The organism is Puniceibacterium antarcticum, assembly GCF_002760615.1.
GTDB lineage: Bacteria > Pseudomonadota > Alphaproteobacteria > Rhodobacterales > Rhodobacteraceae > Puniceibacterium > Puniceibacterium antarcticum.
Genome location: NZ_AWWI01000141.1, coordinates 1 through 106627 on the forward strand (window position 1 = coordinate 1; position 106627 = coordinate 106627).

Below are 106627 nucleotides of genomic sequence, written 5' to 3' on the forward strand. Positions count from 1 at the left end.
TCCGCCGCCGCGCCCGGTGTTGCGGCAAAGACGACTGCCGCGCCTGCACCAAAGGCGCCCGCCGCGCCAGCGACAGCCAAGCAGCCCAAGCTTGAGACGGCGGCTGATACCGGGGTCAAGGCGACCCCGGCCGCACCGGTTGCAAAGGTTCCGGCGGCAGAGGCCAAGCCAAAGGCGCCCGCGCGCCGCAAGACAACCGCCACCAAAACGCCCGCAAAGCCCCGCGCTGCGGCGCAGCCCCCGGCCACGGCACCAAAAGCGGCAGATGCGCCCAAGGCGGCCACTGTGACGGATACGCCGAAGCCCGAGGCCGCGCCGAACCAGACCCCGGCACCCTCTGGCAAGGCGGATAGCTGAGCCGTGGCGAGGGTTCTTTTCCGGGGGCAGGGACAACTCCGCCCCGCAGCGCAAGGCCGTGGAGCGCGCTCCATGGATGTCTTGCGTTCAGCTTTTACTGCCATCTGCGCCGGTTCCCGGCGACAGTCCCGCATATACGGAGATATCCGATGCCCCGCCTCGCAACCCCGGTCGACCTCTGGAACACCACGCTCCAGATGACCTATCTCGCGCTTGAAACCCAGTCGGTGATGACCATGCGCCTGCTTGGCATGGCGGGGCTCTGGAACGTGACCAAATCGGAAAACACCCGGATGGTGGATGAAAAATCCCCGGCGCTGCTGCAGTCCATGATGAACGCCGCCACGGCGACGATGCATGGGGCGCGGCCTGATCAGATCATGAACACTGCCATCAAGCCACTGCGCGCCAAGACCCGCAGCAATTCGACCCGACTGGCCAAGCGCGGCCCGAAATTCAACTGAGGATCTGAGAAATGCCCGCAACGATTGCCCGCGCAGATTATGCCGCCATGTTCGGCCCCACCACCGGGGACAAGCTGCGGCTGGCCGACACCGACCTGATCATCGAGGTTGAACGTGACCTCACCACCTACGGCGAAGAGGTCAAGTTCGGCGGCGGCAAGGTCATCCGCGACGGCATGGGCCAGTCCCAGACCACCCGCGCCGACGGGGCGGTGGACACGGTCATCACCAATGCGCTGATCGTCGACCATTCCGGCATCTACAAGGCCGACGTTGCGCTGCGCGACGGGCGCATCCACGCCATTGGCAAGGCAGGCAACCCCGACACACAAAATGGCGTCGACATCATCGTCGGTCCGGGAACCGAGGTGATCGCGGGCGAGGGGAGGATCCTCACCGCCGGCGGCTTTGATTCCCACATCCACTTCATCTGCCCGCAACAGATCGACGATGCGCTGCATTCCGGCCTGACCACCATGCTTGGCGGCGGCACTGGCCCCGCGCATGGCACACTCGCCACCACCTGCACCCCCGGGGCCTGGCACCTTGGGCGGATGCTGCAGGCGGCGGATTCTTTTCCGATGAACCTCGCCTTTGCGGGCAAGGGCAACGCCTCGCTTCCGGGTGCGCTGATCGAACAGATCCTTGGCGGCGCCTGTGCGCTGAAACTGCACGAGGATTGGGGGACCACCCCCGGCGCCATCGACTGCTGTCTGTCGGTTGCCGATGATTACGACGTGCAGGTGATGATCCACACCGACACGCTGAATGAATCCGGCTTTGTCGAGAATACGGTCAAGGCGATGAAGGGCCGCACCATCCACGCCTTTCACACCGAAGGGGCCGGCGGCGGCCACGCCCCCGACATCATCAAGATCTGCGGCGAGGAATTTGTGCTGCCGTCCTCGACCAACCCGACACGCCCCTATACGGTCAACACGCTCGAGGAGCATCTCGATATGCTCATGGTCTGCCACCATCTGGATAAATCCATCCCCGAGGATGTGGCATTCGCTGAATCCCGCATCCGCCGCGAAACGATTGCCGCCGAAGATATCCTGCACGACATGGGCGCCTTTTCGATCATCGCCAGCGATTCGCAGGCCATGGGCCGCGTGGGCGAGGTGATCATCCGCACTTGGCAGACCGCCGACAAGATGAAGAAACAGCGCGGCAAACTGCCCGAGGAAACCGGCGACAACGACAACATGCGTGTCCGCCGCTATATTGCGAAATATACCATTAACCCGGCGATCGCCCATGGCATCAGCCATGAAATAGGCAGCATCGCGCCCGGCAAACGCGCCGACCTCGTCCTCTGGAACCCGGCGTTCTTTGGCGTAAAGCCCGAGATGGTCCTGATGGGGGGCACCATCGTCTGTGCCCAGATGGGCGACCCCAACGCCTCGATCCCGACGCCGCAGCCGGTCTATTCCCGGCCCATGTGGGGTGCCTACGGCCGCTCGGTCGAACATTCCGCCGTGACCTTCGTCTCAGAGGCAGCGCTCAGCCACGATATCCGTGGCACACTGGGGCTCGCAAAACAGACGCTCGCCGTGCGCAACACCCGCGGCATCGGCAAAAAAGATCTGATACTGAACAACGCCTTGCCGCATATCGAGGTGAATCCCGAAACCTACGAAGTGCGCGCCGACGGAGAGCTTTTGACATGCGAACCGGCGACCGAACTGCCGATGGCACAGCGCTACTTTCTGTTCTGATGGAAACTGACATGACGACTACAGCCATGCGCCAAGTGCATCGCGGGGATGCCCTATCGGGGGTGTTTGCGCGTTCACAAACTGCCTATTTGATGTGCAACGAAACGGACAAACAGTCAAAACGGAAAGCACATCATGGCACATGCCATCTCTTATACCGACACCTACCCGAAGGCCCCGCTGTTCACACGTATAGCCCACGGCCTTGCGACCTGGATCGACTCCTATGCGGAAAATCAGCCCCGCATGCGCGGCGTGCGCGCCCTGCAAGCGATGAGCGATGCGCAGCTGGCGGAGCGCGGACTAAAACGCGAGGACATCGTGCGCCACGTCTTCCGCGGCATCTACTGATCCACGATCAGAGCCTCACGGCCTGGGGGCGCGCATGAGCGCCCCCGCCCATACCGCCCAGAGCTACCGCGCAAAACCCGAGGCGGATCAGCCCATTGGCCGCGCTGTTCTGGATTACGAAGACCGCTTCTTGCGTCGCAAGGTGCTGGTGCTTGAGGATGGTCAGAGCGTTCTTGCCGACCTGCCGCAGACAACCTCCCTTGACCATGGCGGCGTTCTTGTCACCACGACCGGCGAGGAAATCCTCATCGTTGCCGCCCCACAGCCTCTGCTTGAGGTCACCGCCACCGATATGCCGCGCATCGCCTGGCACATCGGCAACCGCCACACCCCCTGCCAGATCGAAACAGGCCGCCTGCTGATCCAGCATGACCACGTCATCCGCGACATGCTCACCCGAATCGGCGCAACCGTGCGCGAGGTGACAGAGCCATTCACCCCCGAAGGCGGCGCCTATGGCATGGGCCGCACGCACGGCCACGACCATTCCCACAGCCACGGACCTGCCGCGCAGAGCCATTCCCACGGCGACGGGCATTCCCACAGTCACGCACATGACCACGGGGACGGGCACAGCCACGATCACAAGGCCGGAAACGATCACAGCCACGATCACGACCATGACCACGGCTGATCCCCATCTGACTTTGCACCAACTGTTCTCGCCCGCCTTTCCGGTGGGCGCGTTCGCCTATTCTCATGGGCTTGAGACCTGCGTTCAGGCGGGGCAGGTGGCAGATGCCGCGACCTTGCAGGACTGGCTGGAAACCGTGCTGGAACACGGGGCAGGCTGGTCAGATGCGATGCTGATGGCACAGGCCGCGCAGGGCGGTGATCTTGATGCGCTCGCCGAACTGGCGCTGGCCCTGTCCCCCTCGCATGAACGCCGCCGCGAGACAGAACTGCAGGGCGGCGCACTCGCCAGCACCGTGTCAGAGGTCTGGAAACTCGGCATCCCGCCGCTGCCCTATCCTGTCGCCATGGGGCGCGCCGTCAACCTGCTGGATCTGCCCCTGCTGCCCGCGCTGACGCTCTATCTGCAGGCGTTTGCCTCCAACCTGACCGGTGCCGGGGTGCGTCTCATCCCCTTGGGGCAGACCGACGGACAGCGCATCATTCACGCCCTTACGCCGCTGTGCCAATCCCTGGCCACCCGCGCGATAACAGCCGACCTTGACGACATCGGCGGCTTTGCCCCATTGATCGACGTGGCCAGCCAGCGCCACGATCAGCTCTATTCCCGCCTGTTCCGCTCTTGAAGGAGACTGCCATGACATCCCTGAACGGACCCCTGCGTGTTGGCCTTGGTGGCCCTGTCGGAGCCGGCAAAACCACGCTGACCGCCGCCCTGTGCCGCGCCCTGCGCGACCGCCTGTCGATGGCGGTGGTGACCAATGACATCTACACCCAAGAGGATGCAGAGGCGCTGATGCGCATGCAGGTCCTGCCGCTGGACCGCATCAAGGGGGTTGAGACCGGCGGCTGTCCGCATACGGCGATTCGCGAGGATGCCTCGATCAACCTGTCGGCGATTGCCGAGCTGAACGCGCTGCATCCCGACCTCGACCTGATCCTGATCGAATCCGGCGGCGACAACCTGTCGGCGACCTTTTCCCCAGAACTGGCGGATGTGACGATCTACGTGATCGACGTCGCAGCTGGGGAGGAGATCCCGCGCAAAGGTGGCCCTGCGATCACCCGATCCGACATCCTCGTCATCAACAAGACCGATCTTGCGCCCTATGTCGGCGCCTCGCTTGAGGTGATGGACCGCGATGCCACGCGGATGCGCGCGGGCAAGCCCTTTGTCTTTGCCTCCCTGCGCAAGGGCGAAGGGGTCGAGGCGATTGTCGATCTGCTGACCCAGATTGGTGGGCTGCCTGCCTCTGGCGCAGGCGGCGGAATAGCCGCTCAGCACTCGGCGAACAGCCGCCCATAGCCTTGCAGGCGATCGCCAACTCCGGCGCGGCGCAGCATGTGCCAGCCCAGCACCTGATTGCTCGACAGCACGGGCAGGCCGGTGCGGGCTTCAAGGGCGGCGATCACCTCAAGCGTGCGCAGGTTGGTGCAGGACAGGAATATGCCGTCCACGCCGCCCGTTTGCGCCAGAAACTCTGCCGCCGCCATGATGGAATGCGGGGCAATGCGCACAACCTTTTCTTCGGCCGCTTCGTTGAAGCTGCCAAACACCGGCGTTTCGATCCCCTCGACCTGCAAGACATCGCGCAGGCGGTCCGACACTTCGGCCACATAGGGCGACAGCACGGCGAGCCGCCGCAACCCCAGCGCCCCGCAGGCCGCGACAAGCGCCGTCATCGGGTTTGTCACCTCGGGCGTCGGCGCAGAAGAGCGCACCAGTTTCGACACCACTGCCGGGCCGATCACGGCAGAGCCCGAGGTGCAGCCATAGCCCACCACCGCATAGCTCTGCGCCTGTGGCAACAGCCGCGCGGCGGCGGGCAGATCATGGGCCATCTGGCGCAGGGTGTCGGGCGTCACCTCGTCGCCGCTGGGCACGCGGCTGACCAGCAGGTTGATCTGCGCTGGTATCAGTTGGCGCAGATCACGTTCAAGGCTTTCATCGGTCTGCAACACGATCAGCCCGATTCGCACTTCGTCCGCGGGCAAGGTTTCATATGTGAAATTGGTCACGATGCGTCCTCCAGCACGGGAATTTCGGGTCCTGCAGGCGGGGACAGCCATTCCGGCCCGGTCTCGCGGATCACAAGGTTTTCCTCGTGCACCATGATCTTTCCATCCCCCATATCGATGCAAGGTTCCAGCGTCAGCACCATGCCGGGGCGCAGCACTGAAAGATCGTCAGGCAGAACAGAAAAGCCTTCGGTCAGCTGCATGCCCAGCCCATGACCCAGCCGCCCCGGTGCCGTGCCCCCGCCCAGAACCGCTGACATGGCGGCATAGAGGTCTGCGGCTGCGGCACCGGGACGCGCAGTTTCAAAACCGGCAGCAGTTGCCTCGATCAGGCGGGCATGGGCATCCCGGACCTCGTGCGACGGCTTGCCGACAGAGTAATTCCGGTCGAAATCGCAGAAATACCCTTCGTGCACCAATCCTGTATCCAACATCAGCACATCGCCTGCCTGCAAGGGCAAGGATGTCGCGGGCGAGATGACATCGGCATAGCCCCCCGCATCAGACGCCCCGGCCAGATAGGGCACCCAATCCGCGCCTTCCTCCAGACACAGCCGTTGAAAATCGCGAAACACCTGATCCAGTGGCACCCCGGCCGCCGCGATCTGCGGCACACGGTCAAAGGCCCGCCCGGCGATGGTGCAGGCGGTGCGGATCAGGGCAATCTCAGCCTCGGATTTCACTGCGCGCAGATCTTGCACCAGCCCCTCATCCGATACGATCAGCAAGGGCGCCAGCGCAGATTGCAGCGCCCCATAATCCGCCAGAGGCATCCGCAGATGCGTGCCCGGCCCCATGGGCATACCGATGCGCCCGCCCTGTGCCAGTTCGGTCAGCGCATCGGTCAGCAGGGTGATTCCGTCATCGGCGGGGCGTGGCGACGGCCAGCAGCGGATGTCGGTGATCCACGTGCGCTGCATCAGCGCCTGACCGATGCCGGGGATCACCGCCACCGGGTTCCCCGATGCCGGAACGATCAGGAACCAGGGGCGCGTCGGGCTTTCCCAGAACCGCGTGAGAAAGCCGCTGAAATAGCGCAGGTCGGGTTCGGATGTGACGAGCAGCGCGCCCAGATCCAGCGCGGCCATCCGCGCCTGCGCACGCGCGACGCGGGCCTGAAATTCCACAGGGGGCAGGGTCAGGCTCATTCTGCCTCGGTCACAAAGACCAGAACGCGGGAGGTCTTGGAAAGGCCGAGCGCGTCGCGGTGTGGTTCGGACAGCATCAGCGCGGCAAGGCTCGCCCCGCCCGATGGCGTCGTGGCAAGACCGAGTTCAGCAAGTTTACCCAGCACACCGTTCACCTCGGCATCTGACAGGGTGACAACCGCATCCGCATCACGTGCGAGTCCGCGCAGGGCGATCATCGACGCCTCCTTGCAGTCCAGTCGCCCCATCTCAGAGACAGGCCCGCTGACCGGGGTAAAGACACTCTTGGCCAGCGATTGCGCGATGCAGGGGGCGGCGTCGGGTTCTACGACGATCACGCGCGGCGCATCGCCCCATGTTGCCCGCACATGGGCGGCCACGGCGGCGGCAAGGCCTCCGACACCGGCCTGCACAAAGACATGGGTTGGCGCCGCGTCGAGCTGATCCGCCACCTCGGCCATCAGGGCAAGATAGCCCTGCATCAGCCGCTGCGGGATCTCGGTATAGCCTTCCCACGAACTATCCGACAGCAGGGTCCAGCCCTCGGCCTCGGCGGTCTGTGCGGCGGCCTGCATGCTGGCCTCGTAGGTCTGCCCGGCGCGTATGACTTCGGCGCCCTTGGCGGTCAGGCGCTGTGCAAAGCTGTCCGGGACCGTGTCAGACAGATAGACCACCGCCCGCGCGCCAAAGACGGCGGCCCCGGCCGCGACCGACATACCGTGGTTGCCCGCACTTGCGGTGACATAGGTACAGCCCTGCAGCGCGCCAATGGGATTGTCGGGATTTGCGGCAGCGGCGGCATGGGCGATGACATGCGCTGCCCCCAGTGCCTTGAAGCTGCCAAGGTTCATGCGCGCCCGCTCATCCTTTACCCTGATGGCCGCAACGCCGCAATCAGCCGCCAGCGACGGTAGGTCGACCAGAGGTGTAGTTTGTGCGGCGGGGCAGCGGTTCAGCAGGGCCAGCACCGGGGCGGCATCGTCCAGCGGAAACGGAATGTCTGCGGGCAGGGGAAAGGCTTGCGCCGTGACTGTGGCAGGCTCTAGGCGGGAGGGGTTGGGTGTGAGGTTCATGACCGCCACTTGGCGCGGGGAAGCTGCGCCAAGTCAAACCCAAATCCGGCGAAACCGGATGTAAAGACGGCCCCACCGCGGGGGCAGGGCCGTTTTTCAGTCAGTGTGGATCAGATCAGGCCACAAGCTTGGCGACATCCGCGTCCTTGGGCATGAAAGTGTCATGCAGCGCCTTGATCGAGGTGTTGAGCGCATCACGCCCCACCACGAACTGGGCATCCACCGTGCGCGTGGTCTGATGCGCACTGATCACGTCCACCCCGGCCTCGCGCAGGGCGCCAAGACCGCGTTCCAGAACGTGCAGACCACGCAGGTCGCGACCGATGACTGAAACGATGGCCGCCGATTTTACGTTGATATCGGCGTTGGGGTAGAAATCGCTCAGGTCCTGCTCGGCCTTCTTGATGATGCTCATAGGCGCATCGACATAATGCGTGATCGTGTTGGCATTCGAGGTTTTCGACACGATGCGGCAGTTGTAGCGCGTCAGGCGCTCCAGCACCTTGGCGTCATAGCCCTTCACGCCGACCATATCCTGTTCGAACAGCTCAAAGGCATAGATGGGAAGGCCTGTGACAATCTCTGCCACGCCTTTTTCAGCCTCGGCATCATCAATCAGCGTGCCGGGATCATGCGGCTCGAACGCGTTGGTGACCCGCAGCGAAACCTGTGCCTGCCGCAGGGCCTTGGCGGCGGTCGGGTGGATTGCCTCCATCCCCATGTTGCTCAGCTGATCGGCCACGTCATAGTTGGTATGGCCCAGTTTGCGCACATTCTCGGCGCCCACAAGCTTGGGATCGGCCGAGGACAGGTGGAATTCCTTGTGGATGATCGCCTCGCGCGCATGTGTCAGCGCGGCGATCTGGCTGAATGTCACCTCGGAATAGCCGCGATCAAACTTGTTCATCAGACCTTCGGCACATTGGGCGTAACCTGTGACAATCGGCATCTCAGTCTCAAGATCGATATCCTTGAGGCCGTCGAGGATACGTTGGTCCAGAGTCATCTCGCGGTCATCACGCCAGCCGGACAGATCCACAAACCGTGCGTTCACGCCGTTGCGGCGCAAGAGCAGGGCGGTCACAAAGGCAGAGTGGGATTCCCCAAGACCGGACAGCAGTTCGCGGGTCAGTGCCATGTGCTGCGACAGGCGGAAATGACCGTAAGAGCAGAGGCGCTGCAGGTCGATCAGGCAGGAACGTGCGCCCTCTATGCGCTCACGGACAAAATCCGCAGCCTGCGCACGGTCACCGGGGTGATCCAGCACCGCCTCATGTGCCTCGCGCATGGCTGCGTCGACGCGGGTCAGCGCGCCCATCCAGCCATGGTCATCAGTCTCGTTCGAAAAATGGGCGTAAACACCGGGTTCCTGGCTTTTCTTGTGTTCCAGCAACAGGTTGGTGATGCCGCCAAAGGCCGAAACCACAAAGATCCGGTTGTAGTCGGGCGCATTCACCCGAAAAAGCGGTTCCAGCAGCTCGGAAAGGCGGGACATGGATGTCCCGCCGATCTTTTCGACCGTATGGTTCTTGAAATCTACAGTCATGCTGTTTTCTGCTTACGCAGCCTCTTCGGGAGCGGCGTAAGAGCCGTCTTCCTGGTGCACTTCGGTGCCGGTCACGGGCGGGTTAAAGCAGCAGGCCATGACCAGCTCTTCTTCGGCGCGCAGGATGTGTTTGTCGTGCAGGTTCAGACCATACATCACGCCGGGATGGATCTCGTGAGTCTCGCCTGTGGCGATGTCGGTGATCGAGCCCTTGCCAGACATGCAATACACGCTTTCAAAGTGGTTCTTGTAGTGGAACGTGTGCTCGGAACCAGCCTTGAGATAGGTGATGTGGAACGAAAAGCCCATCTTGTCATCGGCCAGCAGCATCCGGACAGAGGTCCAGTCGGCGTCCGAAACGGAACGGTCGGTGTCTTTGAGCTTGTTTACGTCGCGTACAATCATGTGAATTACTCCGCTGCGATTTTGTGTTGTGCCGTGGCGCTCCGCGTGGCGTCGAGAAGGATCTCGAGGCCTGTCTGGAACGTCTTTGTCGGCGTGGTGAGAGGGGCAAGCACCTTGACGACTTCGTCATGGGCACCCGACGTCTCGATGATCAAGCCATTTTCGAAGCAGCGTGCGCAGATATCGGAGGCAAGTTCGCCCGAACCGACATCTACACCCTGCATCAGGCCGCGACCTTTAAGTTTGGCGCCGTGAACTTCATCCGCAACGGCCTGCAGCCCTGCGGTGAGGATCAGCGCCTTGTCTGCCAGTTCCTGCTGAAAACTGTCGTTCTTCCAGAATTTTTCCAGAGCGACGCGGGCGGTGACAAAGGCGTGTGTGTTGCCCCGGAAGGTGCCGTTGTGCTCGGCCGGCTTCCAGATATCCAGTTCCGGCTTGATCAGCAGGGCCGCGAAAGGCAGGCCAAAGCCCGACAGTGATTTCGCCTGGGTGATCATGTCCGGATCAATGTCCATGCCTTCAAAGCCGAAATAGGTGCCCGAACGGCCACAGCCCGATTGGATGTCATCCACGATGACCAGCGCGCCAAGTTCCTTGGCGAGCTTGCCAATGCCTTCAATCCAGTCCTGCGATGCGGCGTTCAGTCCACCTTCGCCCTGAATGGGTTCAAAGATGAAGGCCGCCGGCGCGTCGATGCCCGAGGACGGGTTGGTCAGCATCATGCGCAGATGTTCCAGCGTATCGACGCCATCGCCGAAAGCCCCGTCATAGGGCATGTGGGTCACACCTGTCAGGCCGGCGTTGCTGTTGCCGCTGCCGGCCCGCTTGCCGGCGTTACCGGTAAGCGACAGTGCGCCCATGGTCATGCCGTGGAAGGCGTTGGTGAAGGAGATGATGTTACGACGCCCGGTTACCTTACGGGCCAGCTTGATCGCGGCCTCGACGGCGTTGGTGCCGGTCGGCCCGGTCATCATGATCTTATGGCTCATGCCGCGCGGCTTGAGGATGATGTCCTCGTATGCCTGCAGGAACTGCGCCTTGGTGTCCGTGTACATGTCCAGACCGTGCGCAATGCCATCACCCAGAATGTGATCGACCAGTGCCTGCTTCATGTCCGGGTCGTTGTGGCCGTAGTTCAGAGAGGAACAGCCGGCCAGGAAGTCGATATAGGTTTTGCCGTCCGTGTTGGTCATTTCCGAGCCGGAGGCTTTGGTGAACACGGTGTCAAAGCTGCGGCAGTAGCTGCGCACTTGGCTTTCGCGTGTTTCAAAAATGCTTTTCAGTGTCTCAGAAGACATAAGTGTTCCTTTTCTTTGGGAGGAGGAGAGGCTGGGCATCTTGCCGTATCAGGCGACGCTCTTCAGCGCCTCTCGGAATGAAATGGTAACCATGTGCTCGGTCGCATGTTCACCTTGGAAGTGTGTGTCGCGGGTAAAGTGTGCTTCGGAGGACAAATCTGCGCCGCTCTTTTTGGAGAACTTGCGAAACAGTGCCCAAGAGGCGTCATTGTCCAGCGTGATTGTGGTCTGCATACGCTTTGCATCCGCCGTTTCGTCACGGCGCATCAGCGCGTCCAGCATACGTGTGCCAAGGCCGATGCCGCGTGCACTGGCTGATACGGCCACTTGCCAGACGAAGACGCATTCTGCGTCCTGCGGCATGAGGTAGGCCGAAATCCAACCGACGATCGCGCCATCCATTTCTGCCACTACACAAGTGTCGCGGAAATGGTCGGACTGCAGAAGGTTCGCGTAGATGGAGTTCTCATCCAGAGGCTTGCAGTCGCGAATCAGCTCCCAGATTTCTGCGCCGTCCTCGCGGACGGGCTTGCGAAAAGTCACAGTGCCTTCGGGCTTGACGCTTTGCAGTGTTTGCACGGGAGTACCTCGGTTTCGTTACGGTTGCTTAGATTACTTTGGGATACTAAGTAGTTTATTTTCGCAGATGTTTCAATATTCAAAGTAATAATTCTTAGGTCGTTGTTTGGTTCCCTGACAATCCCATAAAAATTATGTTTATTTAACGGGCCTTGTAGGGTGATACTTAGCTTTGTATACTATTGGCATGTTAGATCAAAGTAGAATGCAAAGTGTTTCGGGGAGTTGTGCGATCTCACGGTCTCGACGTAAACTGACCCGACCTGAAGAAGAGACCGACATGGACAGGACCGACACCAGCCTGATCGCGTTGCGGCGAATCCTGCGCGCAACCGAATTATACGGGCGTGACCTTGCACGGGATGCGGGGCTTACCGCCGTGCAGCTTCGTGTGCTGCAGATCGTCGCCGAAAAAGGGCACAGCACACCAACCGAAATTGCGACCCGGATGGGCGTGTCCCAGGCGACGATTTCCGTGCTGATCAAGAAGCTGGAAGGCTACGGATTTTTGGAGCGTCACAAGTCGCTGTCAGATCGGCGCCAGACCGATCTTGAGATCACCAAGGTTGGCATGGACAAAGTCAATGTGGCACCGGACGCGCTCCAGCAACGCTATGTGGCCCAGTTCGAATCACTGGCGGATTGGGAACAGTCGATGATCGTTGCAGTGCTGGAACGCGTGGCGGTGATGCTGGATGCGTCGGACATGCCCGCAGAACCGGTGTTGACCACCGGCGATATCCTGCGCCAGGACCACCACAGTTGATCGTATCGGCGTTGCTGACGGCCTAATAAGGGTACACGAGACATGAAACAGCGCGCGGCTCGAACAAGCCGCGCGCTGTTTGCTTTCGAACGATTTTGCGGCCTCAGTAGTCTTTTTCGAAAAAGACACCCAGACCAGTGTTCCCGTCAGAAGACGCGGTTCCGCGCGCCGTGATCGAAGAGGTGATATCGAGGTTGAGGTTGATCTCGCTCTGCCCTTCAGCGCCCACGGTCACGTCTGTATAGACATTGTCGGTCAGGTACTTGCCGACCCGCAGTTCCGTCGTGCCGTCGTCGGAGGTGGAGACATCGAAATCATCGACTCCGAACCCCATGCGCAGCCGGTCAACGATGCCGGTGCCGCTCGTGCCGACCAGTGTATTCACGGCAGAGGCGATGCGCAGTGCCTGAAAGGCCGAGATTTGCGTCACGTCACGCCCGAACAGCAGAAGAGCCAGCACTTCTTCCTCTGGCCGTTCTGGGCTGGAGCTGATGCTGACGTCAGGATCAGAGACGACGCCGCTGATTTCGAAGCGGATCGTCGTCGAGTCGCGCTGTGTGGTTGCCACGACGCTGATCGTCGGAACAAGGCTGCCACTCATCACGATAGCGGCCTGGTCCAGTTCGATCCGCTGTCCCAGAATATCGAGCCGTCCCCGCACCAGATCGAAACGTCCTTCGGGCTGGATGTTCGACAAGGTGCCGCGCAGGCGGATCTCTCCACCCAGTTCGGCATCCAGACCACGGCCACGGATGAAGATCTGGCTGGGGGCCTGCACCAGAACGTTCATCTGGTAATTCGGTCCGCCGCCGCTACTGTCAGACCCGGTGTCGAGCCGTCCAGCACGGGCACGGGTTTCGCGGCCTGCGGCGGTTTCGTTGATGTGGCGTATCTCGAACTTACTGCCGGAAGAGCCAAGCCCGGTGTCAGGCACGCGTACCTCGACCTTGTCCATTGTCAACGTCCCTTCCAGCGCTGCAGAAGAGGCGAGTGGGCCTGTCAGGCTTAGCTGGCCAGTGACCGCGGTTTCGTAGAGGCCTGGGTCCGCAATGGCGACGCTGTTCAGCTGAATGGTCAGATCGCCATTGAAAGGGGCGGATAGGGCAACGGGCCCGCGCACGGCGATCGTGCCGCCGGTCGAGGACTGTGTGGTCAAATCGATTGTCGCCCGTCCGCCATCCAGCGTGACCGTTGCGCCGATGTCGTTCAGGTTTATTGGGGCTGAGGGCAGGACCATGCTCGCCCCCGCCGTGCGGACCGTGCCAGAGAGTGCCTCCAAACCCGGCGCACCGTTCAGGCGCAAGTCAAAATTAGCGTTCCCGTTCAGGATATTGGGTTCCAGAAAGGTGTTGGCCAAGGCCATCGGCGCGCTGCCCGTGGCCGAGATGTCGGCGCTGCTGCCATCCGGTGCCACTGTGCCGTTGACCTGCGCACTGGTGCCGCCGGGGCCGGTGACGTTTGCGTCGATTTGGTAATCGCCACCCTGTGATGTGGCGGTCCCGGTGGCGGTCGCAGGCCCGTTGAAACCGGCTGCAAACAGCCCCAGATCACGCAACCGCAGATCATAGCGCAAGCTGTTTGAGCCAGCCCCGAGCGCCCCGCTGGCACTTGCGGTGATCTGGCCAGTGGACAGATCAAAGGTTTGCACCGTGATCACGCCGCTGCTGTCGCGTGCCGCATTTACGGCAAGGTTGGTCTGGCCCGCGATCAGCTTGTCCACGGCGGTGATACCGCTGCGCAGGTTCTGTGCCGTGCCAGTCACGTCTGCCGCAAAGCTGGCGTCGCGCGCATCATAGTTGCCCGATCCTGACAGGTTCAGGCTACCGCCAAGGTCACGTCCCAGAAGCCCGGCATAGGGCGCCAATGAGTCCGCCTTGAGCATGCCAGAGCCTTTGATCTGGCCAAGCACCTTGTTTGCATATTGCGCCACAACCGTCGCATCGAGATCGACACCGCCAGGCCCGGTTGCCGTGGTGTCCAGCGTCCAGTCATCGCCCGCCTGTTCCAGTGTCCCTCTGACCTGTGCCGCACCGTTCAGACCTGGCGCAGCACGCGAGGTGTCGGGCAGGCGGATGTCAAAGCGCGCGGTGCTGTCGGTGTCGCGCAGCACGCCCTCGGCCGTGGCGATAAGGCCGCTGGCTGTCAGGTCCAGATTGCTCAGGGTGATTCCGTCGGCATCCCGCGCCGCTTCGACGTTAAGCACCGTCTTGCCGGTCAGAAGCCCGTCAAGCTGTGAAATGGCTGTTTTCAGGTCGGTTGTGTCGCCGGTCAGGTTGGCCGAGAAATACTGCGTCGTGGGGTCAAAGGCGCCGGACCCTGCCAGATTGACCCCGCCTCCAATGTCGCGCCCGGCGATGGCGCCGTAGGGGGCGATGTCATCGGCCCGGACCGTGCCAGTGCCGTTGATATTGCTGAGCGTGCCGTCGGCGTAGGTGGCAAGGACACGTGCCCGCACATCTGCCCCACCGGGGCCGCTTGCGTTGGTGTCGAGTGTCCAGAGCGTGCCGACCTGATCCAATTGCCCCTGCATATGGGCGGGGCCGCTGAGCTGTGGCAATACCAGAGCTGAGTCGTTCAGCGCCACGTCGAAACGCGCCGCGCTGTCGCCGGTTTTCAGTCGGCCCTCTGCCGTTATGGTGCCGCCGGTTGCTTGAACATCAAGGGTGCGCAGCAAGACACCGTTTTCGTCGCGCACCATGTCGATGGCAAGCGTTGCGTTGCCGGAAAGGATTCTGTCGGCTTCGGGCTGACCCGTGACCAGATCGCGGGTGGTGCCCTTTATCGTGGCATCAAAGGCGCCGTCCAGCGGTTTGGCGGAACCGGTCAGCGTCACAACCACCGCGCCGCCCAGATCGCGCCCGGCCAGACCGGAAAAGCGCGCGATATTGGCTGCAGTCAGTTCCGCATTGCCAATGATTTCCGGGGCGAAGGTGCCGCTGAGACCGGTCAGGCGCAAGGAGCCATTGAGACCGATGCCAGCGCCAGACAGAGTGATGGGTGCCAGATCCAGCGGAGCACCCTGATTCCAGTCAAATGCGATGGCACCGTTAATCGCCTCACCCAGAGCCTCGGCCAGGCTTGCATCGTTGGGGGCAAGACCGGTTGCGTCGATGTTGACGCGCCCTGCGGCATTGCCAACAGAGCTGCCTTCGCCCTTGCCAAGCCGTCCGAGCCCGTTCAGCCGAGCCTGAGCCAGCTTGATGTCGGGGCGTTCCAGCCCGTCCAGCACAAGGTCCGCGCTCCAGCTGTCGCTGTCGTTGGCGTCGAAATTGACATTCAGATCAAGGCTGTTGATGCGAGTTTCCACACCAGGCAAGGGCAGCAGTAGCGGCCCGCCGGCGGAGTTCGCAACGCGGCCTTTCAGCTGCACCTGTTCGGGCCATTTGTCGGGGCCAAGCGCAAGATTGCCGGTCAGCGTAAGCGCCTCGGTGCTCAGATCCAGCGTGTTCAGCCGCAGTCGTCCGTCAGCCAGGGTCTGTCCGGCGATGTCTAGATTAAGATCGGGGCCAAAAAAGGCCCGGTTTTCTGGCGGCAGCATGGGTCGGATATCGCCCGACAGTGTCGCTGTAAAGGCGCGCCCCTCTGGGCCATCTGCGGACAGGGCGGCAAGTGTCAGGCGACCGTTCAGGCGGTCCGCGCCATCAGTGGCCATTGACAGATCGGCGGCGAAATCGCTGAGTGGCCCTTCGCCCTGCAGGGTCAGGGCAATCGCCGGGTTGTCCGGTAGGTTCATAAGTGTCGAGACTATGCCGCCGGAGCCCTCGGTCAGGCTGAGGTCAAGGGAAATGTTCTGTGTTTCATTGGCGTAAGACGCGGCCAGCGCCAGCGCGCCGGTCTGCCCGTCCACACGATCGATCTGCAGATTCGCATCCAGAGCACCATCGACAAGGCTGGCCGAACCAACCACCGAAACTTCGGCTGCGACGCCCAGAATGGGGGCGCCCAGGACGGCGCGCTGAATGTCCAGTTTTTCGATTTTGACCGAAACAGGCAGTTCAGGCAGGCTGAAAGGCTGGGCCTCGGGGTTCGGCAGGTCATTGTTGGGCAAGGGTTTGCGTGGCAGCAGCACCTCTTCGGCAGAGAGTTCTGCAATCTCGATTCGGCCGCGCAGGATGGCAAGTCGGTTCCAGGACAGGCCCACATTGTTCAGCGTAATCCAGACACCGTCAGGATCGGCGATGGTCAACTGTTCGATGGTTGCCCGTGATGACAGCGCGCCCTCGAATCCCTGAATTCGGATCTGGCGGCCCTCAGCGGACAGGTTGTCTTCCAACAGGGCCTGAAGATAGCCGCGGTCATCCGTTTGCGTGTCCGAGGTTTGCGAGAGCACGGGCTGCGTTGCGAACAGCGCCATGAGGAAGAGAAGGCAGAACCGAATGCGAGTCAAAATGCCTGTCCTATGCCGATGTAGAATTGAACACCGTTGCCGGTGTCGCCGCTGACGGGTGCTGCCACATCAAAGCGGATAGGGCCGATACCAGTTTTGTATCGGATGCCAAGCCCGGCGCCGGAATGCCAGTTGCCCGCGCCGTCGTAAAAGCTGCTCTCGCCGATATAGCCGGCGTCGTAAAAGGCAACGGCGGCGAGATTGCCGCTCAGGTTGGTGCGATATTCGGTCGACAGCCCGACAAAGCTGCGCCCGCCGGTTTCGTCGCCGTTGCCAAGGTCGATGTTCAGCGACTGGTAGGGTTGCCCGCGCACTGTGCCGCCCCCGCCCGAGGTGAAGAGGTATTCCGGCAGGGTTTCCGTCAGATCAGAGCCGACGATTGACCCCAGCTGAAGTCGGGTCGCAATCACCTGGCTCTTGTCTTCGACTATCGGAAAATAATAGCGTGCATCGCCTTTCAAGCTGGCACCGGACTGGCTGCCGCTCAGGCCCAGATAGGGTGTGACGCTGACGTCCAGATAATAGCCGCTGCCGGGGTCCAGCTCCTTGTCGCGTTTGTCCATCGTGACCGAGATGGGAAAGGTCAGTAGGGTGAACGTCCGTTTTCCCAGGTCATCATCGGTTTCGGAATAGACAAAGCTCAGCCCGGCGGTGGCGGTCAGGCTTTCGGAATAGATGCGGCTTAACCCGAGGCCAAGTTCGATCCGGTCTGAAAGATAGGTCGTCTCGTCCAGGTGGGCGAGTTCGGAATAGACAAAGCCGTCTGTATCGGGACCCAGAACGGCGGGCACTTCAAGGCGCGCGCCCAGAGAATAGTCCATGCCACTTTCGGAGGAGCCGATGTTGGAGACATCCCCCTCGATCCGCAACCGTTCGGCCCCGCCCCAAAAGTTTCGGTGCAGCCAGAAGCTGGACAGCTTGACACCATCGAGACTGGAAAGCTCGGCGCCAAAGCCAAAGCGGCGCGGTTTGGCATCCACCGCAGTCACCTTGATGTCCATGGAGCCATCTGGCGCGACAGTCTCGCCTTCTTCCAAAGCTACCGAGGAAAAGGCACCGGTGCGGCGCAGGCGCTGTTCGGCCTGGCGCAGGGCCTCGGGTGAGAACTGTGAGCCTTCGGGAATGGACGCGACACGGCGGATCACTGAAGTGCGTACGGCGGTGTCTTGCGTGCTGTAGATACTGCCGAATTTGACGAGCGGGCCGGGGGTGATCCGCATGGCCACGTCCAGCTTGTTGCGGGCATGGTCAGCGATGACGCTCTGGCTTTCGAGGCTTGCTTTGGCATAACCAGCATCGCGCCAGGACACGATTGCGGTATCAAGCGCATCGCCGACACTGCCGCTGAGGGCGCGTTTTTCTGGTCTGAATTCCGATGGCAGCGCTGCGCCGGGCGGCAGTGGGGTGATCTCTGTCTTGCCAAAGCGGTAGCGTTTTCCCTGATCAATCACGATGGTCACATCGTTGATCTGGGTTGGCACCGACAAAAGCGGGATGTCCGACGCCTGCCGTCCGTCAAGCAGGATGTTGATGACCGGGCTGTAATAACCATTGGCGTAAAGGGCATCGAGCAGGCGACCATAGTCCGACAGCGCCGCAGCAAAAAGGTCCTGCGCAGTGTCGCGCCCTTCGGTGATGGATGTCTCCAGTGCGGAGGCTCTGCGCAGATTGGTGCGAAGTTCGTCGTCTTGGCTGGCAAGGCGGAAATGGACCTTGTCTTGGGCATCCGCTGGCGCGGGCAGAACACTAGCGCAGACCGCGACATACATCAGCCCGTGCGACAGGCTTTTCCTTCGGAACATTTTAGTGGGTCTCCCTGCTCACCCGTCTTTGAAGAAAGCTTAATGCTATCGGGGCGGGTCTGCTACTGGTAGCGGAACACATTTTTGCGGGTGCGTCCGAGAAAGCGCGTAGAAACGCCAAAAAAGCCAGTCGTTTCTAGCTGGACCATGGTCGCGGCGGGGAACTCGACAGGAACATTCCCGGCAAGACAGCGTTCTGTTGCAGCATTAAAAGTAAAGGATCGGTGGCCCAAATGACCCAGAAAAAGACGCGTCGCAAGACGCTCCACCAAAGGACCGAGACGGTCAAGGCCGAGGTGGATCCGTCGCACAAAGCGGAAGGCCGGGTCGAGGCCTTTGCCCATCTGGCCGTCCGCATCAACGCGGGAGAGTGCGTCGTCCCGCCCAGCATGATGAGTGGGCAGGACCGGCGGCTGCACGTGCGATCAACCCTGCGTGAGGACCATGCTTCGCGCATCGAGCAGCGCGCTTTTGGCGCTCAGCAGAAGTTTCTGAAGCTGTCGGACAACCTGTTCAAATTTTTCCGTGGAACTGCGCTGCTGTTCTACCGCGATATGGTGGGACAGGATGGTCATATGCCGACGGTGATGGCGTTGGGCGACGTGCACCCCGAGAATTTCGGCGTGATGCCGGACAAGAACGGCGCGCCGATCTTTGGTGTCAATGACTTTGACGAAACCATCTATGCGCCCTTCACCTGGGATATCAAACGCGGCGCTGTCGGTTTCTGGATTGCCGCGCGCGAAGTTGGCGGGATGAAGCGAAAGAAGCGCCGCAAGGTCGTGAAGTGTTTCGTGCAGGGCTATCTGGAAGCGATGCAGCAATATGCCGACCGCGCGACGGAAAAGAACGACAGTTATCGCCCCGACAATTCCCCGAAAGTGATCCAGCGGCTGTTCCAGCAGGCCTGGGAAGAGCGGCACGAATGGCTGTGGGAGGATTACCTTAAACCCTCGGGGCGGGGGTTTCGAGCGGATGATGAACTTCAGCCGCTGTCGAGTGAGGTTGCAAAATTTCAAAAGGCGATAAATGATCTGGCCAAAGGCAAAGGGTTCGAAACGCCCGATCGTGCCGGAGAGTTGCGGGTCAAGGATGTCTGCGTGCGCCATGGTCAGGGCACGGCATCGCTGGGCTTGCCGCGGTATTATGTGCTGATCGAGGGGCCATCCAAGGATGCCACCGACGATCTGATCATCGAGTTCAAGCGCGCGCGGCAGTCGGCGTTGCAGGGGCTTACCCCCCCGTCGGATTTCGACGCTGGCGACAAGGCCGACCGTATCGCACATGGCCAGAAAGTTCAGCTGGCGCATGGGGATATCTTTTATGGCGCGGTCGAGATTGATGGCGAAAGCTACATGAGTCGAGAGCGTGCGCCGTTTCGCGATGATATTGATCTTGAGGATCTGAGCTATAAGACTTGGAAGGAATACGCCCATGTCTGCGGCGCGGCCCTTGCGCAGGCACATGCGCTGTCCGACGATCTGGGCAAGGTAGATTATGATGTCGAGCCGTCGATTGTCGCCGCCGCCAGCCCGCGCAAGTTGTTCATTGGCGACATTGTGCGCTTTACCATCGAAGCGGCGGACCGGCTGAAACAGGACCACGCGATGTTTCAGCAAGATTATGCGCAGGGCGCATTCGACACTGTGGATATGGTGTATCGCTGAGATTCAGACTGGGTGTCGGGCAGGCGCTTATCGGCGCCTGCTGCATCGGTTCCGGCCCCAGCCTCAGGCAAGAGTGAACAGAGCGCCAAACCGGTCGCGCAGTTCTTTTTTCTGCACCTTGCCCATCGTGTTGCGCGGCAGTTCGTGCAGAATTACCAGTTTGCGCGGATGTTTGAACCGGGCCAGAGATTCCATGATCTGCGCCGTGATGGCGTCTAGGTCAGGTTCGCTGCCGGGAGACGGCACCAGAACGCCAACCACGGTTTCACCGAAATCCGGATGCGGCACGCCGATCACTGCGGATTCCAGAACGCCGGGTTGATCATCCAGCAGCATCTCTATCTCTTTGGGGTAGATGTTGTAACCGCCCGAAATGATCAGATCCTTGTTGCGCCCGACGATGCTGACATAGCCGTCAGCGTCGATCTGCCCCAGATCCCCTGTGATGAAGAAACCGTCGGCGCGCAGCTCTTCGGCGGTCTTTTCCGGCATCTGCCAGTAGCCCTTGAACACATTCGGCCCGCGCACTTCAATCTGGCCGATTTCACCTTGGGTCAGGGTCATGCCCGTAGCAGGATCGGTGATCCTGAGCTCGACCCCCGGCAGGGGAAAACCGACAGTGCCCGCGCGGCGTTCGCCCTCATAAGGGTTCGATGTGTTCATGTTGGTTTCGGTCATGCCATAGCGTTCAAGGATGCGGTGGCCGGTGCGGCCTTCAAACTGAACGTGGGTTTCAGACAGCAGCGGTGCAGAGCCAGAGATGAACAGGCGCATGTGCTGGGCGAGATCACGATCAAAGCGCGGATCACTCAGCAGGCGGGTGTAAAAGGTCGGTACACCCATCATCGCCGTCGCCCTTGGCAGCAGCGCGATCATCTGGTCGAGGTCGAATTTCGGCAGAAAGATCATCGACCCGCCCGCAATCAGCGAGATATTGGTCGCAACGAAAAGGCCGTGGGTGTGAAAGATCGGCAGCGCATGCAGCAGCACGTCATCTGCCGTGAAACGCCAGTAGTCGGCCAGCGTCTGCGCATTGCTCAGTAAGTTTGACTGGGTCAGCATTGCCCCCTTGGAACGGCCCGTGGTGCCTGAGGTGTAAAGGAATGCGGCAAGGTCTTCGGCGTCGCGCTCTACTGTCGCAAAGCTGTCAGGCTGGCCCGCAGCCCGGTCCATTAGCGAGCCAGTGCCGTCGGCATTCAGGGTTTCCATCTGCGCGCCGCAACCCTGTGCCACCGTGCCAAGGGCTGTGGCTTTGGACGCATCGCAAATCAGCAGTTTCGCGCCAGAGTTCTCTACAAAATAGCGGATTTCCTCGCCCATGTAACCTGTGTTCAGCGGCAAAAACACCACCCCGGCCCGCACGCAAGCGGCATAGACGGCCAGAGCCTCGGGTGATTTTTCGATTTGCGCGGCAAGGCGGTCACCGGGGACAAGGCCCAGATCCGTCAGCACACTGGCGATCCGGGCTGACAGCTTCAGAAAGTTCTCGTGCGTCAGGCTGCCGCCGTTGGGCAGGTGTAGAAAGACCGTGTCGCGCCCGGCATGACGGCCAAAGAGTGTGTCATAAAGTGGGTTGGCCATGGGTGTGTCCTTCATGCGTTCTGTAACGTCACTGCACTGGCAAGCGCGCGCACCTCGGACGAGGCGGCGATTGTGCCGACGGTGGCAAATTTTTCGTGGTTCTGCGTGATCTGGGCGAGGTCGTAAAGATAGTTCACCATCACGCCACCCGACTGGTCGATCCCGTTGGACGAGGTGTCGGCACTGGCATGCACCGCATGCACCTGCGCGCCATTGCCCAGATGAAAGCGGGCCACAGGGTCCACCGGGCCACCATCGGGGCGTTTGGCCAGCGTCAGGTAGTGCGCAGTGATCTGGCGCTGGGCCGTCGGGTCATCAGGCAGGGGGCGGCCCTGCTTTTCCAGCCAGCGTGTCAGGCCGGGGATCGGTGACAGAGTGACAAAGGTCTTCAGCCCCGGCAGTTCGCGGCTCAGATCCGCGACCACCTGTTTGATCAGGGAATTTCCGAAGGAGATGCCGGCAAGGCCAGACTGACAGTTTGAAATGGAATAGAACACCGCCGTGTCGGCATTGCGTGCCTCGAGTGGTGCGCGTCCGTCGGCCAGAAGGCCCTGTATGGAATCTGGGATGCCTTTGGTCAGCGCAACCTCAACAAAGATCAGCGGTTCATTTGGCATGGCCGGATGGAAAAACGCAAAACAGCGCCGGTCGGTGGGTTGCAGGCGTCGGCGCAGATCGTCCCAGCTGTGGATCGCATGGACCGCTTCGTAAACGATGATCTTTTCCAGAATCTCTGCCGGGCTTTCCCAGTTGATCGGGCGCAGCACCAGAAAACCGCGGTTGAACCACGACGCGAACAGGTGCCGCAGGTCCAGATCCAGCATGGCAAATTCCGGGTTCTCCCGCGCCATGTGCAGCAGATCTGCGCGCATGTCGACCAGCTGCCCAGTAGCCCCCGGCACCTGATTTAGACGGCGCGCCAGTTCCTGCCGGGGTGGTTCGACAAGATCCATGAGGGCTTTGTAACTACTTTTGTCCTGATGGGCTTCGTATGTGTCCAAAGCTGTGCGCATGGAAGTTGTATTTATGCCCTGCGAGTTGGTGAGGTAGGAGAAAAAGGCGCGTCTCTCCTCCCATTCCATCGCGGCATAGCGGTCGAGGATGAGCCTTGCCAGCACCATGCCGGAGACCTCTCCGGAATTGCTGATGAGGTCGGCGCACAGCTCCTCGATCGTGCGACCTTTGCGGTCGGGTTCGGACGCACCCCGGTATCGGCGGTCAAACACGGTAGACAGAAGATCGGCAAAAAGGCTCATAGTCCTTGTCCCATGACTTGGTCCGGGAGCCATGTGGCGATACCCGGAAAGAGGCAGAGCAGCACGATGGCCAGCACCATGCAGGCGACGTAGGGCAAAGAGCCCAGCAGAATGGTCTTGAGCGAGATATCCGGCGCAATGCCGTTGATGACGTAGAGGTTGAGCCCGACCGGGGGCGAGATCAAGCCGATTTCCATGTTGATGGTCAGGATCACTGCGAACCAGATCGGGTCAAACCCGGCGACGGTGATGATCGGCAGTAATATGGGCGCGGCCATGAGAATGACGGCCACGGGGGGCAGAAAGAACCCCGCCACCAGCAGGAAGACATTGATCATCGCCATCAGCACCCAGCGGTTAACATCTAACGTGCCGATCCATTCGGCAATGCTCTGTGTGATGAACAGGCTGGAGAGCATGTAGGAAAACACACCCGCTGCCGCGATGATGAACAGGATCATGACTGATTCACGCGTTGAGTCGCGCAGTATCACCCAGAGGTCGCGCGGATGCCACAATCGGTAGATCAGCACAGCGATGACGATGCAGAGCAGCGCGCCGACGGCGGCTGTTTCAGACGGTGTCGCGATGCCGCCGTACATCGCATAGAGGACACCCAGGATGATGGCGAGGAAGGGTAAAACTTTTGGCAGAATCTCGAACTTCTGCTTCCAAGTGTAGTTGGTCGAGCTGAGGACCCGCGCGTCGCCTGACCGCCAGGTCGCATATATTGACCAGGCCATGAACAGTGCGACCAGCATGATCCCGGGAAAAACTCCCGCAAGGAACAGCCGCCCGATCGAGGATTCAGTGGCGATGCCATAGACGATCATCGTGACCGAGGGTGGGATGAGAATTCCCAGCGTTCCACCCGCTGCGATGGACCCGGCTGCAACTCCGTCCGGGTACCCGCGCTTGCGCATCTCGGGGATGCCCATCTTGCCGATGGCGGCGCAGGTGGCGGGGGATGAGCCGGACATGGCGGCGAACAGGGCGCAGGCGCCGAGGTTGGAGATGACGAGGCCACCTGGCACGCGTGTCAACCAGCGTTCGAGCGCCTCATAAAGGTCAGCACCAGCGCGGGTCGAAGCGATGCTCGCCCCCATGATGATGAACATCGGGATCGACAGAAGGGCAAAGCTGTTGAGCTCAGCAAAGAACAGGTCAGGCAAGGAGGCCAGCGAGCGCACCCCGTCAAAGACCAGCAAAAAACCGGTGGCGACGATGAGCAGGCCCGAGGCGACGGAGATGCCGGAAAACAGCACGACGATTGTGATGATGCCGACAAGTAGGGCAAGCGTTAGCGGATCCATCAGCTATCCCCTTTCTGCGGCAGGACATCCGGCACCATTGAGGCGGCAAGCGGATTATCCCGCCCGATCACGGTCATGTAGAGGTCAGCCGAGAGCTGAAGGAAGAACAGCGCAAATCCGAGTGGCACCGTCATGTAGGGAATCCAGAGCGGGAAGGCCCAGACGCTTTCCGATTTCCAGTTGCGTGACCATGCAAGGTGGAACGTGTCAAAGCCGTAGTAGATCATCACACCCGCCATCAACAATGTCAGGGCCAGCACGAAAAGCGCCAGAATCCGGCGTGCTCCGGCTGGCATAAGGCCAGGGACAAGGTCGACGCCCACATGCCCGCGCAGGCGCTGTACGTAACACAAGCCCAGCAGCGTCGCGGCGATGACAAGGTAGATCACTGCCTCGGTCTGCCAGAAGGTCGAAGACTTCAGGATCAGCCGCACAAAGATCATCTGGCAGGTGATGAAGACGGAGGCGAGGATCATCAGGGCGGCAATCACACCGCAGAGTTCAGAGACACTGCGGATCATCCGCACAAGGATCGGGTCTGCGTCGGAAAGGGCGGGATCGGTCATGAGGAGTGGCTCCTGTCAGGAAAAGGAGCGCCCGCTCGAGCACTGCGGCTGGGGCGGGCGCATTCTGGATCACTCTACGGCAAGCGCCATGTCGAGCAGTTCCTGACCATTGGGCGTTTCACTTACGAAGATCGGAAAGGCCGTGGTCTTGGCCAGTTCAAGCCATTTGTCGAAATCTTCCGGCGTCATGTCCGCTATCTTGACCCCAGCATCGGCAAAGGTCTGACGCGCGACCTCATCGCCCTTCTTGCCTTCTTCTAGGTAGAAAGCTTCGGCCTTGTCAGCAGCATCTGTCAGGGCAGTCTGCTGTTCGGGCGTCAGGCTTTCAAAAGTCGTCTTGTTGATCAGCATCGGCTGGTACATGAACCACAGCGCGGTATCGCCCGCCGGGGTGTAGCATTCGAGCTGTTCGTAAAGACGGTAGCTTACAAAGCTTTCGGACGATGTGTTGGTCGCGTCGAGAACACCGGTCTGCAGCGCAGGGTAAATCTCTGATGAGGCCATAGAGGAAATCGAGGCACCGGCACCGGCCAGCATCTCTTCAAAGGACTTTCCCGCAGCGCGGATGCTGACGCCCTTCACATCTTCGGGTTTTGTGATGCAGCCCTTGTTGGAACCGAAACCGCCGGCAAGATAGCCATGCACAAGCACCATCACGTCATCATCAGCCATGATGTCTTCGAGCTTGGCCATGAACGGCGAATGTGACAGCCGGTCGCCGTGTTCGAGGTTTTTGACCAGTCCCGGCATCAGCGTGAGGTTGTAGGCGGGTTGCTGTCCGCCAGCATAGGACAGCGGCAGCACAGTCATGTCGAGCTGGCCGCGCGATAGCGGAGTATATTGTTCGCGCGCTTTGAAAAGCGACTGCGAACCGAACACCCTGATCGTGAGATCGACATTGGCGGCGGCGACATCCTCCGCCACCATCTCAGCGATCTTGTTGCGTACGTCATTGCCCGACCACTGATGCGACAGGCGCAGTTCTGTGGCCTGCGCAGTGCTGCCAAGTGCCGCGAGCGTCAGCGCGGCGACGGTTGCCTTCAGAAAATGTTTCATGTGTTCCTCCCAACACGTCCGACCCTCCCCGGTCAGACTTTGTGGGAGAAGCGTGGGGGAGGACGCACACAGAGTCAACAATCTTGTATACAAGAAATAGCATCTTGCCGACAAAGACCTGCCCAAGTACCCTCTCGCTCATGGAAAAAATTCGGCCGAATGAGATTGCAGATGCCTTGGAGGAGCTGGTTTTCACTGGTGAATTCAAGGATGGCGACCGGTTGGACGAGATCACGCTGGCCGCCCGGTTTGGCGTATCACGCACCCCGATTCGCGAGGCGTTGCAACGGCTTGTGGTGTCAGGACTGGCAGAGCAATTGCCCCGTCGCGGCGTGTTTATCCGCCAGCCGGGGCCGATGGATCTGATGGAGATGTTCGAGACAATGGCAGAGATCGAGGCCGCCTGCGGGCGGCTGGCGGCTCTGCGCATCTCTGATACCGCTTTGGGAACGCTGGAGCAGACCAATGCCCGCTGTCAGGCGGCTGTGACGGCTGGCGATGTGGATGGCTATTACCGCGGGAACCAGCAGTTCCACCAGGTGATTTATCACGAGACCGGCAACAGTTTTCTTGAACATGAGGCGCTGCGCCTGAACCGGCGGCTCAGCGCGTTTCGCCGGGTTCAGCTGCGCTGGCGCGGACGCATGGCGCAGTCCATGGCTGAACATGAAACGGTTGTGATGGCTTTGCGGGATGGCAATGCCGTGCTGGCAGCTGACACGCTGCGCTCGCATGTGGCCGTGCAGGGCGAAAGGTTTCATCAGTTGATCGCAAGTCTGCGGATGGCAGCGCAGTAAAGCCGCGCTGATACTTGTGCCCCTCGCGGCCGCATGGCCTAAAGGCGGCAAAGGAGAGTTTACATGCCCCTGATTGGCCACGGCCGCTATCCCTTTAGTGCGATCACACAGCGTCCCGATTTCGACTGGCCGGGTGGGGCGCGTCTTGCGGTTTATCTTGGCATGAACTTGGAGTGTTTCGATTTTGGCACTGGGCTGGGGGCGGAACTGGCACCGGGGGGGCCGCAACCGGATGTGCTGAATTACGCTTGGCGTGATTACGGCAACCGTGTGGGGGTTTGGCGCATGCTGGATCTGTTCGACAAGCTGGACCTGCCCTGCACGGCGCTGACCAACAGCGCGATGTATGATGCCGCGCCGGGTGTGGTCGAAGCGTTTCGCACGCGTGGCGATGAGATTTCTGGCCATGGCCGCACCAATTCGGAACGTCAGGGCATTCTGGACGAGGTGGCAGAAGCCGCACTAATCGAGGAGGCCACTGCGCGCATTACTTTGGAAGAGCGGTGCGCCCCCAAGGGATGGCTGGGGCCGTGGATTTCACAAAGTCGAGTGACGCCTGATCTGCTGGACGAGGCTGGGTATGAGTATCTGCTGGACTGGTGCCATGACGATCAGCCGGTCTGGATGCAGACCCGGGGTGGGCGCATCCTGTCGGTGCCCTATCCTCAAGAGCTGAATGACATTCCCCAGATCGTGGGACGCAAACGAGAGGGTGCCGATTTTGCCGATATGATCATCGACGCCTTTGACGTGATGTTAGCGGAGAGCGCGCAGCGCCCCCTTGTTATGGGAATTGCCCTGCACGCCTATCTGATGGGGCATCCGCACAGAATAAAACACCTGGATCGTGCACTGAGTACTCTGAAAGAGCGCGCGGATGGCCGGGTCTGGTTCACCACCGCCGGGGCGATCAGCGATCATTATAGATCGCTGATCCTGTGATTTTCAGCCGATAAACAGTTTTATGCCATAGGCGACGAGCCCCAGCGCCAGAACGCTGGCAATCCAGATGGCGGCGAACCACACCAGCCGCCTGCCAATCCGTTTCTGTGCCATCAATGATAGCCCTTCTCCGGATCGATCTTTCCGCGAAACACCCAATAGGCATAGGCAGTATAGCCCAGGATCAGCGGCACAAGAACAACAGCTCCTACGAGCGTGAACTTCAGGCTGCTTTCAGGCGCCGCAGCCTGCCAGATCGTCATGTCGGGCGGCACCATGTGGGGATAAAAGCTGATCCCGATGCCGATAAAGCTGATCCCGAAAAGCGCCAGAGACGCCATAAACGGCGCGATATCATGATGATCGCGCAACCCGGTGAACAGCTTGTAGGTGGTCAGCGCCAAAAGCACGGGCATGACCACACTGAAGGCGCTGCCGGGCAGGTTAAACCAGCGATGGAAATAAACCGGGTCCTGAAATGGCGTGAGGATGCTGACCAGGCCAATTGCTGCCAGAGTGGCTATTGCCAAGGGACTGGCAAAGCTGCGCATATGTGCCTGAACCGGCCCCTCAAGCTTCATGTTGAGCCATGTCGCGCCCAGCAGAGCGTAGCCGATCACAACGGCCAGACCGGTCAGGATCGAAAACGGCGTGAGCCAGTCCCACCAACCACCGGCATAGGCGCGGTCCGCCACTTCGATCCCCTGCACCAGCGCGCCCAGAGCAATGCCCTGCATAAAGGCGGCCATGGTCGAGCCGCCGAAGAACGCGAAGTCCCAGACCGGTTTCCACCGTTTTGTCCGCCAACGATATTCAAAGGCGACACCCCGGAAAACCAGCGCCAGCAGCATCAGGATGATCGGCATGTAAAGCGCCGGCATCACCACCGCATAGGCGAGCGGGAAGACGGCAAAAAGCCCGCCGCCCCCCAGCACCAGCCAAGTCTCGTTCCCATCCCAGATCGGCGCGACGGAGTTCATCATCACGTCGCGCTCCTGCTCGGACCGCCCAAAAGGGAACAGGATTCCGACACCCAGGTCGAACCCGTCCAGAATCACGTAGACCAGAACCGCAAATGCGATGATCCCGGCCCAGATGAATGCATAATCAATGACCATGTCGCTCTCCTATTCTGCCGGACGTGTCCGGTTGGGGGTCTGCTGGGCCGGGGTTACCCCAGCGGCACGGATCGGCGCATCGTTCAGGCCCAGACGTGCAGTCCCGGGCGTTTTGCCCATCATGCGCAGGATGTAATAGGTGCCTGCGCCGAAGACGAAGAAGTAGACCACGATGAAGGCGATCAGCGAAGCTGCCACAGCCGGTGCTGCTATGGGCGCCAGACTGTCAGAGGTGCGCAGAAGCCCGTATACCGTAAAGGGCTGGCGCCCGACCTCTGTCGTGATCCATCCGGCCAGAACGGCAACAAAACCCATAGGCCCCATGATCAGCGCGGCACGGTGCAGCCACTTGTCCTCGTAGAGCTGCCCCTTGAACCGCCGCAAAAGGCTCCATATGCCGATGCCAAGCATTGCAAAGCCAATGGCGATCATCACCCGAAAGCTCCAGAAAACGATTGCCACGGGTGGCTCGTCCTCGTCGGGGATGGTGTCCAGACCATCCAGCGGTGCGTTCAGGTCGTGTTTGAGGATCAGACTAGACAGTTTGGGGATCTGGATCGCGTAGTCGATCCGCTTTTCTTCGGGGTTCGGAATGCCGAACAGGATCAGTGGAGCGCCGTCTGGATGGCTTTGGTAATGGCCCTCCATCGCCATGATCTTGACCGGCTGGTGTTCGAGCGTGTTCAGCCCGTGCATGTCACCGGCAATGATCTGGATTGGCGTGACGATCACCGCCATCCACATCGCCATTGAGAACATGCGCCGGGTTTCGGCCTGCGCCTTGTCCTTGAGCAGATGCCAGCCGGCAACCCCGGCCACCACAAAGGCGGTGGTCAGGTAGGCCGCCAATACCATATGCGTCAGCCGGTAGGGGAAGGAGGGGTTGAAGATCACCGCCCACCAATCCTCTGGCACGAATTGACCAACGTCGTTCATTCCATATCCCGCAGGCGTCTGCATCCAAGAGTTCACCGACAGGATCCAGGTCGCAGACATCAGCGTGCCAAATGCGACCATGCCAGTGGCAAACATATGCAGCCCGTTGCCGACCTTTTCACGGCCAAAGAGCATGATGCCGAGGAAACCGGCCTCAAGGAAAAAGGCCGACAAGACTTCGTAGGCCATCAAGGGGCCAAGCACCGGGCCGGTCTTGTCTGCGTAAACGCTCCAGTTCGTGCCGAACTGGTAGGACATGACGATCCCGGACACGACCCCCATGCCAAAGGCCACTGCAAAGATCTTTTTCCAGTAGTCGAACAAGTGCAGATAGGTCACATCCCCGGTTCGCAGCCATTGGGCATTCAGGACTGCGAGGAAACTGGCCAGTCCGATCGAGAACGCCGGAAAGATGATGTGGAACGAAACGGTAAACGCAAATTGTACGCGCGCGAGTGTTTCCGCGGTGAAACCATCAAGCATGGCTTTCTCCTCTTTCTGGCAGGTGGCGATATCTGAGCCGCTCGAAAAGCTACCTATACCTTCGCAGCGGGTGAGCGAAGGACAAGTCGCGAAATGTGCGCAGTTGCCGCGGCGGGGAACCAATGGGCATGGGTTTCCAGCGCTGGGAGCCTTCGTAGGCAGTGCGCTCAGTGCTGCGGCAGGGCTGCGGCAAGAGCAGGAAGCTCAAGATGGACCTCTGTTCCCACATCAGGTGTCGACTCCACGCGGATAATACCACGGTGGCGTTTTACGATGCGCGCACAGGTAGCCAGCCCCAACCCTGAACCTGCAAATTCAGACTGATGGTTCAGACGCTTGAATGGTTCGAACATCTTTGGAAGATCGTATTCGGCGATGCCTATTCCATTATCTGAGATGACGATTCGAACCATGTTGCCGGTTTGCCCTGCGGCCGACACGCGGACGACAGGCGCGCGGTCCCGGCAGAATTTGACGCCGTTGGCGATGATATTCTGAAACAGTTGAGTCAGTTGCGCGCGATCACCATAGAGGTTAGGAAGCTGCCCCATCTCAATGCGGGCACCGGCCTCTGTGATTTCGATGGCCAGATTTTCAGTGACATCCGCAACGATATCTGCCGCATCCATTTGCTCGAAACTGGGCGGACGGTCCATGAAGGCATAAGACCTTAGGCTTTTCAGAAGTGCGGACATGCGCCGTGCCTGATTTTGCATTTTTTGGGCTATGTTTGAAACGCCTTCCATATCCCGGTCGACAATATGTTCCTGCATCACGTCCACCAACATATCGACGCCACGTATCGGCGCGGCAAGGTCGTGCACCAGTACATGTGCAAAGGCCTCAAGTTCTTGATGCTGTGCTCTGACCCGGGATCTGAGCCGCGCCAGCTTGAGCGCGTTTTCGGCGCTTCTGCGGATGGCGTTGGCATTCAGGTCGCGTTTCGGGATGTAGTCGGTAGCCCCCGCAGTGATCACACCGGCGGCGATCTTCTCATCACCTTGGCCTGTCACCACGACAATTGCCAGGTCGGGCCAGATTTCGAGCAGTTTGCGTACTGCCGAGTTGCCGTCTATATCTGGCATGTTGTAATCCAGAAAGGCAATTTCTGGATCGCGGTCACGAACCGCGTCAAGTGCCTGTGTCAGCGAGGGGAATTCGCTCAATCGACAAGGCAGGTTCGACCGTTCCAGATAGCGGGAGATGATCTTGCGATCTCCGGCATCGTCGTCGATGATCCAGCCAGTAAAGCTGTCCGGCATCAGATATGACCAGATTTCGCAATGATTTCAGGCACTTCAACCAGACGCCAAAAGCCGCCAAGCATTTCCATCAGCTTCAGGAAATCGCGCCCAGCGGTCTGTTTCAGGATATAGCCTGCCACCTGATTATCATAGGCCGTGTCAATGTCGCACCTATCGCTTGATGTGGTCAGCATGAACACGATCGAGCGCTTCAATTCGGGTGTTTCACGCAGTTTCGCCACCAGTTCATGCCCATCCATAAGTGGCATGTTCACGTCGACCAGCAGGATGTAGCGACGCGGAGGGACAGCCTCGGTTTCCTGACGCAAATATTCGAGAGCCCTTGCACCGTTGGTCAGGCGGATCATGGGGTTGTTGATCCGCGCAGCCGAAAAGGCGCGCTGTACGGCCTTCGCATCGCCATCATCATCTTCGACCAGAAGAATAGACACCGGTTTGTTTTTACGGTGAGTGTGCATGTTCATGCGGCCTCTTCTCGCGTTGACGCTTTCAGCCAGAATTTCGGAATTGTGAATTCGAATGTGGTGCCCCGTGCGCCGTCCGAGATAAGGTGAAGCGTGCCTCCGAAGACCTCGACGTTCTTCTTGACCATCGCCAGCCCCATCCCGCTGCCTTCAACTTCGTCCCGGGGGCGCAGCGTCTGGAATAGCCCAAATACCTTTTCGTGATATTTCGGCGGTATGCCCGGACCGTCGTCGCTGACCGTAAAGCAAAGCGCCTCGGATTTTACGCGAACTTCAAGTATCACGCGCCCCGTTGCACGATCATGGTGCTTGATCGCGTTGCCAAGAAGATTCTGCAGGATGGATCGCATCGGCACCACCGGCATTGCGATCTTGTCAAATTCCGGGCCGACTTCGATCATGATGCCTGACGTCACGGGCAAAAGATCGCGCACCTCTTCGAAAAGATCGCTGCCGCTGACCATTTGCACCTCGCTTCCCTTTCGGCCGATACGTGAATGTTCCAGAAGATCGTCAAGAAGCCGTTCCATTCTGTTGATTCGATTTCGGATAAGAGCGAGGTTCTCGCGGGAATCCGGATCAAGCTTGTGTTTTAGGTCCTCTTCGATCCAGAGCGATGCGTTATCGATCACCCGCAGCGGCGCTTTCAGGTCATGGGATGCGACATAGGCGAAACTGTCGAGTTCCGAGTTAGAGCGTTTCAGCGCGCCGATCAGAGTGTTCAGCTCCGCGAGGTGTTCCTCACGATCGGTCATGTCCCGCACGATGGCAGCCAGATGTGCTGCATCACCTATTCGAAAGTGGCTGAGTGCCACGTCTACTGGAAAGGTTGTCCCGTCCTGGCGATGAGCCAAAAATTCGTGACTTCCCGCTTGCCCCACAACGCCTGTATCTCCGCCTTTCTCGGCTATATTAGCATCTGGCCAGTCTGGCATGAGCTTGCTGATATGCCAGCCAGCAAAGTCGAGTGTGTGCAGTCCGAACATGCGGATGCCGGAGGGATTGATCGAATGCAGCCGACCTGTGTGATCCATGGTAAGCACACCGTCCGCTGTGCTGCTCAGGATCGCACGTGCTTGGTTCGCTTCTCCGATCAGGGCATTGTTCCTGTTCAGAAATGCCCTGGCCAAATCGCCAACTTCATCCCGTGAACTAAGCACCGCTTCGATCGGAGCGCGATTGTCAGTCGGATTGAGGATCTCTTCGCGGAGCCGCTGGAGAGGAGTCGTCAAAAGGCGCGCGAAAAGTGCCGCGACAAGGGTCGAAATCAGGATGAACATAATGGACCAGATCGTCGTATCGCGAACCACTTGCCTGACCGGTGCGAGAAATTTTTCCGTTGGCAAGCTTGCGACGACACCGAAGGAAAATGGCGAATGGGTGCTGCCTGTCGATACTGGGATCAGGATGGACGCAGTGCCTTGAGAGACGGACACACTGGAAGTGAGGCCCGAGAAATCCTTGATTTGCGACTGTGCCAAAGAGGTTTCGTCGAGATGAAAGGCAAATTCCGGCGCAGCCTGATTGGGGCCGAAGACAAGGGCGTCGCCATTTTGGTTGAGAGCGGTGATCTGAACCGACGGTGGGCTGTCAGGCATCGCGTTGCGCAGAAACGCCTCGTAATCGACATTGATGACGATCGCGCCGAAGAGTTCGCCATTATCATCTTTAAGCGGCTGGACCAGTCGCATTGTGGGTAGATTGGGCTTTGCCACCACACCGTTTTCACGGTTCAACGTGATCGGGGAAACATAGAAGGCCCCAGGAGCGAGGTCTGCCAGAATAAGTATGTAGGGTTCCTGACCTTTTGCTTGTAGGTCCGTTGCAGGAATGACATGGATGCCGCTGGCGTCACTGTCGACCCGCACGAGCTCACGGCCATTGTCCTGAAGTCCAATGAGCCGAAGCTGTGTATAGTGTGGCCGCGCCCTCAAGAAGGTGCCGAATGCTACCGCCAGTCCTGCCTTTAGGTCTTCTAATTTTCCGCCACTTGCGGGGATTATGCGATCCGAAGCGCGACTGGAGCGGATAATTCTCTGGAGAATAGAAGCTTCCTTTAGGACCAAGGCATCGCTGCGGATGGCCGAGAACTCATATTGGAACTTGTCAGCGAACAGTCGGCCCTCGGCCTGCAGCCGTTCGACCGCGGTCTGGGTAACGATATGGTTGGTCATGGAATAGCTGACGAAGGTGTTGATCAATGCGAGACTGAACGTGCATGTGATCACTATTAACAAGATTCTGCCACGCAGGGTGGGTGGCAAGAGAGTATCGGTTATTTGGCGCCTCATAGCTTGATGCCTGAGAGAAAATGAAATTTTCCTGCCTTAGAGTGGGCACTGGTCAGCCGTCCGTGCGGTACCGTTTCATAGCCATCCCGGGTTAAAAGCAGTTGCCTTTCAGGATGTCTCGGTTTTCGATCTGCCACGTCGACGCCGTGCCGTGTTAAATCTCTTTCAAGTGAATGCAGCAGCGGGTCGTATTTCGATTTTTTCTTGTGCGGATAGTCTGCACTGGCATCAAAAACCGCGCGGTCTATTTCCAAGGATAGCCGAATCTGATCGGATGCTTTCAGCAGCCAGTCCAATGCATTGTCCCCGATGGGTACGGTACGACCACATACGGGCGCGGCCAGAATGCCATTCGCAGTTTCCAGCGGTCCTTTCGCGGCCAGCATGAGTTTCGGCTCCTTGGGGTTTGCTTCGCGACATAGAGAGCTTGCAACTCTACAGGCTTCAAAATCGTTAAAACCTCAGCTGAAAATCGTGTTCTCTTCTGGCAGGCTGACAATCTTGATATAGGCGTCCAGCAGTTCGATCGCCGCCCGGATGGAACTATAGGCATCCTCTTTCACGATATAGCCGGCCACCAACTGCTGGTAGGCGGCTGCCAGGTCCTTTGGGGCATCTGAGGTTGTGAGCATGAAGACAACCGATCCTTTCAGGGCCGAATTTCCACGCAGCGCAGCAAGAAATTCATGGCCGTCCATGCGCGGCATGTTAACATCCAAAAGGATGATAAAGGGGCGACGGATCGGGTCGTGTTCTTTACAGGTAAGCAGCTCCAATGCCTCAAGACCGTCCCGCGCGATTCGCACCGGATTGGTGAGGCGCAACTTTTGAAACGCGCGTTCGATCGCCATGATTGAAACCTCGTCATCGTCCACAACCAAAAAAGTGACTTCTGTTTCGTTCGGCATATCTTTAGCCCCTTTCTCTGAACCCTTGATTCATGACGGATTTGCGTTGTGATGCATGCTGATTTTGGGACAGCCGCCCGGGTATACCGCTGTAAGGGTGATAATTGGGTCACATTTACTGGCAATTAACAGGTGCGGGATTATGAAGTGAAAACGCCGCCGGTTCATAAGTGGAGGAGAAAGCCTTTGAGGGGGAAATACGTTTTGGTGGCGCTATTTGACGCGTCAGACCTCTTTAAGCGCGAGAGTGTCTGCCCCTGTTTGAGGGCTCCTTCGCCTATCTTCAAACGTGATCGATAGGGCCTGTAACCGTGGCCCCTTGTTCGCCCGAAGCTGAATCCAGCCAGGAGTTCACAATGGATATGCACACTCAGGATCTTCATCCGAAAGGTCCCCAACATGCCCTTGAGAATGTTGAAACAGAACTCGACGAAATCATGTACAGAATCTCGCATGATCTGCGGGCATCGGTCCGCGCCTTGCAGGAACTGCCCTGTTGGATAGCCGAGGATCTGGAGGAGGCGGCTATCCGGCTGCCAGTTCAGAGTTCCCGACACCTGCAACTGTTGAATTCACACGCCACTCGTCTTGATTCGATGCTAAGTGGACTGCTGGAGTATTCCCGAGTTGGGCGAATGCAGTCGATTGAACTCCTGAACCCTGCGGAGGTATTCCAGGAGGTTCTGGACGATCTTTCGATCAGTTCACGAGTCGTGGTGCAGGATCTTTTTTCGGATCATCGCCTGCGCATGGGCGAGACGGATCTAAAGCGTCTCTTCGCGATTCTGGTAAGCAATGCGATAAAGTTTCATCCCAAGCGCACACCGCATATCATCGCGAAGGCGCAAGCCCTGGATGCGGCGACCTGGCAGTTGGAGGTCACGGATGATGGAGACGGTATTCCCAAGGAGATGCGTCACTTGATCTTCATGCCTATGTCGAAAGTGGTGTCGCGCGACAAGGAAGAAGGGGCTGGAATGGGGCTGGCAATCCTCAAGAAAATCCTGCGGACTTACGGTGGCGGGGTGATTGTTGATACTGCGGAATCGGGGCAGGGGACGACATTCACGCTGACCTTACCGGTTTTGGCGGTACAGTCAGAAGAAAGCATTTCTGTTTGAACCTTAGCCAAACAGCATAGATACTTGGGTTAGACCAAAGTTAGACGCAGCGAAGATCTGATTATGGTTTCACTAGAAATGTTTCAGAGGGCCTGCTGCAACGGGCAGTGGTGTAAATACAAGCAGTCGGCGGCCAAAGTTGTGTCCCGCTCGATGCTTTCATCTCCGTAAAGTGGCTTCGCCGCCAGTTTGCTTTAGAGAAGACGGCAGCTGCCGGAGTTTCGGCGCAGTTCGGGTGGCGGGTCGCGCGCATCTTTCGTTGAAGGGGCTTTGGACCCTTGCAAGTATCTAGCCTTCCCTGCAGAGGTGGGACAGGTTATCGGGAATACTCCTCATGTTCAAAGGGCGCTTGGCTGATTGCGTCGTCGGCAGCTTGCTGACGGCGATCACAATTCTGGTCATTTGCCGCGAATGGGGACTTGCCAGCTGGTCCGGCATTCTGACACCCTACCTTGTCGTGGGTGTCGTGATGTGTTTCGCGGCACAGGTACGCCTCTCGCGTCAGGCCTTTATCGCGGTCGCCGCGGCGCTGACGCTCGCGCTGGCTTTAACCCAAGGGGGCTGGCAGACGACAACCCTCAAGGCGCTGGAATCAGCAGGATTTATCGCCGCATTCTTTTCAGCCCTATCCACATTGCGAAATGTGGCGCAGACTTCTCCCGGCATTCAGAAGGCCGGTCGTTTCCTTTCTGCCCAGCCTCCGGGACGCCGTTACGCTGCGTTGACAGTGGGCGGACAGGGTTTTGCACTGTTGCTGAACTATGGCGCGATTCAGCTACTGGGCGCGCTTGCCATGGCCAATGCCAGCGCCGAACCCAATTCCGAAATCCGTGGTCATCGCATCCGCCGCATGCTGCTGGCGATCCAGCGGGGTTTCATCTCTACCTTGCCGTGGTCTCCGCTATCTTTTGCCGTGGCCATTTCGACCACCGTGGTGCCGGACACATCCTGGGCGCAAGCGGTTATCCCGGGGCTGGTGACCTCGGTGCTGATGGCGGGCATCGGTTGGGGGCTCGATACTCTGTTCAAGCCAAAACTTTCCGTGCCGCCCCCTGTGCGGGTTGAGCCGGAGGGAGGCTGGGCCACGATGAGGCCTCTGCTCATTCTGCTTGGTCTCTTGGTGAGCAGTGTGGCTACGCTGCATGTGCTGACCGATGTCCGCGTCATAGGGCTGGTCGCGGTGATTGTGCCGGTCATCGCCATCGCCTGGCTTTTCATTCAGAATATAGGGCAGGGTGGATTTGGACGTGTCTCTGGTCGGCTGCGCAACTACGTCTGTTCCGAGCTGCCGGGCTACCGATCGGAGCTGACGCTGCTGATGATGGCAGGTTATATCGGCACGGTCGGATCGGCCTTGCTGGTGCCTCTGATTGCGCGGGCCGGGTTGGATGTGGCAGCACTGCCGACCTGGCTTATCTTGGTCGGCTTTGTGTGGATCATCCCTTTGGCGGGGCAGGCGGGTATGAACCCGATCCTGGCGGTCACACTTCTTGCGCCGCTGATCCCAGATGCCGCGACCTTGGGAATAACCCCTGTTGCGCTGGTGGTTGCGTTGACCTCAGGATGGGTGCTGAGCGGTGTCACATCGCCGTTCACGGCGACGACGCTGCTGATCGGATCCTTTGCTGGCATCAGCGCGCAGCGGGTCGGTCTGGTCTGGAACGGCGCCTATGCGTTGATCTGCGCCGTTGTTCTGTCGATTTGGGTGGTGATCTATGCCTTTGTCTTTTGACGATATTGACCTTGTGATCTTTGACTGTGATGGGGTGCTGGTCGACAGCGAAATGCTCAGTGCTGAGGTGCTTATAGCGGAACTGGCAGAAATCGGTATCCGTATGGATCAACCCTATATTCGCAAGCATTTTCTGGGCCGCAGCTTTCCCACCGTTGCCCGCAGCATCAGCGATACGTTCAAGACGGATCTGCCCGGTGGGTTCGAGGAGCGTTATCGCGCCTCCCTTCTCAAGCGGTTCGAAACAGAGCTTCGCCCGACCAATGGTGTGGAATCCGTGCTGTCGCGCCTGATTTGCCCGGCCTGCGTCGCGACAAGTTCAAGCCCACCACGCGCGCGCAACTCCCTACAGGTGACGGGACTTGCATCGTTTTTTGGCCCGCATGTGTTCACCGCCTCGCAAGTCGCCAATGGAAAGCCCGCGCCGGATCTGTTCCTTTTTGCTGCCGATCAGATGCAGGTACCCCCGGACCGCGTTCTGGTGGTTGAGGACAGCCGCCCGGGCATGACGGCAGGTCTTGCAGCGGGCATGCATGTCCTGCGCTACACGGGCGGCGGGCATCTGGTCGGGCATGTGCCGGAGTACGGCGATCCCGTCACATGTTTTGACAGCTGGACAGATTTCCCGCAAAAGCTGCTCTCACCTGATTGAGAAGGAGAGGTCACCTTGACCCTGGGACGCTTCACGCCGGAAACCACCCGTCTGGACGATGCGGCGCGGGCAGGGTGGCTGTACTACGTCGCCGGCAACACGCAAGACGAGATTGCGCGCAAGCTAGGTGTGTCGCGCCAGTCGGCGCAGCGTCTGGTGTCTCTTGCCATGTCGGAAAAGCTGGTCAAGGTTCGCATCGACCATCCGATCGCCGCCTGCATGGATCTGTCGAGCGGACTGATTGAAAGGTTCGGCTTGCGGTTCTGCGAGGTGGTTCCGTCGGACCCGGATGCGCCGGACCTATTGACCGGCGTCGCCATTGCCGCCGCCACCGAGCTTGAGCACCGCTTGAAGCTGCCGGAGCCGCAGATCATCGCGCTGGGCACAGGTCGCGCGCTTAAGGCCTGTGTCGAGCAACTGCCGCGCATGTCCTGCCCGCAGCATCGCATCGTGTCGCTTTTGGGCAACATGATGGCAGATGGTTCTGCCACGCCCTACAATGCGACAATCCGTATGGCGGATCGGGTGGGCGCCCAGCACTATCCCTACCCTTTGCCCGTGCTAGCCCGAGACTGCGAGGAATTGCGTCTTTTGCAAGGTCAAGAGGCCGTGCGTCATACGCTGGAGCTGTGTGGTCGTGCCGATCTGACTCTTGTGGGAATCGGCCAGATGGGCCGGTCTGCGCCCCTTTATGTCGACGGCTTCATCTCTGATGCCGAGATGGATATACTTGAGGCGGCCGGAGCCACAGGCGAGATCACCAGCTGGATCTATGATGCGCAGGGGCTCAAGATCGACACGGATTTCAACAGCCGTGTTGCCAGCGCGCCGCTGCCTGAGGCGAGCGAGCGTGACGTGATCGCTGTCGCGGTCGGACAGGTGAAGGTGCCAGCGATCCGTGCAGCCCTTGCCGGCAATCTGATCAACGGTCTTGTCACCAACGAAACGACAGCGATCCTGCTCCTCGGTTAAAAATACACTAGATTCAGTGTAGATTCGGGTTTGCCCGAAATTATTGCGCTGTGCGTATGCAACTCTTGACAGACTCGCTTTGCTGAGCGAACATTTGCCCATGCGTTAAGCATTTGCCCAAAAGGGGCGATAGGGAGGAAATATGACAATTCGATTGAGCACCCTTTTGGGGGCAACAGCCTTGTGCGCCGTCGCTGGCTACGCGAGCGCGCAGGACACCACGATCACAATTGCAACCGTGAATAATGGCGACATGATCCGGATGCAGGGCCTGACTGATGATTTTACCGCCAAGAACCCCGACATTGCTGTTGAGTGGGTGACACTCGAAGAGAACGTCCTGCGCCAGCGTGTGACAACTGACGTTGCCACCAAGGGCGGTCAGTATGATGTGATGACAATCGGCACCTACGAAGTTCCTATCTGGGGCAAACAGGGCTGGCTGGTGTCGCTCAATGATCTTCCAGAAAGCTATGATGCCGACGACATTCTGCCCGCCATTCGCGGTGGTCTGACTGTCGATGGCGAAATGTATGCCGCACCGTTCTATGGCGAATCCTCGATGGTGATGTATCGCACCGATCTGATGGAAAAGGCCGGTCTTGAAATGCCCGAGGCACCGACCTGGGATTTCATCAAGGAAGCTGCGGCGGCGATGACCGACAAAGACAATGAGATCTACGGCATATGCCTGCGTGGCAAGGCCGGCTGGGGCGAGAACATGGCGTTTCTCACGGCCATGTCGAACTCTTACGGTGCACGCTGGTTTGACGAGAACTGGCAGCCGCAGTTCGACAGCGATGCCTGGAAAGCGACACTGACCGACTATCTCGAGCTGATGAACAATTACGGCCCTCCGGGTTCGTCTTCCAACGGCTTCAACGAGAATTTGTCACTTTTCCAGACTGGCAAATGCGGTATGTGGATCGACGCCACCGTCGCGGCATCCTTTGTGACAAATCCGACGGATTCGACCGTGGCTGACAAAGTCGGATTTGCGTTGGCTCCGGACAAGGGTCTGGGCAAGCGCGGCAACTGGCTCTGGGCATGGTCGCTCGGCATTCCTGCCGGCACCCAGAAAGAGGAGGCTGCGAAGAAGTTCATCGAATGGGCAACGTCCAAAGAATACCTCGCTCTGGTTGCCGAAAAGGAAGGTTGGCCGAATGTTCCCCCGGGCACTCGACAGTCGCTTTATGATAACCCAGAGTATCAGAAGGTACCGTTTGCAGCGATGACGCTCCAGTCGATCAACGCAGCCGATCCGACCAACCCGACCGTGGATCCTGTGCCCTATACCGGCGTTCAGTTCGTGGCGATCCCGGAGTTTCAAGGCATCGGTACAGCCGTGGGGCAGCAGTTTTCGGCTGCGCTTGCGGGGCAGATGTCAGCAGAGGACGCGCTTGCCGCGGCCCAGACGCTGACCAAGCGTGAAATGACTCGCGCGGGTTACATCAAGTAACCTGCCTGGACGGGGTCGGCTCCTTTCGACCCCGTCCGTCTGTTTTGCGGTTCCCTTTTCCTGCGCCGGACACCCTTAAGCGGCGTGTCCGATTTCAGCCGCATACATGTTCGCCTTCAGGAGAGCCCCGATGTCCACCCAGCATTCCCGATCTGCCGCCCGGCTGATGATCTCACCGTCAGTCATTCTGCTACTGGCGTGGATGATCATCCCGCTGTCACTGACGCTGTACTTTTCATTCCTGCGTTACAATCTGCTGATGCCCGGGGCAAACCCCTTTGTCGGGTTTGAAAACTATACCTATTTTCTTACGGATCCGGCGTTTTTCACCGCGCTGACCAACACGCTGTTGCTGGTCGGAGGCGTGCTTGTCATCACCATCATCGGCGGCGTTCTGCTGGCCTTGCTGCTGGATCAGCCGATGTGGGGGCAGGGGATCGTGCGGATACTGGTGATCGCCCCTTTCTTTGTCATGCCAACGGTCTCCGCGCTGGTCTGGAAGAACATGTTCATGAACCCGGTCAACGGGCTGTTCGCTTACATGGCAAAGGCCGTCGGCCTGCAGCCCTTTGATTTTCTCGCCGTGGCGCCGCTTGCATCGATCATCGTGATTGTAAGCTGGCAATGGCTTCCTTTTGCCACACTGATTTTGCTGACCGCGATGCAGTCGCTGGACTCCGAGCGCCTTGAAGCTGCAGAGATGGACGGCGCCGGACCATTCGCGCGGTTCTTCTATATGGTTGTGCCGCACCTCAGCCGGGCCATCACCGTTGTGATCCTGATCCAGACAATCTTTCTTTTGTCGATCTTTGCCGAAATCCTTGTGACGACCAACGGCGGTCCGGGCAATGCCTCGACCAACCTCACTTATCTCGTCTATGCGCAGTCACTGCTTCAGTTCGACGTAGGTGGTGGATCCGCAGGCGGTGTCGTCGCCATCATCCTTGCCAACATCGTCGCAATCTTCCTGATGCGGATGATCGGCAAGAATCTGGACGCATGATCATGAGCCAGACACACATCGCCTACGCCAAGAAGGAGACCTTCTGATGGCCCGCGCCGTATCAACCAACCGCAAGATCACCGTGACCGTGATCGCCTGGAGTATTGGATTCCTAATCTTCTTCCCGATCCTCTGGACCATCCTCACGAGTTTCAAAACCGAGGCAGAGGCGATCGCCTCGCCACCGTCTTTCCTGTTCTTCGAATGGACGACCGAGAATTACGGCATCGTCATGGAGCGGTCGAATTACTTTCTGCACTTCATGAACTCTGTGGTGATTTCGGTCGGATCAACCTTGATCGGCCTCCTGATCGCCGTGCCCGCCGCTTGGTCCATGGCATTTGTCCCCGGCAAGAACACAAAGAACGTTCTGATGTGGATGCTGTCGACCAAGATGCTGCCGCCGGTCGGCGTGTTGATCCCGATCTATCTGATCTTCAAGAATGTCGGACTGCTCGACACCCGCACTGGTCTGGTCATCGTTCTCACCCTGATCAATCTGCCGATTATCATCTGGATGCTTTACACCTATTTCAAGGAAATTCCGGTTGATATCCTCGAAGCAGCGCGGATGGACGGCGCAAATCTGCGCAATGAGATCATCTATATCCTCACCCCAATGGCCGTTCCGGGCATCGCTTCGACCATGTTGCTTAATATCATTCTCGCCTGGAACGAGGCTTTCTGGACGCTCAATCTGACCGCAGCCAATGCCGCTCCGCTGACCGCCTTCATCGCCAGCTATTCTTCTCCCGAAGGTCTGTTTTACGCCAAACTCAGCGCCGCCAGCACCATGGCCATCGCGCCGATCCTCATCATGGGCTGGTTCAGTCAGAAACAGCTCGTCCGTGGCCTCACCTTCGGCGCCGTGAAATAAGGAACCAAGATTATGGGACGTATCACTCTTGACAAGGTGGCCAAGCGCTTCGGCGAAGTTGAGGTCATTCCACCGCTGGATCTGACCATCGAGGACGGCGAATTTGTGGTCTTCGTCGGCCCTTCGGGCTGTGGCAAATCCACCCTTCTGCGCCTGATTGCGGGGCTTGAGGACGTATCGGGTGGGGAAATCCGTATTGACGGCCAGAATGCCACCGAAATGCCGCCCGCCAAGCGCGGCCTTGCCATGGTGTTTCAATCTTACGCGCTCTATCCGCATATGACGGTGCGCAAGAACATCGCCTTCCCGCTCAAGATGGCAGGCATGCCGGAGGAAGAGCAGAAGCGGCGCATCGACAATGCGGCCAAGATCCTCAACCTTACCGATTACATCGACCGTCGTCCGGGGCAGCTGTCGGGCGGTCAGCGTCAGCGTGTCGCCATTGGGCGCGCCATTGTGCGCGAACCGGCGGCCTTCCTCTTTGATGAACCGCTGTCAAACCTCGATGCCGCCCTGCGCGTCGGCATGCGGCTTGAGATCACTGAACTGCATTCGCGGCTCAAGACGACGATGATCTACGTGACGCATGATCAGGTGGAAGCCATGACCATGGCCGACAAGATCGTCGTGCTGCGCGCGGGCCATATCGAACAGGTCGGCTCACCTCTTGAGCTTTACCGCACCCCCCGCAACGTCTTTGTTGCCGGCTTCATCGGTTCCCCCAAGATGAACTTGATCGAAGGTGGTGAAGCGGGCAAACATGGCTGCAAGACCATCGGCATCCGCCCAGAACATATTTCTGTCTCACCCACAGAGGGCATGTGGAAGGGCCGTGTCGGGGTGTCGGAACACCTTGGGTCGGACACGTTCTTTTACGTGCACGAGACAGGCTTGCGTGAGGATATGACCGTTCGTGTAAGCGGTGAGGTCGAGATGAAGTCCGGCGATACCGTCTATTTGACGCCCGATATGGACAAGCTTCACCGCTTTGACGATGCGGGGTTGCGCCTGTCATGAAGCGTCTTGACGGGAAAACCGCCCTGATCACCGGCGCCGCCCGGGGCATCGGGCGCGCCTATGCCGAGGCCTATATCGCCGAAGGCGCACGCGTTGCCATTGCCGATATCAACCTTGAGGCCGCCCAGAACACCGCCGCCGCGATTGGCGCGGATGCATTTCATGTGGATGTCTCGGATCAAACCAGCATCGAGGCCTGTGTCGCCGAAGCCGAGTCAAAGCTTGGCCAGATCGACATCCTGATCAACAACGCTGCGATCTTCAGCGCAGCCCCTTTGGCCGAAATCGAGCGCGCCGATTATAATCGTGTCTTTGCCATCAACGTGGCAGGCACCTTGTTCATGATGCAGGCGGTGGCCAAGTCGATGATCAAGCGCGGACAGGGGGGCAAGATCATCAACATGGCCTCTCAGGCTGGACGGCGCGGCGAAGCTTTGGTCGGGGTCTACTGTGCCTCCAAGGCGGCGGTGATCAGCCTGACCCAGTCTGCGGGGCTGAACCTGATTGAACATGGCATCAACGTCAACGCCATCGCGCCCGGCGTGGTGGATGGCGAACACTGGGACGGCGTTGATGCCTTTTTTGCGAAATATGAAAACCTGAAACCCGGCGAGAAAAAGCAGCAGGTCGGAGCGGCAGTGCCGTTTGGCCGCATGGGCACGGCAGAGGACCTCACCGGCATGGCGATCTTTCTCGCTACGCCCGAGGCCGACTACATCGTCGCCCAATGCTTTAACGTCGATGGCGGAAACTGGATGAGCTGATGGCACTGCACCTTGATACTTCCGCGCTTGGACATCTGCCAAAGGGTGTTTCGGCCCCGGCCTATGACCGCAGCGCGCTGACCCCCGGCATCCTGCATGTGGGTGTGGGCAATTTTCACCGCGCGCATATGGCGGTCTATCTCGACCGGCTGTTTGCCACGGGCGCGAGCCACGACTGGGCGCTTGTCGGCGCCGGTGTGCGCCCCGGTGACGCCGCCATGCGTGACCGTCTGGCCGAGCAGGACTGGCTGACCACAGTGGTCGAGCTCGACCCTGAGGGACTGTCCGCCCGCGTGACCGGCGCGATGATCGACTTTGTTGAGGTGGACGCTGCCAAGACCATCGCGCGTATGGCGGAAACTGACATTCGCATCGTATCGCTGACGATCACCGAGGGTGGCTATTACGTGAATTCCCGCACCGGCGGTTTTGACGCGGCGCACCCGGATATGGTGGCCGATGCAGCGACTCCCGATGCACCCAAAAGCGTCTTTGGTATGATCATCAAGGCACTGCGCCTGCGGCGTTATGTGGGTCTGGATCCGTTCACCGTACTGTCCTGCGACAACCTTCCGGAAAACGGGCATGTTGCCAAGCAAACGGTGACAGGCCTTGCGCGGTTGTACGACCCTGAGTTTGCCGATTGGATCGATGCCAGCATCACCTTCCCGAACTCAATGGTCGACTGCATCACCCCCGCCACGTCTGACCGCGAACGTGCCATGGTTTCGGATAAATTCGGCATCGTCGACGCCGCCCCGGTGGTATGCGAGCCCTTCCGCCAGTGGGTGCTTGAGGATACCTTTCCGCAAGGCCGTCCAGCGCTGGAAACCGTTGGAGCAGAGTTCGTCGAGAATGTCGCGCCATACGAGCTGATGAAGCTGCGAATCCTCAACGGCGGTCACGCTGCAATCGCCTATCCTTCGGCGCTGCTGGGGCATCACTTTGTGCACGACGGCATGGCCGATCCGCGCATCCGCGCCTGGCTGATTGCTATCGAAACGCGGGAATTCATGCCGTCGCTGAAGCCGATCCCGGGGGTCAGCTACGCGGCGTATTTCGACAAGATTCTTGAGCGGTTCTCAAACCCCGAGGTCGGCGATACTGTGCAGCGGCTTTGCCTGGACGGGTCGAACCGTCAGCCAAAATTCGTGCTGCCGATGCTGTCTGAAGCTTTGGCCGAGGATACCGCCTTTCAGGGTCTCGCCCTCGAAGTGGCGCTCTGGTGTCGCTACTGCGCAGGCACAGATGACTCTGGCCAGCCGATGCTGGTCAATGACGACAATGCGGAAATGCTGACACGTTTGGCGCTGGCATCCAAAGAGACACCATCGGCCTTTCTCACCAATGAGGCGGTGTTTGGTGCCCTTTCAGAGTCGGACGCCTTTCAATCTGCCTTTGCTGCTTGGCTGGATCACCTTTGGTCGGACGGAGTTGAGGCGACGCTGAAGGTCTATGTGGCTCAGTCTGGCTGAACAGAGATTGGCAATACCCCCGTCAACAGGTCTGCCGGGGGTATCTACCGGGGCATATTCTTGACTGACTCCAATGCACCATAAAGCGCGCGGTAGGTCGACAGCCGCCCGGTATGTCTGCCCGCATCCCGGGGGTCGAAAACGGCCGTGATCTGTGGCGGCTGGAAGATATCGCTGACGGTTGCTGCCCCTGCTGCCACAGCCCCCAGTCGGGCCGCCCCTAGCGCCGGGCCGACGGCGGAATCCTCGCCCCGATGCAGCGCCACGTCCATCACATCCGCGATGGTCTGCAAAAGCAGATCGCTCTTGCTGCCCCCCCCGATGGCGAGCAGCGGTGTCGGCACCGGTGTCACAGACTGGATCGCGTCACGCGCATCAGCAAAGCTATAGGCGATGGCGTCGACGATGGCGCGCATCATTTCTCCGCGTCCGGTGTCGTTGTCCAGTCCGTAGAACGCACCGCGAATGCGGGCGTCACCATGGGGCGTGCGTTCTCCGGTTAGGTAGGGCAGGAACAGCGGCACCCGGTCCAGACGCGCGTCTTGGGCCTCTCTCAACAGCTCCCCCACGGGCACACTTGTCATCTCAGAAAACCAGCTCATCGGGCGCGCGCCGTTCAGCATTGCGGCCATCTGAAACCACAGCTCCGGCACGCAATGGGCATAGGAATGGATACCCTTGTCGGGTGCTGCGCGGAAAGTGTCTGTGGCGACGAACAATTGCCCCGAAGTACCGAGCGAGATGAATCCGGTCCCATCCGTGACGGCGCCCACGGCGATGGCCCCAGCTGCCGCATCACCGCCGCCTGCCGCGATGGGAATCCCAGCGGGCAGACACAGCAGAGCGGCAGTTGCAGCGTCGAGGTGCCCCGCGATTTCAGTGCCCTCGCGGACCTGCGGTAACCAGTCTGGATTGGTTGCCGTGGCGGCGCATAGTGCGGGTGACCAGCAGCGCGTGGCCTCCGCAAACCACCAAGTGCCCGCCGCATCGCAAGGGTCTGTCACGAGGTTGCCATGCAGTTGCAGGCCGATGTAATCCTTGGGAAGCAGGACATGCCGGATGCGCGCATAGCTTTCCGGCTCCTGCTCCTTGAGCCAAAGGATCTTGGGGGCCGTGAAGCCCGCCATTGGATTTACGCCCGCCAGCGCCGCGAGGTCGGGTGCGTCCCGCATCAAGGCTGCACATTGCGTATCGCTGCGCCCATCGTTCCAAAGGATCGCAGGACGGATCACCTGCATATGTTTGTCCAGAAGAACCGCACCGTGCATCTGTCCCGACAGCCCGATTCCGCGCAGATCTGTGCGCGCCTTTGGGAGTGTGGCCATCACGTCTGCAATGGCACATTGCACAGCCAGCCACCAATCCGCCGGGTTTTGTTCACTGTAGCCGCTCTGGGGATGCGATATGGCCAAGGGTATGGTGGCCGAGGTCAGCGGCAAAAGGTCCGAGCCGGTCAGGCTGACCTTCACCCCCGAAGTGCCGATGTCGATCCCCATGAACATGCCTGTCTCCTCCCCGTTTCGCGCGGTACTCTAGCCGTCACGGGCGCAGGTGCAATCGGCGAGCGGGTTAAATCGTTCCGCGTCTCATCGAGGAGCCGCGCGAGAGGACCGGCTCACTCATAGCCTGTCATCTCAAGATATCCCTTGCCGCTGTGGGTGCCGCTGAAGCGGATCGGTCCCTCCCAATAGGGGAACATCGTGCCCATCCAGCTTTGCGGGTTGAGCGGTTCTGTGTCGATCTTCAGGTCCCGTTCGGGCAGGGTGACGCGCCAGCGGACAGGCACCTTGCGCCCCTCGACCTCGACCGTTTCCAAAGGGTCCAGCGTCAGGGCGCCGTCGCCATAGGCGGTGGTCTGGCCCGTTGGGGTGATCCATGTGGCCGAGGTGAAATGTGCGCCTGTGCTGCTGCGCAGGCCAAAGCCCATCAGTTTGGAGCCGTCGTCGAAATGCAGCGACAGCCAGTCCCAGCCCTGCTGATCATTGGCCAGTGGCTGCGATGACCATTCCCGATCGAGCCAGGCCTGTCCGGTCACCGTGACATCACCCTCAGGCAGAGTCAGCGTTCCGGTGACATCGTAGAAGGGCTGGGAATAGTAATAACTCGCCTCACCCGTGGGGGATTTCACCGAATACCCCTGATCGCCCTGCAGGACGAGCGGGCCCTGGGCCTGCAGCGACAGGGCATAGGCGAAATCCACGCCCCGCGCGCTGAGGGTCAGCGCATCGAGCGGGTCGCCTTCGGCGGCTGTGCTGCGCATCTGCCAGTCGTCGATGAAAGCGTCGAACGGGGCGGTTGTAACGCCTGCCTGTCCGATGCCACCGCGTGCGAGCTTTTGCGCAAAGCGGTGGGTGCTGGCCGAGGTCACTGCCGCATGGCCCATCCAGATCTGTGGCGTCTGCCAGCCGCTGCCTGCCTCGGGCGAGAGGGCCGAGCGGAACAGCGTCCATTGCACGCCGTAGTCCTGCCCATCGTCGCCGCGCAGATTGGCGGTCAGATACCACCATTCGATGCGGAAATCCGGATGTGCGCCGTGGTCAGCGGGAAAGGTCAGTGCGCTGTCGGCAGAGGGCAGGGCAAAGCCGTCGGCATCGGTGCCAAGCCCGGCAAAACCCTGCGCGCCTGCGGCTGTGGCAAGGCAGATCCAGAGAAGGGCGAAGGCTCTAGCGATCATTGGCAAACACGCGCAGCAGTTGGCCGCCCGGCAGCGTCACCAGCCGCCAGACCGGCCATGCGCTGGCCAGCAGGGCCGCCACCAGCGCCCAGAGGCCAAGCCAGAGCCAGCCGCCGGGGAAAAGCTGCATTGGCAGGCGCCAGCCAAAGGCCTGCACATTGACCACTGCCAGCAGCACCCAGGCGAGGGCGAGGCCCACCGGCACGGCCAGGGCCCAGGTGAGCGTGGCGAGCAGCGCGGTGCGGGCCAGTTCGGCCAATGCGATCTGGCGCGGTGCGACCCCCAGTGCCCAGACCGGCGCGACCTGCGGCAGGCGCAGTGAGGACAGGGTGAGCAGGCTGGTAAGCATGGCGAATCCAGCCACGCCCAGCGTCAGCACGTTCAGCGCACCCGAGACGAGAAAAGTCTGATCAAAGATATCAAGCGACAGCGCCTTGATCTCAGCCTGATTGCGCAGGGCATCGTCGGGCAGGTCGAAGCACGCGGTCAGATCGGTGATGAGGGCAGGCACCTGTGCCGCATCGGCCCGCACGGCAAAGCGCAGCACGAGCTGGTCAGGATAGTGCGTGGCCAGCGCGTCGGTTCCGGCGATCAGCTGGGCTTGCGGGTTGCCATAGTCGGAATAGACGCCGACCACGGGCAACTGCCAGCCCTCGGACAGGGTGAGCGGATCCCCCAGAGACAGCTCATCGCGCCGGGCCATCTGTTCGTTGATCAGCACGCCGTCGCCCTGTGCCAGCCGGTCCCAGGCATCGGGTTGCGCCTGCAAGAGCGGCCAGTGGTCCCGATAGGTGGGGTCATCTGCCACGCCATAGACCTGCGCCGGAGCACCGCGCAGGGTGATGGCAACGGACCAGATCGGCAGAACGGCATCGGTCCGTGGTGTCAGGTAGGTGCGGATTGCCTCGGCTTCGGCCGGGGTGCGGGTGGTGATGTAAAGCTCGGACGCCAGCCGCTGATCGAGCCAGCCGACAAAGGTTGCGCGGAAGGATCCGACCATCGTGCCGACGCCGACATTTGCCGCAAGGGCCAGAAGCAGCGCCATGAGGGCGAGCGACAGGGCCGGCACCTGCTGGCGGGCATCAGCGACCAGCCATTCGCTGAGCGGGCCGCGCGTGAACCGCCCCGCCAGCCGCAGCAGCACCAGCAGCAGCACAGGCAGGGCCAGGGCGGCGCCGATCAGCAGCGCCGCGAGGCAGGCAAACCCGGCCATGAGCGAATCGCCCCAGAGCGCCAGCAGGCCCGAGAGGAGCAGGAGCGCGATGGCGGCGCCGGTCTGCATCCGGATCATCCGGCCCGAGGCCATGGCCCAGGCGCGCGGTTGTGCGGGAGCCAGAAGCGGCATGCGCGCCACGCGCCACAGGGCCTGTGCGCCTGCGGCTGCCGCGCCGAGCAGGGCAATGCCAAGGGCCGAGAGCGCCCAGAGCGGATCAAAGCTGAGCGTGCCAGTGACCTCTGCGCCATAGAGCCCGCGTAGGGTGCCTGCGACGCCGGGCAGGAGGGCGGCCGCAATGATGTAGCCCAGAAGGATCCCGGCCGCGCCGGAGACCAGCGCGATCACGCCAAGTTCGACGGCGAGCAGGGCCATGAGGCGGCGCAGGCTGATCCCGAGGGCGCGCAGGGTGCGAAAGGCGGCGCGGCGTTGTTCAAAGGCAAGGCCGATGGCGGATTGCACGATGAACAGTCCGACGGCAAAGGACAGGAGGCCAAAGGCGGTGAGGTTGAGGTGAAAGCTGTCCGTGAGCTGCGCCAGCGAGGATTGGTCCGTGGGGGTGACGCGTTTCAGGTCGGTGATCTGGTCGAGCGGCGTCAGGCCCATCGCTTGCTGACGCCGGATCAGCAGATGGCTGAGCCGGTCGGTGCGCAGCAGGCGCAGGGCGGTGCCTATATCCGTTATTGCAGTGCCGGGCGGGACATCTGCCGCGATGCGTCTGGGGGGCAGATCTGATCCTTGCAGGCGCGCGGCGGTTTCGGGTGCGACCAGCAGAAAGCCGTCACCCAGAAAGGTCGCAAGCGCCGCGCTATCCCCGGCCAGAGCGGTCAGCGCCGGTTGGGGCGGCGCGCTGAGCGGATCGACCCCGAGGAGGCGCAGGTCGTCACCGGAGAGGCGTCCCTCGACCACCGGGCTGATGTCCCATCCGGCGCGGCGCAGGGCGATATATTGCGAGAGGGTCACACCGCCCGGTGCCTCCAGCCGGTCCAGCTGATCCTGCCCGAGGACACCGGCTGCGCGATCATAGCTCTTGCGCGCCTCGGCGTTGATCGCCTGAACGCCCGACCACAGGGCCGTGGCCAGCGCGAGGCCGAGAACCAGTGTGGCAAGCTGCACCTTGTGGCGGCGCCAGTGCGACCAGAGTGCCTGAAACGCCACGGCGTTCACTGCACAAGACCGTCTTGGAGGTGCAGGGTGCGGTCGAGCCGCGCGGCGAGGCGGGGGGAGTGGGTGACCATGAGCAGGGCCGATCCGCTGCGGGCCGTGCCTTCAATCAGCAGGTCGAGCACGGTGTCGGCGGTGGCCTCATCCAGATTTCCGGTGGGTTCGTCAGCGAGGACAAGTTCGGGGCGGATGGCGAGCGAGCGGCCAATGGCGACGCGCTGCTGCTGCCCGCCCGAGAGCTGTTCGGGGTAGCGCGCGAGCAGTGGGGTGAGACCCAGACGGTCGGCCAGTTCGTGCTGCCAGTCGCGGTCCAGCACCCCGGCGAGCCGTGCCTGAAAGTCGAGGTTCTGCGCCACGGTCAGCGAGGGGATCAGGTTGAGCTGCTGAAAGATCACGCTGACGCGCGAGCGGCGCACCATGGCACGCCCCGCCTCATCCAGATCCTGCAGGGCCGTGCCTTTGAGGGTGATTGTGCCGCTGTCGGGGGCATCAAGGCAGCCGAGCAGATGGAGCAGTGTGCTTTTGCCCGAACCACTTTCGCCGGTCAGGGCGACGCTTTCGCCGCTCGTCACATCGACCGAGATGCCGCGCAGCACCTGAAGCGGCCCTTCGGAGGTGGAAAAGCTCTTGGTCAGGTCGCGCGCTGAGAGCACCTTGGGTCCTTTCGCCGGTTGCGCCTTACTACCTAGCAGGCTTTGGGGCGGCTTAAAGCCCGCAAACCCAGACAGTTTGCTTGCCCGCTGATGCGGGCGCGGCGTTCAGGTCGGAACTGTGCCAGGCAGATGGACTTTGTTTCGCCATGCCTTACCATCTCTGCATGATTGTTGTGACCCATGCGACCCTTCGCAATCCTAGCGTGCTTGAGACGCGCAGCCTGCCCAAGCGGTTTCTGGGGCGGGTGATGCTCTGGCCACGCCGCAGTGCAGGGGGGCGGATGATGCTACGGATGATCCTTGAAGTTCAGATCCTACGCTTTATTCTCTCACTCCTCCCATTTATCGCGGCGATGTTGATCTGGCCGCGCTATGCCTTGCCCTTGGCACAAGCTCCACTTGCGATGATCCTGGTCATCGGGGCTGTTGAGATGCGCCTGCTGCGATATCCGCCCGAGACACGCAAATCCTTGCTGCCGCAGGCAGAGGTCGAACGCATGGAAGATCTTTTGCGTTTTCGCGCGCTGCGTTGCCTAACTAAAATTGCGGCGCGCCACGGGCTGAAGCAGGGGGCGCTGATCCTGGTGATTGAGCAGGCCGAAATGGCGCGGGTGATGCCGTTGACGCTTGTTTCGGTTCAGTCCAACATGCCAGTCCCCCGCGTTCTGGCGCTTCAGGCGGCTGACCGCGCGCTGCTGCAGGCAGCCCTGTTCGATGCGGAGCTGACTGAGAAGGCGCTTTTGCTTGCCAGCTTTCAGTCCTCAAACTTTCTGCGCAGCTTCGCCTTTGAGACGCGTGGGGTGTCCGCCCATGCCCGCTTGGCCGCTGTTTTGGAAAAACGCGGGGAACGTGAGGTGCAGGCATGATCAACGCTGCCACGGTTTCCGCGTCCGAAGCGTTGGAAACCTTGCGCGCTGGTTGGCGTGCGCAGCTGGACGGGGGGCTGATCGCGTCATGGATGTTGCATGGCCGCCCCGGAGTGGGGAAGACGCAGATCATCCAGCAGCTTGCCGCCGAGAGGGACGCTCCGCTTTTCGATCTGCGCCTGACCACGATCGAGCCGCAGGATCTGCGCGGGCTACCCTATTACGACCACGAAACCCAGCGCACGATCTGGTATCGCCCCGAGGATCTTCCAGACGATCCGGTGCGCCCGGCGATCCTGTTTCTGGACGAACTCACTGCCGCGTCGCCCTATCTGCAGCCGACGGTCTATGGCCTGTTGCAGGAACGCCGCGTCGGGCGGCACCGCATTCCGGACAACGTGCTGATCGTTGCGGCCGGCAATATGGTCGAAGACGGCGCGGTTGCCTATGAGATGGGGACCGCTCTGTCCGATCGGCTGATTCATATGGTGTTGCAGGCCTCTGCCCGGGACTGGTTGCAGGGCTACGCGGTGGCACATGGGCTTCATCCGGCGGTGATCGCCTTCATCCGCACTCGCCCGGACCTGTTTGAGACAACCGAGGATGCCTTGCGTCGCGGCCACGCCATCGCCTGCACGCCACGGTCCTGGGAACGGGTCAGCCAGATCCTGAGGTCGATCCGGGACCGCAGCCAGCGCAACGTGATGATCGCCGGCACGGTGGGTCATGCAGCGGCGGCGGAATTTGCGCTGATCGCGGATGAAATCGCCGCCAGCGTGCATGTTGAGGAAATGCTTGCCACTCCGCGACACGCCCGCCGGGATCTTTATCCCCGGACGCTGCATGGGCTGACTGCACTGATCTATGCGTTGATTGCGCTGGCCGATGCCGACAGCCTGCCCGTGGTGATCGACGTGATGGCTGATATGGACAGCCTGGCGGTGGGCCGCAATGCTGGGGTCTTTGCCCGCCTGCCTGTACGCGAACTTGCGTCCTTCGGTTTCGAACTGCTGATTTCCAAGGCGCTTGATCAGGGCTGGGAGGGGAGCTTTGCCGGTTCCGACAGCTACGCGGCCTATGCTTCTGCCCGCTCTGATGCTGGGCTGACCTGATGGCGCATTCCACGCGCGCAACGCTCGCACTGGCGCATCTGGCCGAACGCGACCCGGCGCTGGGTGTTCTGGCGCTGTGGTGTCATCATCGCGATGATCCGGGAGTGATGCGCACAAGGGGCGATGTGATCCTCTATCCGCCAGAGTTCGATGGCCATCCCCTGCACGAACAGGTCGGTCTTGTGGGGCACCACGTGCTGCATGTTGCGCTGCGTCACTCCGCCCGGGCCGGGCAGATGGCGGAACGTCTGGGGCAAGAGTTTGACGTCGCGCTTTTTGGGCTGGTGGCAGACAGTTTGGTCAATGAAACCCTGCTGGTGGCCGGGCATGGCCTTCCAAGGCCAGCCGTCACCGTGACCGGCCTGCTGGCGGCGGCGGGCTGGCCTGCCGAATCGACACTATGCGCTCTGGCCGAGTGGGATACGGAGAGTCTTTATATGGCTTTGGCAGGGCCGGATACGGCGGAGCATAGGGCGCAGGAATATGCGCAGCAACAGGACTTCACCCCTGATCTTGAACCAATACCCGCCTCTGAGGACGAAGGCGATGGCCCTGCCGACTGGCAGGGCCATCTGAGCCGTGCGCTGGAAGCCGGGCTCAAGGCCGGGCGCGGCATCGGCGCCAAGGCTGGGGGCATAGCCGATCTTCAGCCGCCCCGCACCCGATGGGAACAGGAGCTGCGCCACTTGCTGGCTCGCGCCCTGCAGGAACAACCACGACTTTCTTACAAACGCCCCTCGGGGCGGTGGGCGGCAGCAGAAGCCGAAGCGCGCAGCCACGGCAACCCGGTTCCTGTATTCGAGCCGGGCCGACAGCGTACCCGATTGCGCCCGAGCATCGCCATCGGGCTGGACACTTCGGGCTCTGTCACACCGCTGATACTGAGGCTGTTCGCCTCAGAGGTTGCAGGCATTGTGCGCAGAACAGGAGCCGCTTGCACTGTTCTCGCCTTCGATGAAACGGTGCATTGGCAAGAGGATCTGCGAGCAGGCGAGTGCCAGGCTAGATTATCGTCGGCCCCGATGCGCAGGGGCGGAGGCACGGCGTATGCGGATCTGATGACGCGGATCAATCTGCTGAAGCCGTCAGTCGCAGTGATCCTCACCGACCTAGACGGCATATTCGGCACGCCGCCCGAGATGCCCGTGCTCTGGGCCGTCCCAAAGGCTCCAGCCTTTAGCCCGCCCTTTGGCAGGGTGCTAGTGCTCGCCTGACCTGTATTGCCTTGGCAGATTCACAATCGGAGCATGCGGACTGTCTTTGCAAATGCAGTCCGCATGCTCGCTTTCGTTGCGACTGGCGATGGCCCAAAGTCTGAAACCAAGGCCGGAGTACCTTAGCGCGTATAGTTCCAGCCCCGGCCAGCGGCAATCTGCAAGGTGCCCCAGTTGTTGGCCATATCACGCACTGATTGTGCCAGCGACAGCTGCGCGTTGCCGCGTGAGCGTTCGGAGTCTAGCAAATCGAGCAGAGTGGTCGTTCCGCCCTCGTAGGTCGCATTCGACAGTTCAACCACACGTTCGTAAGAATTCAGCGCCGCGCGGGTTGCCGACACCGTGGCCACGCTACGGCTGTAGGAAGTCTGTGCCGACTGCACTTCTTCCACAGCGTTTAGAACCGTGCCGCGCCATGTCAGCTCTGCCTGTTTTGCCTGGCTGATGGCCTGATCGCGGCTTCCGCGCAGCAACGGCTGGTTCAGAACCGGAATGCTGATCGCCGGGCCGAATTGCCAGCTCCGCGTGGCGGCGTTTGTCACCGTGCCGCTCAAGGACAGTGAGGGGTAGAGTTCTGCCTCGGCCACGCCGACGGCGGCGACCGCGGCGGCAAGGTCCCGCTCCGAGGAGCGTACATCCGGCCGGTTGCGCAGCAGATCTGCCGGAACGCCGGCGCTCGTGCGGGCACGTGCCCGAGGCTGGGGCGCGCCGCGCTGCAGGTCAGTGATCAGAGGCTGCGCCGGTTCGGCCAGCAACGTTGCGAGCGCATAGACCGAGGCGAAGAAATTCGCTTCAAGCGAGGGGACATTAGCGCGGGTTTCGTCATAGAGGGCTTGTGCGCGTGCCACATCCAGATCCGAAACGGTCCCGGCGCTGCGCTGACGTTGCACCAGATCGAGTGTCTCACCCCGGCTGCTGAGGTTCTGGCGGGTGATGGCCAGTGCCTCTTGATAATAGCGCGCATCGATGTAATTCGACACCAGACTGGAAAGGAAAGCCAGCCGCGCCACACCCACATCCAGCTTTGCGCCCTCAAGCTGCGCAATCGCGCGTTCGCGCGCACGCCGTTCCCCGCCGAACAGATCCATCATGATAGACGGGCTGAAACCCGCAGAGGTGCCTTGGTCATAACCCACACCCTCGGCACCAGTCCGGGTGAGATTGCCGGTCAGCGATCCGCTGACCTGTGATGGCAGGCCTGTGGTGCGCAGACTGGCCTGTGCCTGTTCGATTCGCTCGATAGCGGTACGGATGTCCAGGTTCTGTGCAAGGCCGCGGTCCACCAGCGCGTTCAGCGTCTGGTCCTGATAATCCGTCCACCAGAGTTGCTGGCTGACATCGCCCAAAGGTGCGGTGTCCCCTTCTGCAAAGGCTGTGGTCAGCGCGATGTCGGGGGTTTTGTAATCTGGCCCGACGGATGTGCAGGCCACGAGGCCAACGGTAGCAAATGTCATTGCGGGGGTGCGGAATTTCATGCGTGACGTCTTTCGTTCATGTGGCGGGCGGCAGGGAGGTCGCTGTCTGCCCAGAGGTTTTAGGCGACAATAGCTTCAGGTCCGTGAATGCCAATGCCCGGACCGGCCCGCACACCCTAAATTGAAGCGTCAGGATTGCACAGATCGTTTGCGCGCAAAAAAGCCTCCACCGCAAGACAAACGGCTCTATCGAGTTTCCGGAGCTTAAAGGCCCTGCGCCGCGCCATCTTTCCGCAGTATTTCCGAAATGCCCATTTAGCGGCCTGGGCACTTAACTTTTTAGCGCAGCTTTTGCGCGCTCTCAACACGGGAAAACCCGGCCATGCTGGCGTAACCGCCGACGATGGCCGATCGCGCCTCAAGGTTAAGGATGTGATCAATGTTGTCGAACCCTGCCGGGGCCAGCTTTTCCACGGCGTCGATGACCCGCTCGGGCCCGCCCAGCCGGTTGGTGTGCACCACCTCTGCCGTCTTGGGCAGGCGATCCTTTTCATAGGCCCAGAGGGCGGCACGCGGGTGTTCGGCGCTGGCCAGAGCATCGGCAATGCAGCGGGCATCCAGAACGGCCTGAGAGGCGCCGTTGGACCCCACGGGATACATCGGATGCGCCGCATCGCCCAGCAGCGTCACGCGGCCAAAGGTCCAGCGGGGCAGGGGATCGCGGTCTGCCATCGGGTATTCGAAGATGGATGGGGTGGCGCGCACCAGCCCTTCGATATCCATGCCGGGCACAGAGAAGCGTTTGGCGTGGGGCAGGACGGTGGCGAGGGGGACCTGCCGCGACCAGTTGTCGGGCATCGGGGAGGAGATCGCCGGATCCTTGATCCGCACATTGACCACCCAGTTGGTCAGTTGCCTGCCGTCTTTGGCCGGCGCGATGGGGTAGAGCACGAATTTGCCGCCCAGACCGCCGCCGATGGCCATGCTTTCGCCGTCCAGCCAGACCGGCCAGTCGACGGCCCCGCGCCACATGGCGACACCCTGCCAGCTGGGCGCGCCTTCGTCGGGGTAGAATATCTTGCGCCCGGCCGAGTGAATGCCATCGGCGCAGATCAGCACGTCACCGCGCGCGCTCAGACCAGCGCCGCCTTCGACCGAATCGGTGAAATGGGCTGTCACGCCGCCCTCGTCCTGCACAAAGCCTGCCAGCCTGCGCCCGGTCAGCACAGCGTCGGGGCCGAGCCTGTTGATCACCGCATCATAGATCGTCTTTTGCAGGCGTCCGCGATGGATTGAGAATTGCGGCACCTCGTGGCCCGCATGCATGCCGCGCAGTTCTGACCAGACCTCTTGCCCCTGTTTGGTGAGGTAGGAGAGCTTGCGCGTGCGCACGCCAACCTTGTCGAGCGCGGGCAAGAGGCCAAGGGCGGCCAGTTCGCGGATCGCATGGGGCAGGATGTTGATGCCGACACCGACCTCGCGCACCTCGCGCGCGGCCTCGAACAGCTGGACCGGGATGCCGCGCTGATGCAGCATCAGCGCTGTCACCAGCCCGCCGATGCCCGCGCCTGCGATGAGGACCTTCATTTATGCGTCCTCGGGCGGGGGGAGGAAATCGACCTCGTGCTGGGCGGACACGGCCACCACATCCGCCGGATTGGCTTTGGGGCCAAGGTTGTGCAGCGCCCAGAACAGGTCATAGATGCGGCGGGACGGGGACACCCAGAACAGGCATTTTATTGTCGACTCGGTCTTGTTGAAGATCCCGTGCGGGATGCCCATCGGCAGGCGGATCAGATCGCCCGGTTCGGCATAGGCCTCGACCCCGTTCAGGAGCAGATCGAACCGGCCTTCGAGAACATATATGAATTCATCCTGATGCGGATGGATGTGCGGCGGCACGAAGGTGCCCTTGGGCAGGGTCGCATGCCACGACATGGAGGAGTCCGACAGATGCTTGGGCACATAGGTCTGCCCGAGGATGTTCCAGCTGATATTGTCCATGCCGGTGCCGGTTTTAGACACCCCGGGGATCATCTTCATTCACTTGGTCCTTTGCGTATTTTCAGACATGCAGGAAACGGTCCTTGATATCGGGGGTGGCGAGGATCTGGGCGGTGCTGCCCTGCCAGACCACGCGGCCCTTTTCGATCACCACATGGCGGTCGGCGAATTTGGTCAGCGCATCGACATTCTTGTCGATCACCAGTATCGCCTCGCCCTCGGATTTCAGCCGGGTGAGGCAGGCCCAGATGTCGGCGCGGATCAGCGGGGCAAGGCCCTCTGTCGCCTCGTCCAGCACCACAAGGCGCGGGTTGGTCATCAATGCGCGGCCTATGGCCAGCATCTGCTGTTCGCCCCCCGACAGCTGGTTGCCCATGTTGCGTTTGCGTTCCTGCAGACGGGGAAAAAGGTCGTAGATCCGGTTGAGCGTCCATTTGCCTTTGGTCGCGGTGGCCTGCAGGTTTTCCTGCACGGTGAGCGTCGGAAAGATCTGCCGCCCCTCGGGGACAAGGCCCAGACCGGCGCCCGCCACCAGATGGGGTTCGGCCCCGGTCAGATCCTTGCCATCGATGCGGATCTGCCCGCCTGTCGGTTTGACCATGCCAAAGATCGACTTGATCGTCGTCGTCTTGCCCATGCCGTTGCGGCCCAGCAGGGTCACCACCTCGCCCCTGGCAACGGACAGGTCGATGCCGAACAGGATGCGGCTTTCGCCGTAGGCGGCTTCTAACCCGGTGACTTGCAGCATCAGACAGCCTCCTCATCACCCAGATAGGCGGCGCGCACCTTTGGGTCGTTGCGGATCATGTCGGGTGTGCCGGAGGCGATGATTTCGCCGTAGACCAGCACCGAAATCCGGTCGGCGAGGGCAAAGACCGCCTCCATATCATGTTCGATCAGCACGGTGGCATAGCGCCCCTTGAGCGCGCGCAGGCGCTGGACAAAGGCTTCGGCCTCTTCTCCGCCGGTACCGGCAAGCGGTTCGTCCAGCAGCAGGACCTTGGGGTTTGTGGCCAGCGCAATGGCCAGCTCAAGTCGGCGGTGTTCGCCGTGGGACAGCGCCGAGGCGCGCAGACTGGCGCGATCGTCAAGCCCGGCCTCGACCAGTGCGTTCATGGCGGCATCGTTCAGCGCGCGTTCCCCGGCGACCGGCGCAAAAAAGCGAAAGGACGAGCCAGAGCGCGCCTGTACCGCCAGAGCGACATTTTCGAGCACTGTGAAGCGCGGCAGGATCGAGGTGATCTGGAACGACCGCGCAAGGCCCAGCCGCACGCGGTCAGACATGCTGCGGTGAGTGACATCGCGCCCGGCAAGCGAGACTGACCCGCTGTCTGGTGCGATCTTGCCCGAGAGCTGCCCGATCAGAGTGGTCTTGCCCGCGCCGTTGGGGCCGATGATGGCGTGGAGTTCGCCGGGTTCGACATCAAGCGAGACGTTGCGGGTCACCTCCAAAGCGCCATAGCTTTTGCAGAGGTTGCGGACGGACAGCAGGCTCATTTCCGGCCCCCCTTGAACCGCTCCAGCGCGCCGGTGATGCCATGCGGCGAATAGAGCACCATGAGGATCAGGAAGACCCCGAAGAGCAGCCGCCAGTGTTCCGTCAGCACGGCGAGCCAATCCTCTAGCAGCAGGGCCACCACCGCGCCGCCGATGGCACCGGTGAGATTGCCGATCCCGCCAAGGACAACCATGACGATCAGCTCGCCCGAGCGGTGCCAGGACATGAAGGCAGGCGAGACGAATTCGGCCTGATTGGCGAGGATCACACCGGCAACAGAGGTCATGCAGCCCGAGATCACGAAGGCGGTCAGCTGGTAGCGGAAGGGGGCGAGGCCAATCGCCTCCATCCTCACCGGGTTTTCGCGGGTGCCGATCAGCACGCGGCCAAAGCGCGACCCGACGATGCGGGTGGCCCCGGCAAAGAGGATGATCAGCAGGGCGAGGGCGGTGTAGAACATCACGCGGTCATTTTCCAGGGCATCCGAGCCGAACAGGGTGGAGCGCGCCTGCAGCGGGGTGCCGTCATCGCCGCCGTAGGCCGAAAGCGAGACGAAGAAGAAATAGGCCATCTGACCAAAGGCGAGCGTGATCATGATGAAATAGACGCCGCTTGTGCGCAGGGAAATCGCCCCGGTCAGCAGCGCGAAAATGGCCGACAGGGCGACAGCCCCCAGAATGTGCAGGCCGAGGTCGGTGACGCCGTAGCTGTTCAGGATCGCCACCGCATAGGCGCCAAAGCCGAGGTATGCGGCATGTCCAAAGCTGACCATCGCGCCGTAGCCGAGGATCAGATCCAGCGCCATGGCGGCAATGGCATAGGCCAGGATGCGGGTGCCGATGAGCAAGAGGAACGGATCGTCAGTCGCCATGGCGATGAGCGGCAGGGTGGCGAAACCGGCAAAGATCAGAAGGGAGAGCCAGATGCGTGCGGAGATGTGTTGAATGCCCTTCATGACGCGCGCTGCCCGAACAGGCCCTGCGGGCGGGCGAACAGGATCGCGGCCATCAGGATATAGACCAGCATCGGGGCGAGCATCCGGCCTGTCTGACCGGCGGCTGCTGGTTCCATGATATAGTGCAGCAGAATGGGGCCGAAGGTCTTGCCCAGAGTGTCCACAATGGCGACCAGCAGGGCCCCCAGAAACGCCCCCCGGATCGACCCGATCCCGCCGATCACCACGACAACAAAGGTCAGGATCAGCACGCTTTCCCCCATGCCCGTGTCCACAGACAGGATCGGCGCGACGATGGCCCCGGCAAAGCAGGCGAGCACAGCACCAAGGGCAAAAACCAAGGAGAACAGCTTGCGGATGTTCACACCCAGCGCCGAGACCATGTCGCGGTTTGTGGCACCGGCGCGCAGCAGCATGCCGATGCGCGTGTGGTTGACCACGACATAGAGCCCCGCGGCGACCGCCAGCCCTGCGGCGATGATCGCCAGACGGTAGACCGGATATTGCAAGGGTCCGATCAGCGGGATCGACCCGCTGAGCAATGCGGGCAGAGGCACCGAGAGCGGCGTCGTGCCCCAGAGGATCTTGACCCCTTCGTTCACGATCATCACCAGCCCGAAGGTTGCCAGCACCTGATCCAGATGCGAGCGGGCATAGAGCGGGCGGATCACCAGCCGCTCGATCACCAGCCCGACCACAAGGGCCGCGGGCAGCATAAGCAGCAGCCCGAGCCAGAAGCTGCCGGTGAGGGCGGCGAATGTGGCGATCAGATACGCCCCGATCATGTAGAGCACGCCATGGGCCAGATTGATCACATCCATGATCCCGAACACCAGCGTCAGCCCGGCGGCAATGAGGAACAAAAGAACCCCCAGCTGCGCGCCGTTCAACAGCTGCAGGATGAACAGATTTGTCATGCGTCTCTCCGACCCTTGGCGGCTAGCTTATAGCGGGCACTGATCGGCGTAGTTGTCCTTGTAATCGTCAAAGATCTTTTCGACGATTGCGGTCTGGTATTTGCCGTCGGCACGCTTTTCCGCTTTGACCAGATAGAAGTCCTGGATCGGGAAGTTGTTGTTGCCGAACGAAAAATCACCGCGCGGGCTGGCGAAATCGGCCTTGTGCAGGGCGGCCTTGAGGGCTGCGCGATCCGTCAGGTCGCCGCCCACCGAACGCACGGCGGAATCGATCAGCTGTGCGGCATCATAAGCCTGCATCGCATAGGTGCCGGGCACCGCGTCATAGGCGGCAAGGTAGCCGTCGACAAAGGTCTTGTTCGCGGCATTGTCCATGTCCGGCGCCCAGTTTGCGCCGCCCATCAGGCCCACGGCCGCATCCTGCGTGGCGGGCAGGGTGGTTTCATCGACGGTAAAGGCCGACAAGAACGGGATCGAGGTGAGGCCCGCCTGGCTGTATTGTTTGACAAGGTTCACGCCCATGCCGCCGGGCATGAAGGTGAACAGCGCATCGGGCTGGAACGCCGCAATCTGCGCCAGTTCCGAGCTGAAATCGAGCTGCCCGAGCTCGGTGAACACCTCGCCCGCGACGCCGCCGGTGTAGGAATGCTTGAACCCATTCAGGCTGTCCTTGCCGGCCTGATAGTTCGGCGCCATCAGGAAAACGTTCTGATAGCCCTGCTTTTGCGCATAGGCGCCCATGACTTCGTGGTTCTGATCGTTCTGATACGAGGTGACAAAGAAATTCTCGTTGCATTCGGCACCCGCGTAACCAGATGTGCCGGCGTTGGTGGAGATCAGGATCGTGCCGGTTTCGGTCACCGGTTTGTGGATCGCACCGAGGATGTTGGAAAAGATCGGCCCGACCACGAAATCGACCTGATCCCGTGCAACCAATTCGCGTGCCTTGTCGGCGGCCAGATCGGGGCGCTGTTCGTCGTCGACGATGATGATCTCGGTCGGCATTCCGCCGATTTCCTTGATCTGGTTCACGGCCAGCATAAAGCCGTCACGCGCCTGTGTGCCCAGTGCGCCCGCAGGGCCCGACAGCGTGTAGATCAGCCCGATCTTGAGCACGCCGTCATTGGCCGAGGGCAGATCCTGTGCAGCTGCCGGCAGGGCGGCGAGGGCGGCAAAGGTCGATGCAAGCAGCTTTGTCTTGGTGGTCATTGTGTAACTCCCGTTGGTGTTGCGCCCTGCCGTCCGGTTTTTCCGGATCAGCATGATTTGGGTGCAGATATTATTTATGTCGATATTTAAGACTTGAAGCTTATCGTCGGTCAAGTGACTCGTTTCGCAATTTTACTTTTCCCGAAGGGCGTTGTGGTTTACGCCTCATTCTTCATCAGGACTGCGAAGCGCCGCGCGCGTCAAGGGGGAAGCTCGGTCCGCAAGCCCGTCAATCACGTTGAAATGGTGGCGGTCAGGTTCTGTAATTGCATAAGCGTCGCAGCCCAGACCATACCAGATATTGGCCAGCAAGGCGGTTTGGCGCAGGAATTCCTGCCGCTCGGCGCCGCCGACCCAGGTTGTCAGGCGCACATCCGGAAGCGGGCGATGGAGCGCCGGACTGCTCGTCGTTGCCGAGGTCATATCGAGTTGCAATTGCGCGTTGCGTTTGGTCGCAAGCATTGGGCGCAGATCATGCAGCCCGGAGATCGATACCACATGTTGCAACCGTTTTTGGGTTATCTCTGTCAGGGGGGTGCCTTCGCACATCATTGCAGTAACCAGATGGCCGCCGGCGGAATGGCCGGAAAGAACAACCGGTCCAGCGACCTCGCCAGCGGCATGATCAATCGCACTACCGATCATTTTGGTGATCTGGGCGATGCTGACTTGCGGGCAAAGATCATAGGACGGAATAGCCACGGCCCAACCGCTATCCACAGCGCCCTTTGCCAGATGCGACCAATAGGATTTGTCCAGCGCGACCCAGTAGCCACCGTGCACAAAGACGAATAGCCCCTTTGGAGTACCTTCGGGCAGGAAGAGATCGTACTTGGCCCGTTCGGAGGCACCGTAGGGGATATCCAACCGACAACGGCTGTTGTCGCGGAAATTTTGAGCAGGAGAAACCCAAACTCCGGGCCAGTCCGATCCGTTCGGAATGTTGCGCCCATTCTCATAGGCGTTGTCCCAGTCGGTGATCGCAAAGCCAGTCATCGGTTTTCCTTCCAGAAGTCGCGCCCTGCCGCGCTGTTGGTGTATATCCTAGTCAGACCAGATTATCCCGTCCATACGGCGGTGTTGCGCTATTGCTTCCGTGTTTGGTCGTATTGGAAGAGTGCAATCTGCGCTGCCAAGGCAAGATGAAGCTAGGCAGTTCGAAAAGTTACTTCAAGCTCAAAGTATTTTAGCTTGAATTGCATTCTGACCCCGCCTAGCGTTGGAATCGGAGAGGCGTAGCCTTGCCCCAGAACGTGAGAGGTTTTCATGCGTATTGCATTTCTTTGCGAAGGGTCTGCAGGACATCGTTTTGCAAAATCCCTCAAACTCTGCTCGCTCGCCTATGAACTGACCAATTTATAGCTCTTTGAGCGATGACCCAATGGACGATTTTGGCGCCCAAAGGGCAATGCAGATGGCGGGGCGCTTTGATGAGGCAACGCATGAGGAGAATAAAAGATGAGAACCGATGTTCAGCATTTCCGTTGCCGGATGAGCGAGGGCATTGCGCATGTCACGCTCGACCGGCCTGAGCGCAAGAACCCACTGACCTTTGAGAGCTACGCCGAGCTGCGCGACTGGTTCCGGGATCTGGCCTATGACGACACGGTCAAGGTGGTGATCTTTGGCTCGAACGGCGGCAATTTCAGCTCGGGTGGCGATGTGCATGACATCATCGGGCCGCTGACCCGGATGGATATGAAACAGCTGCTGGCCTTTACCCGGATGACCGGGGATCTGGTCAAGGCGATCCTGAACTGCGGCAAGCCGGTGATCGCGGCGGTGGATGGCATCTGCGTCGGCGCCGGGGCGATCATCGCCATGGCGTCGGACATGCGGCTGGCGACACCCGCGGCCAAAACTGCCTTTCTGTTCACGCGGGTCGGATTGGCCGGTTGTGACATGGGAGCCTGCGCGATCCTGCCGCGTCTGATCGGACAGGGTCGTGCGGCGGAGCTGCTTTATTCGGGCCGGTCGATGACGGCGGAGGAAGGGGAACGCTGGGGGTTCTACAACCGGCTGGTGCCTTCAGAGACGCTGGAAGCGGACGCGCTGAGCCTGGCGCAGCAGATCGCGGCGGGGCCGAATTTTGCGCATATGATGACCAAGACGATGCTGGCGCAGGAATGGTCCATGGGGTTGGATCAGGCGATCGAGGCCGAGGCGCAGGCGCAGGCGATCTGCATGCAGACGGTCGATTTCATCCGGGCCTATGAGGCGTTTGTTGCAAAGCAGCGCCCGGTTTTTGAGGGGGACTAGGCCTTGGCTGCGTTGGATTTGCGTATTTTTGAAGAGAAAAAGCGGGGGATGGCACATGGCGGATAAGTCGTATCTGGATTGGCCGTTTCTGGAGGCACGGCATCGGGACTGGGCACTGTCCCTGGATGGCTGGGCCGGGGCGGCGCTGGCCGGGGTGGATCATCGTGACACCGATGCGGCCTGCCGGGCGCTGGTGGCCGATCTGGGCGCGGGCGGTTGGTTGTTGCCGACGGCGGTGGATCCGGGCGATCCGCAGCCGCTGGATGTGCGCACCCTGTGCCTGAGCCGCGAGACCCTGTCGCGGCATGACGGGCTGGCGGATTTTGTCTTTGCCATGCAGGGGCTGGGGACCGGGGCGGTGTCGCTGTTCGGATCGGATGCGCAGCGGGCGGAGTGGTTGCCCCTGACGCGGACGGGCAAGGCTATAGCCGGGTTTGCCCTGACCGAGCCGCAGTCGGGGTCTGATGTGGCCAATTCGACGATGACCGCGACGCGGGACGGCAGCGATTATGTTCTGGAGGGCGAGAAGACCTGGATTTCCAACGGCGGAATTGCCGATGTCTACACGGTGTTCGCCCGTACCGGAGAGGCGTCGGGGGCCAAGGGGCTGTCTGCCTTTGTGGTGCCTGCGGATAAGCCGGGGCTGGTGGTGGCAGAGCGGCTTGAGACGATTGCGCCGCATCCGCTGGCACGCTTGCGGTTTGAGGGCTGCCGGGTTCCGGCCAGCGCGATGATCGGCGCGCCCGGGCAGGGATTCCGGATTGCCATGTCGGTGCTGGATGTGTTCCGCACGACAGTTGCGGCAGCGGCATTGGGCTTTGCGCGGCGGGCTTTGGACGAAACACTGCAACGGGTGCAGGCACGGCAGGTGCAGGCGGCGCCGCTTGCGGATCTGCAGATGGTGCAGGCGCATCTGGCCGAGATGGCGCTGCGCGTGGATGCCAGCGCCTTGCTGGTCTATCGCGCCGCCTGGACCAAGGATATGGGCGCGCCGCGCGTGACGCGGGAGGCGGCGATGGCCAAGCTGTTCGCCACCGATGAGGCGCAGAAGGTGATTGATGCGGCGGTGCAGTTGCACGGCGGCGATGGGGTGAGATCCGGTGCCGTGGTTGAGAGATTGTATCGTGAGATCAGGGCTTTGCGTATTTATGAAGGGGCTTCGGATGTGCAGAAAGTGATCATCGCGCGGGCTGTGCTGGCGGAGGCTGCGATATGAGTGATCATGGTGCCGAGACCGATTTTTCCGACAAGATGTCCTATGGCGACTATCTGGGGCTGGACCGGCTGCTGACGTCGCAGCACCCGCTGTCGGATGCGCATGATGAGATGTTGTTCATCATCCAGCACCAGACCTCCGAGCTGTGGATGAAGCTGATGCTGTCCGAGTTGGACGCCGCGCGGCGCGCGATTGCTGCTGACCGGTTGCCCGAGGCGTTCAAGATGCTGGCCCGTGTGGGGCGGATCATGGAGCAGCTGAATTCGGCCTGGGATGTGCTGCGCACCATGACACCGAGCGATTATACCACGTTTCGCGATCAGCTGGGGCGGTCCTCGGGGTTCCAGTCGCTGCAGTACCGGTTGATCGAGTTCGCGCTTGGCAATCGGAATCTGGCGATGCTGAAACCCCATGCCCATGACGCCGAGGCGACCGCCCAGCTGCAGGCGGAGCTGGGGCGGCTGAGCCTGTATCAGGAGGTTCTGGCCTATGCCGCGCGGCATGGCTGGGACCTGCCGCACGATCTGACCGGGGCGCCGTCGCAGGCGCCGCATATGGATCATCCGGCGGTGACCGCGCTTTGGGCGCAGGTCTATCGTGACACGGCGGCGCATTGGACGCTGTACGACCTGGCGGAAAAGCTGGTCGATCTTGAAGATTACTTTCGCCGCTGGCGGTTCAACCACGTCACCACGGTTGAACGTGTCATCGGCTTCAAGCGCGGCACCGGCGGAACCGGCGGTGTGGATTACCTCAAAATGATGCTGGCGGTCGAGCTGTTCCCCGAGCTTTGGCACGTCCGCACGGATCTGTAAGTTTCCAAAAATAAAAACCGACACCCAACAAGGAGCACCAAACATGACTGACCTCGTCAAAGGCATCACGGAAAACGGCACCGGATATGACGGTGTGAGCTGGAACATTCTGGGGCAGATCTATTACCCCAAGGCGGTGGGTGAGACGAGTTTTGCCTTTGAGGCGAATTCGGCGCCCGGGCAGTTTGTGCCGGTCCACATCCACACCACGCAAGACGAATTCATTCTGGTTCAGGAGGGTGAGCTGGACCTGAAGCTTGACGGGGTCTGGAGCAAGGCACGCGCCGGGGATCTGGTGCGCATGCCCAAGGGCATCCCGCATGGCTATTTCAACAAAACGGACAAACCGGCGCGGGCGCTGTTCTGGGTATCCCCGGCGGGCAACCTGCAGGATCTGTTCATCGCGCTGGACGAGCTGACGGATGTGACGCGGGTTGTCGAGCTGTCGGCACAGCACGAGGTCGAATTTCTGCCCGAAGAGGCGAACGCATGATGCCTCTCGGCGCGTCTGCTCATACTGACACATTCACGCGGGACAATTTGCCGCCGTCGGTGATGTGGCCCGAGTTTCGTCTGGACCGGTTCGATTACCCAGAGCAGCTGAACGCGGGGGTCGAGCTGACGGATGCCATGGTCGCCAAGGGGTTTGGTGACCGCACGGCGTTGATCGGAAACGGGCGGCGGCGCACCTACAAGGAACTGGCGGACTGGACCAACCGTCTGGCCCATGTGCTGGTCGAGGATTTTGGCGTGAAACCCGGCAATCGGGTGCTGATCCGGTCGGCCAACAATCCGGCGATGGTGGCCTGCTGGCTCGCGGCGACCAAGGTGGGGGCGGTGGTGGTCAACACCATGCCCATGCTGCGCGCCGGAGAGCTGAGCGCCATCGTGGACAAGGCCGAGATCAGCCATGCGCTGTGCGACACACGGCTGATGGATGAACTGGCGACCTGCGCCAAGAACAGCCGGTTCCTGACGACTGTGGTGGGCTTTGACGGCACATCAAACCACGATGCGGAACTGGATCGGCTGGCATTGGAAAAATCCGTGCTGTTCGATGCGGTGCCGACGGGGCGGGACGATGTGGCGTTGCTTGGGTTCACCTCTGGCACGACGGGCAGCCCCAAGGCGACGATGCATTTCCACCGCGACCTGCTGATGATCGCCGATGGCTATGCGGCCGAGGTGCTGGGTGTCACGTCCGAGGATGTGTTTGTCGGCTCGCCGCCTCTGGCGTTCACCTTTGGCCTTGGCGGTCTTGCGGTGTTTCCGTTGCGGTTTGGGGCGGCGGCGACCTTGCTGGAAAATGCGTCTCCGCCGAACATGATCGAGATCATCCAGAAATATAAGGCGACGATCTGTTTCACCGCGCCGACCGCCTATCGGGTGATGTTGCAGGCGATGGAAGAGGGGGCGGATCTGTCCTCGCTCCGCGCGGCTGTGTCTGCGGGGGAGACTTTGCCCGCGCCGATTTACGAGGCCTGGATGAAGCAGACCGGCAAGCCGATGCTCGACGGGATCGGCGCGACCGAGATGCTGCATATCTTTGTCAGCAACCGGTTCGACGATCACAAACCGGCCTGTACGGGCAAGCCTGTGGGCGGCTATGAGGCCAAGGTGATCGGTGAGGACGGCCAAGAGCTGCCGCGCGGCACTGTCGGACGGCTGGCGGTGCGGGGGCCGACGGGGTGCCGTTACCTCGCCGATGACCGGCAGGCGGGGTATGTGCTGGATGGCTGGAACATCACCGGCGATGCGTTCTCGATGGACGAAGACGGCTATCTGCACTTTGCCGCGCGCAATGACGACATGATCGTGTCGTCCGGCTATAATATCGCCGGACCCGAGGTCGAGGCGGCGCTGCTGGCCCATGCGGCGGTGTCGGAATGCGCGGTGATCGGCGTGCCGGATGAGGCACGTGGCATGATTGTCGAGGCGCATGTGGTTCTGGCTGAAGGGCATGTGGCGGATGCGGCGATGGTCAAAACCTTGCAGGACCATGTGAAGGCGGTGATCGCGCCGTTCAAATATCCCCGCTCGGTCCGGTTCTGCGCCGCCTTGCCCAAGACGCAGACCGGCAAGATCCAGCGCTTTGCCCTGAAGCCGAAGCACGATGGCTAGAGCGTGTTTCTGAGCTAAAGGGCGGTGCAGCGAACTTGCGTCAGACGCCGAAGGCGAGCTGTGGCCCATCGCACTTTAAGCTTTGTCGCATAGCCACAGGCACTATAATGGAGCCGGGTTAAGTCCCGCGCGCAACTCACGCTTGTAATCCCAGACCTCTTGCCGGGGGCGCCATTTGTAGGAGGTATCCTGCAGCGGTGCACCCCAGTAAAGCGCGCCGCCATAGCGCCAGGGATCTAGGATCAGCCCGTCATACATATTGTTCCCTTGGGCGCTGATCACGATCGAGCTGTGTTCGATCCGAAATGTCGTATCGGCATTGGCGATAGAGTGATGCAATTCCAGTGTCTGGAAATCCTCCTGGTTCAGGCGTGCTGCCATGTCACGCGCCCAGTGCCAGCATAGACCGCGCGGCCGCAGGCCCGAATTGACTTTCATGTTGTGAATGATCGGGGGATCGGTGACGCCGTATTCCATGGCCAGACGTCGCGGGTATTCAACCGCAATTCGGGCTGCGCGGCGGGCTTCGGACGGGTCTACCTTTGGTCCGAGTGTCGCGATGGCCTGCGACAGCTCCGCGATCTTGGCCTCGTCAGGCATGTCCCTCATACCTGCCCCGACAGTGCAGCCGACGAGCAAGAGGCTGACAAGCAATGGGAGGAGGCATGCAATTTTTTTAAATGTCATCTGGCCTTGGGAACCTGTTGTTGTTTGTCGTGGTACAAATCTATTGAAACCGGAGCATGATTAAAAGCATGTCGCCTGTCGCAGGCGATCAAGTTGAAATCATGTTTCCGGCCATCCGGTCCAGAATTGTACATGTGTCTTGCACAATCGTTTCCGGGTTAACCTCTGGATAGTTTATGGCATGGTCATCTGGGGCCATCAGGCTTCGGTCACGTTACGGTCTGAATGCAGTTGTCGGCAGGTTGAGTTTCCAGAGAAAATCAAAATCACTTACAGAGGCGTGGCTCCTGCCGAGAAGAGATTGGGGCGTTCCACGCGAGCCCATACACTGCACACAGCAATGCGCCATTGTCAGAATAGGTGACGTCCCGTGCAGGAGAATTTTAGCTTCACCGTTACGTGGTTGCAGACACCATTTTGAAATGGCAGTCGCATATATTTTAAGTCTCAGAAAGGGTGTTGTGGTGGCGTGGGGGAGACTTGAACTCCCGACCTATCGATTATGAGTCGATCGCTCTAACCAACTGAGCTACCGCGCCGTACCGTGGGGCTGGGTACGAAAGCTGGCGGGTGTCGTCAAGCGAAAATTCCAGAGCTGTGAATGGATTCCTCGGTTTTCCCCTCATGAATCGCTTTCAATAGCTGTGCTGCCGTCCGAGGTCGAGATCAGAGCGTTGGTTCCACCATCCATCGCGGTGTAAGAGGCGACGGCCAGTCCGATGAGTGCCGCGCTCAGAACGATCCAGTCGACGGTGACCGCGCCAGTTTCATTATTGCGGACCGTCTTTAAGAAATTGAACATTGGTATTTCTCCGTGGGGTTTCATGCTCTTCTCCAACCGGCCCGGAATGGTGCGCTGGAGGTTCTTCCATAGCTTAGGGGCGTCTTGGCATGGGGTAGATGATGCAATCGGAGTTGGGCAATATGGTGACCTGAATGAAGCGTTGTTGCGATTTGACGATAGGTTCAGGCTTTAAATTGTCTATACTTCGGTATGATCTTTGCTAGGTACGGATCGCGATCGCTTTTCATCGCGACACCTTTGGTCCGGGATGACTCCATGGCGAAGCCCCCTATCATGCGATACTGCATGATGCTTTGGTTCCTTTAAAACGCATGGCCAAAGAAATGTGACCTATTTCCCTGCGGAGCAAGGTGGCAGGTACGCATCGCATCTGAACAATGCCGATATTTTCCTGCCGGTCAGGGGATCAAGGCCCAGTGCAAGCGTCGTTGACATATTCGCCTCTCAATCGGGAGCGGTGCCATTTTATTTTCGCAGAAGGATCTGGGTGGGGGCGTAGGGATTGATTAGACCTGCTGCCCTCTTGGGGGTTAAGATTGGCGCAGGACTGCGCCCGGGTTCATGATGCCCGCCGGGTCTAGAGCTGCTTTGATTGCGCGCATGGCACTAAGCTTTGCCGGATCGCCGTAGCGTTCCAGATCGCCGACCTTGAGCCGACCAATGCCATGCTCGGCGCTGACCGAACCGCCCATCTCGTGACAGAGATCGTGAATGGCACGCTTGATGTCTTCGCGCTGATTGTCGTGATCAGCACGACTGCGGCCTGGCATCGGGAAGACATTGTAATGCAAGTTGCCATCACCCACATGGCCGAAACAGTTGACGCGGAATTCGCCCAACGCGCCGATCGCCTCATATCCTTTTGTGATGAAACCGGGAATAGCACTCAGTGGGACAGAGATATCGTGGCTCGACACCGCGCCGATCATTCGGTTTGCTTCGGGGATCCGTTCGCGCACCTGCCAGAAATCATCGGCCTGCGCCTCTGACTGGGCAATCAGACCATCGGAGACAAGCCCGGCCTCAAGACCTTCGGCAAACAGCGTCTCAAGCGCTTCGGCAGGGTCCAGACCGCGCGCAAGGCCGACGTCAATCAGCACCAGCCATTCGGGGTGATCGGCAAAGGGTTGGCGCACGTCGGGCACCTTTTCTGCCAGAAAGTCGAGGCCCATGCGGCTCATGATCTCGAAGGCAGAAATGCCTTCGCCCATCTGGCTTCGGGCCAAGGACAGCAGTTTCAGCGCCGCTTGAGGGCTTTTCACTACCATAAGCGCGGTGCCTCGTCCTGCCGGGATGGGCGACAGCTTTAGCGCCGCAGCTGTGATGATGCCCAGCGTGCCTTCGGCCCCGATCAGAAGGTGGCGGAGATCATAACCGGTGTTATCCTTGCGCAGACGTTTTAGACCATGCCAGATTTGACCATCCGGCAGAACGGCCTCGATTCCCAGCACCAAATCGCGGGTATTGCCGTAGCGCAGCACATTGACACCGCCCGCATTGGTACCAACCAACCCACCAATTCGCGCCGACCCTTCCGAGGCAAGCGACAGGGGAAACAGCCGGTCTACATCCGCAGCGGTATTCTGTACATCTGCAAGGATCACGCCTGCCTCGGCAATCATGACGTTCTCTTCTGCATAAACTTCGCGGATGGTGTTCATCCGCTCAAGCGACAAGATCAGTGGTTCGGTCATCTCCGCGGGTGCGATCTGTCCGCCCACAAGGCCTGTACCGCCGCCATAGGGTACAACACCGACACTGGATTCGGTGCAAGCCCTCAGGATGATCGCCACTTCTTGGGCCGTCCGGGGCAGTGCCAGGTGTCGCGAACTGCCCGCCCAGCGGCCTCGCGGCTCTTCCAGATAGCGCGGTTCGGTGGCACGCAGGGTATCTTCGGGCAGCTGTGCAGAAAGAGCTGCAGCAAAGGTGTCGTCAGCAGGGGCGAGGGGCATGGCGATCTCCTGAATGTCGGGTCCGGACTGAGACTTAGCCTGACACTGCGGGGAACCAAAGGGGTCAGTTGCGCTTTGTGGGCAGCCATAGAGAGAAGGTTTGGATTATTTTCAGCCTCAGCTGTCCATAAATACCTCCGGCGGAGGCAGGCGCTGGTCAAGACATCTGCCGCGATGCGAATTGCGCGCGTTCTTGGCGTCGTTCCCGTCACTGTGCATCGCTGAGCCATTGGGGTTGGAGCACGACCACGGTCGGGCGATCTGGCAGACTGCGTAAGGACAGCTCGATGCTGCTTGCGTCGCGCCTGTCAATGGCAAACACGTCGGACACGCCATTCAGAAAATACTCCAGCGCGTTGCCCGAAAACCAGTGCATCGGTATCACCGTGCTTGACTTCAGCCGTTCGACCACACGGATCATCGTTGGAAGATCCATGGTGTAGCCGCCATCCACAGGCACCATCACAATGTCCAACCGCCCGAGCGCGGCATATTGCTGATCGTTCGGTTCGTGATGAAGATGTCCAAGGTGCCCGATGCACAGGCCTTCGACCTCGAAGACGAAGATCGAATTGCCATTGTCCTCGCGCCCGCCGAACTGTGATCGGATGTCGGTCGACACATTGCGCACCAGCATCTCGCCGAGTTCGAGGTGATGCTCGATCCCTTCGCCGAACGGGCCCCAGCCGGGTAGGGCGTAGGGAATGGCCGGGTCGGGATTTGCAGTCCAGTGTGAGTCATGGGCGTGGTTCATGGTCACAACGTCGGGAATCAACCGGGTGTTGCCGATGTAACCGGTGAAATCGGTCACGGCATTCAAGCCGCCCGGCGTCTGGATCAGAAAGGAGGCATGCGAGATGTAGCTGATCCGAACGGAATAGTCGGGCACGGGATTCTGAAAGCTGGCCTTCTGCAGGAACTCCAACCCTGGGGCGGCATCTGCTATGGCAATGCAGTGGCTTGAACGGCGACTCTCTTGCGCCGCTGCAGCGTCAGCGGCGAGTGTCAGGGCAAGTGTGGCGAAAAAAGCTCGGATCATTGGTATGCACCTCCTGTTCAGAAGGATAGTACAAATTTACCTTAGGTCAGCCCACAAAGATGTGGGTTACGTTTCGGGCAGTCCATCAATCAACCGACTTGTGTACGCCCGCGCCGATCAATGCGCAGCGCTGCATAAAGCACATGAGTGCGCCAGCGCCCGTTGATCTGCAGATAGCTTTGCGCAACGCCTTCGTACTTGAAGCCGGAGCGTTCCAGCAAACCTCTAGACGCGACGTTTTCCGGCAGGCAGGCAGCTTCGATACGGCTAAGGTCGAGCTTTTCATAGGAGTGGTGCACGATCGCCTCTATCGCCTCGGCCATATAGCCCCGACGCGCAAAGCTATGGCCGATCCAGTAACCAAGCGTTCCCGCCTGCGCAGGGCCACGCCGCAGGTTGTCTAGGGTGATTGCCCCCAGAAGAACATCGTCCTCGCGGCGATAAAGGAAGAGAGGTATGGCAGATCCATTGGAAATGGACCGGTTCGCCCAATAGACCCGATTGGTAAAGGCCTTGCGACTCAGGTGGTCGGGCGCCCAACTTGGCTCCCACGGGGACAAGAAGGGTTCGCTTGCTTGACGCAGCGTCGTCCAGCCGTTGAAATCCGCGTGCTGGGGCGCGCGCAGAGTCATGCGTGCGGTCTCGATCCGCAGCTTGCGCCGCCCCAGAAGCATCAGGCGACCCGACGGGCCTGCAGTTCGGCCAGGCTCGGCGCCTTCTTGACCGGACCATACAAAGCCAGCGCGGCAGGCGCCTTGCTGACCAGCTGTTCGGCAAAGGCCTTTACATCGCCGGTGGTGACGGCATCGATCCGTGCCACGGTTTCTTCGATCGGCGGCACCTTGCCCCATATCTGGATCATCCGGGCCAGACGTTCGGCGCGGCTGGACGGACTTTCCAGCCCCATCAGCATCCCGGCTTTCATCTGGGCACGGGCGCGGGCGACCTCTTCGGGGGTCATGTCAGTGGCGGCGCGCTTCATCTCATCTATCGTGATATTCGCGAGATCGCCGATCTCATCCCCGCTGGTGCCGGCATAGATCGTGGTCATGCCTGTGTCGTCATAGGCGCCGGACTGGGCAAAGATCGTGTAGCACAGCCCGCGCTTTTCGCGCACCTCTTGGAACAAGCGGCTCGACATGCCGCCCCCCAATGCGATGGAATAGACCTGAGCGGTGTAAAACCCTTCGTCGCGGTAGCCGGGCGATTCAAAGGCCAGCGCAAAATGCGCCTGCTCCAGCTTCTTCTGCCGCCGTACTTCACCTCCGGCGAATTTGGCGCCGTCGACACCGTCCGCGTCGCGCGGTTCCATATGCGAAAACAGCTTTTCCGCCTGCGCGACCAGCGTGTCGTGATCCACGGCACCCGCGGCCGAAAGGATCATCTGATCGGGGCCGTAATGTTCCTTGACGAACCCCGCGAGATCGTCTCGCGAAAAGGCGTTCACATTCGCGGCCTCTCCCAGGATCGGGCGCCCAATGGGCTGATCTGGATATGCCTTTTCCTGCAACCAGTCAAAGATCACGTCATCGGGCGTATCTAGGGCCTGACCGATCTCCTGCAGGATGACATGACGCTCGGTCTCAATCTCTTTGGGATCAAAGACCGGGTTCATCAGGATGTCGGCAATCACGTCAAGGCCAAGGCCGACATCTGCTGCCAGCACTCGGGCGTAATAGGCCGTTACCTCGCGGCTGGTGTAGGCGTTAATATAGCCACCCACATCCTCGATTGCTTCGGCAATTTGTAGCGCAGAACGCGTCTTCGTGCCTTTGAACGCCATATGTTCAAGGAAATGCGCGATTCCATTCTGTTCGGGACGTTCGTGCCGCCCACCGGCAGTGACCCATATCCCGATAGAGGCAGATTGCAGCCCTGGCATGTGTTCGGTCACGATGCGAAAGCCATTGGGAAGGGTGGTATATTGCACAGTCACGAGGGGATGCGCTCCTTTATCAGGGTTTGCAGGGCGACGAGGTCGTTCTTTGAACGGGTCACACGCTCGGGCCGCTCATACAGGTCTGCCATGCGTTCGGGAAGGGGGGGGCGGATACCACTGGCCTTTTCGACTGCGTCCGGGAATTTTGCCGGATGTGCGGTGGCAAGCGTGATCATCGGCACTTTCGGGTCCCGCTGCGCCTCTGCCACGCGGACACCGACGGCGGAATGCGGGCAAAGCAGTTCGCCCATGGTATCATGTGCGGCGCGGATCGTTGCCAGCGTTTCGCCTTCGCTCACCCGGCCCGAATCGAACGTCTCACGTAAAGCTTGCAGCGCCCCTTGCGAGACGTTGAACCCACCTGTTTTCAACTCGTCCATCAGCTGGCCGACCGCATTTCCGTCGCGCCCATAGGCATCAAACAGTGCGCGTTCAAAGTTCGAACTGACCTGAATGTCCATAGATGGGCTGATCGAGGGGGTGACCTCATCAGTCTTGTAGTCGCCTGTGGTCAGGCAGCGGTGCAGGATGTCGTTCTGGTTGGTCGCCACGACCAGCCGGTCTATGGGCAGGCCCATCTTCTTGGCGATGTAGCCTGCAAAGATGTCACCGAAATTTCCGGTCGGAACGGTAAAGCTGACCTTGCGGTCCGGCGCGCCCAAACTGACGGCGGAAGAAAAATAATAGACAACCTGCGCCAGAACGCGGGCCCAGTTGATGCTGTTCACACCGGCCAGACGCACGCCATCGCGGAAGTCGAAATCGTTGAACATGTCCTTGAGCCGCGCCTGACAGTCGTCGAAATGTCCATCCATCGCCACCGCATGCACGTTGGATTCGACTGGCGTGGTCATTTGGCGACGCTGCACCTCGGACACGCGGCCATGCGGGTAGAGGATAAACACATCCACCGAATCAAGTCCGCGGAAGGCCTCGATCGCCGCTGATCCGGTGTCGCCCGAGGTCGCGCCAACGATTGTCACACGCTGCCCGCGCCGGGTCAGTGCCTCTTCGAACAACTGGCCGATCAGCTGCATTGCGAAATCTTTGAAGGCCAGCGTCGGCCCGTGGAACAGCTCCAGCAGGAAATGCCCAGGTGCGAGTTGAACCAGCGGCGCGCGCGCTACGTGTCCGAACCCGGCATAGGCCTTTGCGATCAGATCGGCAAAGACCTCATCCGTGAACCCGTCACCGATAAAGGGCCGCATCACCCGGAACGCCACCTCTTCGTAGGGCAGACCGTGTAGGGCGCGAATGTCATCTTTGGACATTTGCGGGATCATCTCAGGCACGTACAGGCCGCCGTCACGGGCAAGCCCGCTCAGCATCGCTTCTTCAAAGGTCAAGGAAGGGGCACGGCCCCGGGTCGAGATATACTTCATCACGTGTCTCTCTTCGGATTCTGCTGACGCCAGATATAGCCGACGGTCATGGTCAGCCAGACAAGCGCAAGCGAGAACCAGGTCATCGCATATTGGAAGTGATCGTTGGGAATGCCGCTGGTGTCCACCGGAAGCGGAGTTACGCCCAGATCAGCCGGTTCTACATCGCGCGCGATAACCAGCAGCGGTTCTGTGTTAAGCACCTTGGCCATCTGGGGAATATCGCGGGCAAACCAGATGTTGCCGACCAAGTCATTCTCGGGCGTCGAGGAGTTGCGGTCATCTGGCCAGTGCAGATTGCCACTGATGTCGGCCATGCCGCCACGCCGGTCCAGCGCCACATCCTCGACCGGAATAAATCCCCGGTCCAGCAGCACCCGTCGGCCATCCGTCACGAAAGGAGAGATCACCCGGTAACCTGCCCCCACTTGCTTGACCGAGACCAGCACATGGATCTCTTCCGGCAGGATCTGCCCATGCAGATTCACAGGCTGATATTTGTCCACATCAGGATCCCCCTGTGCAGGTAGCGGCAGAGGGTCGCCCCCGATGCGGCTTTCGATCTCTTCCAGAACGCCTTGTTTCCATTCCAGACGCTGCAGCTGCCACTGGCCAAGGGACACAAGAATGGCGGCGCCAATCAGACCGAACAGCAGAGGGGCAACGATGCGTTTCACGAAAATCCAGACCTTTCACCAGTCGAGGCGCATGGCTGGCTTAGCCTGCCTTGCCTGCCGTCTTCAACTGCAATCCCCGCGATCCGCTGCGCACGTGTCATTTCATCCAACTTGGGGTTTTCAAAGCGACGCACGCATTCAATCGATTTAACGAAAATGGCGAGGTGCAGAGTGGCGAAAAGCGAAACGCCCGCCAGAAGCGGGCGTTTGCATTTGAATAGAATGACAGCCTCAGCCGCCCCAGACGTAAATCGACGCAAACAGAAACAGCCAGACCACGTCAACGAAGTGCCAATACCAAGCCGCGGCTTCAAAACCGACGTGCTTTTCCGGGGTAAAATGGCCTTTCATCAGGCGCAGCAGGCAGATGAATAGAAAAATCGTCCCAATGATCACATGCGCGCCATGAAAGCCGGTCGCCATGAAGAAGTTTGCACCATAGATGTTGCCAGAGAAGCCAAATGCAGCGTGGCTGTACTCATAAGCTTGGAAGAAGGTAAACAGCAGGCCAAGGGCAACAGCCAGGATCAGACCGTTCTTCATATCCTTGCGGTTGTTTTCGTGCACCAGCGCATGATGAGCCCAAGTCGCCGCCGCACCAGAGCAAAGCAGGATCAGCGTGTTAATCAGAGGCAGGTGCCATGCATCAAATGTCTCGATCCCTGCGGGTGGCCAGACGCCATCTACAGCGGGGCTGTTCGGACCCATCGGGTAAAGTGCGTGTTTGAAGAAGGACCAGAACCAGGCAAAGAAGAACATCACTTCGGACATGATGAAAAGGATGAAGCCGTATTTCAGGCCGATCCGCACCACAGGCGTGTGATCTCCGACCATGCTTTCTGCAATGACTTCAGACCACCATCCGAACATGGTGTAAAGCACGGCAATCAGGCCGACCAGGAACATCCAAGGCCCGGATCCGTGCATCCAGAGCACTGCTCCAAAGAGCATGACAAAAGCGCTGACCGATGCGATCAGTGGCCAGGCAGAGGGGCTCAGAATGTGGTAGTCGTGATTTTTTGCATGCGCCATTGGGGTTCCCTCGTTGTGGAAGGCGTTAGTTTACGCTTGTTGTTTCGGTCTTGCCTGCGTCCCAAGAGGCTTGCACTTCCTCGGGCAGGTCAATTTGATAAAAGGTATAGGACAGAGTGATCTGGTGGACGTACTTGGCATCGCGGTCATCCACAATCGCCGGATCGACGAAGAAGTTGACTGGCATCTGCACCCGTTCGCCCGGCATCAGCACCTGCTCGGTAAAGCAGAAACACTGGATTTTGTTGAAATAACCACCTGCCTCGTAGGGGGTCACGTTATAAGCAGCTTGACCAGCGACAGGGTGATCTGTCGGGTTGTACGCTTCAAAGAAGGCGAGGCCGTCTTCGCCGATATTCATTTCCATCGTGCGTACGACGGGCTTGAACTCCCACGGCATTCTGCTGTCCACCGTCGCATCGAAACGGATTGTCACCTTGCGGTCCAGAACCGTGTCGCTGCCTGCCTCAGCCACTTGCGTCACGCCGCCAAAGCCTGTGACGCGGCAGAACCAGTTGTAGAATGGCACAGAGGCCCAGGCGAGCGCACCCATGGTGAGCACGACGCCGACCAGAGTTGCAACAGTTTTGGATTTCGGATCCATTGCCATTATTGTGTTGCCTCCGTTGCTGCGGGGGGGCGGGCCGGTTCATAATCGCCGCGTGATACCTTGACGATCGTCAGGCCAAAGATGATCGCTATGAAGGCGCCCAAGACAACGCCGACGCCCAGATTGCGGCTAAACCGGCGGGTGTGGATTTCGTGCTGTTTGTTTAGGCTCATGACCATCCCCCCATGCCCATCCGTGTCAGGATCGCTTCGATCAGGATCGCGCCGAAATGTGCGAACAGATATAGCAGGGACAGCTTGAAGAATTTCTTTTCCGTAAGGAAGTTGTCGGTTTCCGACATGTCTTCGTCCCGGCGCCATATATCATAAGCGCCTTTTACGAACAGCGTATTCAGCACGATGGCAACGGCCAGGTAGATTGGACCACCGACGCTGGTGAAGGCTGTTGCAAGTGCCAAGGCCGCCAGCAGCAGGGTGTAGACGAGGATATGATTGCGCGCCGAACGGCGACCGTGCGTCACGGTCAGCATCGGCACGCCGGCGTGATCATAATCTTTGCGGATGAACAGGGCCAGTGCCCAGAAGTGCGGCGGGGTCCACATGAAGGTAAGGCAGAACATCAGTACGGATTCGATGCTGATTCCGCCGGTTGCCACTGCCCAGCCGATCATTGGGGGGAAGGCTCCTGCCGCGCCACCGATGACGATGTTCTGCGGCGTCCATCGCTTGAGCCACATGGTGTAGACGACGACGTAAAAGAAGATGGTGAAGGCCAGCAGTCCAGCGGCGAACCAGTTGGAGGCGAGGCCAAGGAAAACTACAGAAAAACCGGAAAGGGCAAGGCCAATGCCCAAGGCCTCTTGCTCCGTTACCTTACCGGACGGGATCGGGCGGCGCGCGGTACGTTTCATCACCGCGTCGATATCCGCATCCCACCACATGTTCAGCGCGCCTGAGGCGCCACCGCCCACTGCGATGAACAGTATGGCACAAAAGGCTACAAAAGGGTGCACGTGCACTGGCGACGCAAACAATCCTACGGCTGCAGTAAAGACCACAAGCGTCATGACCCGGGGTTTGAGCAGGGCAAAAAAATCGCCGAATTGTGCTTCGCCGTCGAAGCCCCGGCCCGAAAAGTCGGGGCTGTTGATGCTCGCATCGCTCATGCGTTGTAATCCTTGCTGGTCATTAGCTTAGGGTTTCCCCTGGCATGTATTCCGGTGTGGCGGGGGGGGGGGCGGGGCGCCCGAGGGCCCCATGCCACAGAACGCTTATTCGGCAGAGGCGACATTGTAGCCTGACGGCGTGCCTGCATATTCCTCGATCGCACCCTGCAGCCATTCATCATATGCCTCCTGGCTCACGACTTTGACGGTGATCGGCATATAGGCGTGGCTTGGGCCGCAAAGTTCGGAGCACTGACCAAAATACACACCTTCCCGCTCGGCCTTGAACCAGAGCTCCGCCAGACGACCGGGAACGGCATCTTGTTTCACACCGAAGGCCGGTACCGTCCATGAGTGGATCACGTCGGCACCGGTCAGTTGAACAACAATGGTCTTGCCCACGGGTACGACCACAGCGGTGTCGGTTGCTAGCAGCCATTCGTCCTTGGAATAACCCGCTTCGGTCAGCTGTGCTTCGACATCCGGGCTCATGCGGTTGTCGCCGCCAGTTGCCGGCGAGCCGATCATGTAGCTGTCAAAGGCAAAGTCACTGTCGACATATTCATAGCCCCAGTACCACTGGTAGCCGGTCGCCTTGATCGTGATATCAGCAGTCGGAATTTCCTGCTGCTTGAACAGGACTGGGAGAGAGAAAGAACCTATAAAGACCAGAATAACGATTGGCGCTAGGGTCCATGCAATCTCGATAGGGGTGTTGTGGGTGAAACCGGCGGGTTTCGCATTGGCCCGACGGTTGTAGCGCACCATGCAATAGATCATAAGCGCCGTCACGAAAACGACAATAGCGACCATGATAATGCTGACCATGCCGTCCAGCCAGTGGAGGTCTCGCGCAAGTTCGGTCGCGGCAGGCTGAAAGCCCATGGCGCCGTCTTTGGGGTGGCCAACAATCTCAAGCCCGTCCTGGGCAAGTGCCGGTCCGGCGGTGAGGGCAGCGGCAAGACCCGCCAGCATCGTTTTAAGTCGCATATGTCACCCTGATCGGTTGTGTGTCTTCATCTGTCGCGGGCAGGGTGAGGCTGGCGGTTTAAGAAACCGTTCCGGCACACCCCATTGTGTTGTCGCTGCTTAAAACCATATTCTTATCTATAGATAAAGAATATTGCTTGCGGCAAACGGACGCTTTCGCCGCATAGCCTGCCGTTTCAAGAGCGCAGCACAAACAGGAATGCCCCATGACAGATGCCCCCTTTCGCCCATTTGAGACTGCTCTGGATCAGCAAAATACGCTTTTCCAGCTGCGCAATGCACTTTCAGGGGCGGATGATGGCGAACTTTTCCTGGAACGCAGCCGGTCCGAGGTGCTGATGTTCGACGATGGTCGCATCAAGACTGCAAGCTATGACGCTTCCGAAGGATTCGGCCTGCGCGCAGTGCGCGGAGAGGTGGCAGGCTACGCTCATTCTACGGATATCAGCGAATCTGCGATTCTGCGCGCGTCTGAAACCGCCCGTCTTGCGGTGGGTGATGGAGGCGGCACATTGGCCGAGGCGCCGCAGCGCACCAACACGACGCTTTATACAGATGCAGATCCGATCGCGGGCCACGCCTTTCCGGTCAAGGTCGAGACACTGCGCGAGATCGACGCCTTCGCCCGGGACCTTGATCCGCGGGTGGTGCAGGTGACCGCGACTATCGCGGCGTCCTTGCAGGAAGTCGCGATCCTGCGCGCGGACGGCACCCTTGTGACGGACACGCGGCCCATGACGCGCGTGAATGTTTCCATCATCGTCGAAGATAAGGGGCGGCGCGAGGCGGGGACAGCGGGCGGCGGCGGACGCGTGCTGCTAGACGGGCTGCTGGATCCTGCCGGCTGGCAGGCCAAAGCGCGCGAGGCGCTGCGCATCGCGCTGGTGAATCTGAGTGCCGAATCTGCGCCTGCGGGGGTCATGGACATTGTATTGGGACCGGGCTGGCCGGGCATTCTGCTACACGAGGCAGTGGGGCATGGGCTTGAGGGCGATTTTAACCGCAAGGGCAGTTCGGCCTTTGCCGGCCTGATGGGGCAGCAGGTCGCTTCTCGCGGGGTGACGGTTCTTGACGATGGCACGATCCCGGATCGGCGTGGGTCGATCACCGTGGATGACGAGGGCACACCATCGCGCAAGAATGTGCTGATCGAAGATGGCATTTTAGTTGGCTACATGCAGGATCGTCAAAACGCGCGCCTGATGGGGGTGGCTCCAACTGGCAATGGGCGACGCGAATCTCATGCGCATACGCCAATGCCACGGATGACGAACACCTATATGTTGGGCGGCGATGCCGATCCGGCTGATATTGTTGCCGATCTCAAGGACGGTATATATGCTGTCGGTTTTGGTGGTGGACAGGTGGATATCACCAACGGCAAGTTCGTATTTTCCTGCACAGAGGCGTACCGCGTCAAGAACGGCAAGGTCGGAGCGCCTGTAAAGGGTGCGACGCTGATCGGCGATGGTGCTACGGCACTACAACAGATCCGCGCCTTGGGCAATGACATGGCGCTGGATCCGGGCATGGGCAACTGCGGCAAGCAGGGGCAATGGGTCCCGGTTGGGGTCGGTCAGCCCACGGTTATGATCGGCGGGCTGACGGTTGGAGGTGCGCAGGGCTAAGGCCGCGCAGCAAATCGGTCAGCCCGGAATTTTCGTCACACTTGGTTACCTTCATCCTCTATTAACCAATAGTCCGCTATCAAAGTGCAGCAAGCGACGGAGCCAGGATGACCGAAGAGACCCTTTCTTCCACTCACCCCCTACTCCCACCCACCACGGAAGATGATCGGCTAGCTTGGCTTCGTCTCTTGCGCTCTCGCCGGGTCGGCGTTTCAACATTTTATCGCATGATGGGTGAGCACGGCTCGGCGCAGGCGGCGCTTGCGGCGCTGCCACAGATCGCCACAAAGGCGGGTGTTTCCGATTATTCGGTTTGCCCCGAAGGTGTGGTTCACGCCGAACTCAAGGCGGCCCGCCATGCGCGAGCGCAGCTGATCTGTCGGGGAGAGGCTAACTATCCTGATGCTCTTTGCGATCTCTCCGATGCGCCGCCGATGCTCTGGGTGATTGGTGATCCCGCTGTGCTTGGCCGTCCGATGGTGGCACTTGTCGGAGCGCGCAATGCATCCTCTCTGGGTACGCGCATGGCAAAGGCGCTCGCTTGCGGTCTTGGCGAACAGGGGTATGTCGTGGTGTCTGGTCTTGCGCGCGGCATTGATGCCGTGGCGCATTTGGCCAGCCTTGGTACCGGAACCGTGGCGATCATGGCGGGCGGTGCAGATGTCCTGTATCCATCGGAAAACGCCAAGCTGGGCGAAGATATTGTTGCCACCGGGGGGGTGCGTGTCAGCGAAATGCCCATCGCGATGCAGCCGCAGGCCCGTCATTTCCCCGCGCGAAATCGCATCATCTCGGGGCTGGCATGCGCCGTTGTCGTGGTTGAGGCGGCGGGTAAATCCGGATCTCTGATCACAGCCAGATGCGCGTTGGATCAGGGACGCGAGGTGATGGCGGTCCCGGGGCATCCTTTTGATGCCCGCGCTGCCGGATGTAACATGTTGTTGCGCGACGGTGCCACGCTGGTGCGCAGCGCCGAAGACGTTATTGAGGCGCTTCCAACTCTGCAATCGCCTCTGAGGCAGACGCAACTGCCTGTGCCGATACCGCCTGATGCCCCGCCACACGATCGCCGTAGCCTGCGTGAAACTGCAGCGCTGCACAGTCAGATCCTGATGCGGCTCGGACCCTCTCCGCTGGCCGAAGATCAACTGATCCGGGATGTTGGCGCCCCATCTAAAGAAGTGTCACCTGCGCTGACCGAACTGGAACTTGACGGGCGGATCCGTCGCCAGCCTGGAGGGCTATTGTCACGTATTGACTAGCGAGGCGCGACCATTCGCGCCGCACGGATCTTGCGAACCTCTCAGAGGTCTGTTCCAAGTGCTATCTGAAACAGGTAGAAATGTATTGTAATCATTTACGAAAAACGCAGCCATAGTATTCCTTTTAGGGCGCTTTAGATCATTGTTACTGCGGGCCTTCATGGCGGTGTCCAAGTGCTTCGGATTGACAATTCCCGCTTGCACCCCACAAGCTGCCCCGCCATACGAGACCAGACCCATTCCCGAAAGGTGCGCATTTCATGCCCGTTGTCGTTGTCGAATCCCCGGCCAAAGCCAAGACAATCAACAAATATCTGGGCTCGGATTACACAGTTCTCGCTTCTTACGGACACGTTCGCGATCTGCCTGCCAAGGACGGCTCGGTTGATACAGAGAACGGGTTCGAGATGATCTGGGAGGTCGGAAACGACTCCAAGAAGCACATGAAGGCGATCGCCGATGCGCTTGCCAAGGATAACTCGCTGATCCTCGCAACTGACCCGGATCGTGAGGGCGAGGCGATCAGCTGGCACCTGCAAGAGGCGCTGATCAAGCGCAAGTCGATCAAGAAGGACACGGCTGTCAGCCGCGTCACATTTAACGCAATCACCAAGGCCGCCGTGACCGAGGCGATGAAGAATCCCCGCGAGATCGATGCTCCGCTGGTTGAGGCTTATCTCGCCCGCCGCGCGCTCGACTACCTTGTCGGTTTTAACCTCTCACCCGTGCTCTGGCGCAAGTTGCCTGGCGCGCGCTCTGCCGGGCGGGTGCAATCGGTCTGCCTGCGCCTGATCGTCGAGCGCGAGATGGAGATCGAGGCCTTCAACAACCGCGAATACTGGTCAGTGAAGGCGCTTTTCGCCACGCCGCGCGGGCAGGAATATGAGGCGCGACTGACGGTGCTGGCGGGCAAGAAACTTGACCGCTACGATATCGAAAATCGTACGCAGGCAGAAATCGCTGTGCAGGCTGTCACCTCACGCGATCTGACCGTGAAATCGGTCGAGGCGAAACCGGCCTCCCGCAACCCTTCGGCTCCGTTCATGACTTCGACCCTGCAGCAGGAGGCGTCGCGCAAGTTCGGCATGGGCGCCAAAATGTGCATGTCTGCCGCGCAGCGCCTTTATGAGGCCGGCCACATCACCTACATGCGGACCGACGGCATCGATATGGCGCCTGAGGCCGTGCAAGAAGCGCGCGCCGCAATCAAGGAACGCTACGGGGATGAATACGTCCCTTCAAGCCCACGCATCTACAAGAACAAGGCCAAGAACGCGCAGGAAGCCCACGAATGCATCCGCCCGACGGAAATGTCCAAGGATGCTGCCGCGCTGAAGCTGACCGACGCGGATCAGCGCAAGCTCTATGACCTCATCTGGAAGCGCACGCTGGCCTGTCAGATGGAAGGCGCACGTCTTGAGCGCACAACCGTTGATATCGCCAGTCGCGATGGTCAGATTGAACTGCGCGCCACGGGGCAGGTCGTGCTGTTTGACGGCTTTCTCAAGGTCTATGAAGAGGGCCGCGACGATGTGGGGGACGAGGATGAAAACCGCCTTCCGCAGATCTCTCAGGGGGAACCGGCAGCCTTTGCCAAGAGCGGCCTGAAAGAGCAGTTCGCCAAGTCGACCTCCAAGGACGATGATGTGCTTGAGGCGGACAAGAGCCCGTCGGCCGTGCTGTCGGACAACAGCGCCGTGCTTGCGCTGCAAAGCTTCACCCAGCCGCCGCCGCGCTATACCGAGGCGACGCTGGTCAAGAAGATGGAAGAGCTGGGGATCGGGCGTCCGTCGACCTATGCTTCTGTGATCACAACGATTCAGGACCGCGAATATGTCCGCAAGGACAAGAACCGCCTGTTCCCCGAGGACAAGGGCAGGATCGTCACCATCTTCCTGCTGAACTTTTTCAAGCGCTACATCGAATATGACTTCACTGCAGCGCTGGAAAACGATCTTGACCATGTCAGCGCCGGCGAAGCGAATTACAAAGACGTGCTGATGCGCTTCTGGAAGGATTTCTCGGTTGCGATTGCAGAAACCTCTGAACTGCGCATTACCGAGGTGCTCGACGTCCTCGACGCAGCGCTAGCGCCGCAGCTGTATCCGCCGCGCGAGGATGGCTCTGACCCTCGTGTCTGTCCGCTCTGTGGTGAGGGGCAGCTGCACCTCAAGACATCGCGCACCGGCGGGTTCGTCGGCTGTGGGCGCTACCCAGAGTGTCGCTACACCCGTCCTATCGGGGGTGATTCCACCGAGGGCGGAGACCGGGTTCTGGGCGAAGACCAAGGGGACGAGATTTCCCTGCGGTCTGGCCGGTTCGGGCCTTATGTCCAACGCGGCGAAGTCACCGAAGAGAACAAGAAGCCGCCGCGTTCGAGCCTGCCCAAGGGCTGGGCGCCGGATGCGATGGACCTGGAAAAGGCGCTGACCCTGCTGAGCCTGCCGCGCGAAGTCGGCAAGCACCCCGAGGATGGCGAACCTATCGAGGCCGGGATTGGCCGCTACGGTCCCTTCGTCAAGCATGGCAAGCTTTATGCCAACCTCAAGGAGGTCGATGAGGTCTTTGAGATTGGGATCAACCGGGCTGTCGATGTGCTGGCACAGAAACTTGCCACGCGCGGGGCTGGTCGGGCTGCGGCCAAGGCGTTGAAAGAGCTGGGTGACCACCCCGAGGGCGGCGGTGCGGTCAGTGTGATGGAGGGGCGGTATGGCCCATACATCAAGTGGGAGAAGATCAACGCCACCCTGCCGAAAGAAACGGAACCGGCGGATGTGACGATGGAGCAGGCGGTTGCCCTGATCGCCGAAAAGGCCGCAAAGTCGGGCAAGAAGGCGCCTGCCAAAAAGGCAGCCGCGAAAAAGCCTGCGGCTAAAAAGGCCCCGGTCAAGAAAGCCGCTGCCAAGAGCGCGACGACCAAGACCACAACCGCCAAGAAACCTGCGGCCAAGAAGGCCCCAGCCAAGAAAGCGGCGCCCAAAGAGGCCGAGTGAGCTGGTTTTTGTGACCTTTCTGCCGATCACATTTCGATTCAAGCATATGTGATTGGCCTCTTACTTGTCGCCACCTCAGGTTGCGGATCAAGAGGAAATTTAAGAAAGGCAACTTAATGGCTTACAACCCCACCCGCCGGACCCTGATCGCGGGGGCGGTGGCATCTCTGCTTCCTTTTCCAGCGCTTGCGCAAGACGCTGCACGCAACAACATCTCAAGCTTTGCCCGTCAGGACTGGAGAGATCATTTCGACAGCCTCGGCGTGGGAGCCATCGTTTGCGATACCACCAGCCGAGCGCTGCATTATTGGAATGCAGATGGCAGCGACTATCGTATCTATCCGACCTCTGTGCCCAAGACAGATGAACTGACGCGGCGCGGATATACCAAGATTGTGCGTAAGAAGGTCGGTCCAAGCTGGACACCGACCTCTAGCCAGCTCAAGCGTTTCCCCGACTGGAAACCTGTCTCGGGCGGTGCGCCGGACAATCCGCTTGGCACCCATGCGCTCTATTTTGACTGGCCAGCCTATCTGATCCATGGCACGCAGGACACCCGCAAGATCGGGCGCCGGTCCTCGGATGGCTGCATTGGGCTGTATAATGAAAAGATCGAAGAACTTTTCGCCATCACGGTGATTGGCACCCAAGTGCGTCTGGTCTGATCTGGCCTGCTGTCATACCTCAACGCAGGGCAATGACCCTGCGTTGACTCTTCCCAACCAGCGGGCCACAAATTGCGCAATCAGTTGAGGAGATTTCCATGAATAAAGTCTATGGATCTGCGGCAGAGGCTTTGGACGGCCTGCTGTTTGACGGCATGTTCATTGCAGCGGGTGGTTTCGGCCTGTGTGGTATTCCGGAACTGTTGCTGCAGTCGATCAAGGATGCTGGAACCAAGGATCTGACCTTTGCCTCAAACAACGCCGGTGTGGACGATTTCGGGATCGGAATACTGCTGCAAACCAAGCAGGTGAAAAAGATGATTTCGTCCTATGTGGGCGAGAATGCCGAATTCATGCGCCAATACCTGTCCGGCGAGCTGGAGTTGGAATTCAACCCGCAGGGCACTCTGGCCGAGCGGATGCGGTCTGCGGGATGTGGCATCCCTGGGTTCTACACCAAGACCGGCGTGGGCACTCAGATTGCCGAGGGTAAGGAACACAAGGATTTCAACGGCGAGACCTACATCCTTGAGACTGGCCTGTTCGCGGACCTTTCGATCGTCAAGGCTTGGAAAGCGGATACGACGGGCAATCTCGTGTTCAACAAGACTGCGCGCAACTTCAACCCGCCTGCGGCCATGTGTGGCAAGGTCTGCGTCGTCGAGGTCGAAGAGATCGTGCAGCCGGGCGAGCTTGACCCCGACAAGATCCACCTCCCGGGCGTCTATGTGCACCGCATCATCCAGGGTGAACACGAGAAGCGGATCGAGAAAGTTACAACCCGCAAGAGGGAGCAAGCCTGATGCCTTGGGATCGCGAACAGATGGCCGCACGCGCGGCTCAGGAACTTCAGGACGGCACCTATGTGAACCTTGGTATCGGTATCCCGACGCTGGTCAGCAACTACATCCCCGAGGGGGTAGAGGTGACGCTGCAGTCCGAAAACGGCATGCTGGGCATGGGGCCGTTCCCCTATGACGGCGAAGAGGATCCTGACCTGATCAATGCCGGCAAACAGACGATCACCGAACTGCCGCATACCTCGTATTTCGACTCGGCGATGTCGTTTGGTATGATCCGCGGCGGCAAGATTGCCATGGCGATCCTCGGCGCGATGGAAGTGGCCGAGAATGGGGATCTCGCCAACTGGATGATCCCCAAGAAGCTGGTCAAGGGCATGGGCGGAGCAATGGACCTTGTCGCTGGCGTGCAACGGGTGGTCGTCGTGATGGATCACACAAACAAGGCAGGCGAATCCAAGCTGCTTAAGGAATGCACTCTGCCGCTGACGGGCAAGGGCGTGGTGGATCGGATCATCACCAACTTGGGTGTTCTGGACGTGGTCGAGGGCGGTCTGAGAATTGTCGAATGTGCCGTGGGTGTGAGCGAAGAAGAGCTGCGCGCCGCAACTGCAGGCACGATCGTTGAGTGACTTCGCAATCACCCGCGAGGTTGACGGCGCAAAGGGTCGTTATGTTATCCGCAAGGACGGCTCAGAGGCAGAACTGACCTATTCCATAGCCTCTGCTACGCTGGTAATTGCGGATCATACCGGTGTGCCAGATGCCTTTCGCGGCACGGGCGCCGGTCTTGCACTGGTCCAACGGTTGGTCGCGGACGCGCGGTTGGAGGGGTTCAGGATTGTGCCTCTCTGCCCTTTCGTCAATGCGCAACGACAGCGTCATCCCGACTGGGCGGATGTCTTTAGCGTTTGATCCACAGGAGTGCGTGTGCCGAGTGTGCATTTTCAGGATTTTCGTACACACAGATGGGCGACGCTCGCTCCGGTGGTCGTGTCGCTCAGAGTCCATTGAAGGCACAGAGCGCGTGTACGTCTATGCCCAAGAATTCGAGCAGATTGCGGTCGCCAAGTTCTGGCAGATTAACGATGAAGGCACAGCCGATGATTTGCCCGCCCAGACGTTCGACTAGTAGGATTGCAGCCTTGGCGGTACCGCCGGTGGCCATAAGATCATCGAAAATGAGCACTTTTTCTCTAAGTTGGGTCGCGTCGCAATGCAGATCGACCACGGCAGCTCCGTATTCCAAGGTATATTCTTCCGAGATTACCTTGACCGGCAGTTTGCCTTTTTTTACGAACCGGCGCAAAGCCGACCGAAAGCTGGCTCGCGACTGCGCCACCGATGATGAAGCCGCGCGCCTCGATCCCTACGATCTTGTCGACGCGCGGGCCCGCATAGGGATGCAGAACCTGATCTATCGCGGTGCGAAAGCCGTGCGGGTCGGCGAAAAAACTGGTGACATCGCGAAACAGGATCCCTTCGTGCGGGAAATCCACAATGATCCCTTCGTGCGGGAAATCCACAATGGTGCCGATGTAGTCCTTGATCGTATTCACGGCGGTGGACGCGGTGTTTGAAAGTATGCGGTTCTGACTGTCCCGGATCGGGGAGCAATGCTGTTCTTTGGCGCATAGTCTCGCATCGGGTTCTCGTTACCTACGAGGCGATATTATGCGACACAGATCTTCAGAGCGCGGCATAGGATTTCGGAACCAGACTTTGGCCGAAATCTTAACGGCCATTACCCCAGAACGCGGCCCGCAACAGCATCAAGTTTGCTGGTCAAGATCGGGTCACGTTTATCCGGAGCTGTCAAAATGGCGCCTTCCAAGGCATGATCGCAGCCGTCGGGGCAGGTACTGCGCTGGACCCCCAAAAGATCGGGCAGGCTACCTACTAGGGTCTGTCCTTTTTGTGCATTGCCGGTCAGGATGCGGATGATTTCGGCCAGATCGACGCTGCCATGGTCCGGGTGCCAACTATCATAATCTGTGATCATTGCGACGCTGGCGTAGCAGAGTTCAGCCTCGCGGGCGAGTTTGGCCTCGGGCATGTTGGTCATGCCGATCACATCTGCCTGCCAGACATTGCGATACATCACCGATTCGGAACGGGTTGAAAATTGCGGCCCCTCCATGGCAAGATAGGTGCCGCCGCGATGCACGGTGATCCCTGCCGCCTCTGCCGCTGTCGCACAGGCAGCGCTCAGGCGCGCGCAGACCGGATGTGCCACCGACACATGCGCAACACAGCCCGTGCCGAAGAACGATTTTTCGCGTGCGAATGTCCGGTCGATGAATTGATCAACGATTACGAAGTCCCCCGGCGCCATCTCTTCGTGGAAAGAGCCGCAGGCCGAGACCGAGATCACATCGGTTACGCCAAGGCGTTTCAGCACATCGATATTGGCACGGTAGGGAACGCTCGAGGGGGAATGCACATGCCCGCGCCCATGCCGGGGTAGAAAAACCATGGGTACACCGTCCATCACTCCGCTTAGAAGTTGGTCAGAGGGGGCACCCCAGGGGCTGTCCATTGTACCCCATTTGGCATTTTGCAGACCGGGCATCTCGTAGAGACCCGAGCCACCAATCACGCCGATCTTTGTCTGTACCATTTTACACCCCCCTTTGTGATATTACTGATTTTGTGGCGCGCGCGCATGTCTTCTGCAACGGCAACCTGTAGTGCTGCAGGAATTTGATTGGATTTGCCGGACGGCCGTGAGCGGCGCGGCACAGTCATTTCAAAAACGCCGCGTGCCTCTTAGCAGGTGGCTAGTATGCTGGGCTGAAGCATGAATTTGCGAAAACTGCGCAACAGGACTTCCTTGGCACCCAGAACTGTTCAGGTGCGTCCCGTCACTTGTTACGTATCGCGATATCTCAACCTTTTACCCGAGAGCGGGCTCTGATGATGTGACCGCCCCCCGACTGCATTAATTTTCCAAGGAGAGCCTGCGATGATCCCAAAAAGAGGACGGTTATATCATCAGAGTCAAGTTGCGCGCATCCTTTGCGCGGCTCAGCTTTGACCCGGACGGTTCAGGCTGAAGGTCTCGCGGATCACTGCGTAGTCTTTGTAGCCAAGCCGGGTAAGGGGGGTGAATTTCAGGATGTCGAATATGCCATTGATGATGCAGTCATCGCGCATGTGAACGCCCATGACCTCTCCGAACACAGCAAAGTTCGACTCGCCCTCAAGTTCCACGATCCGGGTCAGTCGGCATTCCAGATTGGCAGGCGCCTGCGCGACTCGGCTGCAGGCGATGGTGGTGCATGGCGCCTTTTCGATTTCTGCCAGCTCGAATTCGTCCGTGGCCTTGTCCCAGGGTCCCGAACTTTGATTCATCGCGTCGCGCATCGCATATTCCACGATATTCACGCAAAATACGCCTGTGTCACGAATATTGGCCACGCTGTCTTTTGTGTCGCCGCGATCCTCTTTAGCAGAGGTCGATGCGAACATCACCTGTGGTGGTGTGTAAGCCACTGCATTAAAAAAGGAATATGGCGCAAGATTCTCTGATCCGTCGGAGCCGCGGGTCGAAATCCAGCCGATTGGACGTGGTGTGACGATGGCATTGAACGGATTGTGCGGCAGGCCGTGGCCCTCGGAAGGTTGATAGAACATGAATGTTTTTCTCCTGTTTGCCCAAGGCTTTGCGTCGTGATAGGCCGGATCTGCCCCAAATGCACGAGGTGCGCCTGTGTTCGTCCTGAAAAAAGAAAATCCCGAAGATTGGTGGGAGGTCGAAGCGCTCTTCGATCTCTGCTTTGCTCCGGGTCGTACTGCGCTGTCTTCTTATCGTCTGCGCGACGATGTGCCGCCTGTGGCGGCCTTGGGCCGCATCGCGCGGGATGAAATGGGCATGCTTGGCGGCGCCATCCGCTATTGGCCAGTCCGCATTGGCGATGCAGAGGTGCTTTTGCTGGGTCCGGTTGCGGTTCACCCCACGGCGCAGGGCGAAGGGCTTGCCGCGGCGATGATCCGTGACAGCCTGGCTCAGGCAGCGGAAAGCTGGAACAGAGTGCTTCTTGTCGGGGATCTACCTTATTATCAGCGCTTTGGTTTTCATCGCTTGTCCGGTATCGAGATGCCGCCTCCGACTAACCAAGACCGGATCCTGGGGCTTGAGTTGACACCGGATGCCTGGAACGGGATCTGCGGGCCGGTGATCCGGGCGGCTTGAAACATGCGCCTGCCACCCCAATGTCTGTTGGGGAAACAGGAGACAGCAGATGACGGGCACTGATCTTGTCGCAGTGGTGGATATCAATCAGGAACTGACGGCGCTGGCGCGACGGCATAAGGGCGCAGGCGGCGTCGGCATTCAGGTGCTTAATTTTGTCGGTGGTCAGGCTGAGAACCTGTTGGAACGCCTGCCTGACAAGGTCAAGGAACGGCTTGAGGATGCGACTTCTCGTGCGCTGAACATCGCCATGCGCGCAGCAAGCCAGTCCCGTGGTATGGTGCCTGATCAGAAGGGATGGCTGAACACGGCGATAACTACCGCCATGGGTGCGATGGGCGGGGCAGGCGGTTTACCTACTGCGCTGGCAGAACTACCGGTCACAACGACAGTTCTGTTGCGCACGATCCAAGGTATTGCCTTCGAATACGGTTTTGATCCTGATGACCCCGAAGTGCAGAAAGAATGCCTGCTGGTCTTCGGATCTGCCGGGCCGCTGGCGGCGGATGACGGCGCTGACATGGCTTTTCTGTCTGCGCGTGTCACACTGACAGGTGGCACGGTACATAGTTTGATTGCACGCGTTGCGCCGCGCCTTGCTACAGTGCTGGGCCAGAAGCTGGCGACGCAGACCGTGCCTGTGATCGGTGCCGTCGCTGGTGCGGCAACGAACTATGCCTATACCAGTTATTATCAGGAAATGGCCCATGTGCATTTTGGCCTGAGGCGCCTGTCTGAACAAACCGGCATATCGCGCGAGGATCTGGTCGAAAACCTGCGCGTTGCGGTCAGGGCGTTGTAAAACTCTGTACGATCAGCCGGGCTTTAATACAAAATTAAGGTTAACGTGGTTTGGTGTTCTTACAGCTAAGTTTGGGGAACCAGAGCTTTCCCGCGTTCCATTTTACGTCGTTAATGCGCTTGTCACTCTGCAGATGCGAAATTTGCATAAATGGGGCGACGACTGGTCAGGTGGGGCGCGGGGTTCAATACCTCTGCCTGCATAAAACGTGCGGGATACAGGCACTCGGCGCCAGAATGGCCCGGGTGCCTGGTTGTGTGAAGGCTCAGACGCGTTCGCGCAGATATGTCATGACAGCCGGACGCACGGATTGATCCCCGCGCTCTTTTGCATTCATGATCACTTCCCGCAGATCCTTAAGATTGGTGCGCATCATCAGATGTTTCACCGGGCCTATCGACGCTGGGCGCATCGATAGCGACCGTAGCCCGATTGCTGCCAGACAGATCGCCTCAATCGGACGGCCAGCATCTTCGCCACAAAAGGAAAGGTGGGTCTCGGTTTCACGGCAGCGCGCGACGATGCTTTCCAGAAAACTCAGGAAGCTGACGTTCAGTGTGTCGTATCTGCGCCGTACCCTTTCGTTTTCGCGGTCGGCGGCAAAGAAAAATTGCTTGAGGTCATTCCCGCCGATTGACAGGAATTCGACCTCTTCAAAGAATTTCTTCGGGGCAAAGGCCAGGCTGGGTGTTTCCAGCATTGCGCCAACCGACAAGGATGAGGGGATCGGATGACCCAGGATACGCTCACGTTCCAGAGCCTTGTCCATTTCGGCCCGGGCCTGACGGTATTCCTCGAATTGCGCGACAAAGGGGAACATCACCGTCAGCGGCCCGCCCTCAGCAGCGCGCAGCAGCGCCTGCAACTGCATCCGTAGGATGCCGGGTTTGTCCAGGCCGACGCGAATTGCCCGCCATCCCAGCGCTGGATTTGGCTCGTCATTGGGTTTCATATAGGGCAATACCTTGTCCGACCCGATGTCGAGCGTTCGGAACACCACCCGCTTGCCCTTTGCTGAATTCAACACCCGCCTGTACAGCACTGCCAGCTCTGTGCGGCGCGGCATCTGGTTGCGCACCAGAAACTGCAGCTCTGTACGGAAGAGGCCAACCCCTTCGGCGCCCGAGGACACAAGGCTAGGCAGGTCGGCCATAAGGCCCGCATTCATATGCAGTTCGATCCGGCTTCCGCAATGTGCCACACAGGGTGTTTCGCGGATGGAGGCATATCGTTCCAGCGCCTGCGCCTGCATTGCGATCTTGTCTCGGAAAGCGCTGACCACCGTTTCGTCCGGCCGCAGATGCACGATGCCCTGATCTCCATCTACCATCACGTGATCGCCGTTCAGCGCCTCATTCGTGATCCGCCCTGCATGCACAACCAGCGGGATCGCCAGAGCCCGCGCCACGATGGCAGCATGTGATCCGACCGACCCTTCCTCCAGCACGATAGCCTTCAGGCTGCGGCCATATTCCAGCAGTTCGCCGGGGCCGATATTACGCGCGATCAGGATGGGATCGCGGGGCATGTCAGCGCCCGTTTCCTTGCCTTGACCGGTCAGGATGCGCAGCAGGCGGTTCGACAGATCGTCCAGATCCTGCAACCTCTCGCGCAAGTAAGCATCGGTCACCTGACTCATCCGCGCACGAGCCGAAGACTGCTCTTTTTCAACCGCTGCCTCGGCCGACAACCCGCGGGCGATATCCTCTTCCATCCGGCGCATCCAGCCCTTGGAATTGGCGAACATCCGGTAGGCTTCCAGCACCTGCACCTGTTCGGGATCCGCCGCCCCGGCCAGCAGATCATCAACGCTGACCCTTAGGGTTTCTACCGCGGCGCTCAGCCTTTCATTTTCTTTCACGGGGTCGTCCGCTACAAGATTGGTCACAACAACGCGGGGTTCGTGCAGCCAGACATGACCCTCGGCGGTGCCCTCCTGACCCGCTGTGCCCCGCAGCAGCACAGGTTGTGTATGTCGCGCAGACAGAGCCGCGCCCTCGCCGACAAAAGCGCCAAGTTCAGTCATCTCGGCCAAGACCATTGCCACAACTTCCAGCGCGTAGACTTCATCAGAGGTGTATTCGCGCGCGGTCTTGGACTGTACCACGAGCACGCCCAGCTTTTCGCCAAGACGCTGGATCGGCACACCAAGGAAGGAGGAATAGATCTCTTCCCCGGTCTCTGGCATGTAACGGAACCCGCGCTGGGACGGCGCATCGGCGGTGTTCATAAGCTGGCCGGTGCGTGCCACACGCCCCACCAGACCTTCGCCCAGCTTCATGCGGGTCTGGTGTACGGCTTCAGCCTTCAGGCCTTCGGAGGCGCAGAGCTCTAGCGTTTCGTCATCCCGGAACAGATAGATCGAGCACACTTCGGTGCCCATGGAGTCTGCGGTCAGATGGGTGATCTTATCCAGCCGCTCCTGACCCGCGGCCTGTTCGGCCATGGTGTCACGCAGCCGCCCGAGCAATTTGCGGCTTTCGCTCTCCGCGCGGTCAGCCATTCACATACCCCATAAACCCTGCCCGGGCCGCAGCGGCCTCAGGCTTTTTTTTCTAACTCGAACGCATCATGCAGGGCTTGCACAGCAAGTTCCATGTATTTCCGGTCGATCAGAACGGAAATTTTTATCTCGGAAGTTGTAATGACCTTGATGTTGATGCCCTCAGAGGAAAGCACCTTGAACATCTTTGCAGCTACGCCGGTGTGAGAGCGCATGCCGATCCCCACGACCGAGATTTTGGCAACGCCCGTATCCGCTACCAATTCGTTGAAACTGATGTCGCCCTTGGCCTTTGCATCGTCCAACGCCTTCTGTGCCCGCTTCACCTGTTCGGTTGGGCAGGAAAAGGTCATGTCCGTGCGGCCTTCTTCAGCGATGTTCTGCACGATCATGTCGACATTCACACCTGCCTCGGACAGCGGCATGAAGATCGCCGCCGCGATGCCGGGACGGTCCTCGACCGAAACAAGCGTCATCTTGGCCTCGTCGCGGGAATAGGCCACACCGGCCACAACATTGCTTTCCATGATGTCCTCCTCGTCGCAGACCAGCGTGCCTGCATTGTCCGACGGTTCCTCGAAACTGCTCAGCACCCGCAGCCTGACTTTGTACCGCATTGCGAGTTCAACCGAGCGGGTCTGCAAGACCTTCGCGCCCAACGATGCCAGTTCCAACATCTCTTCAAAGGCGATCCGGTCCATCTTGCGTGCCTTGTCACAGACGCGCGGATCGGTGGTATAAACGCCGTCCACATCTGTGTAGATATCGCACCGTTCTGCATCGAATGCGGCTGCAAAAGCGACGGCGGTTGTGTCTGATCCGCCTCGGCCAAGTGTAGTGATCCGCCCCTCGGGGCTGATCCCCTGGAAGCCTGCGACCACGGCCACTTGCATGCCTTCGCCAAACTTGCGGTTGATATTGTCGGTCGGGATCTCTTCGATCCGCGCCGAGCTATGCGCTGAGGTAGTTTTCAGCGGCACCTGCCAGCCCTGCCAGCTGCGTGCGGGAATATCCATCTCCTGCAGCGTCAGCGCCATGAGGCCTGCGGTCACATTCTCGCCGGAACTGACGACAGCATCATATTCACGGGCATCGAACATGGGCGAGGTCTCATTCACCCAGCCGACCAGCTCGTTGGTCTTGCCCGACATGGCCGACACGATGACGATCACGTCATAGCCCTTGGCCACTTCCAGCCCGACACGCTTTGCCGCCCGCCGGATCCTATCCAGCGTTGCGACAGAGGTGCCGCCGAATTTCATTACGAGAACGGGCATCAGACTCTCCCGGGGTCACAATCGATAGGTGCTTTACGCCCGGCAACTCACCAGCGCAAGAGGGCGCGCAAACCTAAAGCCGCTGCTTTCCTGAACCAGACTAACTTCATCTATCCAAACTTCATCTATCCAAAAATACTCTGGGGTTCGGGTGTTGGAGCCGGCGGTACTTACGTGTGCTATGCCACTCATCGGCCGCGATAATCCGCCGGAGCAAACCCATCCGCATTCACATGGGTCTCGGTGCCCGGTACCACATCTGTGTTCTGCGCGGACAGGCCCAGCCAGACATTGTTTCGCCGCTCCAGAACAAAGCTCATCACGGTCTGCCTGTCACCGGCAATGCCGCCATCCGGTGCCATCTGGCCTGACAGGTGAAAGCGGCAATGGACCACTGCATGATCTGCTCCCAGAGGACGCACCCGGATGACCCCTGGGCGCAGCTGCGTTTCAGCAAAGAACGATTTCAGGGCGTACCCATGCGCCCGCGCAATATCTTCGCGTCGGTGCCACCACAACCCCACGACATTCACGAAATCCGCATCCTCGGCGAATAGCGCGCCAACGAAAGCACCATTCCGGCTTGCCCAGGCTGTAGAAATGGCCGCCGGAAAGTCAGCAGGGTCAGTGACCCTCAATAGGGATGCGCCTTCCCGTCAAACGTCTCAAAACAGCCCGTCGTCTCGAGGCTGAGGGCATCGAACCGCTGCACAAGTCCTGCGGCAGAGTCCTCGACCGCAATCGCCGCAGCTGACCCGCCCATATCGGTGCGCACCCATCCCGGATGATAGATCCCGACCGCGATGCCAAGGCCTGACAGGTCCGCCGCCAGATTCCGGCCCAGATTCAACGCCGCCGCCTTTGAAGCACGGTAGATATAGCTTCCTCCCGGGGCCAGTTCGGAGGATGCCATCTGCGACGAGATGATCGCCACCTTCGCACCTTTTGCCAGCTGCAGATTGGCCAACATTGCCTGAACGGTCAGAAACACGCCTGTCACGTTCACCGCGAACATATTGGCCCACATCTGCGGCGGATAGCCGTCGGCCAGACTTTGCCCCTTGTCGAGATAGACGCCCGCGTTGCAGATCAGAAGATCCAGCGGTTTGCCCTCGATCTTGCGTGCCAGCGCATGGAGTGACTTCGGGTCGCTTACATCCAGGGACAGAAATCCGTGCGCATCCCGGGCTGTGCCCAGGACTTCTTCCCCACGTTCCGAGAATTTGGCATAGAGCGCATTGCCAATGCCGCGGTTGGCGCCTGTGATCAGGACTGTCATGGGGGGCTTTCTGTTGCTGTGTCAGTTGGTCTTGCGCGTCGGCAGAAAGGGAAGGGGTGCCACCGGCACGCCGTCCTCGATCAGTTTTTTTGCCTCGTCGTCGCGCGCTTCCCCCCAGATGGGACGGTCGGGGGCATCGCCGTCGTGGATGGCGCGGGCCTCGCGCACGAAATCGCTGCCTACATAGTCGGAGTTTGCTTCAATATGTTTGCGAAACTCGGCCATGGCCTGCTCTGCCGGGGATTTGGCGGCGCTCAGCGGTCGCTCGGCTTTCGAAGTCGCATGATTCACGCGCGGCGCCATGATCGCCTTTTCAACAGAGATCGAGCCGCATACAGCGCAACTGATCAGCCTGCTTTTCTGCAGCTTCTCAAAGGCATCTGCGGACTGGAACCAGGAATCGAACCGGTGGTCACTTTCGCATCTCAGGCTGTATTGGATCATGCAAACGTCCCGTCTGTCTTATCGCTTCTAGATAAACAGTCAGGCTGAGACTTCAAGAAACGCTTAAGGTCAGATGTCGACGGCTGGCATCGCGGCAACAGTCCTATCCCCTAGGCAGGAGGGGGAGCATGCGCGCCATCAGCCCCTTTAGACCGGTGTGCTGCCGTAGTGCGTCCTGAGCCAGCACACCTTGCGCGCGCTGATTGACCGGGTCGGTCAGAGCCACCAGCGCGGCGCTTAGACCGTGCGCATCAGCAATCTGTTGCGCCGCTCCAGACTTTGCCAATGTCGCGAAGGGCTTCACGTGATTTCGGATATCCGGGCCGTGCAAGATGGCCGCGCAAAAAGCAGCAGGCTCATAGGGCGTATGCCCGCCCCGGTCGGTCAGCGTGCCGCCGATGAAAACCACACCAGCCAAAGCATACCACAGGGCCATTTCGCCCATGGTATCGGCCAGCAGGACCTCTGCGCCCATTTCTCCGGCAGAGCGGCGGTCAAAGTTCAGTCCCGCCGTGCGCAGCAGTCCTGCGACCTCGTCTGCGCGGCCCGGATGACGCAGGGCCATGATGAGCCGCAGATCGGGCCGTATCTTGCGCGCCTCAAGATGGGCGGCAATCACCACCTCTTCCTCGCCCGCATGGGTTGACGCGGCAAGCCATGTGATGTCCCGCGGATAGGCGCGGCGCAGTTCTGAGTCGGGCGTCTGTCCGGGTGGGGGCGTGTAGAGTGCCTTCAGGTCGACAACCGGGCCACATGCTTCGGGGCGTAATCCCAGCTGAAGGAATCTGTCTCGTGATCCGCTGTCCTGCGCTGACAGAAACGCCACCTGCTGCAGCAAATTGCGTGCAAGTTTTTCAGCGCGACCCCAGACTCGGGCAGAACCCGGCGACATCCGCCCGCCCAGTACCAGAACGGGACCGGGGCACAGCAGCACGCGGTTTGGCCATATCTCCGCCTCCATCGTTATGTGGGCCACAACCTGCCATTGCCGCATCACGCGTCGTACGATCGACGCCAGATCCAGCGGCGCCAGATGGGCGGAAACGCCGGGCAGATCCCAGCCCCGGGCCAGTGTCACGCCAGTTGTGCTGTTGCAGGTGATCAGCAGCGCCAGATCGGGACGCGCATCCCGAAGCGCAACGATCAGCGAGCGGGCGGAAGTCAGTTCGCCGTTCGATGCCGCATGCAGCCACAGATGATTGCCGCTGATTAGGGGGCGGACTGCGCCGCGCCGCTCTGACAATGCCGACCAGTCGCGTGCGAGCACCAGCCGCGCCAGCTGCCATATAGCAAAGAGCGTGATCAGAACCCGGTACAGCGCCACCTTTAGCGTCCCAGTGTCTGGCGGATCTGCGCCTCAAGCCGATGCAGCAGGATGTCGTTGTCGAACCGCTCTTCAGCAACGCCGCGGGCACTTGCCGCCATTTCAGGTACGTTGTCCGCAGTCAGAGCCTTGCGTATCGCATTGCGAAAGCCATCCGTGTCATGTTCGTCGACCAGAAATCCTGTTTTCCCCTCATCAATCGCTTCGGGGATGCCTGCATGACGGGTCGAGACGGTGATGCAGCCACACGCCATCGCTTCTTGAATCGCGGTGGGCAGGCCTTCGGTATTGCCATCTGCGGCTGTCACCGAATGTTGCAGAAAAAACTGTGTGTGCTGCAGCTTCTCGCGCACAAAGTCGTGTCTCTGCGCGCCGTGGAACGTCACCCGATCCGCCACGCCAAGTTCTGCTGCCAGCACGCGTGCGGGTTCGAACAGGGGGCCATCGCCGATGAAGTCAAGCCGCGCATTTGTGCCGGACGTTGCCTCGGCAAAGCATCGAAGGGTGATCAGCGGCGCCTTTTTTTCGATAAAACGTCCAACAGCGAGACAGGACAGTGCGTCCTTGTCGGTGGGGGCAAAGCGGCGCACATCGACGCCAGACGGTATCACATGGGCATTGTCATGTCGGATCCCGTGGCGCGCGAGGTTGTCGAGCAGGAACTGAGAGACTGAAAACACCCCGGCAAGCCGTGGCATCATCTTGGCATAGGCGGTCTGGATGCGGCGCGAGCGCAGTGCCTTGGACGCATCTGTGCCGCGATAATAGCTGAAAATCGGGATGCCCAGTTCGTTCGCAATCGGCGCCAGCGCCAGCGCCTGTGTGCCGAATTCCGCCAGAATGACCTCGATCCGCTCACGGCGCAGGAATTCCGCCAGATCCCGTTTGCCTTTGCCGAAAGGCAGGCGGGACGTTGCGTGTTGCGCAAGGTTCCAAAGGGTCCAGAAGGGCAGGGCAAGCCTATCCGCGCCGCTCAGCGGCGCGCGGCGTTCAAAGATCGCCTTTCCATAGGGATCTGTTCCGTTGAACCGGCCACAGAGCACCACCGTGTCACCACCGAACAGCAAGTCGATATGTCGGTTGATAAAGGTTTCGCCCCCGACGTGGTAGTCGCTTGTCCCGATGGCTGTGCGCATCTTCTGCCCTGTTTTGTGATGTATGGCCTGCCTAGCAGCCACACTCAGCACGGGCAAGCACGCCGCCCTTGCATCATTCACAAGCGTGCACGAAGGCGACAAATAATTTCGTTTCAAATGCCCGGTCTCAGGAGAGCATTTTGAATGCTGCCAAAGGTGCGCGCTGCTAGGTCCTTAGACAAACCTGCCCAAGGCCAGCCGCATCGCAAGTGCGGCGCCAAGCGCGCCAAACCCGGCGATCATCAGCGCCAGCGTCATGCCCCAGCCGCCGACCAGTGTCGTGGTCCAGTGCAACAGCGGCTCCCGCAGGGCATAGAGCGCGATGGCGGTGAGCAAAGAAGGGGCGACAGAGATCAGTATATCACGGGGTGTGATCGTAACGAACCCTCTTCTCATGGCCAGCACGAAAAGCGTCCCGACATAGACCCAAAGACCCACCGATGTTGCCAGCGCCAAACCCGCAGCGCCCAGCCATCCTACCAGTGCGAGTTTGAGCGCGAGGTTCACAATCGTGGCCAGGGCAAGGACGCGCAAAGGGGTGCGCAGATCCCCGCGCCCCTGAAAACAAGACACGATAGCGCGGACCGACAGCGCTGGCACCAGCCCAAGCGCATAGGCGGAGAGGATCAGCGCAGATGCTTGCGCGGTGGCAAGGTCGAAGGCGCCGCGCACGAAAAGGACCGCCATGATCCACTCTCCAAGCAAAATCATCACAACCGTCAGTGGTGCAGCCAGATCAAGGCAAAGTCGCAGCGCGCGATTTGCGGCGCGCCGCATGCCGCTCTCATCCCCCGCCCCGGACCGTCGCGCGATATCCGGCAGCAGCATGGTGCCTACCGCAATCCCGATCACCCCAACCGGCAGCTGATAGATCCGGTCGGCGTAATAAAGATGTGACAGGCTGCCCACCGGCAGGAAAGTTGCAAGGATGGTATCGGCAAAGACCGCGACCTGCACCGCGCCCGAGGTGAGCAGCGCAGGTCCCAATCGACGCAGGAACAGCCGCGCGGCTGGGCTGAGCTGGGGCCGGTGGGAGCGCAGAGAAATCCCCGCCTGCCGCGCGGCCAGTATCAGAAGCGTCACCTGTGCAAGGCCTGCGGCAAAGACGCTCCAAGCAGCTGCATGTGCGGCGGTAGGGAAAGCGTGCGCCGTTGCCAGCCCGCCGATCATGAACAGATTCAGCAGGATCGGCGCGGCGGCGGCGGCGGCGAACCTGTCATGGGCATTCAGCAGCGCCGACAGGAAGGCGACAAGCGACATGCACAACAGATAGGGAAAGGTGATCCGCATCAATTGCAGCGTCTGCGCGGACTCATCCTCTGCAATACCGGGCGCCAGCAGGTCCAGCGTCAGTCCGGGCGCCAGCATGACGATCAAAAGCAGCAAGAGGTTCACTGTCACGAGCCAGACAAGCACAGTGGCGGCCAGCGCGTTCGCCGCGGTTTCCCCGTCACGGCTGCGGGTTGCGGCATAGGTCGGCAGAAAGGCGGCGTTAAACGCGCCCTCGGCAAAGATCGCGCGGAAATGGTTGGGCAGGCGAAAGGCCAGCATGAAGGCATCCGCCAAAGGACCCGCGCCTAGCACGGCCGCCATGATCAGGTCGCGCAGCAATCCCGCAACGCGGCTGACCAGTGTCAGGCCAGAGATGGTCCCAAGCCGTTTCAGCACTTGGGGGATTGCCTGAGGTGGATCATCTTAAACTTCTTTACATGAAACCGGTGCCGATCGATCTTTGGCAGGTGTTATCATGTCTGCGGGCAGACGCCAGATGGGGAAATAGCGACAGATTTCGGGCATCACGCGAGTGAAAATACGGGCCTGTTGCGTTTTCTGAGCCTGCCAAACGTTCGGGAACCTTCGAGCGACACTGGATTGGCGGCTCCGGCTGGCACACGGGGCGTAACGTAGCTGTTTGCGCCTTGGATGTTGGATGTTGGATGTTGCCTTTGCCGCCCCCACAGTTTTTACATCACCTTAGGGTGGACGCCCATGCGGCGTTGGACTGCGCCATAGGCCTGATATGTGTAAGGGTGCCGTTTGAGGGGGATTTTGGGACTGATGAAGACATTGCTTTCGCTCGCATCCGTCGTATTTTTCGGATCTTTTGGGGTGGTTTCGGCCAATGAGGCGCTGATTGAGCGGATGGCAGATCCCGGTCAATGGGTGATACAGACCGGCGACTATGCGAACCAGCGGTATTCCGAGCTTGACCAGATCACGCCCGCGAATGTGGGTGATCTGCAGATTGCCTGGACCTTTTCCACCGGCGTGCTGCGGGGCCACGAAGGTGGGCCGCTCGTTGTGGGAGACGTCATGTATGTGCACACGCCGTTTCCTAATACTCTTTACGCCCTTGATCTGACCAATGAGGGCCGGATCATTTGGAGTTATTCGCCCGTACAGGAGCAGGACGTTCTGGCGGTGATGTGCTGTGACACGGTCAATCGCGGGGTCGCCTATGCAGATGGCAAGATATTTATGCAGCAAGCCGACACAACTGTTGTTGCGCTCAACGCGGCAACCGGCGCAGTCGACTGGAGTGTGCAGAACGGTGATCCCACCAAGGGTGAAAGTAATACTGCCACGGTCATGCCAGTGGGGGACAAGGTCATTGTCGGTATCGCGGGCGGCGAATATGGGGTGCGCGGTCATGTGACCGCCTACAGCATCGCTGATGGTCAAAGGCTCTGGCGGGCCTATTCCATGGGGCCGGACGAAGACATTCTCGTCGACCCGGAAAAGACAACACATCTGGGAAAACCGATTGGTACAAACTCAGGCACCAATACCTGGGAAGGGGATCAATGGATGATCGGCGGTGGAACCACCTGGGGGTGGTATGCCTATGATCCGGACGAAAACCTGATTTATTACGGCACTGGTAATCCTTCGGTCTGGAACCCGGGGCAGAGACCCGGCGACAATCGCTGGTCGATGACCATCATGGCGCGCGATGCAGAGAGCGGCATAGCCCGGTGGTTCTATCAGATGACCCCCCATGACGAATGGGATTACGACGGCGTCAACGAAATGATCCTGACCGAGCGGGACATCGATGGCACCCGCCGCAAACTGCTCACCCATTTTGACCGAAACGGGCTTGCTTACACGCTTGACCGTGTCACCGGCGCTCTGCTGAGCGCCGAGAAATACGATCCTTCGGTTAACTGGACCAGTGGCGTTGATATGGACCCCGCCTCGGACACTTATGGGCGCCCGCAGGTCGTTGCGGACTATTCGCCCGATCAGCAGGGCGAGGACGAAAACATCACCGGCATCTGCCCGTCGATGAGTGGGGTCAAGAACCAGCAGCCTGCCGCCTATTCACCGCAGACCGGGCTGTTCTATGTGCCCACAAACCAATTGTGCATGGATTTTGAACCCTTTCGGGTGCGCTATACCATAGGCCAGCCCTATGTGGGAGCCACAACCACGTTGACCCAGGTTCAGGGAGGGCACGGCGGATTGGGTAATTTCGTCGCCTGGGATGACAGAATAAGTCAGATCATCTGGTCCAACCCTGAAACATTCTCGGTCTGGTCTGGTGCGCTCGCCACGGCAGGAGGTGTCGTCTTCTACGGCACGCTCGAAGGCTATCTGAAGGCAGTCGATGCCAAGACTGGGGAGGAGCTCTATCGGTTCAGGACACCCTCGGGGATCATCGGCAATGTGATGAGTTACAGTCAGGATGGCAGGCAATATGTTGCCGTTTTGTCCGGAATCGGCGGTTGGGCGGGCATTGGTCTCGCAGCGGGCCTGACCAATCCGCATGACGGCATGGGAGCGGTGGGTCGCTACGAAGCGCTGAGCGAATATACCGCGCTGGGCGGTCAGCTTACAGTATTCGCTTTGCCGGACTGAAGCGGCGCACCAATCCTTTGCCGCAGCCTGTCGCTGACTTCAGATTGGGGAGGGATACCCACGGTCCACGACTGCCGAGTTCCGGGGGATACTGGTCAGGATTGCGACCTGTTCCAAAGCCTCTGACGAGGTGTGCACATCGTAGGGATTACTCGGCAGGGCCCGAATGCTCAGGATAAACCCCTTGTCGATGGGAGTGGCCAGTCTGACCTTGATGCCGAACTCGTAGCGCTTTCGGGCTTTGCCTTTGGAAATGCAGTCCAGCTCGGGGTCATGCAGGGCATTGATCTTGCCGCCGCTCCTGAGGCCCTGATGCAGCAGGCGACCGACGAGCACGAGGGTGTCCAGAACGCGCTCGCGCAAGGGGCCACCCGGAATCTCCTCCAGCTGGCGGCGGATATCGCGCAGGATGCGGGCGGTGTAACCCTCCAGCTTTTTCAGAGCCTTGCGCATACGCCGAAATTGGAGGGCATGGGCCTAGCGCCCAATCTGCAAGGCCAAGCGCGGGGCAAGACGGTTGTCGTTCTGGCGTAGCGTGATACCGCCCTCGTCAGCCAAGGCAACGAGTTGGCGACGGGCCTTCTCATACAAGCTGACGTTGCCCCCTGCAGCTAATCCAGTTTGAGATAGACTCTGGCCCAACCGAAAGG

Annotated in this window: 96 protein-coding genes, 1 tRNA gene and 3 pseudogenes; 39 read left to right on the forward strand and 61 right to left on the reverse strand. The window is 60.0% G+C overall.

Translation table 11 applies throughout. The features are described 5' to 3' along the window. The 7 genes and pseudogenes from P775_RS28205 to ureG form a co-directional block, all read left to right on the forward strand. Positions 1–357 (forward strand): annotated as a pseudogene (locus P775_RS28205) (hypothetical protein); the annotation flags it as partial. A gap of 149 nt (positions 358–506) precedes the next feature. Next, on the forward strand, positions 507–821 hold the full coding sequence (locus tag P775_RS20610) for an antifreeze protein (RefSeq protein WP_099912752.1): 315 nt from the start codon (positions 507–509) through the stop codon (positions 819–821). Between the two features lie 11 nt (positions 822–832). Further along, entirely contained in the window at positions 833–2542 is a 1710-nt protein-coding gene (gene ureC / locus P775_RS20615) for an urease subunit alpha (protein ID WP_099912753.1), read from the forward strand. Between the two features lie 135 nt (positions 2543–2677). After that, positions 2678–2893 carry a DUF1127 domain-containing protein gene (locus tag P775_RS20620; RefSeq protein ID WP_099912754.1) on the forward strand — a complete coding sequence of 72 codons (216 nt, stop codon included), beginning with the start codon at positions 2678–2680 and terminating at the stop codon, positions 2891–2893. 34 nt (positions 2894–2927) lie between these two features. Next, positions 2928–3527 carry an urease accessory protein UreE gene (locus P775_RS20625; RefSeq protein ID WP_099912755.1) on the forward strand — a complete coding sequence of 200 codons (600 nt, stop codon included), beginning with the start codon at positions 2928–2930 and terminating at the stop codon, positions 3525–3527. Then, positions 3514–4152 carry an urease accessory protein UreF gene (locus P775_RS20630; RefSeq protein ID WP_099912756.1) on the forward strand — a complete coding sequence of 213 codons (639 nt, stop codon included), beginning with the start codon at positions 3514–3516 and terminating at the stop codon, positions 4150–4152. The genes P775_RS20625 and P775_RS20630 overlap by 14 nt, the downstream gene beginning before the upstream one ends. A gap of 11 nt (positions 4153–4163) precedes the next feature. Beyond that, positions 4164–4832 carry an urease accessory protein UreG gene (ureG, locus tag P775_RS20635; protein ID WP_099912757.1) on the forward strand — a complete coding sequence of 223 codons (669 nt, stop codon included), beginning with the start codon at positions 4164–4166 and terminating at the stop codon, positions 4830–4832. Here the strand turns inward: ureG and P775_RS20640 are convergent. The 7 genes from P775_RS20640 to ectA all read right to left on the reverse strand — a co-directional run bounded on the left by P775_RS20640 (position 4805) and on the right by ectA (position 11594). Next, positions 4805–5545: a maleate cis-trans isomerase family protein gene (locus P775_RS20640; RefSeq protein ID WP_099912758.1), complete on the reverse strand. Its 741-nt coding sequence runs from the start codon at positions 5543–5545 to the stop codon at positions 4805–4807. The two genes, ureG and P775_RS20640, sit on opposite strands and share 28 nt — an antisense overlap. Then, positions 5542–6693, reverse strand: a complete 1152-nt coding sequence (locus tag P775_RS20645) for a M24 family metallopeptidase (RefSeq protein WP_099912759.1) — start codon at positions 6691–6693, stop codon at positions 5542–5544. The genes P775_RS20640 and P775_RS20645 overlap by 4 nt, the downstream gene beginning before the upstream one ends. After that, the gene (locus P775_RS20650) at positions 6690–7766 is read right to left on the reverse strand and encodes a pyridoxal-phosphate dependent enzyme (protein WP_099912760.1); all 1077 of its coding nucleotides are present in this window, start codon (positions 7764–7766) and stop codon (positions 6690–6692) included. Before P775_RS20650 ends, P775_RS20645 begins: the two co-directional genes overlap by 4 nt. A 115-nt stretch (positions 7767–7881) precedes the next feature. After that, entirely contained in the window at positions 7882–9312 is a 1431-nt protein-coding gene (locus P775_RS20655; protein ID WP_099912761.1) for an aspartate kinase, read from the reverse strand. 12 nt (positions 9313–9324) lie between these two features. Next, a complete protein-coding gene (locus tag P775_RS20660; RefSeq protein WP_099912762.1) occupies positions 9325–9717 on the reverse strand; it encodes an ectoine synthase in 393 nt (130 codons plus the stop codon). Positions 9718–9722: 5 nt separating this feature from the next. Further along, positions 9723–11015 (reverse strand): diaminobutyrate--2-oxoglutarate transaminase, encoded by a 1293-nt coding sequence (gene ectB / locus P775_RS20665; protein WP_099912763.1) that lies wholly within the window; start codon positions 11013–11015, stop codon positions 9723–9725. Between the two features lie 48 nt (positions 11016–11063). Further along, complete coding sequence (gene ectA / locus P775_RS20670; protein WP_099912764.1) at positions 11064–11594, reverse strand: diaminobutyrate acetyltransferase; 531 nt, start codon at positions 11592–11594, stop codon at positions 11064–11066. 280 nt (positions 11595–11874) lie between these two features. Here ectA and P775_RS20675 point away from each other — a divergent pair, with 280 nt between their 5' ends. Continuing rightward, complete coding sequence (locus P775_RS20675; RefSeq protein ID WP_099912765.1) at positions 11875–12360, forward strand: MarR family winged helix-turn-helix transcriptional regulator; 486 nt, start codon at positions 11875–11877, stop codon at positions 12358–12360. Positions 12361–12463: 103 nt separating this feature from the next. On the opposite strand, the gene P775_RS20680 is transcribed toward P775_RS20675, so the two are convergent. Continuing rightward, positions 12464–16747: a translocation/assembly module TamB domain-containing protein gene (locus P775_RS20680; RefSeq protein ID WP_099912766.1), complete on the reverse strand. Its 4284-nt coding sequence runs from the start codon at positions 16745–16747 to the stop codon at positions 12464–12466. Then, on the reverse strand, positions 16744–18549 hold the full coding sequence (locus tag P775_RS20685; protein ID WP_099912767.1) for an autotransporter assembly complex protein TamA: 1806 nt from the start codon (positions 18547–18549) through the stop codon (positions 16744–16746). Before P775_RS20685 ends, P775_RS20680 begins: the two co-directional genes overlap by 4 nt. 233 nt (positions 18550–18782) lie before the next feature. On the opposite strand from P775_RS20685, the gene P775_RS20690 reads away from it, so the two are divergent. Next, positions 18783–20216 (forward strand): DUF2252 domain-containing protein, encoded by a 1434-nt coding sequence (locus P775_RS20690; protein WP_099912768.1) that lies wholly within the window; start codon positions 18783–18785, stop codon positions 20214–20216. Positions 20217–20279: 63 nt separating this feature from the next. On the opposite strand, the gene P775_RS20695 is transcribed toward P775_RS20690, so the two are convergent. The 5 genes from P775_RS20695 to dctP form a co-directional block, all read right to left on the reverse strand. Continuing rightward, entirely contained in the window at positions 20280–21797 is a 1518-nt protein-coding gene (locus P775_RS20695) for a malonate--CoA ligase (protein WP_099912769.1), read from the reverse strand. Positions 21798–21808: 11 nt separating this feature from the next. Continuing rightward, entirely contained in the window at positions 21809–23053 is a 1245-nt protein-coding gene (locus P775_RS20700) for a malonyl-CoA decarboxylase (RefSeq protein ID WP_099912770.1), read from the reverse strand. Next, on the reverse strand, positions 23050–24366 hold the full coding sequence (locus P775_RS20705; protein WP_099912771.1) for a TRAP transporter large permease: 1317 nt from the start codon (positions 24364–24366) through the stop codon (positions 23050–23052). The genes P775_RS20700 and P775_RS20705 overlap by 4 nt, the downstream gene beginning before the upstream one ends. Next, complete coding sequence (locus P775_RS20710; RefSeq protein WP_099912772.1) at positions 24366–24932, reverse strand: TRAP transporter small permease; 567 nt, start codon at positions 24930–24932, stop codon at positions 24366–24368. The genes P775_RS20705 and P775_RS20710 overlap by 1 nt, the downstream gene beginning before the upstream one ends. Before the next feature lie 69 nt (positions 24933–25001). Then, positions 25002–25988 (reverse strand): TRAP transporter substrate-binding protein DctP, encoded by a 987-nt coding sequence (gene dctP, locus P775_RS20715; RefSeq protein WP_099912773.1) that lies wholly within the window; start codon positions 25986–25988, stop codon positions 25002–25004. Between the two features lie 140 nt (positions 25989–26128). Here dctP and P775_RS20720 point away from each other — a divergent pair, with 140 nt between their 5' ends. Then, a complete protein-coding gene (locus P775_RS20720; RefSeq protein ID WP_099912774.1) occupies positions 26129–26785 on the forward strand; it encodes a GntR family transcriptional regulator in 657 nt (218 codons plus the stop codon). Positions 26786–26848: 63 nt separating this feature from the next. Next, positions 26849–27727: a polysaccharide deacetylase family protein gene (locus P775_RS20725; protein WP_099912775.1), complete on the forward strand. Its 879-nt coding sequence runs from the start codon at positions 26849–26851 to the stop codon at positions 27725–27727. A 3-nt stretch (positions 27728–27730) separates the two neighbouring features. Here P775_RS20725 and P775_RS20730 read toward each other — a convergent pair whose 3' ends face one another. From P775_RS20730 to P775_RS20765, 8 genes are all read right to left on the reverse strand, one after another. Beyond that, positions 27731–27841 (reverse strand): DUF2474 family protein, encoded by a 111-nt coding sequence (locus P775_RS20730; RefSeq protein WP_099912776.1) that lies wholly within the window; start codon positions 27839–27841, stop codon positions 27731–27733. Next, entirely contained in the window at positions 27841–28845 is a 1005-nt protein-coding gene (gene cydB, locus P775_RS20735; protein ID WP_099912777.1) for a cytochrome d ubiquinol oxidase subunit II, read from the reverse strand. The genes P775_RS20730 and cydB overlap by 1 nt, the downstream gene beginning before the upstream one ends. Before the next feature lie 9 nt (positions 28846–28854). Then, positions 28855–30264, reverse strand: coding sequence for a cytochrome ubiquinol oxidase subunit I (locus P775_RS20740; RefSeq protein WP_099912778.1), 1410 nt, complete (start codon positions 30262–30264; stop codon positions 28855–28857). 167 nt (positions 30265–30431) lie between these two features. Beyond that, positions 30432–31526, reverse strand: coding sequence for a sensor histidine kinase (locus P775_RS20745; protein ID WP_099912779.1), 1095 nt, complete (start codon positions 31524–31526; stop codon positions 30432–30434). Continuing rightward, positions 31526–31993 carry a response regulator gene (locus P775_RS20750; RefSeq protein WP_099912780.1) on the reverse strand — a complete coding sequence of 156 codons (468 nt, stop codon included), beginning with the start codon at positions 31991–31993 and terminating at the stop codon, positions 31526–31528. The genes P775_RS20745 and P775_RS20750 overlap by 1 nt, the downstream gene beginning before the upstream one ends. Continuing rightward, positions 31990–34167 carry a sensor histidine kinase gene (locus P775_RS20755; protein WP_180287519.1) on the reverse strand — a complete coding sequence of 726 codons (2178 nt, stop codon included), beginning with the start codon at positions 34165–34167 and terminating at the stop codon, positions 31990–31992. Before P775_RS20755 ends, P775_RS20750 begins: the two co-directional genes overlap by 4 nt. Positions 34168–34280: 113 nt before the next feature. Then, the gene (locus tag P775_RS20760) at positions 34281–34670 is read right to left on the reverse strand and encodes a hypothetical protein (RefSeq protein ID WP_099912782.1); all 390 of its coding nucleotides are present in this window, start codon (positions 34668–34670) and stop codon (positions 34281–34283) included. 75 nt (positions 34671–34745) lie between these two features. Then, positions 34746–35192: a response regulator gene (locus P775_RS20765; RefSeq protein ID WP_099912783.1), complete on the reverse strand. Its 447-nt coding sequence runs from the start codon at positions 35190–35192 to the stop codon at positions 34746–34748. Between the two features lie 356 nt (positions 35193–35548). Here P775_RS20765 and P775_RS20770 point away from each other — a divergent pair, with 356 nt between their 5' ends. The 10 genes from P775_RS20770 (at position 35549) to P775_RS20815 (ending at position 46264) form a co-directional block, all read left to right on the forward strand. Further along, positions 35549–36313 (forward strand): sensor histidine kinase, encoded by a 765-nt coding sequence (locus tag P775_RS20770; RefSeq protein WP_099912784.1) that lies wholly within the window; start codon positions 35549–35551, stop codon positions 36311–36313. Between the two features lie 334 nt (positions 36314–36647). After that, a complete protein-coding gene (locus P775_RS20775) occupies positions 36648–38045 on the forward strand; it encodes a hypothetical protein (RefSeq protein WP_099912785.1) in 1398 nt (465 codons plus the stop codon). Continuing rightward, entirely contained in the window at positions 38029–38697 is a 669-nt protein-coding gene (locus tag P775_RS20780; protein ID WP_099912786.1) for an HAD family hydrolase, read from the forward strand. Before P775_RS20775 ends, P775_RS20780 begins: the two co-directional genes overlap by 17 nt. A 15-nt stretch (positions 38698–38712) precedes the next feature. Next, on the forward strand, positions 38713–39669 hold the full coding sequence (locus tag P775_RS20785) for a sugar-binding transcriptional regulator (RefSeq protein ID WP_099912787.1): 957 nt from the start codon (positions 38713–38715) through the stop codon (positions 39667–39669). A 142-nt stretch (positions 39670–39811) separates the two neighbouring features. Beyond that, positions 39812–41128 carry an ABC transporter substrate-binding protein gene (locus P775_RS20790; protein ID WP_099912788.1) on the forward strand — a complete coding sequence of 439 codons (1317 nt, stop codon included), beginning with the start codon at positions 39812–39814 and terminating at the stop codon, positions 41126–41128. Positions 41129–41258: 130 nt separating this feature from the next. Beyond that, positions 41259–42131, forward strand: a complete 873-nt coding sequence (locus P775_RS20795; protein ID WP_099912789.1) for a carbohydrate ABC transporter permease — start codon at positions 41259–41261, stop codon at positions 42129–42131. 46 nt (positions 42132–42177) lie between these two features. Beyond that, positions 42178–43008, forward strand: a complete 831-nt coding sequence (locus P775_RS20800; RefSeq protein ID WP_099912790.1) for a carbohydrate ABC transporter permease — start codon at positions 42178–42180, stop codon at positions 43006–43008. Positions 43009–43020: 12 nt separating this feature from the next. After that, positions 43021–44025, forward strand: a complete 1005-nt coding sequence (locus P775_RS20805) for an ABC transporter ATP-binding protein (protein ID WP_099912791.1) — start codon at positions 43021–43023, stop codon at positions 44023–44025. Then, a complete protein-coding gene (locus tag P775_RS20810) occupies positions 44022–44789 on the forward strand; it encodes an L-iditol 2-dehydrogenase (protein ID WP_099912792.1) in 768 nt (255 codons plus the stop codon). The genes P775_RS20805 and P775_RS20810 overlap by 4 nt, the downstream gene beginning before the upstream one ends. Beyond that, positions 44789–46264, forward strand: coding sequence for a mannitol dehydrogenase family protein (locus tag P775_RS20815; RefSeq protein ID WP_099912793.1), 1476 nt, complete (start codon positions 44789–44791; stop codon positions 46262–46264). The genes P775_RS20810 and P775_RS20815 overlap by 1 nt, the downstream gene beginning before the upstream one ends. A gap of 44 nt (positions 46265–46308) precedes the next feature. Here P775_RS20815 and xylB read toward each other — a convergent pair whose 3' ends face one another. The 4 genes from xylB to P775_RS20835 all read right to left on the reverse strand — a co-directional run bounded on the left by xylB (position 46309) and on the right by P775_RS20835 (position 51968). Further along, positions 46309–47766 (reverse strand): xylulokinase, encoded by a 1458-nt coding sequence (xylB, locus tag P775_RS20820; protein ID WP_099912794.1) that lies wholly within the window; start codon positions 47764–47766, stop codon positions 46309–46311. A gap of 113 nt (positions 47767–47879) precedes the next feature. After that, on the reverse strand, positions 47880–48938 hold the full coding sequence (locus P775_RS20825; RefSeq protein ID WP_099912795.1) for a lipocalin-like domain-containing protein: 1059 nt from the start codon (positions 48936–48938) through the stop codon (positions 47880–47882). Next, positions 48928–51318, reverse strand: a complete 2391-nt coding sequence (locus P775_RS20830) for an FtsX-like permease family protein (RefSeq protein WP_099912796.1) — start codon at positions 51316–51318, stop codon at positions 48928–48930. Before P775_RS20830 ends, P775_RS20825 begins: the two co-directional genes overlap by 11 nt. Next, positions 51315–51968 carry an ABC transporter ATP-binding protein gene (locus P775_RS20835; RefSeq protein ID WP_099912797.1) on the reverse strand — a complete coding sequence of 218 codons (654 nt, stop codon included), beginning with the start codon at positions 51966–51968 and terminating at the stop codon, positions 51315–51317. Before P775_RS20835 ends, P775_RS20830 begins: the two co-directional genes overlap by 4 nt. 146 nt (positions 51969–52114) lie before the next feature. Between P775_RS20835 and P775_RS20840 the strand changes: the two genes are divergently transcribed. The 3 genes from P775_RS20840 to P775_RS20850 are packed head-to-tail and all read left to right on the forward strand — an operon-like array spanning position 52115 to position 55160. After that, on the forward strand, positions 52115–52834 hold the full coding sequence (locus tag P775_RS20840; protein WP_099912798.1) for a hypothetical protein: 720 nt from the start codon (positions 52115–52117) through the stop codon (positions 52832–52834). Further along, a complete protein-coding gene (locus tag P775_RS20845; RefSeq protein ID WP_099912799.1) occupies positions 52831–53946 on the forward strand; it encodes an AAA family ATPase in 1116 nt (371 codons plus the stop codon). The genes P775_RS20840 and P775_RS20845 overlap by 4 nt, the downstream gene beginning before the upstream one ends. Continuing rightward, positions 53946–55160 (forward strand): vWA domain-containing protein, encoded by a 1215-nt coding sequence (locus P775_RS20850; RefSeq protein ID WP_099912800.1) that lies wholly within the window; start codon positions 53946–53948, stop codon positions 55158–55160. The genes P775_RS20845 and P775_RS20850 overlap by 1 nt, the downstream gene beginning before the upstream one ends. Positions 55161–55282: 122 nt before the next feature. Here P775_RS20850 and P775_RS20855 read toward each other — a convergent pair whose 3' ends face one another. The 9 genes from P775_RS20855 to P775_RS20895 form a co-directional block, all read right to left on the reverse strand. Beyond that, positions 55283–56635: an efflux transporter outer membrane subunit gene (locus tag P775_RS20855; RefSeq protein WP_099912801.1), complete on the reverse strand. Its 1353-nt coding sequence runs from the start codon at positions 56633–56635 to the stop codon at positions 55283–55285. Between the two features lie 279 nt (positions 56636–56914). Next, positions 56915–58162 (reverse strand): flavin-dependent oxidoreductase, encoded by a 1248-nt coding sequence (locus P775_RS20860; RefSeq protein WP_099912802.1) that lies wholly within the window; start codon positions 58160–58162, stop codon positions 56915–56917. Next, complete coding sequence (locus tag P775_RS20865) at positions 58163–58618, reverse strand: cupin domain-containing protein (protein WP_342749676.1); 456 nt, start codon at positions 58616–58618, stop codon at positions 58163–58165. A 22-nt stretch (positions 58619–58640) separates the two neighbouring features. Then, complete coding sequence (locus tag P775_RS20870; RefSeq protein WP_099912803.1) at positions 58641–59327, reverse strand: ABC transporter ATP-binding protein; 687 nt, start codon at positions 59325–59327, stop codon at positions 58641–58643. Then, on the reverse strand, positions 59327–60076 hold the full coding sequence (locus tag P775_RS20875; RefSeq protein ID WP_099912804.1) for an ABC transporter ATP-binding protein: 750 nt from the start codon (positions 60074–60076) through the stop codon (positions 59327–59329). The genes P775_RS20870 and P775_RS20875 overlap by 1 nt, the downstream gene beginning before the upstream one ends. After that, the gene (locus P775_RS20880; RefSeq protein ID WP_099912805.1) at positions 60073–61032 is read right to left on the reverse strand and encodes a branched-chain amino acid ABC transporter permease; all 960 of its coding nucleotides are present in this window, start codon (positions 61030–61032) and stop codon (positions 60073–60075) included. Before P775_RS20880 ends, P775_RS20875 begins: the two co-directional genes overlap by 4 nt. After that, on the reverse strand, positions 61029–61949 hold the full coding sequence (locus tag P775_RS20885; RefSeq protein ID WP_099912806.1) for a branched-chain amino acid ABC transporter permease: 921 nt from the start codon (positions 61947–61949) through the stop codon (positions 61029–61031). The genes P775_RS20880 and P775_RS20885 overlap by 4 nt, the downstream gene beginning before the upstream one ends. A 27-nt stretch (positions 61950–61976) precedes the next feature. Beyond that, positions 61977–63158: an ABC transporter substrate-binding protein gene (locus P775_RS20890; protein WP_099912847.1), complete on the reverse strand. Its 1182-nt coding sequence runs from the start codon at positions 63156–63158 to the stop codon at positions 61977–61979. 165 nt (positions 63159–63323) lie between these two features. After that, positions 63324–64154, reverse strand: a complete 831-nt coding sequence (locus P775_RS20895; protein ID WP_099912807.1) for an alpha/beta hydrolase — start codon at positions 64152–64154, stop codon at positions 63324–63326. A 462-nt stretch (positions 64155–64616) separates the two neighbouring features. On the opposite strand from P775_RS20895, the gene P775_RS20900 reads away from it, so the two are divergent. Genes P775_RS20900 through P775_RS20920 form a run of 5 tightly spaced genes read left to right on the forward strand, consistent with a single transcriptional unit; the run spans position 64617 to position 69569 of the window. Further along, positions 64617–65417, forward strand: coding sequence for an enoyl-CoA hydratase family protein (locus tag P775_RS20900; RefSeq protein WP_099912808.1), 801 nt, complete (start codon positions 64617–64619; stop codon positions 65415–65417). A 55-nt stretch (positions 65418–65472) separates the two neighbouring features. Further along, entirely contained in the window at positions 65473–66633 is a 1161-nt protein-coding gene (locus tag P775_RS20905) for an acyl-CoA dehydrogenase family protein (protein WP_099912809.1), read from the forward strand. After that, a complete protein-coding gene (gene kynA / locus P775_RS20910; RefSeq protein ID WP_099912810.1) occupies positions 66630–67448 on the forward strand; it encodes a tryptophan 2,3-dioxygenase in 819 nt (272 codons plus the stop codon). Before P775_RS20905 ends, kynA begins: the two co-directional genes overlap by 4 nt. A gap of 43 nt (positions 67449–67491) precedes the next feature. Next, positions 67492–67941, forward strand: coding sequence for a cupin domain-containing protein (locus tag P775_RS20915; protein ID WP_099912811.1), 450 nt, complete (start codon positions 67492–67494; stop codon positions 67939–67941). Then, complete coding sequence (locus tag P775_RS20920; RefSeq protein ID WP_099912848.1) at positions 67941–69569, forward strand: AMP-binding protein; 1629 nt, start codon at positions 67941–67943, stop codon at positions 69567–69569. Before P775_RS20915 ends, P775_RS20920 begins: the two co-directional genes overlap by 1 nt. Positions 69570–69671: 102 nt before the next feature. Here the strand turns inward: P775_RS20920 and P775_RS20925 are convergent, their stop codons facing one another. The 14 genes from P775_RS20925 to coxB all read right to left on the reverse strand — a co-directional run bounded on the left by P775_RS20925 (position 69672) and on the right by coxB (position 81808). Then, entirely contained in the window at positions 69672–70169 is a 498-nt protein-coding gene (locus tag P775_RS20925; protein WP_245875790.1) for a hypothetical protein, read from the reverse strand. 549 nt (positions 70170–70718) lie between these two features. Continuing rightward, positions 70719–70795, reverse strand: a tRNA-Met gene (locus tag P775_RS20930). 83 nt (positions 70796–70878) lie between these two features. Then, entirely contained in the window at positions 70879–71058 is a 180-nt protein-coding gene (locus P775_RS20935; RefSeq protein WP_099912813.1) for a hypothetical protein, read from the reverse strand. Between the two features lie 533 nt (positions 71059–71591). Then, positions 71592–73013: an FAD-binding oxidoreductase gene (locus tag P775_RS20940; protein WP_099912814.1), complete on the reverse strand. Its 1422-nt coding sequence runs from the start codon at positions 73011–73013 to the stop codon at positions 71592–71594. 208 nt (positions 73014–73221) lie between these two features. Further along, positions 73222–74052, reverse strand: coding sequence for an MBL fold metallo-hydrolase (locus P775_RS20945; RefSeq protein WP_099912815.1), 831 nt, complete (start codon positions 74050–74052; stop codon positions 73222–73224). An 89-nt stretch (positions 74053–74141) separates the two neighbouring features. After that, a complete protein-coding gene (locus tag P775_RS20950; protein WP_099912816.1) occupies positions 74142–74726 on the reverse strand; it encodes a GNAT family N-acetyltransferase in 585 nt (194 codons plus the stop codon). After that, positions 74726–75988, reverse strand: coding sequence for a M16 family metallopeptidase (locus P775_RS20955; protein WP_099912817.1), 1263 nt, complete (start codon positions 75986–75988; stop codon positions 74726–74728). Before P775_RS20955 ends, P775_RS20950 begins: the two co-directional genes overlap by 1 nt. Next, complete coding sequence (gene thrC / locus P775_RS20960) at positions 75985–77373, reverse strand: threonine synthase (protein ID WP_099912818.1); 1389 nt, start codon at positions 77371–77373, stop codon at positions 75985–75987. The genes P775_RS20955 and thrC overlap by 4 nt, the downstream gene beginning before the upstream one ends. Beyond that, a complete protein-coding gene (locus tag P775_RS20965) occupies positions 77373–78050 on the reverse strand; it encodes an SURF1 family protein (protein ID WP_099912819.1) in 678 nt (225 codons plus the stop codon). Before P775_RS20965 ends, thrC begins: the two co-directional genes overlap by 1 nt. Positions 78051–78281: 231 nt before the next feature. Next, the gene (locus tag P775_RS20970) at positions 78282–79082 is read right to left on the reverse strand and encodes a cytochrome c oxidase subunit 3 (protein ID WP_099912820.1); all 801 of its coding nucleotides are present in this window, start codon (positions 79080–79082) and stop codon (positions 78282–78284) included. A gap of 25 nt (positions 79083–79107) precedes the next feature. Continuing rightward, entirely contained in the window at positions 79108–79692 is a 585-nt protein-coding gene (locus P775_RS20975) for a cytochrome c oxidase assembly protein (RefSeq protein WP_099912821.1), read from the reverse strand. Next, entirely contained in the window at positions 79692–79865 is a 174-nt protein-coding gene (locus P775_RS28210; RefSeq protein ID WP_180287520.1) for a hypothetical protein, read from the reverse strand. Before P775_RS28210 ends, P775_RS20975 begins: the two co-directional genes overlap by 1 nt. Then, positions 79862–80818: a heme o synthase gene (gene cyoE / locus P775_RS20985; protein ID WP_099912823.1), complete on the reverse strand. Its 957-nt coding sequence runs from the start codon at positions 80816–80818 to the stop codon at positions 79862–79864. The genes P775_RS28210 and cyoE overlap by 4 nt, the downstream gene beginning before the upstream one ends. 105 nt (positions 80819–80923) lie before the next feature. Then, positions 80924–81808 carry a cytochrome c oxidase subunit II gene (gene coxB, locus P775_RS20990; protein WP_099912824.1) on the reverse strand — a complete coding sequence of 295 codons (885 nt, stop codon included), beginning with the start codon at positions 81806–81808 and terminating at the stop codon, positions 80924–80926. A gap of 206 nt (positions 81809–82014) precedes the next feature. On the opposite strand from coxB, the gene tldD reads away from it, so the two are divergent. The 7 genes from tldD to P775_RS21025 all read left to right on the forward strand — a co-directional run bounded on the left by tldD (position 82015) and on the right by P775_RS21025 (position 90071). Next, the gene (tldD, locus tag P775_RS20995; protein ID WP_099912825.1) at positions 82015–83436 is read left to right on the forward strand and encodes a metalloprotease TldD; all 1422 of its coding nucleotides are present in this window, start codon (positions 82015–82017) and stop codon (positions 83434–83436) included. A 107-nt stretch (positions 83437–83543) separates the two neighbouring features. Further along, positions 83544–84698, forward strand: a complete 1155-nt coding sequence (gene dprA / locus P775_RS21000) for a DNA-processing protein DprA (RefSeq protein WP_099912826.1) — start codon at positions 83544–83546, stop codon at positions 84696–84698. A 260-nt stretch (positions 84699–84958) separates the two neighbouring features. Continuing rightward, a complete protein-coding gene (gene topA, locus P775_RS21005) occupies positions 84959–87691 on the forward strand; it encodes a type I DNA topoisomerase (protein WP_099912827.1) in 2733 nt (910 codons plus the stop codon). 116 nt (positions 87692–87807) lie between these two features. Then, on the forward strand, positions 87808–88356 hold the full coding sequence (locus P775_RS21010; protein ID WP_099912828.1) for a L,D-transpeptidase: 549 nt from the start codon (positions 87808–87810) through the stop codon (positions 88354–88356). A gap of 98 nt (positions 88357–88454) precedes the next feature. Next, positions 88455–89159, forward strand: a complete 705-nt coding sequence (locus P775_RS21015) for a CoA transferase subunit A (protein WP_099912829.1) — start codon at positions 88455–88457, stop codon at positions 89157–89159. Continuing rightward, entirely contained in the window at positions 89159–89788 is a 630-nt protein-coding gene (locus P775_RS21020) for a 3-oxoacid CoA-transferase subunit B (RefSeq protein ID WP_099912830.1), read from the forward strand. Before P775_RS21015 ends, P775_RS21020 begins: the two co-directional genes overlap by 1 nt. After that, complete coding sequence (locus P775_RS21025; protein ID WP_099912831.1) at positions 89781–90071, forward strand: GNAT family N-acetyltransferase; 291 nt, start codon at positions 89781–89783, stop codon at positions 90069–90071. Before P775_RS21020 ends, P775_RS21025 begins: the two co-directional genes overlap by 8 nt. A gap of 85 nt (positions 90072–90156) precedes the next feature. On the opposite strand, the pseudogene P775_RS21030 reads toward P775_RS21025, so the two are convergent. From P775_RS21030 to P775_RS21040, 3 genes and pseudogenes are all read right to left on the reverse strand, one after another. Beyond that, positions 90157–90715: pseudogene (locus P775_RS21030) on the reverse strand (adenine phosphoribosyltransferase). A 185-nt stretch (positions 90716–90900) separates the two neighbouring features. Next, a complete protein-coding gene (locus P775_RS21035; RefSeq protein WP_099912832.1) occupies positions 90901–91776 on the reverse strand; it encodes an S-methyl-5'-thioadenosine phosphorylase in 876 nt (291 codons plus the stop codon). A 407-nt stretch (positions 91777–92183) separates the two neighbouring features. Then, the gene (locus P775_RS21040; protein ID WP_099912833.1) at positions 92184–92792 is read right to left on the reverse strand and encodes a flavin reductase family protein; all 609 of its coding nucleotides are present in this window, start codon (positions 92790–92792) and stop codon (positions 92184–92186) included. 76 nt (positions 92793–92868) lie between these two features. Here P775_RS21040 and P775_RS21045 point away from each other — a divergent pair, with 76 nt between their 5' ends. Then, entirely contained in the window at positions 92869–93351 is a 483-nt protein-coding gene (locus P775_RS21045; RefSeq protein ID WP_099912834.1) for a GNAT family N-acetyltransferase, read from the forward strand. A 49-nt stretch (positions 93352–93400) separates the two neighbouring features. After that, positions 93401–94153: an EcsC family protein gene (locus P775_RS21050; RefSeq protein WP_099912835.1), complete on the forward strand. Its 753-nt coding sequence runs from the start codon at positions 93401–93403 to the stop codon at positions 94151–94153. Between the two features lie 265 nt (positions 94154–94418). On the opposite strand, the gene ptsP is transcribed toward P775_RS21050, so the two are convergent. From ptsP to murJ, 8 genes are all read right to left on the reverse strand, one after another. Next, on the reverse strand, positions 94419–96656 hold the full coding sequence (gene ptsP, locus P775_RS21055; protein ID WP_099912836.1) for a phosphoenolpyruvate--protein phosphotransferase: 2238 nt from the start codon (positions 96654–96656) through the stop codon (positions 94419–94421). 38 nt (positions 96657–96694) lie between these two features. Further along, positions 96695–97933 carry an aspartate kinase gene (locus P775_RS21060; protein ID WP_099912837.1) on the reverse strand — a complete coding sequence of 413 codons (1239 nt, stop codon included), beginning with the start codon at positions 97931–97933 and terminating at the stop codon, positions 96695–96697. 188 nt (positions 97934–98121) lie between these two features. After that, entirely contained in the window at positions 98122–98571 is a 450-nt protein-coding gene (locus tag P775_RS21065; protein WP_099912838.1) for an SgcJ/EcaC family oxidoreductase, read from the reverse strand. After that, positions 98568–99212, reverse strand: a complete 645-nt coding sequence (locus tag P775_RS21070; RefSeq protein WP_099912839.1) for an SDR family NAD(P)-dependent oxidoreductase — start codon at positions 99210–99212, stop codon at positions 98568–98570. Before P775_RS21070 ends, P775_RS21065 begins: the two co-directional genes overlap by 4 nt. Positions 99213–99233: 21 nt before the next feature. Then, on the reverse strand, positions 99234–99656 hold the full coding sequence (locus P775_RS21075; protein ID WP_099912840.1) for a DUF1178 family protein: 423 nt from the start codon (positions 99654–99656) through the stop codon (positions 99234–99236). Positions 99657–99759: 103 nt separating this feature from the next. After that, positions 99760–100980, reverse strand: coding sequence for a 3-deoxy-D-manno-octulosonic acid transferase (locus tag P775_RS21080; protein ID WP_099912841.1), 1221 nt, complete (start codon positions 100978–100980; stop codon positions 99760–99762). Between the two features lie 2 nt (positions 100981–100982). Beyond that, positions 100983–102116, reverse strand: coding sequence for a glycosyltransferase (locus tag P775_RS21085; protein ID WP_099912842.1), 1134 nt, complete (start codon positions 102114–102116; stop codon positions 100983–100985). Positions 102117–102290: 174 nt separating this feature from the next. After that, positions 102291–103784, reverse strand: coding sequence for a murein biosynthesis integral membrane protein MurJ (murJ, locus tag P775_RS21090; RefSeq protein WP_099912843.1), 1494 nt, complete (start codon positions 103782–103784; stop codon positions 102291–102293). A gap of 390 nt (positions 103785–104174) precedes the next feature. Here murJ and P775_RS21095 point away from each other — a divergent pair, with 390 nt between their 5' ends. Next, a complete protein-coding gene (locus P775_RS21095; protein WP_099912844.1) occupies positions 104175–105977 on the forward strand; it encodes a methanol/ethanol family PQQ-dependent dehydrogenase in 1803 nt (600 codons plus the stop codon). Between the two features lie 54 nt (positions 105978–106031). Here P775_RS21095 and P775_RS27690 read toward each other — a convergent pair. After that, a pseudogene (locus P775_RS27690) lies at positions 106032–106627 on the reverse strand (transposase family protein); the annotation flags it as partial.

Coding starts and splice junctions, on each gene's coding strand:
- P775_RS20610 (WP_099912752.1), top strand. CDS start 507: ATGCCCCGCCTCGCAACCCCGGTCGACCTCTGGAACACCACGCTCCAG.
- ureC (WP_099912753.1), top strand. CDS start 833: ATGCCCGCAACGATTGCCCGCGCAGATTATGCCGCCATGTTCGGCCCC.
- P775_RS20620 (WP_099912754.1), top strand. CDS start 2,678: ATGGCACATGCCATCTCTTATACCGACACCTACCCGAAGGCCCCGCTG.
- P775_RS20625 (WP_099912755.1), top strand. CDS start 2,928: ATGAGCGCCCCCGCCCATACCGCCCAGAGCTACCGCGCAAAACCCGAG.
- P775_RS20630 (WP_099912756.1), top strand. CDS start 3,514: ATGACCACGGCTGATCCCCATCTGACTTTGCACCAACTGTTCTCGCCC.
- ureG (WP_099912757.1), top strand. CDS start 4,164: ATGACATCCCTGAACGGACCCCTGCGTGTTGGCCTTGGTGGCCCTGTC.
- P775_RS20645 (WP_099912759.1), bottom strand. CDS start 6,693: ATGAGCCTGACCCTGCCCCCTGTGGAATTTCAGGCCCGCGTCGCGCGT.
- P775_RS20650 (WP_099912760.1), bottom strand. CDS start 7,766: ATGAACCTCACACCCAACCCCTCCCGCCTAGAGCCTGCCACAGTCACG.
- P775_RS20655 (WP_099912761.1), bottom strand. CDS start 9,312: ATGACTGTAGATTTCAAGAACCATACGGTCGAAAAGATCGGCGGGACA.
- P775_RS20660 (WP_099912762.1), bottom strand. CDS start 9,717: ATGATTGTACGCGACGTAAACAAGCTCAAAGACACCGACCGTTCCGTT.
- ectB (WP_099912763.1), bottom strand. CDS start 11,015: ATGTCTTCTGAGACACTGAAAAGCATTTTTGAAACACGCGAAAGCCAA.
- P775_RS20675 (WP_099912765.1), top strand. CDS start 11,875: ATGGACAGGACCGACACCAGCCTGATCGCGTTGCGGCGAATCCTGCGC.
- P775_RS20685 (WP_099912767.1), bottom strand. CDS start 18,549: ATGTTCCGAAGGAAAAGCCTGTCGCACGGGCTGATGTATGTCGCGGTC.
- P775_RS20690 (WP_099912768.1), top strand. CDS start 18,783: ATGACCCAGAAAAAGACGCGTCGCAAGACGCTCCACCAAAGGACCGAG.
- P775_RS20695 (WP_099912769.1), bottom strand. CDS start 21,797: ATGGCCAACCCACTTTATGACACACTCTTTGGCCGTCATGCCGGGCGC.
- P775_RS20700 (WP_099912770.1), bottom strand. CDS start 23,053: ATGAGCCTTTTTGCCGATCTTCTGTCTACCGTGTTTGACCGCCGATAC.
- P775_RS20705 (WP_099912771.1), bottom strand. CDS start 24,366: ATGGATCCGCTAACGCTTGCCCTACTTGTCGGCATCATCACAATCGTC.
- P775_RS20710 (WP_099912772.1), bottom strand. CDS start 24,932: ATGACCGATCCCGCCCTTTCCGACGCAGACCCGATCCTTGTGCGGATG.
- dctP (WP_099912773.1), bottom strand. CDS start 25,988: ATGAAACATTTTCTGAAGGCAACCGTCGCCGCGCTGACGCTCGCGGCA.
- P775_RS20720 (WP_099912774.1), top strand. CDS start 26,129: ATGGAAAAAATTCGGCCGAATGAGATTGCAGATGCCTTGGAGGAGCTG.
- P775_RS20725 (WP_099912775.1), top strand. CDS start 26,849: ATGCCCCTGATTGGCCACGGCCGCTATCCCTTTAGTGCGATCACACAG.
- P775_RS20730 (WP_099912776.1), bottom strand. CDS start 27,841: ATGGCACAGAAACGGATTGGCAGGCGGCTGGTGTGGTTCGCCGCCATC.
- cydB (WP_099912777.1), bottom strand. CDS start 28,845: ATGGTCATTGATTATGCATTCATCTGGGCCGGGATCATCGCATTTGCG.
- P775_RS20740 (WP_099912778.1), bottom strand. CDS start 30,264: ATGCTTGATGGTTTCACCGCGGAAACACTCGCGCGCGTACAATTTGCG.
- P775_RS20745 (WP_099912779.1), bottom strand. CDS start 31,526: ATGCCGGACAGCTTTACTGGCTGGATCATCGACGACGATGCCGGAGAT.
- P775_RS20750 (WP_099912780.1), bottom strand. CDS start 31,993: ATGAACATGCACACTCACCGTAAAAACAAACCGGTGTCTATTCTTCTG.
- P775_RS20755 (WP_180287519.1), bottom strand. CDS start 34,167: ATGACCAACCATATCGTTACCCAGACCGCGGTCGAACGGCTGCAGGCC.
- P775_RS20760 (WP_099912782.1), bottom strand. CDS start 34,670: ATGCTGGCCGCGAAAGGACCGCTGGAAACTGCGAATGGCATTCTGGCC.
- P775_RS20765 (WP_099912783.1), bottom strand. CDS start 35,192: ATGCCGAACGAAACAGAAGTCACTTTTTTGGTTGTGGACGATGACGAG.
- P775_RS20770 (WP_099912784.1), top strand. CDS start 35,549: ATGGATATGCACACTCAGGATCTTCATCCGAAAGGTCCCCAACATGCC.
- P775_RS20775 (WP_099912785.1), top strand. CDS start 36,648: ATGTTCAAAGGGCGCTTGGCTGATTGCGTCGTCGGCAGCTTGCTGACG.
- P775_RS20780 (WP_099912786.1), top strand. CDS start 38,029: ATGCCTTTGTCTTTTGACGATATTGACCTTGTGATCTTTGACTGTGAT.
- P775_RS20790 (WP_099912788.1), top strand. CDS start 39,812: ATGACAATTCGATTGAGCACCCTTTTGGGGGCAACAGCCTTGTGCGCC.
- P775_RS20795 (WP_099912789.1), top strand. CDS start 41,259: ATGTCCACCCAGCATTCCCGATCTGCCGCCCGGCTGATGATCTCACCG.
- P775_RS20800 (WP_099912790.1), top strand. CDS start 42,178: ATGGCCCGCGCCGTATCAACCAACCGCAAGATCACCGTGACCGTGATC.
- P775_RS20805 (WP_099912791.1), top strand. CDS start 43,021: ATGGGACGTATCACTCTTGACAAGGTGGCCAAGCGCTTCGGCGAAGTT.
- P775_RS20810 (WP_099912792.1), top strand. CDS start 44,022: ATGAAGCGTCTTGACGGGAAAACCGCCCTGATCACCGGCGCCGCCCGG.
- P775_RS20815 (WP_099912793.1), top strand. CDS start 44,789: ATGGCACTGCACCTTGATACTTCCGCGCTTGGACATCTGCCAAAGGGT.
- xylB (WP_099912794.1), bottom strand. CDS start 47,766: ATGTTCATGGGGATCGACATCGGCACTTCGGGGGTGAAGGTCAGCCTG.
- P775_RS20825 (WP_099912795.1), bottom strand. CDS start 48,938: ATGATCGCTAGAGCCTTCGCCCTTCTCTGGATCTGCCTTGCCACAGCC.
- P775_RS20840 (WP_099912798.1), top strand. CDS start 52,115: ATGCCTTACCATCTCTGCATGATTGTTGTGACCCATGCGACCCTTCGC.
- P775_RS20845 (WP_099912799.1), top strand. CDS start 52,831: ATGATCAACGCTGCCACGGTTTCCGCGTCCGAAGCGTTGGAAACCTTG.
- P775_RS20850 (WP_099912800.1), top strand. CDS start 53,946: ATGGCGCATTCCACGCGCGCAACGCTCGCACTGGCGCATCTGGCCGAA.
- P775_RS20855 (WP_099912801.1), bottom strand. CDS start 56,635: ATGAAATTCCGCACCCCCGCAATGACATTTGCTACCGTTGGCCTCGTG.
- P775_RS20860 (WP_099912802.1), bottom strand. CDS start 58,162: ATGAAGGTCCTCATCGCAGGCGCGGGCATCGGCGGGCTGGTGACAGCG.
- P775_RS20865 (WP_342749676.1), bottom strand. CDS start 58,618: ATGAAGATGATCCCCGGGGTGTCTAAAACCGGCACCGGCATGGACAAT.
- P775_RS20870 (WP_099912803.1), bottom strand. CDS start 59,327: ATGCTGCAAGTCACCGGGTTAGAAGCCGCCTACGGCGAAAGCCGCATC.
- P775_RS20875 (WP_099912804.1), bottom strand. CDS start 60,076: ATGAGCCTGCTGTCCGTCCGCAACCTCTGCAAAAGCTATGGCGCTTTG.
- P775_RS20880 (WP_099912805.1), bottom strand. CDS start 61,032: ATGAAGGGCATTCAACACATCTCCGCACGCATCTGGCTCTCCCTTCTG.
- P775_RS20885 (WP_099912806.1), bottom strand. CDS start 61,949: ATGACAAATCTGTTCATCCTGCAGCTGTTGAACGGCGCGCAGCTGGGG.
- P775_RS20890 (WP_099912847.1), bottom strand. CDS start 63,158: ATGACCACCAAGACAAAGCTGCTTGCATCGACCTTTGCCGCCCTCGCC.
- P775_RS20895 (WP_099912807.1), bottom strand. CDS start 64,154: ATGACTGGCTTTGCGATCACCGACTGGGACAACGCCTATGAGAATGGG.
- P775_RS20900 (WP_099912808.1), top strand. CDS start 64,617: ATGAGAACCGATGTTCAGCATTTCCGTTGCCGGATGAGCGAGGGCATT.
- P775_RS20905 (WP_099912809.1), top strand. CDS start 65,473: ATGGCGGATAAGTCGTATCTGGATTGGCCGTTTCTGGAGGCACGGCAT.
- kynA (WP_099912810.1), top strand. CDS start 66,630: ATGAGTGATCATGGTGCCGAGACCGATTTTTCCGACAAGATGTCCTAT.
- P775_RS20915 (WP_099912811.1), top strand. CDS start 67,492: ATGACTGACCTCGTCAAAGGCATCACGGAAAACGGCACCGGATATGAC.
- P775_RS20920 (WP_099912848.1), top strand. CDS start 67,941: ATGCCTCTCGGCGCGTCTGCTCATACTGACACATTCACGCGGGACAAT.
- P775_RS20925 (WP_245875790.1), bottom strand. CDS start 70,169: ATGCCTGACGAGGCCAAGATCGCGGAGCTGTCGCAGGCCATCGCGACA.
- P775_RS20935 (WP_099912813.1), bottom strand. CDS start 71,058: ATGTTCAATTTCTTAAAGACGGTCCGCAATAATGAAACTGGCGCGGTC.
- P775_RS20940 (WP_099912814.1), bottom strand. CDS start 73,013: ATGCCCCTCGCCCCTGCTGACGACACCTTTGCTGCAGCTCTTTCTGCA.
- P775_RS20945 (WP_099912815.1), bottom strand. CDS start 74,052: ATGATCCGAGCTTTTTTCGCCACACTTGCCCTGACACTCGCCGCTGAC.
- P775_RS20950 (WP_099912816.1), bottom strand. CDS start 74,726: ATGCTTCTGGGGCGGCGCAAGCTGCGGATCGAGACCGCACGCATGACT.
- thrC (WP_099912818.1), bottom strand. CDS start 77,373: ATGAAGTATATCTCGACCCGGGGCCGTGCCCCTTCCTTGACCTTTGAA.
- P775_RS20970 (WP_099912820.1), bottom strand. CDS start 79,082: ATGGCGCATGCAAAAAATCACGACTACCACATTCTGAGCCCCTCTGCC.
- P775_RS20975 (WP_099912821.1), bottom strand. CDS start 79,692: ATGGCAATGGATCCGAAATCCAAAACTGTTGCAACTCTGGTCGGCGTC.
- P775_RS28210 (WP_180287520.1), bottom strand. CDS start 79,865: ATGAGCCTAAACAAACAGCACGAAATCCACACCCGCCGGTTTAGCCGC.
- cyoE (WP_099912823.1), bottom strand. CDS start 80,818: ATGAGCGATGCGAGCATCAACAGCCCCGACTTTTCGGGCCGGGGCTTC.
- coxB (WP_099912824.1), bottom strand. CDS start 81,808: ATGCGACTTAAAACGATGCTGGCGGGTCTTGCCGCTGCCCTCACCGCC.
- tldD (WP_099912825.1), top strand. CDS start 82,015: ATGACAGATGCCCCCTTTCGCCCATTTGAGACTGCTCTGGATCAGCAA.
- dprA (WP_099912826.1), top strand. CDS start 83,544: ATGACCGAAGAGACCCTTTCTTCCACTCACCCCCTACTCCCACCCACC.
- topA (WP_099912827.1), top strand. CDS start 84,959: ATGCCCGTTGTCGTTGTCGAATCCCCGGCCAAAGCCAAGACAATCAAC.
- P775_RS21010 (WP_099912828.1), top strand. CDS start 87,808: ATGGCTTACAACCCCACCCGCCGGACCCTGATCGCGGGGGCGGTGGCA.
- P775_RS21015 (WP_099912829.1), top strand. CDS start 88,455: ATGAATAAAGTCTATGGATCTGCGGCAGAGGCTTTGGACGGCCTGCTG.
- P775_RS21020 (WP_099912830.1), top strand. CDS start 89,159: ATGCCTTGGGATCGCGAACAGATGGCCGCACGCGCGGCTCAGGAACTT.
- P775_RS21035 (WP_099912832.1), bottom strand. CDS start 91,776: ATGGTACAGACAAAGATCGGCGTGATTGGTGGCTCGGGTCTCTACGAG.
- P775_RS21040 (WP_099912833.1), bottom strand. CDS start 92,792: ATGTTCTATCAACCTTCCGAGGGCCACGGCCTGCCGCACAATCCGTTC.
- P775_RS21050 (WP_099912835.1), top strand. CDS start 93,401: ATGACGGGCACTGATCTTGTCGCAGTGGTGGATATCAATCAGGAACTG.
- ptsP (WP_099912836.1), bottom strand. CDS start 96,656: ATGGCTGACCGCGCGGAGAGCGAAAGCCGCAAATTGCTCGGGCGGCTG.
- P775_RS21060 (WP_099912837.1), bottom strand. CDS start 97,933: ATGCCCGTTCTCGTAATGAAATTCGGCGGCACCTCTGTCGCAACGCTG.
- P775_RS21070 (WP_099912839.1), bottom strand. CDS start 99,212: ATGACAGTCCTGATCACAGGCGCCAACCGCGGCATTGGCAATGCGCTC.
- P775_RS21075 (WP_099912840.1), bottom strand. CDS start 99,656: ATGATCCAATACAGCCTGAGATGCGAAAGTGACCACCGGTTCGATTCC.
- P775_RS21085 (WP_099912842.1), bottom strand. CDS start 102,116: ATGCGCACAGCCATCGGGACAAGCGACTACCACGTCGGGGGCGAAACC.
- P775_RS21095 (WP_099912844.1), top strand. CDS start 104,175: ATGAAGACATTGCTTTCGCTCGCATCCGTCGTATTTTTCGGATCTTTT.